The following is a 115,343-nucleotide window of genomic DNA, read 5'->3' on the forward strand; positions in this document are numbered from 1 at the left end:
TGCGCGGATTACATCAAGGCCCTACAATGAGCTAGAAGTGAATACATTGTGACTCGAGGCCGAATATACGAACGCAACTTCGCTTACGACCGGTTTTAACTTGCAAAGTTGGAGGAGACCATATACGCAGTTCTACTGCGGGGAATAGCTGAATTGAATCACTACCTTTGATGTGGGAGATTTGGCCCGTAGTAGAACTACGGGCTACCCAGATATGGCTAAATTTTTCATTGCTGATGACCATCCATTGTTTCGCGAGGCGCTGCAAGGCGCGCTCGCGAATCATTATGCTGATCTCGAACTCAGAGAAGCAGGTGATCTTGATGCAACCTTAGCTGCCCTCAACGATGACGATGATGTTGACTTGCTACTGCTCGATTTGCATATGCCGGGCAGTGGCGATCTTTATGGCCTGATCCGTATTCGTGAAGATTTTCCGTTGTTACCCGTGGCGGTAATCTCCGGTTCTGAAGAAGCCAGCGTAGTAGCCAAATGTATTGGTTTTGGCGCGCTTGGTTTTATTCCTAAGTCATTGTCTTCGGCAAAAATCGCCGAAGCCATCGATGCCATCATGCAAGGCGATACCTGGGTGCCGGAAGAGGTGCGTGGGCGCTTGGACCGAGTCAGTGATGAAGACCAAGAGCTTGCCCGCAAAGTGGCCGACCTTACCCCGCAGCAGTATCGCGTTCTCTACCTATTGCACGAAGGTTTGTTGAATAAACAAATTGCCTACCAACTGAATATAACCGAAGCCACCGTGAAAGCTCATATCACGGCAATTTTCCGCAAACTTGGTGTCTATAGTCGCACCCAAGCGGTGTTGCTGGCGGAACGTCTCCAACTCGAAGCGCCCGTAAGTTAAGCCGGCGTTAGTATTTGTAAATTTCTGTAACATTCTTTACACAAATATCGTGTCTGTACCTATTATTTCGTGGTAAGTTAGTCGAATAATAATGACGAGAAATACGTAGGAAGGATGATCATGAGTAATAAACCCAAAGCAGTGCGTCCTGCAGCGCTTGCGGTTGCAGTGATGGCCTCGTTGAGTGCCACGGTGGCAATTGCGCAGCAGTTGCAAACTCAGCCGGAACGAACGCTGACCCCCGTTCAAGATTATCAAGCCAAAGTAGCGAAAGGCGATGCCCAGCGCGTCGTACGCAGCAATGCGGTAACGCGCTTTATTGTTGAATTGAAAGATCCAGCTGTCGCCACCTATAAAGGCGGTATCGCTGGTTTTGAACCGACTTCTCCAGTGGTGACTAAGGTTGGCAAACTGCAACTTGGCAGTCAGCCGGTCGAAAACTACCAAGTACACTTGTTGCAAAAGCAAAATGAAGTGTTTGCGGCGTTAAAAGCCAAGCTGCCAGAGTTGAAAGTTCGTAAGCACATGAGCTTAGTCTTCAATGGCATGGTGGTTGAGGTCGCAGGTCCTGTAGCCGATCAAGATGCGTTGCTGAAGCGTCTAAATCAAACGCCAGGTGTGAAGCGGGTTTATGCTGATGAAAAGTTTTACGCCAGTATGCCAACCACGGTCGACTTGGTTAACGCACCGGCGGTGTGGAATGAGCTAGGTGCGCGGGCCGACGCCGGTCGTGATATTCGGGTGGCGATTATCGACAGTGGTATCGACTCTGATCATCCGATGTTCGCAGATAATGGTCATCCGGCAGTCGCACGACCCACCAACCCTGACTATTGTTCTAGTGTTCCGACGTTTTGTAACGACAAGTTGATCGTCGCGCGTTGGTATCAGCCGACCGGTGAGATCAGCCCTGACGAAGTGTTAACCCCAGAAGATGTTGATGGACATGGCACACACGTTGCGGGTACTGCGGTAGGTAACCCAGTGACGGCAACGATTAACGGTATCGCTTATGATATGAGTGGTATTGCGCCAGGCGCACACTTGATGGTGTACAAAGCACTCTTTAATGACGCCGAAGGCAACGGCACAGGTAGCAGCTCGAACTTGATTCAAGCACTTGAAGACGCGGTTGCCGATGGTGCGGATGTGATCAACAACTCTTGGGGTAGCAGCCCTGGCGGTGATCCGGCCAACAGCCCTTACCGTTCGGCCTTTGCCGCAGCCAAGAACGCTGGTGTACTGACCGTCACTGCAGCAGGTAACGATGGCCCCGGCGATCGCACGGTTGGCTGCCCAGGCTGTATTGAAGACGGCTTAACTATCGCCAGTAGCCAACATGGCCGCGTGGTTTCAAGCAGTGTCGTGGTAGGCGGGCAGAGTTATACATCGACGCCAGGTAATGGTGACTTTGCAATTACCGCAGACATCAATGCTTCGCTCGATTTAGCTATCAACCACGCAGCGAATGCTGAGGCGTGTTCGGCGTTCCCAGCAGGCACCTTTAGTAACGAAATTGTGCTCGTAGCACGTGGCAACTGTACCTTTGTTGAAAAAGCACAGAACGTGCAAGCCGCTGGTGCGGTTGGCATGATCGTTTATAACAACGAGAATTCGACGATTGTTATGGCGATGGAAGGTGCAACCTTACCGTCCGTGATGATTTCACAGTCAGCGGGACAAACCATTGCGAGCAATTGGAACAGCAGCTCTAGCGCATCGATTCGGGAGCCGGTCAAGTCAGTGAATACGGCGCTGCAAGACGTGATGTCGAACTTTAGCTCACGCGGCCCGAACGGCGACTCGAGCTTCTTAAAGCCTGACTTAACTGCACCAGGTTCAAATATCTTATCTGCAGTGCCAGGTGGTTACGGTTCGCTTTCGGGAACGTCAATGGCGTCACCGCATGTGGCGGGCGCAGCAGCGTTGTTATTAGATAAGAGCGACGGTGCTTGGTCTGCGGAAGACTTGAAGTCGTTATTAATGACTTCTGCCAACGATCAGCTACGCGGCGACAACCAAGTTTCTGCCGCAACGCCATTTGAGGGCGGTGCAGGACGCCTTGATGTGGAGGCCGCAGCAGATAGCTTTGTGGTAGTGGACCAGCCGTCACTTGCCAACAACAGCTGTGCGGTGGGTTGTACATTTACCCGCACGCTAACCAATAAAGGTTCAAGCAGCGTAAGTTTCACCACGGACTTGACCTTTAATGATCCTGCTGTGTCAGCGAGCATCGACGATGCAGCGTTTACTCTGGCCCCAGGTGCATCAAAAACCGTCAGCATTGAAATTGATACGCGTTACGGTGTGTCGGGTTGGCAGTTTGGTGAGTTGATGTTTGTTAGCTCCGGTTCTCATCCAATCATGCGCCTACCGATTGCGGTGTTAGCGGAAACGTCGGACAACGCACAAATCGTCAGTGTCGGCGAAACCACAGCTTCACCTAAAGCAGGTGAGCCGTTTGGTCTTGAAGTGTTAGGCGCTTTAGGCGATACCGGTCAAGCAGTGACCTTACAAATTGACGTTCCAGCGCAAGTGACGCTCGACCGCGATAGCGTTGTTTTCAACAAGACGCTGTCTCAGGCGACGCAAGAAACTGTGAGCGCTGATGGCCGCACGATTGTTTGGCAAGGTACGCAAACCGATGCGGCAAACACCACGCAAATGAACTCGGCAAATAGCATGTTCTTTGCGGGGCTACCGCTCGCCGATATCGTTGAAAGCTTCAACAGTATCTGTAATGTCGACGACTGTGACGATGATATTTTCACGGTTCCGATCGGTGACGACGGCGGTATTTTCCTCGACGGCGTGCGTTACGACAACCTCGTCGCGACCACTAACGGGATTATTGGTGCGGGCACAAATACCGGCGACTATGCTGGTGTTGCGTTGAACCAAGCGATTCCAAGTGATGCGCCACCGAATGCTTTTTGGGCACCGTACTGGACCGATCTTGAAGTCGGCCCGAATGTTGGCGGTGGTCAGCTCAACTATGTTTGGGTAGATGACGGCAGCAATAATTGGTTCGTACTGGAATACGAAAACGCCCGTGAGTGGGATGATGAGACCAGTGGTCGCACCTATACCTTCTCGATTTGGTTCAAACTGGGCACCGATGAGGTGTATTACAACTACATCGACATCCCAACTACTGCGCCAGACCGTCTGACGGTAGGTGCTGAATCTGGTGTGGGAGCGCAGGGTGTGATTGGTATTCAGCGTTACTACGATGGCTTTGGTACGCACCCATCAAGCGATTCCGTACTTACCCCGGTTATCGAAACCGGCGAAAGTGCCAACGTGAAGGTGAACTTTGACGCTTCGGTAAGTCTCAAGGATGTACCAGCGTTGAGCGCTGAAGCAACCTCGGGTGAAGCCGTGACTATTTCGACCGACGGCGCTTACGACGGCGCTGGCAGTGCGTGGATCACTTACGCACAAGTAAGCTCAGGCACCGAGAGCTATGATGCCTTCTTAGCGCAGAAAGTAGACGTGGTGGGCAGTATCGCTACGCAAATCGTCAGCAATCCGAGTAATGGTACGGCGACGGTACTCGCCAACGGCGACCTTGAATATACCTCGAACACCAACTTTACAGGTACAGATAGCTTTACCTATCAAGGTGTTGATGCTGATGGCCAAACCACATCAGTGGGTACGGTGACGGTAACTGTCGTTGCCGGCGCTGGAAACACCGCACCAACGGTCACTGCAAGCGCATCGGTTGCGCAGGTAGAAGAAGGTGGCACGGTTACGCTCTCAGCTGCAGCGAGTGACGCCGACGGTGATAGCCTCACTTACAGCTGGACGCAAGCGCCGAGCGCAGTGGTGACACTGACCAATGCGAATAGCTCACAAGCTTCGTTTGTTGCGCCAGAAGTGAGCACTGACACCACGGTGACGTTCACTGTGACCGTCGACGATGGCACAGCACAAGCGTCTGACGAAGTGACGGTGACCATTTTGGCGCCAGATCCGGTCGATACCAATACGCCGCCAGAGGCCTCGGTCGCTGATGTGACGGGTGCACAGGCCGCAGGCACGACGGTAACTTTGGATGCGAGCTCAAGCTCGGATGCCGACGGTGATACCCTGGCCTTTACTTGGACACAAACAGGCGGAACTTCAGTGAGTATCGCGAGTGCGAATACTGCGACTGCAAGCTTTGTGGTGCCGGAAGTAAGCGCGGACGAAACGCTAACATTTGAGGTCAGTGTTTCGGATGGCGAAGCTTCAGATACAGCGACGCTGCAGGTCGACATTTTGGCAACCGAGCCAGAAAACCAAGCGCCTGAAGCGGTGGTAGAGCCAGTGACAGGTCAGCAGCCGGTCGATACTACGGTTTACCTCGACGCACGTGAAAGTAGCGACCCTGACGGTGACACCTTGACCTTTAGTTGGACCAAGGTTTCTGGACCAACGTTAACCATTAATGATGCCGATCAAGCACGCGCTAACTTTGTTGTACCTGAACTTGAAGTGTCGCAAACCGCGGTCTTCCAAGTCACGGTTTCTGATGGCGAATTGACTTCGACGGCGCAGGTTGAGGTGCAGCTGCAAGGCGCGAACACAGCACCAAATGCAAGTGCTAACAGTGCATTACGCCGCGTGCCAAGTGGTCAAGCGGTGACGTTGAGCGCTTCAAGCAGCGGTGACCCGGATGGCGATACCTTGTCATACCTGTGGGAGCAGACAGCAGGTCCAACCGTTGAACTGTCGAGCCCAGAAGGTGAACAAACCAGCTTTAACGCACCTACAGTGAGCACTGACACTGACTTAACGTTCAAGCTAACCGTCAGCGATGGCTCGTTGGAAGACACCGATGAAATTACCATTAGTGTTTATCCACGTGAAACCGATGGCGGTAGCGACGAAGATGAGTCGTCAGGTAGCTTTGGTGTTTGGCTTGGCTTGCTTGCCTTACCATTGATTTGGCTGCGTCGTAAGGCGCAGCGTTAAGCGAAAAGGAACACGCTATGAAAACATCGTATTTGTCGCTTACGGCACTTGTATTTTTCTCGCTGGCCGCCTGTAGTGGGCCAGCAAATGAGGAGGTATCAGCGGAGCCTAAGGCTGAGCTTGAGCCGGTGGCTCAGGCACCCGGCAAAGTGACGGATACACGGGCCAAGATTGCTGAGCTTGATCAGCAAATTCGCTCGTTAGTAGGCATGGCGTATGCCGACACTGTGAAGCAATGCCGCTTGGCAGAAGTCGGTCATCGACCTTGCGGTGGGCCAGAGTATTACCTTGCGTATTCAATTACCACGGTCGACGAAAACGTGCTGCAAGAGCTCATCCGTGAGCATCGTGATTTGCAGATGAGCTATCAACGTGAGCACGATGTCGTGGGTACCTGTGAGGTGTTGCCGCGACCACAATTGAGCTTGTATGAAGGTCGTTGCGTCGCTCAACAAAGCGCCCTAGACCGCTAGTTTTTGTAAGTGCCGCAGTAGGGCTTTGAGCTGCGCCGGTTTGACCGGTTTAGCAATAAACAACAACTGCTGTTGGCGCGCCTGCTGGCGCACTTGATCATCGCGCATCGCGGTGACCAGTGCGCCTTTTAATTGCTCGCCCCAAAGTTCTCGCAATGCTGTTACCAGTGTAAGCCCGTCGTGTTCGTCATCACCTAATTGATAATCTAACAAAACACCATGTGGTGCTTGGTGGGTGCTTGCGTATTGCAGTGCCGTGGCGCTGCTGGTGAAGGTTTCGACGGTACAGCCCCACTTTTCCAATAATGCACGTAGCGCACTCAGGTTTTCTGGGTCATCGTCAACGCACACCAAAGTTAACTGCTCGCTAGGGGTTCCCTCTTCTTGCGCTGCTTGGCGTTGCGATACTTGTGCTGCGGCGCCCATGGGGACGGTTACCATGAAGCAACTACCACGCCCTTCGATACTATTGAGTTTGAGTTCGCAGTGCAGTTGCTCGCTCATACGCTTGGCAACACTCAAGCCCAAGCCGACCCCTTCGACGCGTGTATTTTGCCCACGGTAGAAAGCATCAAAGATACGGTGCCGTTGTTGACTCGTAATACCAGGGCCGGTGTCCCATACCGCGATTTGCAGGTGTTCGCCGCGTTGGCGCACGCTTAGCAAGACTTTGCCGTTATCACGATTGTATTTCACCGCATTGGAGAGAAAGTTTTGAATGATGCGACGTAGGTAGGTCGGGTCGGTATAAATAACGGCGTCGCGCCAATGGGTACGCAACTCGATACCGCGCTGTTGCGCTAAGACCGAGTATTCGTGGATCAGCGGTTGCAGCAGCGAACTCAATTGCACATGGCGGAAAGTGGGTTGTAACGCACCTTGGTCCATTTTAGCAATCTGCAATAAGGTGCTCAGCAGGTGTTCGGTGGACGCTAAAGCGGTATCAAGCTTGCTGCTTAATTGCTGATTATGTGCGGTCAAGGTCGTTTCGTCCATGGCCGAAAGGTATAAGCGCGCGGCATTCAGCGGTTGCAGAATGTCGTGGCTGGCAAGCGCTAAAAAGCGGGTTTTCGAAGCGTTAGCTTCTTCGGCCTCTTGCTTGGCTTGCTTAAGTTCAACTTCGACTTTACGACGACGTTCGATCTCCTCGGTCAGCTCGTTATTTATCTCACGAATTTTGCGTTGCCGCGTGTTCATGCGCTGCTCAAGATCAATATTGGCTTCTTCGAGCGCTTGCGCGGTTTCGACGTGTTCGGTGATGTCGGTAAAGCTGGTAACAAAGCCGCCATTCGGCAGTGGGTTACCGACCATTTCAATCACACGGCCATCGCCACGGCGACGGATGAAGCGGTGCGGCGAACCGATTTGCATATAGTGCAAACGTTTACTCACCAGTTCATCAATTTCACCGGGGCCGCATTCGCCGCGCTCAGCGTTGTAGCGAATTAGCGTGGCAATCGGCTGCCCTGGCTTGACCATGCCTTCGGGGTAGTCGAACAGATCTAAGTAGCGCTTGTTCCACGCAACCAAACGTAATTCGGCGTCAATGACGCTGATCCCCTGCGCGAGGTTTTCCAGCGAGCTAAACAGAATTGATTGCTGAGTTTGCAGTGCTTGGGTGGTGTCGTCAAAAAAGTGCACCACTTCTTCGAGGTGCAGACGGCGGTCACGCAAGGCTGCTTCGATCAAGGAACGTGAGGTGGCGGCACCTAATACACCCGTAAGTGCGCGTTCGACATAGTCGATAAATTCTCGGCTGGCGACGTCCTCTTTCTTGCTTTCGTTAATGAACGCTTGCTGCGCATCATTATAGTAGGCCAATAATTGCCGAGTGCGTTCTTCGCCAACAAAGGTTTTAAGCAATAACATCATATCGCCATTGGTGGCTTGATGATGGCGGCCGATGGTATGTTCTTGCACGACATTGCGCGGCAACACGAACGCTGTCGCTTGGATGCGGTCGACCAACCTTGGTTGGGCAACAAATGAGAAGATGACGTACGCCGCAGTATTGAGCAAAAGGCTAATGACCGTGCCTTGGGTGATAATGCTGGTGTCGTTAATGTCGTGGGGTAGGTACATCGGCAGGGCAACGCTAAAGAGCCAGGCCATCAAGCCGACGCCTAAGCCAATATACACGCCACGGGCGTGCCCGCGACGCCAATAGAGTCCGCCGAGAATCGCGGGAAGCAGTTGCAACACCACAGAGAAGGCAAGTAAGCCGATACTCACGAGCCCAGTATTTGCTGCCCAGAGGTAATAGCAGAGGTACGAGAACAACAAGATAAAGCCGATGGCGATGCGCCGTATGAGCAGGAGTTGTCCTTGGAACGAGCGTATTTCGGTGCTTTGTTTACTCGCTGGGCTGGCGAATGGGAAGCGTTGCTGACGTTGCAAAATAAGCGGCATGATCACATCGTTGGTGACCATGGTACTCAGGGTCACTGAGGCGATAATGACCATGGCGGTAGCTGCCGAAAAGCCACCAATGAAAATGACGATAGCGAGCCACGTTTGGTCTTGCATCAATGGCAGCTGCAGGGCGTAGGTGGAGCCATCAACGCCGGTGCCTAAGAACAGATCTCCGCTCAACGCAATAGGCACGATTGCTGCGGCAATCAACGCGAGGTAAAGCGGGAAGCCCCAGCGTGCTGTTTTGAGATGTCGGACGTTGACGTTATCGACAACAGTCACATGAAATTGCCGTGGCAAACACAGAATAACCCCAGCAGCCATCAGGGTCTGCACGATAAAGTCGAACTCACTGAAGGCCTGCCATGACCATTCGACGCTGGTGGGGCGACTAATTTGTTGCCACATGCTGACCGGAGAGACGTCGCTAAATAGTGACCAAGCGAACCATGCCGCAGCAAGCAACGCGACTAACTTGACGGCGGACTCAAAGGCAATCGCCAGTATCATGCCGTTACGATACTCGGTGACTTCAATGTGGCGGGTCCCGAATAGCATGGCGAACACCGCCATGATAGCGGCTGCCGCCAGTTCATTGATGGAAAACTCGGTCAGAGCAGTGGTGTTCTCGGTGAGCACCATAAAGGTCATGCCAACAGCTTTGAGTTGCAGCGCGATATAAGGAATCGTTGCGAGGGCGGCGATTAAGGTGACAAATAGCGCCAGACGCTGGCGCTTGCCATAACGACTCGCAATGAAATCAGCAATCGAGGTGATGTTCTGCTGTTTGCTGACACTGACGAGCTTTTCTAAGAGCGGTAGGCCGATAATAAATAAAAGAAAGGGGCCGAGCAGAATGGGCAAGTAGGCCCAGCCGAAACTCGCGGCATTGCCGACGGCGCCGTAATACGTCCAAGAGGTACAGTAAATGGCCAATGACATGCTGTAGACCGAAGGCCGATAGCTTAAACGGTTGGCCCAAGTGCCGGGTTTATCGCCGTAATGGGCAACGCCAAACAAGATAGCAATGTAGGCAAGCGCGGCGAAAATAAGCAGCAATGTCATGACGGATTCCTAAAGCATGTGATCAGTGCTGACAGTAGCTTGCAGGCTATAGTTGGGTCAAGCGCGACCTTGGTCGCAAGAGTTGTTCGACCAATGTCGTATTTGTGTTTGCGCAGGAGCCGACTAGATTGCTAAGTGCACATAGCAACAATAAAAAATAACAGAACAACTCGGAGGGCGTTATGGCTTTCAAAAGCGAAGAACTCGCAAAAGCCTACTGGCGCGAGAATATTGGACTGGTACTCAAGCTACTAGCAGTCTGGTTTCTGGTGTCGTATGGGTTTGGCATTATCTTGGTGGACTGGCTCAATCAGTTTACCTTTTTCGGCTTTAAGTTGGGCTTTTGGTTTGCCCAGCAAGGCTCCATTATCACGTTCGTCATTCTGATCTTCATTTATGTGAAGCGCATGGCGGCACTTGATAATAAATACGAAGTTCACGAAGACTAAGGGGCCGCAGCATGGATATTCAAACTCTCACGTTTATCATTGTTGGCCTCACTTTCGCCCTCTACATTGCTATCGCAATCTGGTCACGGGCGGGTTCAACCAATGACTTCTATGTCGCCAGTGGCGGCGTGCACCCTGTTATGAATGGTATGGCGACGGCCGCTGACTGGATGTCTGCTGCATCGTTTATCTCAATGGCGGGGATTATCTCGTTTGCCGGCTACGACGGTAGTGTTTACTTGATGGGCTGGACCGGTGGTTATGTATTGCTGGCGCTCTGTTTGGCTCCTTATTTACGTAAGTTCGGTAAGTTTACCGTGCCAGACTTTATCGGTGACCGTTACTACTCACAAACCGCGCGTACCATTGCGGTGATTTGTGCCATCTTGATCTCGTTTACCTACATTGCCGGCCAAATGCGCGGTGTGGGCGTGGTATTCTCGCGCTTCTTAGAAGTCGAAATTGCCACCGGCGTATTCATTGGTGCTGTTATCGTGTTCTTCTACACCGTATTAGGTGGTATGAAGGGGATTACTTACACCCAGGTGGCGCAGTACTGTGTGTTGGCGTTTGCCTACTTGGTACCGGCAATCTTCATTTCGATTTACATGACCGGCCACATTCTGCCGCAAACTGGCTTTGGTGCGACCATTGCTGAAGGCGTTGCGGGCGAGGGTAACTACTTACTTGCACGACTTGATGGCTTGTCTGCCGAACTTGGTTTAGCGGCCTATACCGAAGGCGTGCGCAATAAGATTGACGTGTTTGCGATTACCTGTGCCTTGATGGTGGGTACCGCAGGTCTGCCGCACGTTATTGTTCGCTTCTTCACCGTACCTAAAGTACGTGATGCGCGTCGTTCAGCGGGTTGGGCGTTGGTGTTCATCTCAGTGGTTTACTTAACCGCACCGTCAATTGCCGCGTTCGCTAAAGTGAACCTGATCAATACTGTGAATGGTCCTGATTTGACCGGTGTTGAGTATTCAGAAGCTCCTGACTGGATCAAGAACTGGGAAAAAACCGGGCTGATCTCGTGGGAAGATGAAAATGGCGACGGCAAAATGTTCTACTCGGGTGACGAGCGCAACGAAATGACCGTAGACCGCGACATCATGGTACTTGCCAACCCAGAAATTGCTGACCTGCCAGCTTGGGTGGTGGCCTTGGTTGCTGCTGGTGGTGTTGCCGCAGCGTTGTCGACCTCGGCAGGCTTGCTCTTAGTTATCTCGACCTCGGTATCGCATGACTTGTTGAAGCGAACCTTGGCACCGAACATCACCGACCGCCAAGAGCTCATGTGGGCGCGCGTCGCGGCTGCAGTTGCTATCGCACTGTCAACTTGGTTCGGTATTAATCCGCCCGGCTTCGTGGCGCAGGTGGTGGCCTTTGCCTTCGGCTTAGCCGCAGCAAGCTTCTTCCCTGCGATCATTTTGGGCATTTTCTACAAACGTATGAACAGCACAGGCGCAATCGCTGGTATGGTTGTTGGTATTGTTTTCACCTTGTCGTACATTATTTACTTCAAGTTTGTGAATCCAGCAGCGAACGTCGAGGCGAACTGGTTGTTCGGTATTTCACCAGAGGGTATTGGTACCTTGGGTATGTTGATTAACTTCATCGTGTCTTATGTGGTCCATAAACTCACCGGTGATGCACCGCAAGATACGCAAGATTTGGTGGAGTCGATTCGTTATCCGAAAGGAGCGGGCGGCGCGTCAAGTCATTAATTGCACAGCCCGGCCTCGCGCCGGGCTTTTTCGTTAAAGCGTTGTTCGCTATTCGCTGTTCGCACGCTCACTGCGTTCGCTTTTTGTTTAGACAAACAACAAACAGCGAATAGCAAACAACGCTCTTAAGGGGTTTAACCATGCAGCCGGATTTTGCGGAATTGAATCGCTTTTTACTTGATTGTCCGCCCTTTGACCAACTCAGTTCTGAACAACGGCAATGGGCCGCTGGACAAATCAAAGCCGCTTACCTAAACGAACACAATGTTGATGAGCTATTTTCGGCGCACAGTCCAGCTCTCTATATTGTGCGTTCAGGCGGTTTTGATTTGCTCGCTCCCGATGGCACGCTGATTGAGCGCTTGGAGTCGCACGACTTGTTCGGCTTTCCCTCGCTACTGACCGGTCGCGACGTGGTGAACAAGCTCAAGGTAATTGAAGACGGTATCGTCTACATTTTGAGTGCTGCGACCTTTGACCAGTTACGTCAACACTCCCGTGCTTTTGAGCATTACTTCATCCGCGCGCACGAACAACGCCTGCTCTCACAACAGGGGCAGAGGTCAGCCCCTTTTTCGCCCCAAAACGCCCCCTCATCACCCGCCACCCCAGATTTTTCGCGGGCAGAAGGGAGGGCTGCCCTCTCTAATGCAAGTGGGGATTCGTTGCAGTGTTTGGTGGGGGAGGTAGTGACGCGGGCGCCGGTGGGGTTGCCGAGTACGGCGACGATTCAGGAGGCGGCGCAGCGGATGCGCGACGAGAAAATCTCGTCGGTGCTGGTGGTCGATGAGGGCAAGTTGGTTGGGATTTTGACCGATCGTGATTTGCGGAATCGGGTGGTGGCGCAGGGATTGGACTACAACATTCATGTGAATGCGGTGATGACGCAAGCGCCGGCAACGGTGCGCGGGGGGCAGACGTTACTCGATGCGCTGACGTTGATGACGCAAGAGAATATTCACCATATTCCGGTGCTAGATGATAACGAGCAGCCGCTGGGAATGTTGACGAATACCGATTTGATGCGGCAGCAGAAGAGCGAGCCGGTGATGCTGATTAGTGCTTTGAACAAAGCGCCAACGCGTGCAGCATTGGTGCAGGAAGCGCAGCACATTCCAGAATATATGCATCGTTTTGGTTTGCGCTTGAACGATGCTGCGGCAGTAGGGCGGCTTCTGGCTAGCTTAACGGATACGATGACACGCAAGCTTATCGATTTCTATGAACGCGAACATGGTGTGGCACCAGCAGCGTATGTCTGGCTAGCCTTTGGTTCGCAGGGCCGCGAAGACCAGACCTTGAGCTCCGATCAAGACAACGGTCTGCTGTTAGCGAACGAGCTTAACGAGCAGCAGTTGGCATGGTTTGCGGGGCTTGGTGACTATGTTTGTGAGGGGCTGGCGGAGTGTGGTGTGCCGAAATGTCCAGGCAATATCATGGCGTCAAATCCGGACTGTCGGCGCACTAAAGCGGGCTGGCTGGAACGCTTTACTTCTTGGACCGAATCGCCGACCCCGAAAGCCCTCATGTACTGCCAGATTTTTTTCGACAGTCGCAATGTGCGTGGTAGCAAGCGTCTTTATCAAGCCTATCGCGAGGATGTTGCAAAGCTCGGTAAGTCGGAATTCTTTCTGGGTAATTTGGCGCGCTTGCAAGCAAACGTGCAGGTTCCTCTGGGACTATTTAATCGTTTTCGTGGCACGGAATCAGGCAAAGACAGTGACCTGATTGATATCAAGCGGCATGGGCTGGCGCTGATTAACGATATTGTGCGGCTCTACAGTTTGCATGCGGGTCTGACTGAGCCGCGCACGCTCACTCGCTTGCAACTGCTGCAAGACAGTAAGTTACTGAACCGCAAAGACAATCAGGCGCTGGCGGAAGCGTGGCAATTTCTCACGCAATTACGCTTGCAGCATCAATTAGCCGTTTGGGGCACGGCGAAACCAAAGAATGCGCTCGATCCCGATGAGTTGAGCACGTTAACGCGGCGCCAGTTGAAGTCAGCCTTTCGTATTTTGAAAGACTGCCAGCAAGGGGTGAGTCTGAAGTTCGGGCGTTCCGGCTAATGGCGTTCTGGCAACGTTTGCAGACCTATTGGCGACGCCGACAACAGCTGCGGAAGAGTTGGCGCGCACAGCGTTATATTGCGCTCGACTTGGAAACCAGCGGGCTTGATCCGAAAAGCGACCAAGTGTTGGCCATCGGCTGGGTGACGATCCGTCCGCCTGTGCTTGATTACGCCAGTGGTCAGTATTTTGTCACGCAGGCACAGCCGGAACTGAAACAGTCGCCGGTGGTGCATGGCTTGGTGCAAAAAGACTTTGCCGCTGCAGAGGCCCCTGAAGAGGCGCTTAAGCAACTTGCGCATGAACTCGAGGGGGCGGTGCTGGTCTGCCATCACGTGCAATTTGATTGGCAGTTTTTGCAACGCTTTGCGAAAGCGCATGGGGTGCGACTGCAACCCTTAGCAAAGTATGACACCTTGACCTTTGAGGCGCATCGACTCAAGCAGCAACAGCACCATATTGCTCGCGGGTCATTAACTCTCAAAGCTTGCCGTGAACGTTTCCGTTTGCCTGAATACACCGCGCATCATGCGTTTTCGGATGCACTTGCCTGCGGTGAATTATTTTTGGCGCAAGCCTATCAATATGCTGGCAACGCCGATGCGCCGCTAAAAGAGCTGTTGAAATAAAAAACCGCTCCCCGAAATCGGAGAGCGGCCAAAACGGAAGGATGGTTTATGCAACAGTTATCGTGATCCAGGGAGAGTGGATAACTGCACTAACCGCCTTCAAGGTTACTTCGTCGTGCGCTGTGTAAAACGAATTTGTTACGAACGGAGCAGTGGTTTGTATAAATGCCGCACTTAGCTGGCTGCATCTAACCCTAAGCTCTGAAAAAAGTCGCGACGGTAAGCATTACCAATGCGAATCTCTTGTCCGTTCTTCAATTCGACAAGTGAGTAGCGTCCAAGTTCACTGGTGATTTCGTGTAAGTGCTCGATATTTACAATCGCCGAGCGGTGTACGCGAACGAACTGCTCAGGGTCAAGCCGTTCTTCTAAAGATGAAAGTGTTTCGCGATGCAAAACCATGCCATCAGGTAAATGAATCTCAACGTAGTTGGCGGCGCCTTTGATCCAAACAATATCTTCGACGGCGATAAAACGAATGCGGCCAATAGACTTCACAGGGATGTAATTTATTGGAGTTGTCATAGCTTACCTCGTGCCTCGCAATGTTGTTCGTGTTGCTTTTTGTGTTCGGTGAGAAAACTATGGCAATACCCGGGACGAATTCCCAATTAAGCCTTCTTAAAGCTTCTTAAATTACCTTAAACATATGTTTTTAAAGTATTTTGAAGTGCTTTATAAAATCAAAAATTTCCTTTTTAAGCTTTTAGGTCTAAGGTTTATTCTTTAACGAACATCGAACATCGAACATCGAACATCGAACATCGAACATCGAACATCGAACATCGAACATCGAACATCGAACATCGAACATCGAACATCGAACATCGAACATCGAACATCGAACATCGAACATCAAACAACGAGGAACTCACCATGCTTAACCACCGAACCTGTGGCGCGTTGCTTTTCAGCTTAACTAGTTTATTGCTCATCGCACCAAGCCATGGACTACAAGCAAATGACACCGAAAGCACTCGAACACTCAATAACGGCAACCTCGTACTGCAGGACATTCCGGAAATTCCCGCACGTATCGGCGAGCAACTGAATCGTTTCCAGAACGTGCGCTCGGCAGCATTTCGAAACTTTACCAGTGACGGCGATGCTATTTATATCAGTACTAGGTTTGGTGATGTTGCACAAATCCATAAAGTGAGCGAAGCAGGTGGTTATCGGCAGCAACTTACGTTTTTCGAAGAACCGGTGGGTGGCATTAGCCGACAGCCGAACAGCAACACCATGATTTTTGGTATGGATGCCGGCGGTAACGAGTTTACCCAGCTATTCCTTTTAGACCCTGACAGCGGTGACTATCATATGATCAGTGATGGTGAATCGCGCAATGGGGCGGTGGTTTGGAATCAGCAAGGCGACAAGATTGCCTATCAAAGCACCCGGCGCGATGGTCGCTCGAACGATATTTGGGTGATGAACCCAACAACACCTGAGCAGGCGGAATTAGCGCTGGCGGCACCCGACGGCAGTTGGTGGGGCCCGGTGGATTGGCATCCGAATGGTGAGAAGTTACTGGTGGTGCAATACCGCAGCATTACCGATGTCAAAATTCACGAACTCGATCTCAACGAAGGTGAACTCAAGCTGCTTGAAGGTAGCGATATTGGCAGTAATGCAAACTTCCCACTGGCGTATCGCAAAGATGGTGCGGGTTATTTCTTTACCACCGACCAGTTTTCTGATTTCACCCAATTGGCGTACCGCAATACCAGTACCAACGAAGTACGGGTGGTCACGAAAGACATTAATTGGAATGTCGACAACTTTGCCATGAGTGATGACGGCACGAAAGCCGCATTTACCATCAATGAAGAAGGCATGAGTCAGCTGTATCGTTTCGATCCAATGACATTTGCCTTTGCGCGGGTGGAAGACATGCCGATTGGCGTGGTAGGCGGTTTGACCTTTAGCCCTAATGGCGAGCAGTTGGCGCTAAGCATCAATACGCCAAAGTCGCCGACCGATGTGTATTTGCTTGATACAAAAGACAAGTTGACTCGCTGGACCTTTAGCGAGGTAGGTGGCCTTAATACTGAAAATTTCGTAGAGCCAGAATTAGTAAGATTCGAGAGCTTTGATGGTTTGAACGTGCCTGCTTTCGTTTACAAACCCAACAAAGAAGGTCCGCACCCAGTCATCATTTCAATTCACGGCGGGCCTGAGTCGCAATACCGTCCGTATTTTAGTAGCACGGTGCAACTGTGGTTGCAGGAGCTCGGTGCCGCGGTGATTGCGCCGAACGTTCGCGGCTCTGCGGGTTACGGTAAAGACTACGTGAGCATGGATAATGGCTTCAAACGCGAAGATTCAGTTAAAGATATCGGCGCATTATTGGACTGGATTGCCACGCAACCTGATCTCGACCCAGACCGTGTCGCGGTGATAGGCGGCAGCTACGGTGGCTACATGGTACTGGCCAGTTCGGTGCATTTCAGTGACCGCCTCAAGGCTGCCGTGGACATTGTTGGCATCTCTAACTTTGTCACCTTCTTAACCAACACCGAAAGCTATCGACGTGATTTGCGTCGCGCCGAGTACGGTGATGAGCGCGACCCAGACATGCGCAAACATTTAGAGGCGATTAGCCCGAACAACCATGTGGACAAAATTAATGTGCCGATGTTTGTGGTACAGGGTGAGAACGATCCGCGTGTGCCGGTGACTGAAGCTGAGCAGATTGTTGCAGCTTTAAAAGACGCAGGTAAGACAGTTTGGTATATGAATGCACTTAATGAGGGCCATGGCTACAGCAAGAAAGAGAACCGCGATGTTTATGAACAGGCGACGGTGCTGTTCTTTGAACAGCACTTGTTACCTAAAGGTTAACTAGCGCTGTAACTAAAAAGCCCCGCAAAATGTGCGGTGCTTTGATTGAGTGATAAATCGTACAGTTGGTGGGAAAAGCGCTCCACCCTTACGGATGGAGCATGCTGCTTGGTGTATTAGTTGCCTGCATCCGCAGGAGTCGCCGCATCACCGGCAGCTGTTCCGGTTAGAATGCCCGGCGAGCTGGTTCGGCAAGGTGGATTACTCCATTTGGTGCAGGCACGCCCAGGGAGGCGCGAGACGGTAGAGTTGCCATCATAAATACCTAAGGCATCGATGGAGTCGATGGCAACGTCGAGTAAAAAATCGAGACTTATTTTTTGTCCGGTAACGGAAATACGCTCAACATTTTGCGTATCGGCGGGCGACGGACGACGGGTCGTTTGGTTACTCGCCAGCTGACCATCTTCTTGTTGTGATTGCTGTAGTTGGGCGAGGTACTCGCCGGCATCACGGTAGTCACGTCGTGCTAAAAAGTCGAGCTGTTCGATGACTTCATCCGCCGGTAGGGCATGTGGAAATGCCTTATTCAGCGATAGCAAGCTGGCCAAATAGCGCGCCTCGTAATTATTCCGTTCGGCGGCTTCAGTGAGCAATTCCCAAATGACGTCCGCTTTTGCCTCTGGAGCATCCACCAACATTTGTTTGGCCAAATCTACCATAGCGATAGGGAGTCCGTGATCGGCTGAACGTTCAAGTAATTCTTGGGCCTCTTGCAGATCTTGTTCGCCGTAGCGACCGTCGTACAAAATGGCCGACATTTGATACATCGCTTTGGCGTTTCGGTTTTTTATCGCCATCTGGTAATAGCGCAGAGCGATGTCGGTATCCACTTCAACGCCTTCACCAAACTCGTACATTGTGCCCAGAATAAACTGCGCTTGTGGACTACCGTTCAGCGCGAGCTTTTTCAGCTTGGCTATCTTGGCTTGGCATTCTTCGCCTGCGCAGATATCACTCGAGGCTTGTGCGTGAGTAGTTGGCACGGCACTCAAGAGGAGTCCCGTGGCAAGCACGAGACTACTGCATAACTGCACAGCGCTTTTTACAGCAACGTAAGACACTACTTTTCTCCGATATTTTCGTCGAGGAAGGCAATCATCTCACGCATTAAGTCCAGACGGTTTTCTGGCGCTGCGAAGCCGTGGCCTTCAGTGTTTTTCCACATCCACTTAAGTGGTTTGTTGTGGCGTTCAAATTCTTTGCGAATATTCAGCGCATTGTCGTAATGTGCTTGCTCGTCGCGTCCACCATGTACGATGAAAACCGACGCTTTGATCTTATCGACATGATAATGCGGCGAGATTTCTTTGAGCTTGGCAGGGTCATCACCTAAAGCTTCGTCAAGGTAATCAAGGCCCCAGTCAAGGCGTTCAGCGACGTTACCAGTGTCCTTCATGAGCAACAGATCGTAGACACCGACATAGCCAATAGCGCATTTATAGAGGTCAGGCTCTTTCACTACGCCCATAAGTGAAGCGTAACCACCGTAACTACCGCCGAAAATGCATAGACGATCTGGGTCGGCGATGCCTTCTTCTACCGCCCATAAGGTACCGTCGGTTAAGTCATCTTGCATTTCTTGGCCCCATTTACCGAAGCCCATCTGCTCGAATTCTTTCCCATAACCACCCGAACCGCGATAGTTGATTTGTAACAAAGCATATCCACGGCTGGCAATGGCTTGTGCGTAAGGGTCGTAGCCCCACCAGTCGCGCGGGCCGTGAGGACCACCATGAACGTAAACTACCAGTGGTAAATCTTTGGCTTCTTTACCATTCGGGACCGTCAAATAGCCATGTATTTTCAGGCCGTCGCGGGCGGTAAACGAAATCGGCTCAACCGATGCCATGCGCTCGGGATCAAGGTTCTCATATTGTTTGGTAAGGTACTTCACTTCGAAGTTATCGCGATTAAAAGCGAAGAACATGCCGGGATTGCGATCGGAGCGCACTTCTAAGATGACTTTGTTGGCGTCCTCGGTCTGGTTGACCGTCGCCACATAACTACCGGGAAACGCACCACTGAGCGCTGCATACTCTTGCGCTGCGGCAGAATCAGGTTCAAGGTAGACCCGTTGGCGTACGCCGTCGTCAAACGTAACTGCCACTAGACGTGCTTCTTCCCAGTTTGGTAGTTTTTCAAAAACGGGTGAGACATCAACGGTTTCGTTCTCGTAGACCAAGGTTTTTTCTTTCGTAGCCATGTTGTATAGCCACAGCGAGCGCGTTGCGGTTTCTTGGTCAGAAAGCAAGTACACCTTGTCACCGTCAGGGTGCATCGAGATAGGCACCATGCTGCCGGCATAATTCTTTCCTTTGAAGGGCGGGAAGCGGTCGAAGATGGCCCAGTCTTTGCCTTCCTCACGACGCCAAACGCGCGTTTCGCCAGTATCTTCATCACTTTCGAGAGCGAAAACGGGCTCGTTTTCGGTGTTATACAACATACGGGCATACTTGAATGGGTTGTCGGCAATTTTTAACATTTTGCCCGTGTAAACATTCAGCTTGTATAAATTTGTAAATTGGCGCTTCTCGTGGTTCGAATTGATAAGAATATGTTGCTCGTCTTCAGGCAACATGTCGTGAATTGAGACATTGGCATATTCATTGAAAACAACCTTAACCTTTCCACCAATGTCTGCTGCCCAAATGCGAGGGTCGATGAAACGTTGTGCGTACTGGCCGGTTTTAATGGCAGTGCGCATTAAAATCCTGTCATTGTTCGCCCACCAATACTGCGCCACCTGATCTTTGTCGCCAAAGTAATACTGATAGACCGGCTCAAAGGTATCGGCTTTAAGAATGGCGAGCCGAACTTGGTCCTCAATAGGGTAGGTAGCAGCAATATGTTTGCCGTCAGGTGAAATTTTCATGGAGCTGAAGCTAGGATTCTGTGCGAACACTTCTAGCGGCACATTTTCCTGCGCGTTGGCAACCAGCGACGCGGCGGCTAGCAGCAGCGAAGCGAGGTAGATTTTCATTTTCGACATGAGGCTCTTCCGTTCTGATAAAACTTTACAAAGCTGTAAATTTTATTGTTGTTGTAATGTTGGGACGAATTTATCAGAAATGTAGGTGAAATACGAAATTTTAGTGTTGTATAAGTTTTTCAAAATATGTAACGTTGACAGAACGTAAGTAATTTTTGCGTAACTATAATAATAAATTCTGAGGACATCCCCATGAAGAAAAACAAACTCGCGAATGCGGTTCTGTTTGCTCTTATGTCTTCGAGCTTAACGTTGAGCGCATCTGCAGTAGCGCAACAACAGCAAGACGAAGACGAGCAAGAAGAGCAAGAAGAAGAGCAGGTCGAGCGCCTGAAAGTTACCGGTTCACGCCTGAGCCAAACCGATATGGAGAACGCATCTCCAGTCGTTATTATCAGCGATGAAGACATCAAAAACCGTGGTTTCACTACTGCCTTTGATGCACTGAAAAACCTCGCGCAAAACACCGGTCAAATCCAAGGTGATGAATTTGGTTCGCAGGGTGGCTTCACCCCGAACGCGCAAACCATCAGCTTACGTGGTTTAGCACCAGGTCAAGCACTGATCCTATTAAATGGACGTCGTTTGGCTGAAAACCCAACGCCTTACAACGGACAAAGTAACTTTGTCAGCTTGTCATCTATCCCAACTGCAGCGATCGAGCGTATCGAGGTACTGACCAACGGTGCTTCTGCAATCTACGGTTCTGACGCAGTTGCCGGTGTAGTGAACATCATCCTTAAAGACGATGTTGATAGCACAACTGTGTCGGTCATGGGCGGTACGACCAAAGATGGCGGCGGCGACGAAGTGCGTTTGCAAGTTGCTTCGGGTATCACCACCAGCGACATGTCATGGACTTATGGTCTTGAATACCACGACATTGACCCGATTTTCGCAAGCGACCGTGATTGGTTAGATTCAAACTTTGACTCGCCAACAGGTGGTTCTTACAGCTACGGTATCGTCGTACAAGACGCTTACTCAGGCTTAAATGTTGACCCAGGTGATGGCTGTGAGCGTTCAGGCTCAGGTTACGAGCGCCGGATGCGCACCAGCACCGCGAGCGGCCGTGAACTTGGTTATTATTGTGCGACAGATACGGCGGGGGACTACTCGATCCAAAACGGACGTGAGAAACTTTCTGGTTTCGTATCTGGCTCAATGGATATCTCAAACAATACCGAGTTCTTCCTTGATGCATTGGTTACTACTCAAGAAGCTCAAAACCGTGGCTTCCGCCACTTTATTTTCGAGCCAGTAATCGAGCCAACGCCTGATGGTTCAGGTAACTTGGGCTGGGGTAATTACCTGCTCAAACAACGGATGTTCTCGTTTGAGGAGTTGGGTCCTAAATCAAGCTCTTTTGATGAAAAGAACATCAACGTAACTGCCGGTATGCGCGGCATGTTGTCAAACTTCTACGAGTGGGAAGTTTCTTACAGCCACAGCGTTGCTGATTTCGAAAGTCGTCGCGCATGGTTAAAGAATGAAGTCGTAATGGACTACTTCTTCGGTAGTGATGAAGCGTTTTACCCTGGTTTCCTAGATGGCAACGGTCAATATGACTTCTACGCGCCGATCACGGACGAAATGCGTAACGAATTGTTGGGTGAACAGGTCATCAATGGTGATTCTTATTCGCGCACCTTATTCGGAAGCATCTCTGGTGATTTATTCGAAATGCCGGCAGGCATGGCACAGTTCGCTGCTGTCGTCGAATACAATAAGCAAGGCTACGATCTCATGCAGGACGAGCGTACGCTGAGTGATACCGAAGTCAGCTGGTGGGGCCTCACCGGTACAGAAGGTGGTGGTGATCGTGACCGTTGGGCGCTCGGTATGGAATTTGGTATTCCATTGCTTGAAACCTTAGATCTGTCACTGGCGGCGCGCTACGATAAATATGATGATGACACTACTGATGTGGGTGGTCGTTTATCACCGATGGTCGGTTTGGAGTATCGTCCAATTGACTCGTTGCTGCTTCGTGCGACCTACGGTAAGAGTTTCCGTGCACCAGATATGCACTACGTATTTGCTGGCGATAGCGGATTCTACACTACCGTGTATGACTGGACAGCTTGTCGTGAAGGCTTCGTAGCTGATGGCGGCAACCCTGACGACTTCATCCCGAGTGGTGCGAACTGTCAACAGTATACGGCTAATATTGAAGGTACGCGTGCAGGTTCGACGACTCTTGAAGAAGAGAAAGGCACCAACATCGGTGTCGGTATCGTCTATGACCTTACTGACAACCTCAGCTTCACTTTGGATTGGTACGAAATTGAACTCGAAGATATCGTAACAGACGAGAGTGTGTCAGGTCTGATTGGTGACGAGTACGATTGTAACTATGGCCTTGATGGTCGTGACCCAGATAGCGCATTCTGCCAGAACGTCTACAGCAAAATCGAACGTGCTGGTGGCGATGATGTCAACGCGGGTGACTTAACGGGTGTGAACGTTTCGCCAACGAACGCGTCGCGTCAGTTGATCTCGGGTTATGACGCAACTGTACGTTACAATTACCCAACTGAGTTTGGTGATTTCACGTTCCGTGCTGAATACACCAACACGCAAAGCTACAAGTATCAGGCGACTCCAGAAGACGAGTACACTGATTACCGTAACCTAGCGTCATTCTATGACCCGCGTACCAGCTTAACGGGTGTGGTTGGTTATCAGTACCAAGACTTCGCGGTTTATCTGACCGGTCGTCGCGTCGGTAGTACACCTTGGGATACTCAGCCAGCTGAGCACTCAAATCCAGACAGCGACCAGTTTGGTGATGTATCGCGTACCTCTCCGTACGTCTACTTCAACCTTACTGCTCAGTATCGGTTGACTGACAACTCGTCAATTACCTTCACAGGTAACAACATTACTGATCGTCGCCCACCAGAAGATGATACGTGGACTAGCTGGCCGTACTACAACATCTTCGCCTACGGCGGTGCGTCACGTGGAGCGAGCTACTACCTTGAGTATGTTCATCGCTTCTAAGTTGTTGATGTAAAGAGGTTTATGCAAATCGCATAAAATCCAAAAGCCGACTCGTAAAGGGTCGGCTTTTTTGGTTGGTTGGGTCGGAAAGGCAGCTTGGGATGGGACGAAGGACAAAGATTTAACTGTTATTGATGAAAAAATCGCTATGAACGCTCATTTTTTGGCTGATTCTGTGTTGCCGAATCAGTTTTTTTTGATTAGTATCGGGCAAGGACAAGTCAGAAAGCGTAAAGTTCACCACGATTTTTGGCGTGTTCACAACTTGCATTTAGTCAAACTAATTGCCTGTTCAAACTAGTTATCACTATTAAAAGTGATCCAGGGAGAAGATATGTATACTAATAACAAATTAGCTAAGTCGATCCGCTTAGCTCTTATGTTTGGTGGTGCCTCACTTGCGATGTCAGGTGCAGCAATGGCACAAGACCAAAACCAAGATCAAGAGCAAGCTGAAGAAGAAGCGCAAGAGCGCATTCAAGTAACAGGTTCACGTATCAAGCGTACCGACATGGAAGGTGCTGTTCCTGTAACAGTAATCGACCGTGAAGCGATTGACCTATCTGGTGATATGTCAGTTTCTGACCTTATCCGTAACACAACTTTCAACTCTGCTGGTTCGTTCCGTCCGCAGTCTGGTAGTTCAGCTCAGGGTATCGCAACCGTAGGTATGCGTGGTCTTGGCGCATCACGTACCTTGGTACTTGTCGATGGCCGTCGTTTGACCATGTCACCTTCAACTGGTTCAAGCCAGGATTTGAACGCCATTCCAATCGGTGCTGTAGAGCGTATCGAAGTATTGTCTGATGGTGCATCAGCAATCTACGGTTCTGACGCAATCGGTGGTGTAATCAACGTTATCACTCGTAAAGACTACAACGGTGCACAAATCACTTTGGGCGCTGGTGAAGTTAGCGTACCTAGCGAAGGCGGTGACCGCGAGCAAGGTAGCGTATTGTTTGGTTCTTCTGATGCAAACACTTCAGTATTGGGTGGTGTTTCTTGGAACACGCGTGAAATCGTATATGCACGTGCGTACCCTTGGACAGATCCAGGTTCATCAGTTTATGGTAACAACTTCCAATCATGGGCTACTGGCGTAATCCAGCAAATCCCAGGTGGTTGTTCTGAGCCAAACTTCTTTAACCTTGAAGTGAACGGTGCAACTCGCTGTCAGTTTGACTTTACCTCTACTAACGCGAACGAAGCATCTTCTGCTAACGAATCGTTGTTCGTAAAAGTACAGCATCAAATCAACGCTGACTGGACTTTCTTCAGTAATGCTAGCATCGCTGAAACTGAGTCATTCGGTCGTTACGCTCCAGCCCCTGATTCAAACGGCTTCTACGGCGGTTTGTTACAGAATGCTGACAGCTACAACAACCCAACGAACCCAGATGCGTGGATCTACGATCCAAACAACCCTAACGCAGTAGCGTATGACCCAGCCCTCGTTGGTCCTCAGTCAAACGTATACTTCTATCACCGTTTCGCAGCAATGGGTAACCGTGATACTACTGTAACTAACCGTAACAAAGACTTCTTAGTCGGTTTCACTGGTATGGTTGCAGATCAAGAAGTTGAATTCGGTTATCGTCGTGTTCGTAACAACAGTGCTGAAATCGGCGACGGTTACTTGGCAGCAAACACTGCTTGGACCTTCGTAAACGAGTTCAACCCAGGCTACTGTTCAGACGGTTCTTTCGACCCATCTGCATGTTACTACGGTTATGACTTGCAATTCCCAAGCCAAAACCCTGCTGACGTATTGGCTGGTGGTGTTGTAACAACTTCACGTATCTCTGACTTCGACATCGACGAGTACTTCGCAAACACTGCGTTTGACGTGATGGAAACTGAAGCTGGTTTCATCCAAGCATTCGTTGGTTTCGAGCACCGTAAAGAGCGTTATCAAGATAAATACGATTCACAATCAGAAGCTGGCCTAGTCGGTGGTTCTGCAGGTAACTCTGCAGGTGGTGGTCGTACTGTAAACGCTGCGTTCTTCGAGTTGTTGGTTCCAGTAACTTATGACTTCGAATTGAACTTCGCAGGTCGTTATGACCGTTACTCTGACTTCGGTAGCAACTTCTCTCCGAAAGCAAGCTTCCGTTGGAACGTAACTGAAGACATCGTATGGCGTGCATCATGGGGCCAAGGTTTCCGTGCTCCTAGCTTGGACATCTTGACTCAAGCAACCTCGTTCTCTGCTGACTCAGTTATCGACCCAGATACTTGTGAAATCTTGACTGGTGATCCAGAAGAATCATGTCAGATCAACGCGTACTATCGTGCTAACCCAGACCTAGGTGCTGAGGAATCAACTCAGTTCACTACTGGTATCGCGATGAACGTAACTGAAGGTCTGAGCTTCACTTTGGACTACTATGATATCGAGATTGAGAACCTGATCACTCAGTTCACTTCTCAAAGTATCCTTAACCTGATCGACTCTGGTGAAACATTGCCGCCGGGTATCGAAGTAATTCGTGACCCTAACACCAATGCAATCACTCGTATTAACGCAGGTTACGGTAACCGTGGTATCATCCAGACTCAAGGTTTGGACTTGAACGCACGTATGAACTGGGACTTCGGTTCTGCTGGTGCATTGACCAACCAGTTGTACATCAGCCACTTGCTGAACTACGAGTCTGATTCAGGCCGTAACCAAGTACGTGACTACGGTTTGCCACGTCACCGTGCAAACTTCAACAACACGTATAACTTGGAAGACTGGACCTTTGCATACAACTTGAACTTCATCGGTTCACAGTACTTTGATTTCGATGAAGACATGAACCGCATCGGTCACATCGGTTCTTACACCACTCACGACGTACAAGTATCTTACGATACTCCGTGGGACAACAAGTTCACGTTCGGTGTACAAAACGTATTCGAGAAGCTGCCTAGCTTGCAGTCTCAAGATACTCGTGAGTACAACTACAACTTGTATGATGGTTGGGGCCGCGTCTACTACGTACGTTTCCAACAAAACTTCTAATCTAGAAGTTACTATAAAAAACGGGACCTTCGGGTCCCGTTTTTTGTTGCTCGCTATTCGCTGTTTGTTGTTTGTTTAAACAAAAAGCGAACGCAGTGAGCGTGCAAACAGCGAACATCAAACATCGCTTTCAGATATAAAAAAAGGCCGCGATATGCGACCTTTATAATGAATCCTATAACAGCAGCTTACTTGGTGAGCTTTAGGGTCCAGCCGAAAGGGGAGCCGTCGATTTCGAGGATGTCCAGCTCGGCGCTTGCACCTTGCTTTTCTGCTGCTTTCACTAGCGCTGTCGCTTGCTTCTTGTTGAGCGCAGCTTCGAGCTGGTCTTGCAGGCGTAAGCGGTGATCATTAAGCACATGGTATTCATACGCCAGCTGACGTTTGCAGTCATCAAGGTTTTTAGCGTTCATCACCTCAAAGATACGAGCAATACGGCGAACCACGTCGTTGACGTAATTCAGCTCTTGTGGCTTCGAGAACTTCTCTTGTAGAGCTTTCATCATCCATTGAATGCTGCGGGTCAGCACTTGATTGTGCGGATAGTTGGCCCAGCCGTCAGCGCCAATTTGTGGAATCGCCTGACTGGCGAGGTCTAATAGCATGTCGCTTTGTTGGAAAAGCGGCGTGTTCTCAAGGATCTCAGTGAGTACGGTCACGCCAACTTTAGAGTCCTTAACTAACGCACTATCCGTATGGTGCATCACAGCAACAAATTTACCTTGTGGTTTAAGTTGCTTGATGACAGCTTCTAATGCTTGTTTTTGTGGGGCATATTCAAAGGCGAACTGGGCAATCATGACGTCGATAGCGTCGGCGTCAAATGGCATTTTTTCAATCGGTGTTTCGCTGTGAAACTCGATTTTCTTGAGTTTTCGCGCAATTGCCGGAGATTTCTCAAACTGTTCAACAGGATTGATCTTTGCGGCATCGATGCCGTGCACAGCAAACTCTTTCTGATTGGTAATGCCAAAGTTCTGCGCTAATAGTGCGAGAGCCCCGTTACCAGTACCTAAGTCAATAACGGTTGCGCCGCGCGGCACATCCTTTAATTGTTGTTCCCAGAACTTTTGTAAATCACCGGTGTAGCCACTGTTAGCGTCACCCTCAGCAAAACTATTGAGCACCCCTGAGGTATGCCAATATTTTGACCAATGTTCCATGTTTACTCCTCTGTGTCGTAACGACAATCTCATGGCGTCCCCGGCAGGAGTCGAACCTGCGACCTGCCCCTTAGGAGGGGGCTGCTCTATCCAGCTGAGCTACGGGGACCAGTTGAATTCGCTAGGCGCTGAAAATTACTCAGCGCCAATGTGTTTATCAAAAAACGCTTCTAGGCTTTCATATAACTCAAACCGGTTTTCTTCAATTTGATAGCCGTGGCCTTCGGCTTTGAGCATGGATTGGTAGGGAATTCCTTCCTTCTCCAGCGCTTCGGTCAGCGCTTCGTACTGCTCCATAGGCACACGCACGTCTTCAGTACCATGCACAATGTAAAGTGGTACTTTAATCTTATCAACATTGTGAGCAGGAGAATTTGCTTTCAAGACCTCCTCATCGGTGCCAAGCACATGGTCTAAGTATCGACGTCCACTTTCGCGCTTCGGAATATCCCCCCAGCGCTTCATGACAGGCAGACTATAAACCCCCACATATCCCACAGAGCACTGATAGAGATCCGGTTCACGAATAACGCCCATCAACGAAGCGTAGCCGCCATAGCTACCTCCGTAGATACAGATACGGTCTTCTGCAGCATAACCTTCCTCAATCGCCCACAAAGTGGCGTCGGTGACGTCATCCTGCATTTCGCGGCCCCATTTGCCGTAACCCGCTTCCAAGAAGTCATCACCGTAGCCACCAGAGCCGCGGAAGTTAATTTGTAACACCGCATAACCGCGATTGGCGAAGAACTGGTTTTCCGGTACAAAGCCCCAAGTATCCCGTGGACCGTGCGGGCCCCCATGGACATTGACGATGGTAGGCAGTGCACCATGTTTATTCTGGGTGTATCCGTTCGGTAGGGTGAGGTAACCTTGGAGTTCGAGACCATCACGCGCCGTAACTGTAATTGGCTGCACTGTTGCCATATCACTTGCGGCAATCGTTGGGTAGGGTGAGGCAATAAATTTAGCCTCTAGTGTTTCCAAATCGAACAGGTAATATTGGCCCGGATTAACGTCAGATGTGACCTGAACCACCGCTAATTTGCCGTCAGCAGTGGTGCTGGTGATTTCAACTTGCTCTCCACCAAATGCATCGGTAAGCGCTTGCACTATCTCAACGTCCGAGCCATCGGTCAGATAGTGACGTTCGATTTTGCCTGGCATTGACTCTACAGCAATTGGGTTACCGTCAGAGCCAAAAATCACTCCAGAAAGATCGGCTATCTCGTTATTGTAGAGCTGTTTAAACTCTTCCGTGGCGGTATCAAACTGGTATAGCGCGCGTGTTTTGGTGTCAAAGTCAGCGGTTACATAAGCATAGCGATTGTCTTTCGAAAAGCCGCTAAAGCCCAATGAGCCGCCTTCGTCAAATGCATCAATATGGAATTTTTTCCACTCATCGGACTCATGCGGTTTGTAATTGAGGTAAAAGGTGCCTTTGCCAAACTCGTCGTCGCTGGTTTCTTCATAGCTAAAACTCGCGCGGAGTTCACCGCTGTTGTCCGCAAGTAACTGGCCCGGTTTATCGGGTTGATCGTCATGATAGTAAGTGCGGCCATCGTCAACATTCAATTTATGAGCGAACATGCCGCGCTCACCGCCGTAAAGCTTACCAATCAAAATATGCTCTTTATCATTTGGTAAGGAACTCAGCATTGTCCAGCCTGACTGTCCCCAACGAATGAGCTCGCGACGATTTGAACCATCGGCATTGGCTGCATATAGGCTTGGTGGTGAGCCGCGATCATCGAGGTAACCGACGAACTTACGTCCAGTGAAGATGATGCGCTCATCATTCACCCAACGAATATTAGAAAAACGTTGGTACTCTCCAAACGAGAACTTACTCGCGAGCTTTTGTTCTTCACGATCAAAAATGAATATCGCGTCATTGATACCTTCGGTCGACTTAATTGCAAAATACTTGCCCGTTGGTGAAATGATCACGCCGTTATAGACCGGGTGGGTAAAGAAGTCCTGCACAGAGTACTGTTTGACTTCTGGTAGCTGCTCAGCATGTGCTTGTGGCACGGCGATAAAAGAACTAGCGCTTAGCGCGAGCCCTAAAGAAAGGATGAAATGACGCAAAATAAACTCCCATTGACATGCAGCGGCGTCCAAGCCTACTGCATACTTCCGTTGCTTTAACTTTATTATCGTTTTTATAACAACCTTCAGTTTGCCAGAAAGCGCCGCCAAGGCCAATGCTCTCAGGGATAAAAAGCAGACATAAAAAAACCGGCCAAAAGGCCGGTTTTCTCAGAAAGCTAAGAAGCTTATAGCGCGTTGATTTTCGCGCTTAGGCGGCTCTTATGACGAGCTGCTTTGTTTTTACCGATAAGACCTTTAGTTGCGTAACGGTCAAGAATCGGTTGAAGGCCAGTAAATGCCTGCTGAGCAGCCGCTTTGTCGCCTGCATCGATAGCAGCAATTACTTTCTTCAATTGGGTACGCATCATTGAGCGACGGCTCGCGTTGTGGCGACGGTTCTTTTCCGCCTGTACCGCACGCTTTTTCGCAGACTTAATATTAGCCAAGGTGAACTCCTAAAATTCGTTAACTATGTGCATTGGTTTTATAGGGCGGGGAATATGCCTGTTTTCGAGGCCAAAGTCAAGAGCGTTGTTTGCTATTTGCTGTTCGTTGTTTGATAAAAGAGGTTATGCTGTTGTTTGCAAGGAGGCAACTATGTACAAGAATTTAAAAGTTTATCAAAGCGCTATGGATTTGTGTGTGGTAATTTATGAACTCACACGAAAACTGCCGTACGAAGAGCGATACGGGCTGGTTTCGCAGATGCGTCGCTGCGCAGTCTCAGTTCCCAGCAATATAGCTGAAGGTGCTGGGCGCCGCTCATTTCGGGAACAAGTTAGATTTTATTATATCGCTCGAGGTTCTCTGGCTGAGTTAGAAACACAGCTCGAATTATGTTTTCGGCTCGGATATATTTGTGAGCAATCGATGATTAACACGAAGCAGACCTACCAATTACTCAATGGACTGATTCGAAGCACTAACCGACGAACAACGAACAGCGAATAGCAAACAACGAAGTTGAGGCTCTCTTGTCTAAATCTCTTATGAAATCTGGGATTATTGTCAGCGCGATGACGCTGATTTCGCGTGTGCTTGGTCTGGTGCGCGACGTTGTGATCGCGAATTTAATGGGTGCGGGGGCAGCCGCTGACGTTTTCTTCTTTGCCAATAAAATTCCAAATTTTTTGCGCCGATTGTTTGCTGAAGGTGCGTTCGCACAGGCGTTTGTGCCCGTTTTGACAGAGTACCGGCAGGGTAAGGAGCTCGATGCGCAGCGGCTGTTGATTGCGCGGGTGTCGGGTACCTTAGGTACACTGGTTACTATTGTGACGTTGGTGGGTGTGATTGCGTCGCCGATTGTCGCAGCGTTGTTTGGTATGGGCTGGTTTGTGGATTGGTATACCGATGGGCCGCAAGGGCATAAGTTTGTGCTCGCGTCTGATTTGCTGCGCATTACCTTTCCTTATTTATGGTTTATTACTTTTACGGCGCTTGCTGGGGCGGTGCTGAATACGCTTGGTAAGTTTGCGGTGGCGGCGTTCACGCCAGTCTTTCTGAACATTGCGATTATTGTGGCGGCGCTGTGGTTGGGGCCGCAGCTTGAGCAACCTGAATATGCCTTGGCATGGGGTGTGTTTTTTGGTGGGTTGGTGCAGTTTTTGTTCCAGATCCCGTTTATGAAGCGCGCTGGTTTATTAGTTCGCCCACAGTGGGGCTGGAGTGACCCTGGTGTCACCAAGATTCGAAAGTTAATGATTCCGGCGTTGTTTGGGGTGTCGGTGAGTCAAATCAATCTGCTTCTTGATACCTTTATTGCTTCGTTCTTGATGAGTGGTTCGATTAGTTGGTTGTACTATTCGGATCGGTTGTTGGAGTTTCCATTAGGCTTATTTGGGATTGCGATTGCGACGGTTATTTTGCCAGCGTTGTCTTCGCGTCATGTAGATAAATCAGCCGATGAGTTTAGCCGAACGTTAGATTGGGGCATTCGCAAGGTTGTCTTACTCGGTTTGCCCGCTATGGCGGGTCTGATTGTGCTGGCAGAGCCGATGTTGATGGTGCTGTTTATGCGCGGTGAGTTTACGCCTGAAGATGCGCGCTTTGCTTCCTACAGTCTGTTCGCCTACGGCTCTGGTTTGTTGAGTTTCATGTTAGTCAAAGTGCTTGCGACTGGCTTCTACTCGCGCCAAGACACCAAGCGTCCAGTGAAGTATGGCATCATTGCTATGGTCTCGAACATGGTGTTTAACGTCATTTTTGCGATTCCGTTTGGTTATGTGGGACTTGCCATCGCTACCTCTCTGTCGGCGGCAGTGAATGCAGGCTTGCTCGGCTACAATTTATGGCGTGATGGCGTGTTAAAACGTTATCCAGGCACGCTGACTTATTTGACCAAAGTCACGTTAGCCGTTGTCGCAATGATTGCCTTGCTGCTTTATCTAGGACCGAACCGCGAGTGGTGGCTTGCCGCCGCGTTCATGGAGCGCGTCTGGCAGTTGGCCATGTTGGTTGGCGCCGGCGCCGGTGTTTTCTTGGTAACGCTGCTCCTGCTCCGCGTCAAAATTCGTTAATCGTTATTCGTGATTCGTCCGCTTTGCTGTTCGTCCGCTACGCTGTTCGAAAGTGCCCCCCGAACAGTGCAGAGCACGGACGAACAGTGAACGCAGTGAACGTACGAATAACGAACAACGCTTTTGATGGGACTGAATTTGGTCCAAATTTAGACCTTTCGCTGAATTAGGGCTATACTCCTAGTTCTTCAAACAGCCATGGAGCTTTGCCATGTATACCGTTAAACGCCCCCGTGTGACCACCGTTTCTGGGTTTAAGAAAGAAATTGCAACGATGGATGTGAACGAACCTGTTTTGGTAACACAAAACGGGGAGCCGCTGTATGTGGTGCAAGATCCTACCCAATATGAAGCCATGCAAGAACAAATGGCGATGCTGAAAATGATTGCCCTAGCTGAAAAGGATGTTCGCGCGGGTCGTGTGGTGAGCCGTGAAGATCTGTTCAAAGGATTGGCAGAGGAGCTCGGGGAAGATGACGATCGCGATTGATTATACCAGCCGATTTAAATTACAAACGCGAGATTGGGTAAAATACCTTTCCCGAGATATTGGATACAGAGCCGCGCAACGCTATGTGGACGACATCCTCGACCGTTTTGAGCTGCGGGTAAGCACATTTCCAAAGGGGTGCAGCCAATGCGCCGAAAGCGAAGTTGTAGGCTTTGGGCACTATTACGAGTTCATCGATACCAAAGCGCAGGTTCGGATTATCTATCGACTCGTTGAGGGACCTGATTTCCATATATCGGCATTATTGTTTCTTCGCACACGACAGAATTTGCGTGATCAGCTATTCAAACTAGTACTAATGACACCCTAGTGTCTGGTGAGCGTTTAGCGAGCCTGTTATAATCGCCGCTTTGTTAAACGATTCGCGCAAAGGACCCACAAGGCCCACATGCAATTCATCCGTGGAATTCACAATATTCGTGCGCAGCACCGTGGCTGTGTGCTCACTATCGGTAACTTTGATGGTGTCCATTTGGGCCATCAAGCCGTGCTTGCACAGGTGAAGTCGCAAGCGTTGGCACGTGGAGTCCCGGCAACAGTGATGACCTTTGAGCCGCAACCGCAAGAGCTGTTTCAACCTGAACGAGCGCCGGCACGTTTAACCAATTTTCGTGAGAAACATTTGGCCCTGCGCGCGCAAGGTATTGATCGCCACATCGTGATTGAATTTAATCGGAAGTTCGCAAATTTACCGGCGCGTACCTTTATTGATGAAGTGCTGGTGAAGCAGCTTGGCGTGCAGTTTTTGGTAGTGGGCGACGACTTTCGCTTTGGCCATGGGCGCGAGGGTGACTTCGCGATGCTGCAACGGGCCGGCGCCGAACTCGGCTTTGAGGTGGTGGACACGCATAGTTACCGGCAGCAACAACAGCGCGTTAGTAGCACGGCGATTCGTGAAGCATTGAAGCAAGGCGACTTTGACCAAGCCGCAGCAATGCTCGGTCGGCCTTATGCGTTTGCGGGGCGTGTGGTGCATGGCGAGAAAAAAGGCCGCACCATTGGCTTTCCCACCGCAAATATTCAGTTAAAACGGCTGCATTCGCCATTGCAGGGCGTATTTGCGGTGCAGGTGCAAAGCAATGATGGCAAAATGCATGCAGGAGTTGCTAATATTGGCCGCAGACCAACGTTAAATGGCGAGCAAGTGCAGCTTGAAGTGCATTTGTTTGACTACGAAGGTGACTTGTACGGACAACAGCTGAAAGTGATACCGACGCACTTTATTCGCGCCGAGAAAAAGTTCGCCGACTTCGCCGAGCTAAAGCAGCAAATTAGTGCCGACGCTGAAGAAGCGAAAAGGTTACTCGTAGCCCGCAGTTCTACTGCGGGGGATGCCGAATTGAATAGACATCGCTGAAACGTAAAGCTTTACCCGTGGTAGAACCACGGGCTACTGCGCTTTTTGTTTAAACAAACAGCAAACAGCAAATAGCAAACAACGCTTTTAGATCTTAAATATTGAGCTAGACAACGGGGCTAATAAGGGCCTCGAAAAAGGAACCCAAACAATGACCGACTATAAACACACGCTGAATTTACCGGAAACCGAGTTTCCGATGCGTGGCAACTTGGCTCAACGCGAGCCGCAAATGTTGCAGCAGTGGTATGCCGATGACGTGTACGGCAAGGTGCGCGTTGCGAAAGCGGGTAAGCCAGTGTTTATTTTGCACGACGGACCTCCGTATGCAAACGGTCAGATTCATATTGGGCACGCCGTTAATAAGATTTTGAAAGACGTGATCGTAAAAGCGAAAACGCTAAGCGATTTCGATGCGCCTTATGTGCCGGGTTGGGACTGCCACGGCTTGCCGATTGAGCTGCAAGTTGAAAAGAAACATGGCAAGCCTGGCAAGAAATTGTCAGTCGCTGAATTTCGTGTGAAATGCCGCGAGTATGCGATGGGGCAGGTCGAGCAACAACGCGAAGACTTCAAACGCTTAGGCGTGTTTGGCGATTGGGATAATCCTTATCTGACCATGAATCCAAAGCAAGAGGCGGACAGCATCCGTGCGCTAGGTAAAATCATTGCCAATGGTCATCTGCAGCAAGGCTTTAAGCCGGTGCATTGGTGTACGGACTGCGGTTCGGCGCTTGCTGAAGCGGAAGTTGAATATCAAGACAAGCGCTCGCCAGCGATCGACGTTGATTTTGTTGCGGTTGATGAAGCGCAGTTAGTAGCGGCCTTTAATCATCCGCAAGGCCATGCCGGTGAAGGTGAAGTGAGCGTGGTGATTTGGACAACCACACCTTGGACCATTCCGGCAAACCGCGCAATTTCGTTGCATCCTTCATTGGAATACACCTTGGTGCAGGTTGAAGCGACCGACGAGCGTCCGGCACAACGGTTTGTGTTGGCGGACGAGTTAGTTGAGTCAGCGATGGCGCGTTGGAACATCGATGACTATCACAAGTTAGGTTTTGCCAAGGGTGCCGATCTGGAAAACATGAAAGTGCAGCATCCTTTGTTTGCCGACGTGCAAGTGCCGTTGATTCTTGGCGAGCACGTTACGACTGAATCAGGTACGGGCTGCGTTCACACCGCGCCTGGCCACGGTGTTGATGACTTCTTGGTTGGTCAGCGCTACGGCATTGAGGTTTATAACCCGGTAGGCGACAACGGTGTTTACAAAGAAGACACGCCGATGTTCGCTGGCCAGCACGTAATGAAGGCTAATGACAACATTGTTGAAGCGTTAAAAGACGCTGGGCGCCTAGTTCACCACGAGGCCTACAATCACTCGTACCCGCATTGCTGGCGCCATAAAACACCGATTATTTTCCGTGCGACGCCACAGTGGTTTATCAGCATGGACAAGCAAGGTCTCCGCGCCAAGGCATTAGAGCAAATTAAGCAAGTGCGTTGGGTTCCAGAGTGGGGCCAAAGCCGCATCGAGAGCATGGTTGAAGGACGCCCTGATTGGTGTATCTCGCGTCAACGTACTTGGGGGAACCCAATTGCGGTGTTTGTGCGTCGTGACAATGACGAATTGCACCCGCGCACCCTTGAGTTGATGGAAGAAGTCGCCAAACGTGTCGAAAAAGATGGCATCCAAGCGTGGTTCGATCTGGACGCAAAAGAGTTGCTTGGTGATGAAGCTGACGACTATCGCAAAGTCACTGATACCTTGGATGTTTGGTTTGACTCGGGCGTGACCCATGAAGCGGTGTTGAACAAGACGCCTGGTTTGCAGTGGCCTGCCGATCTTTACCTCGAGGGCTCCGACCAGCACCGTGGCTGGTTCCAGTCGTCGTTGTTGACGGGCGTAGCGATGTATCAAGAAGCGCCTTATCACCAAGTGCTGACCCATGGTTTCACCGTTGATGGCCAGGGTCGTAAGATGTCCAAGTCGATTGGTAACGTGGTTGCGCCACAAGAAGTCATGAACAAGCTGGGTGGCGATATCTTACGTTTGTGGGTGGCAGCAACGGACTACTCAGGCGAGATGACGGTTTCTGACGAAATCTTAAAGCGCTCGGCCGATAGCTACCGTCGTATTCGCAATACCGCGCGTTTCTTATTAGCAAATATCAATGCTTTCGATCCGGCGAAGCATGCAGTTGCTGCCGATGAGATGGTGGCGATGGACCGTTGGATCGTTGCACGAGCTGTGGCGCTGCAAGAGGAACTCTTGGAAGCTTACGATAACTACCAGTTCCATGTGGTAGTGCAAAAACTCATGCACTTCTGCTCGATTGAACTGGGTAGTTTCTATCTTGACGTGATTAAAGACCGTCAGTACACCGCTAAGCGTGACAGTGTCGCACAGCGCTCATGTCAGACTGCGTTGTACCACATTGCAGAGCTGTTGGTGCGTTGGTTGGCACCGATTTGTAGCTTTACCGCACAAGAGATCTGGACCGCGTTGCCGCAGCATGATGCGAAAGGCCAGGCGCGCAGTGAGTATGTATTCACTGAAGCGTGGTACCGTGATGCAGCGCACATTGCGGTGAGCGATGCTGATAACGCCTTCTGGCAGCAACTGTTAGAAGTGCGCGATGCCGTTAACCGAGCTCTTGAACAAGCGCGCCGCGATGACGTGATTGGTGGTTCGTTGCAGGCCGAGTTGAACTTGTATGCAAATACTGACCTCGCTGCGCAACTTGAACGGTTAGGTGATGAATTACGCTTTGTATTACTTACCTCAGCGACGCAAGTGCAAGCAGTTGAAACAGCCCCAGAGGGCGCTGTTGCAACAGATGTGAAAGGCTTGTGGGTCAAAGTAAGTAAGTCAGCCAACGAAAAATGTGAACGCTGTTGGCATCACCGCCCTGAAGTGGGCAGCATTGCTGAGCATCCAACCTTGTGTCAGCGCTGTGTGACAAATGTCGATGGTGAAGGTGAGGAGCGCCGTTTTGCCTAAACAACCCAAACCTGATTTCAACAAGCGTACCAGCGGGCTGCAGTTTCTGTGGCTCTCGCTGCTGCTCATTATTATTGACCAAGCAACCAAGCAATGGGTGCTCAGTGCGTTCGATCTCTACGAAAGTATTGAGATCATGCCGTACTTGAACTTTACCTATGTGCAAAATTTCGGTGCTGCGTTTAGTTTTCTAAGCGATCAGAGCGGCTGGCAACGTTGGCTATTTACTGGCTTAGCGATTGCCGTGAGTGTTATTTTGCTGGTGTGGTTGCGACGTAATCCAGTCGGCATGTGGCGGCAAAACCTCGCGTTTTCACTGATCCTTGCCGGTGCTGTGGGCAACGTCATTGACCGCTTGGTTTACGGTTATGTCATCGACTTCATCGATGTCTACGTAAATAACTGGCATTGGCCGGCATTCAACGTCGCCGATATGGCCATCACCTGTGGCGCCGTTTTAATGTTACTCGAAGCTTTCTTTGAACAACGTCAGGAGCAACGCGCATGATCAGCCGTCTACCGATCGAACATGGTCGGGAAGTGATTCTGCATTTCACCATCAAATTGACCGATGACTCAGTCGCCGACAGCACCAAAATGTCAGGCAAACCGGCGAAGTTTCGCATGGGCGATGGCTCATTGACGGAGAACTTTGAAAGTTGCTTAGTTGGCCTCAAGGCCGGTGACGAACGTGAGTTTGAACTCGCACCTGAAGACGCTTTTGGCGAACCGAACAAAGACAACTATTATCAAGTGGAAACGCAAAAGTTTGCCGAATTACCAGAAGTTGGCCAAATCTTTACCTTCCCACAACCGGATGGTACGGAACTTCCTGGTATAGTGCGGTCAATAAACGAACAGTTTGTGACGATTGATTTTAATCATCCGTTAGCGGGCCAACGGGTCCGCTTCGCAGTCGAAATTATTGAGGTAAATCCCTAAAAACAGTTGTTTGCTATTCGCTGTTTGTTGTTTGTTTAAACAAAAAGCGAACGCAGTGAGCGAGCGAACAGCAAATAGCGAACATCGCTTTTAGGGTTGGAGATTTTATGGATATTGTGTTGGCGAATCCGCGGGGTTTTTGTGCCGGTGTTGACCGTGCAATTACCATCGTTGAGCGCGCGCTAGAAATTTTTGAACCGCCCATTTATGTGCGTCATGAAGTGGTCCACAACAAATATGTGGTGGATTCATTGCGCCAGGCTGGCGCGGTATTCGTTGATGAGCTTGAGGAAGTGCCTGACGATAGCATCGTGATTTTTTCAGCACATGGGGTATCTCAAGCAGTGCGGCAAGAAGCCAAAGACCGTGGCCTGAAAGTCTTTGATGCGACCTGTCCACTTGTAACGAAAGTGCACATGGAAGTAACGCGGGCGAGTCGCAAAGGGCACGAATGTGTGTTGATTGGTCACCAGGGGCACCCAGAGGTCGAGGGCACCATGGGGCAATACTCGAATGCGCAGGGTGGTATTTATCTGGTGGAGTCGGTCGCTGATGTGGCTAAGCTTGAGGTGAAGAACCCGCAACAACTTCATTATATGAGCCAAACCACGTTGTCGGTAGATGATACGGCCGATGTGATTGATGCGTTGCGCGCGAAGTTTCCCAAGGTGCAAGGGCCACGCAAAGACGATATTTGTTATGCCACGCAAAACCGACAGGATGCAGTGCGTGACTTAGCTGCGGAAGTTGATTTGTTATTAGTCGTCGGCGCCCGTAATAGTTCTAACTCGAATCGACTGCGAGAGCTTGCCGAAAAAATGGGAACGCCGGCCTATTTGATTGATGACGCGACCTGTATTGACCGTGCCTGGCTCGACAATGTGGAGCGTGTGGGGGTTACGGCTGGCGCTTCAGCGCCTGAGATTTTGGTCAAAAATGTGATCAAGCAGCTGCAAGATTGGGGTGGGGCGACTGTGAACGAGCGCAGCGGTCGTGAAGAGAATATTACGTTCTCGATTCCACCAGAGCTGCGCGTTGTCGAACTTTAACTCGAGATTTTACTTTTAACGTTCCCAGCACTCCGCTGGGGACTTCTGGTCATTCTGATTAAGCGTAATAGTCGTGCAGCCGGTGTCGTTGGTTTGGCCTCCGGTGGCGGTTGCGGTCAAAGTATAGGTTTCAGCGCCAACATTACTGACCGAAAACGTATAATAATCACTGCTCAAAGTAATACCTAAGGTTGCGATATCTGCGTAGCTGGTATTCTTCAACCGATACTCTTCTTGTGCCATCTGCAAGGTTAACAGTTGTCCCATGGCATCGGCGCGCCGTGCTTCGCGCACATAGTCAACGAAGTTCGGGTAGGCAATGCCCGCAATGATGCCGATGATGACCACGACAATCATGAGCTCGATGAGCGTCATCCCCGCCTGCTTTAATTTTACTTGCATTTGTTTGCCTTGTCGTAAAAGATGAATTTTTGCACTACACTGTAGTGAATAAACTATAACTAAATAGATACGCTATTTTTGGCAATTTCGCAATGCGCAGAACATTTATAAAACCTTGGGCGGCGGTTAAACGCGGCTTCACACTTCTCGAGTTACTAGTCACGCTGGTTATCCTTTCTATTATTATCGGGGCTGGCGTGCCGATGATGCTCGGTATGGCGGAATCAATGCGCTTGCAAGGTGCTGCGCAAGATACCTATGCCTTGCTGCAGTATGCGCGGTCAGACGCTTTGCGTACCACCGAAGAGCGCTTTGTAGTGTGGGACACCGATGGCGGCGCTTGGTGTGCTGCGGTAGCGGCTGCTAACGATTGCGACTGCCTTACCGAAGATTGCAGTATTAACGGCGTATTGCGGCAAGTGAATGGTACTGAATACACTGGCGTGAGCGTTAACGCAAACTTCTCTGCGGGCGACTATACTCGTTTTGATGGTCTGCGTGGTCTTGCTGAAGGAAATGCGGGACATGTGGCTTATCGTTTGACAGACGATGGCGGCGCGGTTGAAGCTGAAGTCCGCGTAGTGGTGAGTTTGCTTGGCCGTGTGCGGTATTGTAAGCAGAGCGGACAAATTGGAGATTACCCAGCATGTTAGTGGTACGGCAAAAAGGCCTTTCGATTGTCGAGCTCATGATTACGATTACGCTGGGCTTATTGCTCATGGCGGCACTGACGGCGGTGTTCTCGAACACTATAGGTGTCAACTCGCGGAGCCTCAAATTAAGTCAGATGCATGAAGAGGCCACGGCAATAATGGATCTGATGGTCGGAGAATTGCGCCGCACTGGGTATCGCGGTGATGCCGCCGAGCTCGTTTATGATCCAGCCAACGCAAGTACGGATTTCAACAATACAATTGCTGTGAGCCAGTACACTGGCGAAGAGGCGAATAGTTGTATTACCTTTAGTTACGATGAAGATGCCGATGGTGTGCATGATGGTGCAGCGGAGAATTACGGCTTTCGTGTACGTGACAATAAAATCCAACGTCGGCAAGCCTCTTCCGGTTGCGATAGCGGTGGCTGGCAAGACGTGACGAGCACCGCGATGTTAGTGGTAAATGATTTAGAGTTCACATTAACTGAGCAAATGATCGAGTTAGTGAATGAGCAACGTGTCACGATAGTGATGGAGGTGGCAATGCCATCGGACACCGAAATCACGCGTACAATGACGAGTGAAGTGGTAATACGCAATGCATTTTAATCATACGTCGAAACAGCAAGTTGGCTTTGCGACAGTCACCCTAACGGTGCTGTTACTGGCGATTATTATTCTTGTGACTTTATACACTGCAAAGTTTAAAGCGCAGGAACAGCGTATTATGCGTAACCACATGGCGTTGCAAGAGGCGCGCATTGTGGCCGATGCTGCACTTGAGCAAACCATTCAAGAGATCGATGCGGATCGCGACAACCTCGACCGAACGATTACCGGAACAATCGCTGGCGCGAACTACACTGCCACTATTACCAATGTGAACTACCCTAATACGCCGCGCGGCAACGTGGACGTGGTTGAGGTCGATATCGTTGCAAATTCAGCGGATGGCTCGGCAACGCAAAGGGCGCATCAAGAGCTTATCGTCATGTCGTTAGTGCGTGGTGGTCCAAATGTACCTTTGGCAATTAAAGGCGGGGTGAATGTGTCGGGTAGCTTCCAAGTGGTCGCAAACCCTAATGGTGGTGGTGATGGTGTGCCATTATCGATTTGGACCCGCGATGACGTAGACGTGAACGGTGCAGGCACCACTTGCGGCCAATGGGAATTTGATAATGGTGTTTGTGACTCGCAAACACTGAGTGAGCGTGGCGATCACGGCGTTGATATTCTGGATAGCGATCCGAATTTCCCAGACGACCTGCTCGATTATTTGTTTGGCGTACCCGAGGATAATTGGCAAGATTTGCGAGATATGGCGAATCAAATACTCCCGAATTGTTCATCGCTAGGGCCGAATACAACAGGCTTGATCTGGATTGAGGGCGACTGTGACATGCCGAGTAATGACGTTGGTACTCGCGCAGCACCGGCACTCATTGTCATTCAAGATGGCGACTTTAAAATGAACGGGAGTGTGATTCTTTATGGGATGGCATTCCAGTTCACTACGCCAGGAAATACCGATCAATATGAAATTACCCTAAATGGTAATGCATTTGTTGAGGGTTCAATCATGGCGAGTCAAAACCCGAAACTATCGAACGGTAACTTAACTGTTCGCTATAGTTTAGATGTATTGCGTAACGTGGTGGTTAATGATGAGTTTCGTCGACTCTACCGCGTAGGAGGAAGTTGGCATGATTTCTAAGAAGCAAAACCAGCGTGGCTTCACTTTTGTTGAGGTGTTAGTTGCGTTAGTGATCATCGCCGTTGGTGTCGCCGGCCTCGTGAGCTTGCAACGGATGTTTATTCAGTCATCGACGCGAGCCGCTGAGCGCACCGCTGCAATGGAACTGGCACAAGAAAAGCTCGAAGAGTTGCGCTTTGTTGAATATGCTGATTTGGCAGCAGGATCGGATACGGCAACCCGCGAGGGGAAAAGTTTTAGTATGGACTGGACCATCGCCGACCGCTATTGGAGTGCGGGTGGTTGGGTTCCAAGTAGTGATCCTGCGGCACCCGATCCGTTACCGCCAGAGCCAGATATTAAGTCGGTGACTGTCTCAGTAGCATGGACCGAGCGCGCTGGTGAGGCTGAGTCACTCGATATGCAAGCCTGGTTTAGCAAGATCGAATCGCGCGATGGCGGACTGGTGGTCACGCAACCGAATCCACGCCAACAACCAAGTGTGACCTATAACCCCGGTGCAGCACCGGAAGTTATTGCAGTGCGTCTCACTGAGGATGCTTCGGCAGCGGCCTATCAGGTTAAAGAAACAACCAAGCCGACGCCTGAAGTCATGCGAAGAGGCAATAAGCTGCAGGTTAACTTTAACACTGTGACTTATGACCAAGCGACGCAAACGCAGCGTATCGAAGATTTCGTCACGGTCAATTGTTCCTGCCAGTTTGTCGGGGTGGGGTCGACCGGTAAAACGCCCGCACGCTTAATTTTAGAAGGTGACTATTTAGTATTGGATCCGAACGGCTCGCAGACCACGGAAAAAATGGTGGGGATGCCAGCGGACACCAATCAACCGGAGCTCTGTGACCTGTGTTGTCGAGACCATCATGACAGCCAAGAAATGGTACAAAGCGGCAATGTTTATCGACAGGAAGGCGCTTTCGCTCGTCTGCCGAGCGGCGACCATCGTCACTTTACTAACGTGAACGGCTATTTGGTGCAGGCAGGACTCGACGATGTCTACGAAGAGTCCTGTCGGATGCGTCGTGTGGATGGTTATTACGTCACCTATCCGGATTGGAATATTGAAGCATTAACGGTCATGAGTTCGGATTACCTAGTAAACTCAGCGACCAGTAGTGCGTATGTCGATTACATTCGAAGCGTGGTCAAGGCTTTAATGTTAAATCAAACACTGCCGAGCCCACCGAGCGATCGTGATGTCGAAGTGATTCCTGGGGCTTACCAGATGATAGCGCGGGCGATTTATCTAGATCCGATGACTAGTGCGCACCGCAATAGCATCATTGCCGCCATTGAGGCAGGAGAGTCCGACTGGATTGCAAAAGTACCGTTTTACGAGGTTAACTTAACCTTGTTGGGTGACTGGACCTCGTCGAATCCAACGGTTGCAACTGTCGATAACGAAGAAATTCAAACCATTGTTGATCCGGAAAACAACTATTACGGGGCCTATAGCCGCGGGCTGGTGATCACTGAAAACGGCGGGACCACAACGGTCAACGTTTCTGCCGGAACGGGTAACTCGAGCATACTCGACAGTGACCCGATCCATCCATTTGAAGAGAATCGCCGCTTAGAGAGTGAACTCGATGTCACTGTCGTCGCCGAGGATTCCGATAATGTCGAGCTCTACGCAATAACCGGTACGATAAACTGTACCGCCTACTCGAAGAACAAAGGCTGGCAAGACTGTAAGAACCCAGACATTAACGGGATTTCGATCACGACTTCGAACAACAACGTAAGCTGCGAAATCAATAAGCTCGGTAATAACGCGACTTATTCATGTCCTGGTATTCGTGCCGGCACAAGCTTGTCGGTTACCTTCTTGCATAGCAGTGGTAATGCTGTCTACACACCTACCAGCTTTAGTGTTTCGTCAATCAGTGAAGACGTGCGCCAGGACACGGTTCTCGAGATTAACTGATTCGATTTCGTTTCATTTGTGATACTATCGAGGCAATTTTTAACGATTGCCTCGGTAGTTGAACGCCTATCATCATGTCGACACTGTTAGATGTTAAACAGCTCGCCTCGCAGCGTGCGGGTCGCACGCTTTTTGCCGATCTTAGCTTCAGCCTGCAAGCGGGGGCCGTGCTGCATATCGAAGGTGAGAACGGTGCGGGCAAATCGACATTGTTGCGTTCGCTTGTCGGCCTGGTTGAACTGCAAGCTGGAACCATTCAATTCTTCCCTTCTGAACACGGGCTGGCGCAAGAGTGGCGGCAACATACGCTGTTTATGGGACATAAGTCAGCAGTCAAAGCTGAGCTTACGGCGCTGGAAAACGTTGCGCTGCAAGCGCAGCTGTCAGGACTGACGCAAGTTGATGCCTGGCAGTTGCTGGAAACGGTAGGGCTGCTCGGACTGGAAGATTTGCCGGCTGGGCAATTATCCGCGGGACAGCAACGCCGAATCGCGTTGACACGTTTGTGGTATAGCCAAGCACCGCTGTGGATTCTGGATGAGCCTTTTACGGCACTGGATACGCGAGGTATCGACCTGTTGCAGCAGCGCTTTGCGCAACATATCGAGGCGGGCGGGGCGATTATTCTTACTTCGCACCAAGCATTGACCTGGCAGCCTGAGCAATTGCAGCGCCTGCGCATTCAAGGCGGTGAGTTATGAGTCGCGCCTCAAGTTGGACTGCATTAACGGCGATAATGAAGCGTGACCTCATGGTGGTGATGCGCCGCCGCAGCGATATTTTAAACCCGCTGTTGTTCATTTTGGTCGTGGTCAGCCTGTTCCCTCTGGCCGTCGGGCCGGGTCCAGATATCCTCGGTCGTATCGCTGCGGGAGTGATTTGGGTTGCCGCATTGCTTTCGGCCTTGCTCGGCTCAGAACGCTTATTCCGCGAAGACTATCTCGATGGAACGCTCGAGCAGCTTACCCTACAACCCCAAGCATTACCGCTGTTGTCATTCGGGAAGATCGCCGTGCATTGGTTATTAAGTGGTCTGCCCTTGGTGATCCTTGCGCCGCTGTGTGCGTTATTATTGAAACTACCACTCGCTGGCTGGGGTACGTTGATGGCAACGTTGCTGGTGGGAACGCCAATACTCAGTGCGATTACCGCAATTGGCGCAGCATTGACAGTTAGTTTAGGCCGTGGTGGCGCGTTGCTGAGTTTATTGCTTTTGCCACTTTTTATTCCCCTACTTATTTTTGCCAGTGGCGCTGTTGAGGCGGCGTTAGTGGGTACAGCTGCGTGGCCACAAGTGTTACTATTGGCGGGCTTAAGTTTATTAACTTTGCTGTTGGCGCCGTTTGCGGTAGCAGCCTCGATACGAGTGAGTGTGAATTAACATGTGGCGTTGGTTACATCCTTACGCAAAACCTGAGACGGTCTACCATTTACTGGGGCGTTGGCTGCCGTGGGCAACCGCTGGTGCGGTATTAATATTAGGTATTGGTTTGGTGTGGGGACTGTTGTTCGCACCTGCGGATTACCAGCAAGGCGATAGCTACCGCATTATCTTCATTCATGTGCCGTCGGCTATGTTTTCGATGAGTATCTATGTCAGCTTGGCGATTGCCGCTTTCATTGGTCGGGTCTGGCAGCTCAAAATGGCCGACTGGGCGTTGGCAGCGATAGCTCCGGTAGGCGCGGTCTTCACCTTTATTGCGCTGTTCACCGGCGCAGTTTGGGGCAAGCCGATGTGGGGCACGTGGTGGGAGTGGGATGCACGCCTCACGTCACAACTCATTTTACTGTTCTTGTATATCGGCGTGTTAGCGCTTTATTACGCCTTCAGCGATAACCGCACTGGCGCGAAAGCTGCGGGCATCCTCGCGATGGTCGGCGTGATCAATATTCCGATTATCCGTTACTCAGTCGAGTGGTGGAACACTCTCCACCAGGGCGCTACGCTAACGGTTTTTGAACGGCCACCGATGGCGAATAGCATGTTGTTCCCGCTGTTAACTTGTATTCTTGGCTTCGCCTTTTTAGCGGCCGCGCTCATCATGCAACGTATGCGCACTGAAATATTACGACAAGAACTGCGCCGGCCGTGGGTCAAGCAGGTCTTCGGTCGCCCGGCAGCAACAGGGGAGCGCAGCTAATGCAGTTTGACAGTTGGCAAGCCTTTATTGAAATGGGCGGTTATGGTTTTTATGTTTGGCTAGCGTTTGGCGTTAGCTTTTTGGCAATGGGTGTGTTGGTGGTGCAAGGATTGCGCGCGCGCAGTAGGCTGCAACGTGAGTTCACGCAGGAGCAACAGCGGCAACAACGACTGGCGCGACGGAAGCAAGAGGTATCCTGATGGCAATGAATCCCCGACGAAAAAAGCGTTTAACTTGGACCTTAGGTCTGATTGCCGGTGTGGCGGTAGCATTCAGCGTTATTTTGTATGCTTTGTCGCAAAACATCGATTTATTCTATACACCGAGCGAAGTGATTGAAGGTAAGGGCAAAGATGCCGTCAAACCTGAAGTCGGTCAGCGCTTGCGTATCGGTGGGATGGTGGTCGAGGACTCCGTTCGCCGTAATCCGGAAACCCTAGAGGTTGAGTTCCGTGTAACGGATATTGGCCCAGAAGTGAAAATTCTTTACACCGGCATACTGCCGGACTTGTTCCGCGAAGGGCAAGGTATCGTGGCGCAAGGTGTCATGATTGAACCGACGGTAATGCAAGCAACGGAAGTGTTGGCGAAGCATGATGAAGAATACATGCCGCCGGAACTTGCTGAGCAAATGAAAGGTATCAAGCACGTCAATCCGAATACCTCAGGTGCTTATGACGAGCAGGGTGGTGACCAATGATTGCCGAAATAGGTCAATTTGCGCTGGCGTTAGCGCTGGCATTTTCGGTTCTGCTTGCGATCTACCCGTTGTGGGGCGCATACAAGGGACATAGTGGTGCCATGTTGTTGGCGCGTCCGCTGGCGTATGGACAGTTTCTGTTCACTGCGATTGCCTACGCGGCTCTGACATGGGGCTTTGTGGTCAATGATTTTAGTATCGCCTACGTTGCCGCAAACTCGAATACACAACTGCCGCTGGCCTACCGTATCACTGCGGTTTGGGGAGCGCACGAAGGTTCATTCTTGTTGTGGATGTTGATGCAGGCGGGCTGGATTGCGGCGGTAGCGATGTTCTCGCGGCGCATGCCCGTGACCATGATGGCCCGTGTGTTGGCTATCCTTGGTTTGATCAGTATCGGCTTTTATCTGTTTATGCTCTCGGTCTCGAATCCGTTCGACCGTGCGTTACCGTGGATCCCCGTCGATGGACAGGACTTGAATCCACTGTTGCAAGACCCTGGCATGATTATTCACCCACCGTTACTTTACATGGGCTATGTCGGCTTTTCGGTTGCTTTCGCTTTCGCTATCGCTGCGCTGATGGCGGGCAAGTTGGATGCAGCTTGGGCCCGTTGGTCGCGCCCTTGGGCGACCACTGCTTGGTCGTTTTTAACGCTCGGCATTGCCATTGGCAGTTGGTGGGCATATTACGAGCTCGGCTGGGGCGGCTGGTGGTTCTGGGACCCTGTTGAGAACGCGAGTTTTATGCCGTGGTTGGTGGGGACCGCATTGATTCATAGCTTGGCGGTAACCGAAAAGCGCGGGGCGTTTAAGTCTTGGACCGTATTGTTGGCCATTTCGGCTTTCAGTTTAAGCTTATTGGGAACGTTTTTAGTACGCTCTGGCGTGATTGTTTCGGTCCACGCTTTTGCCACTGACCCGGCGCGTGGCTTGTTTATTCTGGGCTTGTTGGCTGTGGTGATTGGTGGTTCGCTGGTGCTGTTTGCCTTGCGTGCCGGTGCAGTACAAAGCCATACCAAATATGAAGCTGTTTCCCGAGAAGTGATGCTGTTGGGCAATAACATTTTGCTCATTGCTGCTACGTTGGTTGTGCTGCTGGGCACGTTGTTGCCATTGGTGCACAAAGAACTCGGTATGGGCTCGATTTCAATCGGCGTACCGTTCTTCAACCAAATGTTCACCTGGCTGATTGTGCCGTTCGTACTGTTGATGGGCCTCGGCCCGTTGTTCCGTTGGCGACGGCAAGAACTGCAGCCATTGCGTAACAGTTTGGCGTTGGCACTGATATTAGCCTTGGGGCTAGGCTATGCCTTACCTGCTATCCTTGCGGAGCAAGTGAAAGCGATGGCGGTGCTGGGGCTGGTGATGAGTTTGTGGATCACTATGACCTTGATCACCGAGTTGCGTCTGCGCGTGCAACAACGCAAACAAGGGCTTGCCGGCCTTACAAAACTCGGGCGCAGTCACTGGGGCATGGTCTTGGGTCACCTCGGTTTTGCGATTAGCTTGATTGGTATTGCGGCGGTGAGTCAGTACGAGCTCGAGCGTGACGTACGCTTAGCACCAGGCGACAGTGTTGAGGTGCAAGGCTACCGCTTCCAGTTTGATGTATTGAGCCAGCAGCAGGGCCCGAATTATATTACCGATCATGCTGAGTTCTCCGTCTATTCCGGTAACCGAAAAATTACCGATCTGGTAACAGAGAAGCGCTTCTATACTGTGCAGCGCATGAGCATGACGGAAGTCGGTTTAGATGCCGGATTCACTCGTGACTTGTATGTGGCGCTAGGCGAGCCGCTCGAAAATAGCGATGCATGGGCCGTTCGTATCTACATCAAGCCGTTTATCCGGTGGATTTGGGGTGGTGCGATTCTAATGGCTCTTGGCGGTGCCTTGGCTATTAGCGATAAGCGCTACCGCGCACTGAAGAAAGCCGGAGGTGCAGCATGAGTAAGGGATGGCGTTGGGCCGTTTTATTGCTGCCGCTGCTAGCCTTCATCGTGTTGGTGGGCTTCTTGTTACGAGGCTTGTTTTCCGACCCTACCGAGCTAAGTTCAGCCTTGGTCGGTAAACCGGTGCCACAGTTTAGTGTGCCCGATCTTTATCAACCGGAGCAGCAGCATACGCAGGCGATTTTACAAGGCCAGCCCATGCTACTTAACGTGTGGGCAACTTGGTGTCCGACCTGTCGCGCAGAGCACGCGTATCTCAATAAGCTCGCGGCTGAAGGTGTCGCCATTGTCGGGCTCAACTATAAAGACGACTCCCGCGACAAAGCCGTCAACTGGCTGAATACTTTGGGTGACCCTTACACCGTTAACTTGTTCGACGCCAACGGCAGTGTGGCGCTCGAGTTTGGTGTCTATGGTGCGCCGGAAACCTTTTTGATAGATGCCCAAGGGCAGATCCGTTATCGCCACGTGGGTGATGTAAATGAGCGGGTTTGGCGTGGTGAACTTGGCGAGCGTTATCGCTCGTTAATGCAGGAGTTTAATGCTACTGCTGAGGGGACTGATTCATGATGGGATTATTTCGCGCACTGTTAAGTTTTGCGCTGGTCCTTACAGCACTCGTTCTGGTGGCGCCGAGTCATGGTCAGAATCTCGAGGCTTATCAGTTTGATGAGCCAGCGCAGGAAGCGTTATTTAAAGAGCTGATTGACGAGTTACGTTGTCCGAAATGTCAAAACCAGAGTATTGCCGACTCCAATGCCGAGCTGGCCCGTGATTTACGCGATCGCACCTACTTTATGGTGAAAGAAGGCGCAACCAAGCAGGAAGTTATTGATTTTATGGTCGCGCGTTATGGTGACTTTGTGCACTACCAACCACCTTTAACCTTTGTCACCAGTATTCTGTGGTGGGGACCGATTGCTGTGCTGGCGATTGGTGGCTTAGTTATTTTATTCCGCGTGCGTCAACAACGCAGCACGGAAGTAGAACTCAGTGACGACGAGCGAGTGCAGCTTGCCACGTTGCGCAGCGAAGCGACCGCTCGCGACGAAGAAAAAGAGGGTAAAGAATCATGAACCTGATGTTGATTCTAAGCATGGCAGCACTGGCGCTACTTGCCCTCGCGCTGATTCTCTTTTTTGGCGTGCGGCAAAAAGCCCAACGCCGCACACGCCTCGATGTGAACCGGGAGCTCTATGAGCAGCGCAAACAGGAGTTAGCGCAAGAACACGCTGATGGCTTGTTGACGGATAAAGCGCTGCAGGCCGCTGAGCGTGAACTCGATAAGCGTTTTGTTAGTGAAAATGCCGAGCTCGAGCAGCTCGAAGAGCATGCGATTGGCCGCGGTATTGCCTTACCTGCTGTCATTATCGTCGTCCTCGCGGTGGTGGGTTATGTATTGTTTGGCAGTTGGCAGCAGCAACAGCACGCTGATGAGGCGCGCCGGGCCCTACCAGAATTAGCTCAGCAGGTGTTAAACAACCAACAAAGTGCACCAACATCGGAAGAGTTAGAGCTTTTTGCGTTAGGTTTACGTCAACGCTTACAACAAGACGGCGGTGATGGTTTAACATGGATGCTTTACGCACGCGCAGCAACGGCGTTACAGCGCTATGAACAAGCACTCGAAGCCTATGCTCATGCTTATAAATTGGAACCTACACGCCCCGGGATTTTATTGGGCTATGCGCAACTGCTAATTAATATCGGTGACGAAGCGCAGCTGCAAACCGCCGCACGCTTGTTGTCAGAGCTGCTGCAAGTTGAGCCGCAGAACATCGATGGACTCTCGCTAACGGGTGCGGTTGCGTATCAGCGCGGCGACTACCCGCAAGCAGTGCAAGCGTGGCAACTGTTACTGCAGCTCATGCCCGAGGATGATGCGCGGCGAAGTGCCGTACAAGAGGCCTTAAGCGACGCTCAACAACAGCTGACGGCGAGCGCACAACAGTTACGTGTAACGGTCGAAATAAGCGATGCATTACGTGCGCAAGTGCCGGCAGACGCAACGTTATTTGTCTTCGTTAAAGCCGTTGACGGCGCACCGATGCCGGCAGCAGTGGTGCGGCAAGCGGTTACTGAGTTCCCGGTAGAAGTGGTGTTGTCAGATGCGCAGGCGATGTTACCTGATTACAAGATGAGCCAATTGAACCAATGGTTGGTTGAGGCGCGTATCTCTACCGATGACCGTATTGAAATCGCCAGTGGTGACTTGGGTGCCGAAGCGCAAATTGTTGATGCGGCAACTGACGCCGAAGTGACATTGGTTATCGCTGAGAAGCTGACGAACGAATAAGCAAGGAGATTCGCTTGAAACATTATTTACTTGCCGGGATGATTGCTGTGTTGGGTTTGAGTGGCTGCGCGACAGCGCCGGATGACCCTTATGCTGATCCCCGCGACCCTTTCGAAGAAGTCAATCGTGATGTTTGGGACTTCAACGAAGCGCTTGACGAGAATGTACTTTGGCCGGTAGCGCGTACCTACGGCAAGATTCCGCAACCGGTGCGCACTGGCTTGTTGAATGCCGCCGAAAACTTGGGTGAACCTTCGTATTTGGTTAACAATACTCTGCAAGGTAAATTTAAAGATGCAGGGATATCGTTTTGGCGATTCCTCATCAATAGTACCGTCGGTGTTGTAGGTATTTTTGATGTTGCTGGCGAGATGGGCCTTACCCGTCGTGAAGAGGGCTTCGGTGAAACTCTGGCAAGCTGGGGCGTCGGCGATGGACCCTACCTCATGCTGCCAGCGATGGGACCCACGGTACCGGTTGATCGCGGCGGTGATGTAGTTGACGGCATGTACTTTCCCATCGACGACCTCAACACGCCTGTGAGTGTCGCGCGGCTGTTCATTAAAGCGCTTGAATTGCGTTTGCGCCTGCAGGAGCAACAGGCATTGATGGAAAACTCCCTTGACCCCTACAGTTTCGTGCGTGAGGCCTACTATCAGAGTTGGCGCAACAAGGTGTATGATGGCAATCCTCCAGCCGAAGAAACGGACCCAAGTGAGCCTGAAGATTTAGGCGATGATTTTTACGATCAGTTTGATTAACGATTAAACCAAGAAAGACGTTTTGCAAAACAAGGACCCGATGACATGGTAAAGAAAGTCGTCATTCCCGTTGCCGGACTCGGTACACGGATGTTACCCGCTACCAAAGCCATTCCAAAAGAAATGCTGCCACTGGTAGATCGCCCGCTCATCCAATTTATTGTTGAAGAGTGTGCCGCGGCAGGCTTGACTGACATCATTCTGGTGACGCATTCGAGTAAGAACTCGATTGAAAACCATTTTGACACGAGTTTTGAGCTCGAAACGACCTTAGAAACGCGTGTTAAGCGTCAGTTGTTGGCCGAAGTGCAGGCGATTACACCACCGGGTGTCACCATCATGCATGTGCGCCAAGGTGTCGCCAAAGGTCTTGGTCATGCCGTCTTGTGCGCACGCCCGCTCATTGATGATCAGCCTTTTGCCGTGGTGTTACCTGACGTACTGGTCGACGAATCGACCTGCGATATGAAGCGTGACAACTTGGCTGAGATGGTGCGTAATTTCAACGCAACCGGTGCTGCACAGGTCATGGTTGAGAAAGTTCCCGAAGACAAAGTCGATCAATACGGTATTGCCGACATTGACGGCAGCGATTTAGCGCCAGGTGAACAAGCGCCAATTAAACAATTGGTGGAGAAGCCTCCGGTGGGGCAGGCGCCTTCAGACCTTGCGGTAGTGGGTCGTTATGTTTTCCCAGCGGACTTATGGGCACTGCTTGAGCGCACCCCCGTGGGCGCAGGTAATGAAATTCAATTGACTGACGCGATGGCGATGTTGCTCGAGCGCCAAACGGTCAACGCCTATTACATGAAAGGTCGCAGCAACGACTGTGGCAATAAGCTAGGGTACGCCCAAGCCTTTGTGGAACATGCACTGCGCCATCCTGACCTTGGGCCGGCGATGAAAGAGTGGCTTGCTTCAATCAAATAAAGCGTCTGCTTAAACATTCATCAAGGAGGGTTCATCCCTCCTTTTCTTTTTGCGATTGGTCGCTTTCTATTTCCTTTTTCGCCCGAAATAGGTAGGGTATTACGGTTTTACACCACTATAACGATAAACTAGTGAAGGCGAATAGGTATGGAACCTAAGAATAACTTACAACAGGACAACGGATTTTTCGGTCAACCGGCCGGTCTGCAAACCTTGTTCTTTACTGAAATGTGGGAGCGCATGAGTTACTACGGTATGCGCGCGCTACTCGTTTTATTTATGACTGCCGCGTTACAAGATGGTGGTTTGGCCATGAACGTTGCAACAGCAACGGCTATCTACGGCCTCTACACCGGTGCGGTTTACTTCATGGGCTTGCCAGGTGGTTGGATTGCTGACCGTCTGATTGGTGGCCAACGTGCGACCTGGTACGGCGGTATTGTGATCATGTGTGGTCACATTGTTCTCGCCATCCCATCAGAATCCTCTTTCTTCCTTGGTTTGATTCTTGTGGTACTCGGTACCGGTATGTTGAAGCCAAACATCAGCGCCTTGGTTGGTCAGCTGTATGATGATGGCGATGACCGTCGTGATGCGGGCTACACCTTGTACTACATGGGTATCAACATTGGTTCATTGATCGGTTACCTCGTAACGGGTTACTTGATGGAAAATGTTGGTTGGCACTGGGCATTCGGTGCTGCAGCAGTAGGTATGTTCTTTGGTCTTGTGCAATATCGGATGACGTTGCCAAAACTGGGTTCAGTCGGCCAAGAAGCGCCTAAGCCACTTTCAGACAATGGTCGTCGCTTAAGCTGGATGGTCATCATTGCTTTCTTGGTAGGTCTTGGTGTCGTTTTTGTTGCGACTTCAACGGGTGCAATGACCATTGACCCAGTCGCGATTGCACAATACGTTGCTGCGGCTGCAACCATTGTATTCTTTGTTTATTACCTGAGCATTTTCTTGTTCGGTAAGTTAACCAAGAACGAAGCCAAGCGTCTCGGTGCGCTGTTTTTAGTGTGTATCGCTTCTATCTGTTTCTGGGCTGGTTTTGAGCAAGCAGGCTCGTCATTGAACTTGTTTGCCCGCGACCTGACGGACCGCATGGTGGGAAGCTTTGAAATTCCGACCACATGGTTCCAGATGCTCAACTCTGGTTTCTTGATTGCCTTATCGCCGTTCTTTGCAGCGCTTTGGGTGAACTTGACCAAGCGTATGATCAACCCATCGTACGGTTTCAAGAGTGCGTTAGGCCTCATCATTATGGCGAGTGGCTTCATCTTGATGTTCTTTGCTTCACAAGCAGCGGCATCAGGTATGAAAGTATCGCCAAACTGGTTGGTAGCGGTGTACTTCTTGCACACGGTGGGTGAGCTGTGCTTAAGCCCAGTTGCTTTGAGTGCGGTAAGTAAACTAGCGCCGAAGCGTATGGCCGGTCAGATGATGGGTATCTTCGTATTGACCTATTCAATCGGTAGCCTCTTGGCAGGACTGATTGCCGGTAACCTCGACCCAGAAAACACTTCAACCATGCCTGACATGTACATGCAGATCACCTTGTTCGGTGTCGGGGTGGGTGTCGTCGTGTTCTTGTTGGCGTTGAAAACGCGTAAATGGGAAGCGCTTGCCGGTCAACCAGATCCTGAGCATGTAGCGATTAACGCTAACGAGCCAGTCAAGCAAGATAAAGCTTAAGGCTTATGTGTTGGTGAGTTCGCTCACCAACATATCGTACAACAACCGGGCGCAAGGCCCGGTTTTGTCGTTTTTGGGCAGGACTAAATAGGTCGATCCAGTACGATGGGAGCCGCCTGCCAACTTTAGCTCTACGAGCTGCTCGGACTGTGCGGTAATAAACGGCGGTAACCAGCAAAAGCCGATTCCTGCTTCGACCAATTGCAGCGCTTCATTGAAATTATTTACTGTCCAGCGTTGTTCTGCTTTCAGCCAACCTTGTTGCTCTAGCGGCTTTTGTGCAGTGTCTCGAATCACAATTTGCAGATACTGACTGAGTTGATCTGGGTTCAACGGTGCAGGCATGGTGGCAAGCGGATGGTCTTTGTTGACGACAAGGTGCAGGTGAAACGGCGCCAAGGGTTCACCCACAAAGCCTTTCGGCACTTGATGCGTGATGACCAAGTCAGCGCGCTGTTCGGTAATCGCCTCGACTGAGCCAGTAAGCACGGTATCTTCAATAACCAGACGACTGCCGCGACTGTGTAACTGAAATTCACGCAACACGGGCAGCAACTGGTTACGGTCAAATACCATTTCGACCGCAAGCTTTATTTCCGGCTCCCAGCCTTGTTTCAAGTTTAGCGCTAATTGCTCAAGTTCGGTAACGAGCACCGTCAACTGCCGTGAGCGGCGCAGCATCACCGCACCAATCTCGGTTAGCTCAGCTTTGCGTCCGATAACTTGCAGCAGCTTAACGCCCAAGGTGTCCTGTAGCTTTGCGACGGCATGGTTCATCGAGCTTTGACTCTTATTCAGCGCCTGTGCTGCTTGCGCGTAGCCACCATAGTCAACCACCGCCTGCAGAATGCGCCATTGCTCGATGGTAGTTTTTGGGCGGTAGTTATTAGCCATGGTAAGTCTCTTAGTTATTGGCGATGATCACGGCGCGTCGTGGCGCAGGGTAACCTTCGATGCTTTTGCTGTGATCATTTGGGTCAAGAAAGTCGACCAGCGACTGCCCCGTCATCCATTCGGTTGCGCGCTGTTCGCTAAGTTCGGTGACATTTTCGTCGACCACGCGAGCATTCTTGAAGCCGCAACGCTCAAGCCAATGCAGCAGTGCCGCAGTACTTGGAATAAACCAGACGTTGCGCATCTTGGCGTAGGTTTGCCCTGGTACCAGTACAGTATTGACATCGCCCTCGACCACCAGCGTTTCGAGAACCAGCTGACCGCCTTGCCGCAACTGTGCTTTTAGCTGCGTTAAAAAGTCGATAGGCGAGCGACGGTGGTACAGCACGCCCATGCTGAATACGGTGTCGAATGCTTTCAGTTCGGGCAGGTCCTCAACGCCGAGGGGAAACCAATGTGCTCGTTGTTGCAGGGCTTTGGGCATAAACTGCCGTACCGCCATAAATTGCGCCATAAACAGCTGTCCTGGGTCGACGCCCCAAGCCTGTTCCGCACCGCTTTCGAGCATGCGCCAGAGGTGGTAACCACTGCCACAGCCGACATCTAAGACTTGCTGGCCGGTTAAATCGCCAATGTGCGGCGCCACGCGCTGCCATTTGAAGTCCGAGCGCCACTCGGTATCGATGTCGACGCCATGCAAATGAAACGGTCCTTTGCGCCAAGGGGTAAGCTGTTGCAGTAGCCCGCGAATACGGTTCTGCTCACCTTCGCTCACGCCTTGGTTGGTGACGGTCACGGTGTCACTCAGTTCGACATGTTCGGGCTCAAGTTTCGGCAACTGCGCAACGCAGCGTAGCCATTTATGCAGTTCGCCGTGTTGTTGTTGCTGTTCCCAATGCGCAAGTTGTTGCGGCAGGTGGGTGAGCCAATGGCTAAGCGGCGATTGCGCCACAGCTATGAGATCGTTTTTGAACATAAAATCCTTAAGAGCCGTTATTCGTTGTTCGTTGTTCGTTGTTCGTTGTTCGTTATTCGTAGCCCGTGGTTCTACCACGGGGCAGGCCTGACGTTTTGACCATGTTCGTTGAATTCGAGATACCCCGTAGTAAAACTACGGGCTACCACTTCACTGCGATTAAGGCGGCGAAGTTGTAGCACTGAAACCATACTTGTACCGCGCTAAAACCCACTTCACGTAAGCGCTTTTCATGCGTCTCTAAACTATCGATACGCATGACGTTTTCGATGGCAGCACGTTTTTGGCTTATTTCTAATTCACTGTAGCCGTTGGCGCGTTTGAATTCATGGTGTAAATCTACCAACACGTCGTCCATTGCGGCATTTTCGCTTTTAAATTTTTCGGAGAGCAGCAGGACGCCCCCTGGCTTGAGGCCGTCATAGATGGTCTGTAAGACGCCTTGGCGCTGTTCCGGTGGTACAAACTGTAAGGTGAAGTTCATGGTCACCACAGATGCGTCAGTGATCTGTGTGTCGCGAATGTCTTCACACTTTACTTCGGCCGGAATCTCGCTGCGGTAGCCTTCGAGGTGTAGGCGGCAGCGTTCGACCATGGCCTCAGAGTTATCGACTGCGACCATGTTGATGCCGCTAGCCCCTTGCGCGCCTTGGCGCATGGCGAGAGTGGCAGCACCAAGTGAGCAGCCTAGATCATACAATCTGCTGTCGGGCTGAGCGAAGCGCCGCGTTAACTGATGAATGCCTTGTAAGATGCTTTGGTAGCCGGGCACGGAGCGATTAATCATGTCAGGAAAAACCTCAACCACGCGTTGGTCAAAGGCAAAGTCGCTGACTTGCGTGAGTGGCTCGGCAAAAATAGCATCAGGTTTGCTGTCAAATTGGCTCATATTTCAACACTATGAATTAAATCGAATGGTCATAGTTTAACGCACTGTGAGAGAAAACTTGATGATTTTCGCAAATCGAGCCTCACCAATCAAAAGAAGTGATACTTTTGGCGGCTAAATGGGCAAGTAAGTATGAAAGTAGAGCTGGTGACCCAATTAAAAAGGCAGGCGACGGCGATTATTGCCGAATTACAGCGTTCGAAAGAGCCAGTATTGATTACCGAACACGGTAAGCCTGCAGCTTATCTTGTCGATGTGGAAGAATATCAAGCGATACAGCGTCGACTCGATTTGTTAGATGCGTTGGCACAAGGAGAGCGTGCCATTGCTGACGATCGGGTGGTGAATCAAGAAAAAGCCAAGGAGCGGCTGCAAAGATGGTTGAAATAATTTGGACCGCGCCGGCACTGGATGAGCTCGATGCGATTGCGGCTTATGTTGCTATGGATAATCCAGTCGCCGCTCAGATACCCGTGGAAAAGGTGTTTAACGCAACCGAGGGGCTCAGTCGTTATCCAGATTCGGGGCGCAGACCACCAGAGCTCCCGCAAGGTCGCTACCGAGAAATTGTTGCCCCGCCTTGTCGTATTTTCTATCGCATCGAAAATGACAAGCTTTATCTTGTTCACGTACAACGCGATGCCCAGCAGCTCCGTGAAATCCGCTACTGACAATTGCTGTCAGTCCGTTATAATGTGGCGCTTTGTAAATTCTAACTTGTGGTAGGGAAGCTCCCATGCGTAGCCATTATTGCGGACAGCTCGAAAAGAGTCTTGTTGATCAACAGGTAACCCTGTGTGGATGGGTTAATAAACGTCGTGACCTCGGTGGTCTGATTTTCATCGATATGCGTGACCGTACCGGTTTGGTGCAGGTGGTATTCGATCCGGATCAAGCGGCGCTGTTTGAAACCGCGAATAAGTTACGCCAAGAGTTCTGTGTACGCCTGAAAGGCACAGTACGTGCGCGCCCAGAGAGCCAAGTGAATGCCAATATGGCGACCGGTGCAGTTGAAGTCATGGCCGACGAGCTTGAGATTTTGAGCCGTTCAGAGCCATTGCCAATCGACTTTAACCAGCACGTGAGCGAAGAAGCGCGTCTGCGTTTCCGCTATCTCGACTTGCGTCGTCCGAATATGAACCACAATTTGCAGTTCCGTGCGCGGGTTACCAGTGCGGTTCGCCGTTTTATGGATGATGCTGGCTTTTTAGATATCGAAACGCCAATGTTGACCCGTGCAACGCCAGAAGGCGCACGTGACTATTTGGTCCCAAGCCGCACGCACAAAGGCAAGTTCTTTGCCTTGCCACAGTCACCGCAGCTGTTTAAGCAGTTGTTGATGATGTCGGGCTTCGATCGCTACTACCAAATTGTTAAGTGCTTCCGTGACGAAGACTTGCGCGCTGACCGTCAGCCAGAATTTACCCAAATCGATATTGAAACCTCGTTCATGACTGCCGACCAAGTGATGGCGGTGACCGAGCAGATGGTTCGCAAGCTGTTCAATGAGCTGCTTGAAGTTGACCTTGGCGACTTCCCGCAAATGAGCTGGCATGAAGCCATGCGTCGCTTCGGTAGTGACAAGCCAGATCTGCGTAACCCGCTCGAGCTAGTTGATGTCGCTGACTTACTCAAAGATGTTGAGTTTAAGGTCTTTGCTGGCCCAGCAAACGATCCGAAAGGCCGTGTTGCCGCGCTAAAAGTGCCAGGCAAAGCGGGCGATATTTCGCGTAAGAATATTGACGAATACACTAACTTCGTTGGTATCTACGGTGCCAAAGGTCTGGCATGGTTGAAAGTGAATGACCTTGCTGCTGGTCGCGACGGGATTCAGTCTCCAGTATTGAAATTTATTCCAGATGACGCGCTACAAGGGATTCTTGAGCGTACTGAAGCCGCTGACGGCGATATTATTTTCTTCGGCGCTGACAATGCGACTGTCGTGGCAGAAGCCATGGGCGCATTACGTTTGAAAGTGGGCGAAGAGCACGGCTTTGTGAGTGATGAGTGGCGTCCGCTTTGGGTCGTTGACTTCCCAATGTTTGAAGAGCATGACGGTGAGCTTCACGCAATCCATCACCCATTCACCGCGCCGGTGGGGGTCACGCCAGAGGAGCTGAAAGCTAACCCGGCGGAGACCTTATCGAATGCTTACGACATGGTTTTGAATGGTGTTGAAGTCGGCGGCGGTTCGGTCCGTATCCACGACAATGCCATGCAGCAAGCTGTATTTGAAATTTTGGGTATCGAAAAAGAAGAAGCGCAAGAGAAATTTGGCTTCTTGCTTGAGGCTCTGAAGTACGGTACGCCACCGCACGCAGGCTTAGCATTTGGTTTGGATCGTTTGGTGATGTTGATGGTGGGCGCAAGCTCGATTCGTGAAGTGATTGCCTTCCCGAAAACGACCACTGCCGCATGTGTGTTAACCGATGCGCCAGGCCTCGCCAACCCAGATGCATTGCAGGAGTTGGGCGTAGCCGTTAAGGTAGCTGAGGAAGCTAACGACAACGACTAACGAGGAGCGACACAATGGCAGGTCATTCGAAATGGGCCAACATTAAACATCGCAAAGCCGCGCAAGATGCGAAGCGCGGCAAAATCTTTACTCGTCTTATCCGGGAAATTGTGGTCGCTGCCCGCCAAGGTGGCGGCGACCCAGAGACCAACCCACGCTTACGCGCTGCCATCGACAAAGCGCTGTCGAACAACATGAAAAAAGACACCATTGATACCGCGGTCAAGCGCGGTAGTGGTGATCTTGAAGGCGACAACGTTGAAGAATTGAGTTATGAGGGCTATGGCCCAGGCGGCGTTGCCATCTTTGTCGAAACTATGACCGACAATCGTAACCGTACGGTATCTGAAGTGCGTTATGCGTTTAGTAAGTTCAACGGTAATCTCGGCACCGATGGCTCGGTCGCGTACTTGTTTAACAAGCGCGGCGTGCTAAGTTTTACCGCCGAAACCGACGAAGACGGCCTGATGGAAGCCGCTTTAGAAGCGGGTGCCGAAGACGTTGTAACCAACGAAGATGGTAGCTTCGATGTGTTCACCACGCCTGAAACTTTTGGCCAGGTAAAAGATGGCCTCGTGCAAGCAGGCTATGAACCTGAGCATGCTGAAGTGAGCTTTATTCCAGATACCCGCTCTCAGCTCGATGAAGGCGACGCCGAAACATTCTTAAAGCTGATTGATGCGCTCGAAGAGCTCGACGATGTACAAGAGGTCTATCACAACGCCGATATTGCTGATGATGTCTTGGAGCGCATTGGCTAATGGCCATTATTCTGGGCATTGACCCAGGCTCGCGGATGACCGGGTATGGCGTCATTCGGCAACAAGGTAATCAGCTAACCTATGTCGCTAGCGGTTGTATTAATGCCGCTGGCACCCCGCGCAAACCATTGTCACTTGCCGAAAAGCTGAAGGTCATTCATGATGGCGTAAGCGAACTGATTGCGCAGTTTCAACCTGATGAGTTTGCGATTGAGCAGGTGTTTATGGCACGCAACCCCGACTCGGCGTTGAAACTTGGGCAGGCGCGCGGGGCGGCCATTGTCGCAGCGGCTTGCGCTGGGCTTCCGGTCGCTGAGTACGCTGCGCGCTTAGTGAAGCAAGCGGTGGTGGGGACGGGTGCGGCTGACAAAGCGCAAGTGCAGCATATGGTCATGGCGATGCTCAAATTGGGCCACCGCCCGCAAGCCGATGCTGCGGATGCCCTTGCCGTGGCGATGTGCCATGCGCACAATCGAAATCAAGCCATTCTGATGGCAACCAATAAAACTACAAGGAGAGCTCGGTGATTGGCCGCTTGACCGGAACCTTAATTAGTAAACAACCACCGGAAATCATGATTGATGTGCACGGTGTTGGTTACGAAGTGCAAATGCCGATGACGTGCTTGTTTGAGTTGCCTGACATCGGTGAACCCGTAACAGTCATCACGCACTTTGTGGTACGTGAAGATGCGCAGTTGCTCTACGGCTTTAATACCTTTGCCGAGCGCTCGCTGTTCCGCCAACTAATTAAAGCGCAAGGGGTAGGGCCGAAGTTGGCACTTACCATTATGTCAGGTATGACCGCCCATCAGTTCGTGCAGGCCGTGACGCATGACGATGTTTCGAGCCTGATTAAGTTGCCGGGCGTCGGCCGTAAAACAGCAGAGCGCCTTGTCGTTGAAATGCGAGACCGTTTGCAGCAGTGGAGTAGCTCAACGCCAGCTACCGACGCCGCTCCGGTTGATTTCGGTGATGGCCAAACAACATTGGTCGCAAGCTCGCCACGCGATGACGCTGTCGGCGCGCTATTGGCGCTTGGCTATAAGCCGGCGCAAGCAGAAAAAGCTGTTGCGCAAGCATTGAAGGCAAATGAAGGTGCGTCAAGCGAAGAGCTCATCCGCACCGCGTTGAAAAACATGTAAGAAAAACCGTTATTCGTTATTCGTACGCTACGCTGTTCGTCCGTGCTTCGCACTGTTCGTAGAACATCGAACAGCGAACGCAGTGAGTGGACGAACAGTGAGGCGAAGCCGAACGCACGAATAACGAATAACGTCTTTTGGGGTTTTTGATGATTGAACCGGACCGAATAAATCAGCCGCAGACACAGGGCGATGACGAACTCATCGACCGTGCGATTCGGCCGAAAAAACTTGCCGACTATACCGGGCAAGAGCATGTGGTTGAGCAAATGGAAATCTTTATCCAGGCGGCTCGCCAGCGCGAAGAAGCGCTGGATCATTTGCTTATTTTTGGTCCGCCAGGACTTGGTAAAACCACGTTGGCGAATATTGTTGCCAATGAATTGAACGTGAATATCCGTCAGACTTCGGGACCGGTACTAGAAAAAGCCGGTGACTTGGCTGCGTTGTTGACCAATCTTGAAGAGCACGACGTGTTGTTCATCGACGAAATTCATCGCTTGAGTCCGGTGGTGGAAGAGATTTTGTACCCAGCGATGGAAGACTATCAACTGGATATCATGATCGGCGAAGGCCCTGCGGCGCGCTCAATAAAATTAGATCTGCCGCCTTTCACGCTGATTGGTGCGACGACGCGGGCGGGGGCGTTAACTTCACCGTTGCGTGATCGTTTTGGTATTGTGCAACGTCTTGAGTTTTACAACGTCACTGAATTGACGACCATTATTCAGCGCTCAGCAAACTATTTGAACCTCGACCTAAATGACGATGGCGCTCGCGAAATTGCACGCCGTTCGCGCGGCACACCGCGTATTGCGAATCGCCTGTTGCGCCGCGTGCGCGATTTCGCTGAGGTTCGGAACAACGGTAAAATCGACTTACCAATTGCCTCTGCGGCATTAAAAATGGTGGACGTCGACGAAGCAGGTTTCGACTATATGGACCGTAAGTTGTTATTGGCCATTATAGAAAAATTTATGGGTGGTCCGGTGGGACTGGATAATATTGCCGCGGCCATTGGTGAAGAGAAAGACACGATTGAAGATGTGTTGGAGCCGTATTTGATTCAGCAGGGATTTTTGCAGCGTACGCCGCGGGGCAGAATTGCGACGCCGCACGCCTACGCGCATTTCGGTTTGGATAGAAAAGACTAAAAGGGTTGTTTGCTATTCGCTGTTCGCACGCTCACTGCGTTCGCTTTTTGTTTAAGGCTTTCAACAAACATCGAACAGCAAACAGCGAACATCGCTCTTAAATTTGAGGCAAAAAAAAGCCCGCGGGGAAGCGGGCTAAAAACTACAGAACAACAAGGAAGTTAAATCCAGGGAACAATAACAGGGAAGAAGTGACAACCGGTCTCTTCGTAACTGATATGCTGCGCATTATACGGAGGTCGGACATCTGTTCAAACGAGAAAAATTGCGCTTCGGATTAGTAAAAGTAATAGCAAGATGTAACACCTGAATAAATAATGAGCTGGCAAAAATTGGTAAGACCAAAAATAGTATTTTAGAACAGCAGCTTAGTGTTTTGTGGTCAATTTATTTAAATAAATAAATGTCTGGCTACTTTTTAATCATGCAAAAAATTTACATAAACTTTGAGTAGGGCTTGCTTGAAGATTCGTTAAATTAAAGGAAAGCTTGCAAGTATGGCGGAAGCAAATGCATTTTCATGGCCGATTCGGGTCTACTATGAAGACACGGATGCTGGCGGTATCGTATATTATGCCAACTATCTCAAATTCCTTGAGCGGGCGCGGACCGAGTGGTTACGCTCGCTAGGAATAGAGCAAGATACATGGCTTGCGCATCGGCTTGGTTTTGTCGTGCGGCAGGTAACGATGGATTTAATACGACCGGCGCGATTTAATGATGAACTGCGCGTGACGGTTGTGGTCGAACGGTTAAAGCGCGCATCAGTCGTGTTTACACAACAAGTGCTGGATCAAAACGGCACGGTTTTATGTCAGGCACAGGTCAAAGCGGCCTGTGTTAATTTAGGGGAAGCTGGTGACGCCGTTCGGGCGGTGCCAATGCCAACGGAAATAATAGAGGTACTTAAGCGTGCAAGCTGAAATGTCGATCACTGCGTTGATTCTTGAAGCAAGTTTTGTAGTTCAGCTGGTGATGCTGATGTTACTTGCGTTTTCGGTGTTCGGTTGGATGATGATTTTCCAACGCAAGAAAATCATTCAGACGGCAAGTCAGCAGGCAACGGCTTTTGAAGACCGCTTTTGGTCGGGCGTCGACTTAGCGCGCTTGTATCAAGAAATTGGCGCACGAGCGCAGAATGCCAACGGCATGGAAAAGCTGTTTTATGCGGGTTTCAAAGAGTTCGCTCGGTTGCGCAGCAACGCCGCTCTTAGTCAGCAGCAAGTTTTAGAAGCCTCTTATCGTGCGATGCGCGTGGTACATTCGCGTGAAGTCGATCGTCTTGAGCACAATCTAAGTTTACTAGCCACGATTGGTTCGATTAGCCCGTATGTGGGTCTTTTCGGTACCGTTTGGGGCATCATGAACGCATTTATCGGTTTGGGCGCGGTCCAGCAGGCGACGCTTGCAATGGTCGCACCTGGTATTGCTGAGGCTTTGATTGCGACGGCGATGGGTCTATTTGCGGCGATTCCAGCGGTTATTGCTTACAACCGCTTTGCCAATCGCGTGGAAAAAGTGGACAACCAATATCTGAACTTTATGGATGAGCTATTGGCGATTTTGCAGCGTCAAAGCGCTCAGCCAAAAGCCGCAGCGAGTAATGCCTCATGATGATGACGACGAATCGCAAACGGCGTAAGCCAGTTTCCGAGATCAACGTCGTACCTTATATCGACGTCATGCTGGTGCTGCTGATTATCTTTATGGTGACGGCGCCGTTGATTACGCAGGGTGTACAGGTTGACTTGCCTAATGCCAATGCGCAGCCACTCGACAAGGAAAGTAAGCCACCTGTGATTGTTTCAGTCAATCGTGATGGTGAGTACTTTATCAACTCGATTAATAATGTTGGCGATCCGAATGAACCGCTACCGTTAGAAACGCTGGCAGCACGTGTACAGGCACAGTTAATTAATGATCCAGAGACGCGTTTCATGGTCAATGGCGATGGGGCGGTATCGTATAATCAAGTCATTCAATTAATGGCATTATTACAACAGTTAGGTATTGAGTCAGTGGGCTTGATGACCGAAGACACGAGTAGTTAAGTGAGGCGCATGTGAAAATTGGTAAGTATACATGGCCCCAAGAAATGACAGTGCCACTGTTGTTATCGGTGGTACTACATTTAGGCATAGTGGTGATTTTATTTGCTGGCTTTAAGTTTTCGCCGAGTACGCCTGAAGCAATGGAAGTCACCTTAGATGCACCGCTGTCTGATCAAGTGTTACCTGAAGAAGATATCGTTAAAGCAGCAACTGTCGACAAGGCACAGGTGGAGCAGCAGCTAGAAGCGATTCGCCAAGCCGAGCAGCAGCGCAAGGATGAGATTGCCGAGCTCGAGCGTCGCGCCGAGCAGGCGAAGAAGCAACGCGAGCAGGAGCAGCAACGCCAGCGTGAGCTTGAAGCACAACAACGTGCAGAGCGTGAACGCTTAGCTAAAGAAAAAGAGGCCGCACTGAAGCAGCAGAAAGAAGCTGAACGTCGAGCGGCTGAAGCTGAGAAGCGACGTAAAGCGGAAGAAGAAGCGGCACGTAAAGCAGAAGAGGAACGTAAGCGTCGCGAAGAAGAGGCACGCCGCCTTGAAGAAGAGCGAAAACGCAAAGAGGCGGAAGAGCGTGCAAGAGCGGAACGCGAACGTCTAATGCAAGAAGAGCTTGAGCGCGAGCGACAAGCGCGCGCTGCGGCGCGGAGCCGTCAAGTTCAGAGTGAGCTTGGCAAATATACGAATTTGATTAAAGCGACGATCCAGCGCAACCTAATATCGGATCCTTCGATGCAGGGTAAGCAATGTGTGGTCAATATTCGCCTTGCATCGAGTGGCTTTGTTATCTCGGTCAATCGCGTCAGCGGTGACCCTGGAGTGTGTAAAGCAACCGAGAATGCCGTGTTAAAAGCAGGTACACTGCCGGTATCCGAAGACCCTGAAGTATTTGCGAAAATGAAAGATATCAATCTTACCTTCGCACCCGAATTCAATTAACAAATGAAGTAGCAACGCCCATGAGTATGATGAAGAAGCTAGCTTTTGTTTTAATCGCCGCAATGGTGGCGACGTTACTGTATCGCCCTGCGCAGGCGTCACTCGAAATCGTTATTACTGACGGTATCGATAGTGCCCGCCCGATTGCTGTGGTGCCATTCCGCTGGTTAGGTGACGGCCCTGCGCCAGAAGGTTTGACGCAAGTTATTGCGGCAGATTTGATGCGTAGCGGTAAATTCAATCCGATTCCGACCAATGCGATGCCGCAAATGCCAAGTTCAGAGCAAGAAATTGACTACCCGAGTTGGGCTAGTCTGGGCGTTGAGGCTGTTCTGGTAGGAACTATTGAGCCTTATGCAGTGGATCGCTATACCGTGGCATTCCAAATTGTTGACGTGTTGCGTGGACAGATCACCAGTGGTTCACGCGTATTGCGCGGCGGCGAGTTAGTTAGCTCGAACGACCACATTTTAGATGCGCGTCGCAGTGTGATTAATGGCGACCAGTTCCGTCAGTATGCGCACCGTATTTCTGATGTGTTTTACGAGACCATGACCGGCGAACCGGGCGCATTTATGACTCGCATCGCTTATGTAACCGTGAATCACAACAACGATAAGCCGTATGAGCTTGTGGTTGCTGACTACGATGGCTACGACGAAAAGGTTTTGTTGCGCAGCCCTGAGCCGCTGATGTCACCTTCTTGGTCGCCGGACGGTAATAAGCTGGCGTACGTTAGCTTTGAGAACAAGCGCCCCGAAATTTTCATTCAGGATATCTACACGACGCGTCGTGAAAAAATGACCTCGTTTTCGGGCATCAACAGCAGCCCTGTATGGTCACCAGATGGCCGTACGCTTGCTATGGTCTTATCGAAAGACGGTAATCCTGAGCTCTACACAATGGACATTGCCAGTAAGCAATTTACCCGCGTAACGCGTCATCATGCGATTGATACTGAGCCAAGCTGGTCACCTGACGGAAAATCGCTGGTATTCACCTCAGAAAGGGGTGGCAGACCGCAATTATATAGCGTAAATTTAGATTCAGGTCAGGTACGTCGGTTAACCTTCGAAGGGGAACAAAACCTTGGGGGCACCTATACGCCTGATGGCCGACAAGTGGTCATGGTAAATCGTACGCAAGGCAACTATCATATTGCTAAGCAAGATTATCCGAGTGGCAACATGCAGATTCTAACGCAGACGTCGTTAGATGAGTCACCAAGCTTAGCCCCTAATGGCAGCATGGTGATTTACAGTACCACTCATAATAACCAACAAGTGTTGGCATTGGTTTCGGTAGATGGGCGCTTTAAGGCTCGTTTGCCAGCGCGTGAAGGTGAGGTAAAGTCACCTTCATGGTCGCCGTTTTTGAGATAAAATGTAGCGCGTGCTACGCGTAGTAAAGACAACCCTAAAATTAATTAAACTAAGAACTAAGGATCGCGGACATGAACGCAAACCAGTTATTAAAGAGCCTGCTTATCGCCGTACCTATGTTGACTTTGGCTGCCTGTAGTTCAAGCCAAGGCGCCGACGATGCAGCGAGCCAGCAGACAAACCAACAACAACAGCAAGGTCAGCAAGGCTCTGGTGTTGAATTAGACGCTGCTGAGCGCACTAAAACACCTGAAGAAATTCGTGCAGAGCAGATGGAAACATTGCGCCAAGAAAACATCGTTTACTTTGCCTTTGATGATTCGCGTGTTAGTTCAGAATACGCACAAATGCTTTCTGAGCACGCTGAGTTCTTGGTACAAAACCCGAATGTGACGGTAACTATCGAAGGTCACGCAGATGAGCGTGGTACGCCAGAGTACAACATCGCGCTTGGCGAGCGTCGTGCAAAAGCGGTTGCTCAGTACCTACAGAACTTAGGTGTAAGCTCTAGCCAGATGGAAACTGTGTCATACGGTGAAGAGAAGCCACTGGTAAATGCTTCTACTCAGTCAGCGTATGCGAAAAACCGTCGTGGCGTGCTGGTTTACTAAGTAACCTTTATTAAATGAAGCAACATACGGTTAAGCCAATGCAAAAACTATGTCTCGTGCTAGCCTTTGTTATTCCCGGTGTCGTGTTCGCACAGGCACCGGTGTCGAAGCTAGGTAGCGGCAGTGTTGAGGAACGTTTAGAGCAGCTCGAGCGGGTTATGGATGCCCGTAACGCTGCGCAAATGGCGCTGCTCGATCAAATGGCGAGTTTACAGGACGAAGTCGCTGACTTACGTGGTAAAACGGAAGAACATGCCTATCAACTCGAACAAATTTTGCAACGGCAACGCGAAATTTATCAGGAAATCGATCGTCGGCTCGCTGCGACGCCTGTGAATGCCGAGCCATCGGTAAGCACAAGCCAGCCTGAAGCAGCGACAGGCGGGGTCGAGTACTCGAGTAACCTTGGTGAAAACGATGCCTATGACAAAGCGATTCGCTTGGTCATGGAAGATCGCCGCTACGATGCTGCCATTCCGGAGTTTCGTGCGTTCATTCAGCAGTTTCCGAACTCAACCTACGTACCTAACGCACATTATTGGTTAGGTCAGCTGTTGTATGCTGAGGGGCAGTTTGATGAAGCGAAGCAGGAGTTCACTGCAGTTGTTGAGCGCTTCCCCGATAGCAACAAGCGCGGTGATAGCATCTTAAAGCTAGGGATTGTCGCGCAACAGCAAGGCGAAAATCAGCTCGCGCGTAGCTACTTCGAGAAGGTTATCAGCGAGTACCCGAATAGCACTCCGGCTGGATTAGCGGAAAAACGTTTAGCAAACTTGTAAAAAGACTGTAGTTTTTTACGCGAAGTGTTCGCTAATTGAGCAAACGCACCGTATATCTGCAATTTGCAGTTGCAACGCGCGGCATTTTAAGTAAACTATGCCGCCGTTGCCGCTGATAAGCAGCAACCGATGAGATTGGGTCGTTAGCTCAGTTGGTAGAGCAGTTGACTTTTAATCAATTGGTCGCAGGTTCGAATCCTGCACGACCCACCAATCTTCTCATCATCCCCTTCTTTTGTCGTGGGTCGTTAGCTCAGTTGGTAGAGCAGTTGACTTTTAATCAATTGGTCGCAGGTTCGAATCCTGCACGACCCACCACGATTTTTTACCCAAGCCTTATTTTGCAGTATACTACGCAAACCTTTTTTGCATGTGGTGAAGTAGCAGCATGAGTATTACGCAAGAGATCCAAGCCCGCGTTATCGATCAACTTGATTATGCGTTTCCGGCTAAACCCAAACCTTTGAACGACACTGAGAAAGCGGCCTATATCGCCCGCATCAAGCAGTTGTTGAAAGAGAAAAATGCGGTCTTAGTCGCGCACTATTACACGGATCCTGAAATTCAGGCATTAGCTGAAGAAACTGGCGGCTGTGTTGCCGACTCTCTCGAGATGGCGCGCTTTGGTGCCAACCATGAAGCCGATACATTAATTGTAGCCGGCGTTAAGTTTATGGGTGAAACCGCAAAGATCCTCACGCCTAACAAGACGGTCCTGATGCCGACTCTAGAAGCGACTTGCTCGCTTGATATTGGCTGTCCTATTGAAGAGTTCTCAGCGTTCTGTGACGCGCACCCTGAGCGTACGGTAGTGGTCTACGCCAATACCTCTGCTGCGGTTAAGGCTCGCGCTGACTGGGTGGTCACGTCAAGCATCGCCTTGGATATCGTAGATCACCTCGATGCCGAAGGCGAGACCATCCTATGGGGTCCTGATAAGCACTTAGGTAACTATATTCGGAAGCAAACCGGTGCCGACATGATCATGTGGCAGGGTGCTTGTGTGGTGCACGATGAATTCAAAACCAAAGCCTTAGAGGACTTGAAAAAGGTCTATCCTGAGGCCGCTATCTTGGTGCATCCTGAATCACCTTCTCAAGTGGTCGAAATGGCCGATGCGGTGGGTTCAACCTCACAATTGATCAAAGCCAGCCAAGAGTTGCCGAATGAAACGTTCATCGTGGCTACGGACCGCGGCATTTTCTACAAAATGCAGCAACTGTCGCCGCACAAGCACTTCATCGAAGCGCCAACAGCGGGGAGCGGGGCAACCTGTCGCAGTTGCGCACATTGTCCGTGGATGGCCATGAATGGTTTGGTAGCGATTGCTGAGGCACTGGAGCATGGTGGGGAGAGCCACGAGATTCACGTGGACCCAGAACTTGCGAAAAAAGCGCTGCGCCCACTCGAGCGCATGCTCAACTTCAAGAAGCAGGCGTAAGCCTTAACGCGGCGTATACGTCGGATGTTGCAGTTGATAGCCGCTTGCACGCAGCAGGCGGTTGCTAATTCTTTTGCTACCCCTTCTACCAATTTCATCACTACGTGGATAGGTCGCTAAGTCGACTCCCAACCGTTCAGCTAAACGGCCATAAGCGTCTTCTTGGCGCAAGGGTTCGTCATCAGAAACCAAGAACAGGGGTTTTTGTTGTTCCGGGTGTTGAATTAAATAACTGATAAAGCCTGCCACGTCGTCCGCGTGAATACGATTGGTCCAAGCGGGAGTGATGGTGGCTTCGCCGGAAATCAACATCTCTGCGAGCCGTGTCCGATTCGGGCCATAAATACCAGAGCAGCGCAGTACGCTGACACGGTCAGCTGCGCTGGTAATCACTTGTTCCGCTTGCAGCAGCATCTTGCCGTAGTGGTCACTTGGCTCAGCAGGTGAAGTTTCATCGACCCATTCGCCTTCGCGTTGGTCATAAACGCCAGTGCTGGAAACGTAGATGATACGCGGATTGAGCCCTTGGCTTTGTAACTGATGTTGCAGCAGCCTACAAGGGAGTACATAGCCGCTAAAGTAAGAATCTTCTTTGCTACGATTCGGCGTTAAAGTGATGACCACCACATCCACATCAGCGTCGATTAAACGCTCAAGATCAGGTGCATTGCCAGCATCCCCTGCAATCAGCTCAATATGGGCGGGATTGCTTTTATTTTCAGGGGTTCTGCACATACCACGCATTTGCGTGACGCCAGCAAACTGTAAAAGCACACTGGTACGCTCGGCGATATCGCCGTAGCCGAGAAAAGCGACTGTTGTCATGCTGCTAACCACACGTCAAGGAATAACATTACCACTAAGCCAACCATCAAACCCGCTGTTGCACGTTGATGGTGACCGCGTCGATGCGTCTCAGGAATAATTTCGTGACTGATCACAAATAGCATAGCACCTGCAGCGAAAACTAGCCCCCACGGCAATAGTACTTGCGATAGATTTACAAAAATACCGCCCACCAGACCACCTAGCGGCTCGATAAGCCCGGTTAATGTTGCCACGACAAAACTCTTCAGGTGACTGTAGCCGACTGCAACCAAGCCGACGGCAACGGCGAGACCTTCAGGTAAGTTTTGCAGGCCAATACCAAGCGCAAGTGAAAATGCCGCATCGGTTTCGCCGCTACCGTACGCGACGCCCACAGCGAGGCCCTCGGGAAAGTTATGAATGGCGATTGCGAAGACGAACAGCCAGACCCCGGCAATTTTCTCTGAAGAGCGTCCTTCTGGCCCTGAAATAAAGTGCTCATGGGGTAGCAGACGGTCCATCACTGCGATTGCAACGGCTCCCAACAGAATACCAAATACGGCAATGAGTGCAGGTGCTGGGCCATCACCATAAAGTTCTTTTGAAATTTCGATTGAGGGCACAATCAAAGAGAAAAAAGAGGCGGCCAACATGACACCTGCGGCGAAGCCTAGCAGTGTGTCATTAAATGATGCAGAGGGTTTACGGCCAAAGATTACCGGTAACGCACCTAATGCGGTAAGGCTACCGGTAATGGTACTTGCGATTAAAGCCGTTAAAACTAACTCCATATCCGCCCCTTTTCGTCATTCAGGAATATTTCAAGCATACCCTAGCTACGTTGAAAAAGGCACTCAAGTTTAGCGATCATCCTCATCGAAAAACATTTCTTCGATAGGTAAGTTAAACAGCCGTGCAAATTTGAACGCCAGTGGCAAACTTGGATCGAATTTATCTTTCTCAATCGCGTTGATGGTCTGTCGTGAGACATCCACCGCCTCAGCAAGGTCTGCTTGCGTCCAATCGCGTTCGGCGCGCAGTACTTTTAGCCGATTTTTCATTGGTATCTCCGGTTCGCAATGATTAACGACAGCAAGTAGGTCAAACTCATAAGAATGAGTAAGTGCGAAAACTCTGCATCGGTGGCAATGAGATTACCTATATCGGCAATGCTATAAGCAAGCCCCGCTATCACGGTGACGCCGAGTGTGATGCCCATCGCTTGTAAGTGAATTTTACGTTGTAGCTCGTCGAGGGCAAGAATGTAGCGTCGGTTGGCTTCGATCATGAGGCCACCGAAGATCAAGTTTACCAGGACAAGACTGATCTTCAGCACGCTATTGTCGTCTTGATATGCGCTTGCAGTGAAGGTTGCTGCGGCTGTCGATAACAGCCAAAGAGCGGTAAAAATTGCCAAGCGAAAGGTCATTTTTTTAGTGTTTTGATAGCTCATATTAACTCCTATAAGTAAAGTAAGCTTTACCTATAGTCGTTCTCAAATAATAATAAGTCAAGTATTATTTACTTTTAGTCAATTAAAGGTGTCTACCCTCTCGGTTTTACCAATCGCCAGGAGCTTCAATACATGGTCGGCGGGGACTTTCGCCTTTTGCTTCGCAGCAGCCAAGTCTTGGCGCGTCTGTTCGATACTTTCGGCGGCAAGTTGATAGGTGCCCCAATGCATCGCATAAGAGCGGGATGCACCGAGGTCATTATGAATTTGCAAAGCTTCGGCGGGGTCGACGTGTTGTGGTTGCATAAACCAGCGTGGCAGGTAAGCGCCGACCGGTATTAGTGCGTCATCGATGTCGGGAAAACGTTGGCCAATCTCCTTAAATTGGTAGGGGTTGTAGCCAGTATCGCCGCCGAACCAGACTTGCCAGTCGCCAATTTGTAGGTGCCAGCTCGCCCACAAGGTCTCGTTTTTGTCCCAGAGGCTGCGTGCCGACCAATGTTGGCTTGGCGTCGCAGTGACCGCCAGCGGACCAAAGTTGGCTTGCTGCCACCAGTCGAATTCGTGCACGCGTTCGCTGCCAATACCTTGTTCACTAAACCACTCGGAGAGGCCCAAGGGAACCATGTAATTAACCGCTGGGCCGAGGCCGGCAATGGTTTCTTCGTCAAGGTGATCATAATGATTATGGCTAATCACCACGACGTCAATCGGTGGCAATTCACTAACGGTTAGCGGTGCTGGGGTTAGGCGCTCTGGTCCCGTAAAGCTTAACGGCGAGGCACGTTCGCTCAAAATTGGGTCGGTCAGAATGGTTAAGCCGCGATATTGCAGCAAAAACGTTGCGTGTCCGAGCCATGTTATTTGGGGGGCGGCTGCGGGCGTTTGAATTGCGCTGAGATCAATCGGCACTTGCGGTACCAAGTTAGGATTGTTCTTCACCTCAGCCAGTTGATCGGCCCATGGGTCATCACCAAACCAGCGCATCATGAAAAAATCAATGGCATTGGTATCTTTCGGTGTGACATGAGGGTTACGATCGGCAAAGCGGCCGGGCGAGCTACATGAGCTCACTCCGACCACAATGATTAAAATAGTTATGAATAAGATCAGCCAGCGCACAAACACCTCCTTTGTGATAACTACGTGGCTGGTCCTCCAATTGGATTAGAAACCTGCTGCGTGACCGTCTTTACGACTTTCAGAAGCGCCATAATAGACATTTTCTTCATGGTTTTTCCAGATCGCTTGGTAGCCGCCGTAAGGGCCGACGGCTTCTTGCAGCGTATGTCCCATTTTAATGAGCTCACGGCGGGTATTCGCAGAAAAACCATTTTCTAAACTCACCACGCCGCCGTCGGTCATCTGTTCACCGGTCGGCTGACTGGAGCCAGAATGAAGGATCCGCGGTGCATCGCCGGCTTCTTGCAAGTTCATACCGAAATCAATCATGTTAATGAGGATTTGCGCGTGCATTTGTGGCTGTGTGGCGCCACCCATTACGCCGTAACTCATCACCGGCTTACCGTCTTTGGTGACAAACGCTGGGATAATGGTGTGGAACGGGCGCTTGCCTGGTTCGAAAACGTTGGCATGGCCTTCTTCAAGGGCGAATAGCTCGCCACGATTCTGCAGGACAAAGCCAAGACCGGTAGGTGTCACACCAGAGCCCATACCACGATAATTACTTTGAATCAGTGAGACCATATTACCAGCTTGGTCGGCGGTGGTCAGATAGATTGTATCGCCTTCTGTTGGCGGGTTGCCGGGTTCTACCGCATTAGCTGCGCGGTTTGGATTGATAAGTTGCGCGCGTTCTTTCGCGTAACCTTTATCGATTAATCCTTCTACCGGAGCTTCGCTAAAGGCAGGGTCGGCATAATATTTAGCGCGATCTTCAAAGGCGAGCTTCTTGGCTTCGACAAAATGGTGGATATACTCAGCGCTATCAAAGCCCATACTGGCTAGATCAAAGTTCTCCAAAATATTCAGGATCTGTTGCGCGGCAATGCCTTGCGTGTTGGGTGGCAACTCCCACAAGTCATAACCACGATAGTTAGTCGAAACTGGCTCGACCCAAGTTGAGGTATGTTCGGCTAAATCATCATAAGATAAAAAGCCACCGTGCTCTGCAACGAAGTCGCCAATGGTCTTCGCAATGTCACCTTTGTAGAAAACATCGCGACCTTCTGTAGCAATTTTCTCGAGCGTGTTGGCGAGGTCTGGGTTGGTAAAGCGTTCGCCTTTTTGTGGTGGTTGGCCATCTTTCATGAACACGTCAGCAAAGCCAGGTTGGTCTTTCAGTACTTCGGCATTGCGCTCAAAGTAGTAGGCAATTACTTCGGTTACCGGAAAGCCTTGGCGAGCATATTCAATAGCTGGAGCTAGCACCTGCGCCATTGGCAACTGGCCAAACTTGTCGTGTAGCTCAAACCAGCCGTCGACCGTGCCGGGCACCGACAATGGCAGCACACCACGCGGTGGAATTGAGCTAAAACCGTTTTGTTTGAAATACTCGAGGGTTAAGCTCTGCGGCGAACGACCTGAAGCATTCAGACCATAAAGCTGTTCAGTTTCGGCGTCCCAGACAATCGCAAACAAATCACCGCCGATACCATTCCCTGTAGGCTCAACCAGCCCAAGCACGGCATTCGCCGCAATCGCTGCATCGATGGCGTTACCGCCTTTTTGCATAATATCCAGCGCAACCTGCGTCGCTAACGGTTGACTGGTCGCTGCCATCGCATTCGGCGCCATAGCCTCTGAGCGAGTGGCAAAATGATGACCGGTAATGCGATCGGCTGCGGCACTGAGGCTACTTGCCAGCGCGAGACTGGTCGCAAGCGTAAAGGAAAGAAGTTTGTTTTGCATGATTGCCTCCTCATGAATGATGTCATTCACTATAACGGGGCAAACAGGGAAATGGAGCAGGACACGACCAATGTCGTCTCCCACTCGATAGTTAGCGTGTCAGGTTATTCTAGGCCAAGAATCCACTCGGCAAGCAGGGTCACTTGCTCATCGCTTAACTGTGACTGCGCCGGCATTGGGATTTGGCCCCATTTGCCTACGCCGCCATTTTTGATGCTGTTTTTCACCTTTGCTAATGCGTCAGCGTCATCAGCATACTTCGCCGCCACGTCTTTATAAGCCGGGCCAACAATCTTGTTATCAACACCATGGCACGCTGTACAAGCGTTTTGCTGCGCTAATTTCTCCGCTTCTTCGTTTGCTTGCACGTTACCGGCAACCAACAAAGCCGCAAGAACTAAAGAACCACCTATTACTTTCTGTAACATACTACGACTCCTTGATGAAAAAACCGTCAGCTTCATGATAACCGAACATAAAATTACTACAACTAATTACGGAGAAAAGGGGAGATTGGATTCACTCGGCCCATCCCCGGGCCTCGCCCTTCGGGCCGCACTGGGGTGCGGTGCAAAACGGCTATCCTGCCGTTTTGTCACTCGGCCCATCCATGGCCTTCACCCTTCGGGCCGCACTGGCGTGCGTTGCAAAACAAAAAAACCGCCACGAGGGCGGTTTTTTAGTATTTGGCGGAGAGAGAGGGATTCGAACCCTCGATACGGGGTTACCGTATACACACTTTCCAGGCGTGCTCCTTCAGCCACTCGGACACCTCTCCAAAAGCGGCGGCAATGATAGGCCATCAAAGGCCCAAAAACAAGAGCGTTGTTCGCGATTCGCTGTTCGCACGCTCACTGCGTGAGCTCTTCGTTTACCGCGTTCTATGTTTATGCTTTTTGTTTCAACGAACAGCAAACAGCGAACAACAAACAACGCTTTTCACTCTTACGACTCAAGTCGAATAGTCAGAATCCTACATTACGCTAAAGTAATTACAACGCAGTAGTGCCAAGGACAAGCCAAATGAACAATTACCCACATGAATACGAGTCTTCGTTACAACAGCCGCAGCGCTTCTGGCTGCAGCAAGCGCGGCGCTTGCATTGGTTTAACGAGCCGAGCGAAATCTTAAGCCAGCGCGACGATGGCACCGCCGATTGGTTTGTCGATGGCGAATTAAATATGGCGTTCTGTGCGCTGGATTATCATGTGGATAATGGTCGCGGTGAGCAGACGGCGCTGATTTATGATTCGCCAGTGACGCAAACAAAGGAGCGTTACAGCTACCGCGAATTGCGTGATCAGGTCGCGCAGTTTGCTGGGTTGTTGAAGAAATATCATGTGAAGAAGGGCGACCGGGTAGTTATTTACATGCCAATGATCCCGCAAGCGGCGATTGCGATGTTGGCTTGTGCGCGCTTAGGCGCGGTGCACTCAGTGGTCTTTGGTGGCTTCGCGCCACATGAGTTGGCGGTGCGTATTGAGGACGCTGAACCGAAGTTAGTGATCACTGCGTCGTGCGGCGTTGAGGTGAATAAGGTTTTGCCTTACAAACCGTTTGTCGATAAGGCGATCGAACTGGCGGAAGTGAAGCCACGCCATGTGGTGGTCTGGCAGCGTGAGATGTGTGAAGCCGAGCTTCAAGCGCCACGGGATGTCGATTGGCAGCAGGCGCTAGCCGAGGTGACGCCGGCCGAGTGCGCGACGATGAAAAGCACGGATCCGCTCTATATCCTCTACACCTCAGGCACCACGGGCAAGCCGAAAGGCGTGGTGCGTGACACCGGTGGTTATGCCACCGCTTTGCGCTATTCGATGAATGTCGTTTATGGCATACAACCTGGCCAAGTGATGTTTACTGCATCCGATGTGGGCTGGGTCGTAGGTCACTCGTATATTGTTTACGGACCTTTATTGGCCGGTGCGACAACGGTGCTGTACGAAGGTAAGCCGGTGCGTACGCCGGATGCTGGCGCGTTTTGGCGGGTCTGTGCAGAGTACGGAGTGAATGTGCTGTTCTCGGCACCGACGGCGTTTCGCGCCATCAAAAAGGAAGATCCTGAGGCGCGGGAGCTAAAACATTTTGATTTGAGCAAACTCGAGCGTATTTACATGGCGGGCGAACGACTTGACCCGCCCACGCTTGAATGGACCCAAGAAGTCACTGGCAAACCCGTCTACGACCACTGGTGGCAAACAGAGTCGGGCTGGCCGATTTGTGCGAACCCGGTCGGTATTGCCGAGTATCCGATTAAACCTGGTTCTTCGACGCTACCGGTACCCGGCTATGATATTCGTATCCTGGCACCGGATAGCAGTGAATTAGATGCCAATGAGCAAGGGGCCGTGGCGATTAAGCTGCCCTTGCCGCCGGGGTGTTTGACCACCATTTGGCGTAATCCTGAACGTTTTGCAGCGGGCTATCTGCGCGAGTTCAAGGGCTATTACAGCAGTGGCGATGGTGGCTACAAAGATGACGATGGCTATGTGTTCATTATGGGACGCACCGACGACGTCATTAACGTCGCAGGGCACCGTTTGTCGACCGGCGAGATGGAAGAGATTTTAGCGATGGACTCTGCGGTCGCTGAGTGCGCTGTCATTGGTGTAAGTGACGACTTAAAAGGGCAGGTCCCTGTCGGTTTGGTGATTGTCAAAGATGGCGTCACTGTTGATGCGCAAGAGCTCAGTGCGCGCTTGGTGCAGCGGGTGCGGGATGAGATTGGAGCGGTGGCTTGTTTACGCCAAATCCATGTCGTGCCGCGTTTACCGAAGACACGTTCAGGTAAGATCCTGCGCCGTTTGTTAAGGCAGTTGGCCGATGGTGATACCCAAGTGAGTATTCCATCGACCATCGATGATCCAAGTTGCGTGGACGAGCTTAAAGAGCAACTGCAGCGTTAGATTTCGTCGGCCGCATCGTTGTGTGACGGCCGCTCTTTTTGTTTTGGCTTGTCCTTTGAAGACTTCGCCGAGACCTTGCCTTGTGCCACGTGTACGGCGTCGTCTGCGTGCCAACTCTTGATGTGCAGATCGCGCTGTGGGAATGGGATCTCGATATTGTTTTCGACCAATGCGGTATGAATTTCCCAGATAAAGGCCGCATTCACAGCTCCGGGGCGATTTACCGCTTCTGGTTTCAGCCAGACCACCAGCTCAAAATTGAGGCTGCTTTCGCCGAATTCCACCAGCCACACCTGCGGCGGTCGGTGAGATTCGTCATTGAGGGTGTGCGGGACACGATCGGCCGCCTCAAGCACGGCTTTTTTGACCAATTCTTTATCCGTACCATAGGCGACCCCGAAAGGGACTTTTATGCGACGGTAGGTGTCGCGCATCGTCCAGTTGGTGACGCGTCCAGCGACGAATTCCGAATTTGGCACAACGATGTCGATATTATCGTTCGTTGTAATGATGGTACTGCGGATATTTATTTCTTTCACTTCGCCCGTGACACCGGACTCGAGTTCAACAAAGTCACCGACTTTGAGGGTTTTGTCGAACAGTAAGATAATACCCGCGCTGAAGTTACTGATAAGCGTTTGTAGGCCGAAACCGACGCCGATACCTAAGGCACTGGCGAAGATCGCAAACTTGGTCAAGTCGATACCTATGGAGGCAACGGCGACCAAAAAGCCCACCAGCAATATGATGTAGTGGGTGATGCGTTTCAGTGCATACAACGACGACCGCGAGAAGCTGCTGCGCATATCACCGTAGCGCTGCAAGGCTTTCTGCACAACCAGTGAAACAATATAGGTTGCGACCAGGATCGCCAGAAAGCGAAACACGGAGCCATAGGTAATGGCGGTTTCGCCTACGCTAAAAAGTTCGTTTTCGAGCCAGTGGAAAGCTTCGGAAATTGCCGACACCACCGTATCGATGGTGCCTTTTGCTTGTTCGGTTGCGGGACTGCTCACATTTGTGCCTGCAGATAAAGCTCCAATCCTAAGCGGTCAATCAATTCAAGTTGCTGCCGCAGCCAATAGGCGTGATCTTCTTCGGTATCGCGAAGGATACCTACGAGCATGTCGCGCGTCACGAAGTCGCCTGCTTGTTCACAAAAATCGATAACTTCGCGTAACGTCTTGGCGTTATTTCGCTCTAGCTCGAGGTCATTCGCCAACATGGTCGGCACGTCGTCAGCGATGGTGTGCTTTTCGCGTCCATCCATATCGGGTCGGCCGCCGAGAAAAAGCATGCGACGGATCAGTAAATCCGCGTGACCGCGTTCATCATCGATTTCGTGGTTGATACGCTCATACAGCTTATCGAGACCCATGTCTTCGTAGCGACGCGAGTGCGCGGTGTATTGATCGATAGAGGTTAATTCAAACGCCAACAAACGGTTGAGCTGCTTCACCACAGCTGCGCTATCTAAGGTCATATTAGGACTCCTTGTGCAGTTTGGTTTGCAGGTAGGTATTCGCACCAAGGTGCGTGATCAGATCAAGCTGAGTTTCTAGCCAATCTAAATGCTCTTCTTGCTGCTCAAGAATTTCTGCCAGCATGTCGCGGCTGACATAATCCTGCTGCTTTTCGCATTGGGCGATGGCATCGCGAATCGCTTCAACGTCGGCCAGTTGAATTTTATGGTCGAGTTGCAACATTTCACGCGGATCTTCGCCGATGTAGAGCTTACTCAGATCTTGTAAGTTGGGAATGCCACCTAAAAACAATAGCCGCTCGATGATGTCATCGGCGTGCTTCATTTCTTCGATAGACGCTTTGTAAATCGTGTGGTTAAGCGCCTCGAAACCCCAGTTTTTGTACATGCGTGCATGCAAAAAATACTGGTTAATGGCGGTCAATTTTCGGGTAAGAATTCGATTAAGTTCTTGAAGAACTTTGGGTTCGCCTCGCATGAACTACTCCTAACCTAGGTAATTTTAAAACCTAGCTTAAGTGTAGCACACGTCCGTTGGCAACAAGGTTTCGTCCAAAAAGCGCTTATTTCTTTCTTTCACGGCGTCGGTAAGCACCTCTTTTGCGCAGCTTTTACAGCAGCCGCACTGCGATGCAACACCATATTGCTGGCGGAGTTCACGCATCGTGCTGACACCTTCATCGTGCACTGCACGCTGAATGGTTTTGTCAGTGACACCTTTACAAAGACAAACGTACATAGAGACCTCGTTTAGAACTTGGCCTAAATATTAATACAAATACGAATGATTCGCAACAGTGTTGTTTGTTTTGTCGCCAGCTTTACAATGAAATAATGATCAAGATCACGTGGAGGGCAACCACGGTAAAAGTGAGTCGATTGCGCAACTCTAGGTACCAAAGCTGCTCCGCCAAGTGGCGCTTTTCAAAGTTAAGCCAGAATAAGTGGGTGAGCGCGAGAACAGTCAGCATGGTTAGTGGTGAGACCCAGACACCGGCGAAAAAAAGCAGGATACCGATAATGCTCGGTACCATGCTCCACTTCAGGGCACGGGAGGGACTGCCTTCACTTTGCATGGCAACGCCCCAATGTACGCCGCCCAAAAAGCTCAATATCAAGGCACTATAAATAACGAAAAGGCGTATCGCATGGTCGCCATAGACATCTAACAGCCCACCCAAGGTGAAGGCGAGAAAGGGTAAGAGTCCTGCGTAACCCAGCCGTTGTGCGGTTGAAATAGCCTTTTCGTCAATCATTTAAAATCCCGTTTTCAGTAGGTAAAGCGTATAGGCAGTATAACAAAGCAATAGTACGATACCGTGGATTCGGTTCAATCGTGTAGGACGATTGATACGGAAGCTGAATATCGCAAGTAGGAGCGTCAGTACCGTCATCGCTAACCAATCACGACTGAGCACTAACGGCTCAAGGCTGATTGGTTGAATCGCACCGGCAATACCTACCACGGCGAGAATATTAAACATATTTGAGCCGATAACATTACCGAAGGCCAAGTCATGCTCGTTTTTACGCACCGCCGCGATAGCCGAGGCGAGTTCCGGTAATGAGGTGCCAATCGCAACGACGGTAAGACCAATAACGAGATCACTAACGCCGAGCGCAACGGCGATATCAACGGCGCCCCAAACGAGTAAGCGAGAGCTAAGCACCAGTAGCACCAGCCCGATCACCAACCAGATAATGGCTTTACCCAGTGGCATTTGATTTTCTTTCAGCTCTTGGTCGTATTCGCCGGCGAGCACATCGTCTTTGCCTTTCATTCCCTGATAGATACTCCAGCCCATGTAGGCTGCGAAGATGGCTAAAATCATCCAGGCTTCGGCCGAAGTAATCGTGAGGTCATACAAAGGAATCGCCATGAGTAACGTGATAGCAATCAAGATAGGCATCTCACGTTTCAGAACTTGGCTACTTACGGCGATAGGCGCAAGCACTGCGGTGATACCCAGCACTAAGGCAATGTTGGTAATACTCGAGCCGAAGGCGTTACCCAACGCGAGGCCCGGATTTCCTTGCAACGAGGCCAAGGCAGAAACCACCATCTCTGGCGCTGAAGTTCCAAAGCCGATAATCACCATTCCGATCAGCAAGGGCGGCATCCCGAGGTGGGTGGCCGTTGCGGCGGCGCCGTCAACGAAACGGTCAGCACTCCAAACCAGCAGGGCAAGACCCAAAACTACAGCGACAACAGCAAGTAACATTACAGATCCTTTTTGATGAGGTTCACTTAATTGCCTGCTATTGTAACCCTAAAGCAAAAATTATTGCAGTGAGCGCAAGGGAGGAATTTATATGGCCGATGAAAAACGAGCTCAACGTCCAGACTTTATGATTGATAGTTGGGATTTCTCTAGCCATCCGGCACAACCCATTACGCACGACCTACAGGGCGCGCCTCAACGTTGGTTTCATATTCAACGTGATTTGCCGGGTATTGAGGCGTGGTTGTCGGCTTCAGGGATCCCTGCGCCGCTTATTGATGCGGTGTTAGAAGAGGATACTCGGCCTCGATTTGAGCGTAACGACGATGGCTTCTTGCTAATTTTACGCGGGGTCAATTTAGCCGAAGGTGAACGGCCTGAAGACATGCTCAGTTTGCGCATCTTGTATTACAAGGGTGCTATTTACAGCTTTCGGAAACGGGCTATTCGCTCGGTTGGAGTGATTCGAGAACGCCTCCAGCGGCAGGAGGGGCCTGAGTCGCTGAATGACTTTCTCGTCACGCTTATCGAGGAGATGAACAATCGTCTCGAAGAGCTGCTTGATGTCATCGAGGATGAGATGGAGTTGCTGGAGGACGATGATCGTGGCACGACCGCGGAGCGACAACGGCAGCTTACAGCATTACACCGTCGCATGTTGCGACTGGTTCGCTTCGTACGGCCGCAGTTGACGGCACTCGAACGCCTGGGTGTTGATGCGCCGAAGTGGCTGGAGCCCGACAATGTGCAGTGGTTAATCAACGAACGCGATGCGATTCAGCGCGAGCTTGAGTCGCTGGAGATGTTATTGGAGCAAGTCTGGATGCTGCGCGAGCACTTGCAGCAAGAAGTCGCGGAAAAGATGAATCGCAATACTTATTGGTTATCCATGGTCGCTGGGGTGTTCCTACCCATCAGCTTTTTGACTGGGGTTTTCGGCATCAATATTGGTGGCATGCCGGGCGTTGAGCATGCCAATGCGTTTTGGATTTTTTGTGGCGCCTTGGGTGTGATCGCTGTGGTCGAGTTTTTGCTACTACGCCGTTTGCGCTTTTGGTAACACCGGGCGAAACGCTGGCGCTTGACTGTGAAAACCGGGTAGTTCGCAGTGATCTGCTGCGAACACCACGAGGTGGTCAAAGTCGGGGCGCAAGCCGATTTCGGTGCCGACTTCGAGTTGTTCATGGGAGGCACTTAAGGTCAGCACTTCGACACCACTGACCAGCTCAACACTGTAGAGATTATGGGCGCCGCGAAAACCGCGAGCTTTGATAGTGCCGCGCAGACGTGACTCAGGGTCGGGCACCAGATCATCTGGGCGCACCAAGAAACTCACCGGCGTACCGCCCTCGACGTTGGCCAAGCTGGGATGCTCCAGCATCCCTAGTGGCGATGCCATACTGCCAGCGGAATTAACGGTGCCTTGCAGTAACACGCCGTGCCCAATAAAGTCCGCGACCATCTGATGACGCGGCTGATGGTACAGTTGATAAGGCGTGTCCCATTGCAATAACTCACCTTGGTACATCACTCCAGCTTTGTCCGCCATAGCAAAGGCTTCTTGCTGATCATGTGTGACGAGCAGGGCGGTAATTTGCTCTTTTTTCAAGAGTTCGCGCACTTCCACCGCTAAGCGTTCACGTAATTCCGCATCGAGGCTAGAAAAGGGCTCGTCAAGCAACAGCAGGCGTGGGCGTGGCGCAAGTGCGCGCGCAAGGGCGATGCGTTGTTGTTGACCCCCCGAGAGTTCGTGGGGATAACGCTTCTGATAGCCCGGCAAGCCAATACGGTCGAGTAACTCATCGACGCGTTGAATTTTTTCTTTGCTACTTGCGTCGCGCATGCCGAAGCTAATGTTATCGGCGACATTGAGGTGCGGAAACAAGGCAAAGTCTTGGAACACCATACCGATGCCGCGCTGTTCAGGCGCTTGCGTGAAAGCAGGTGCTGAAACCGTTTTCTCGGCCAGACTAATGCTACCGGCCGCAACCTGTTGAAAACCAGCTATCGCGCGCAACAAAGTGGTTTTTCCGCAGCCACTTGGGCCGAGTAAACAACCAATTTCGCCTGCTGCGAGCTGCACCGATACGCCGCGTACAATCGCATTCTGACCAAGATGTACATGTAGATGATCAAGCTGTAACAGGGACAAAGTCTTGCTCCTTCAGGGCATTCTGTTGCGATTTTAGCATAGCCCGAGACAGTAAAATAACCGGGATCAAACCAACTAAGACCATCATGAGTGCAGGTGGTCCGGCATCTGCAAGGCGTTCATCGCCGGCCATTTCATAGGCGCGCACGGCCAGCGTATTAAAGTCGAATGGGCGTAACACTAGGGTCGCAGGTAGTTCTTTTAAAACATCGACACCGACGAGAATAATCGCTGTGAGCACGCTTGGGCGCAATAGCGGTAGGTGGATTAAACGCAATACCTGCATTGGTCTATAGCCATGAATTCTAGCTGCTTCATCCATACTCGGACGAATTTCTGCTAAACCTGCTTGAACGGTTTGCAAAGCGACACTGAGAAAGCGCACCGCGTAGGCGAACAGCAACGCAAAGAGCGTGCCAGACAACAAGAGGCCGGGATTATAATCGAACCAGCGTTTGCTCAGGTCAATGATAACGCCATCGACTGAAGTGAGCAGGACGAGAAGGCCGACGGCGATGACAAGCCCGGGAATGGCATACCCTAAACCGGCGAAAGCGACACTACTGCGCACCGCACGGGTAGGGACTTGCCGGCGGCCATAGGCGAGCCATAAGGCCAGCATCACTACCAGCAAGGCGGCAACAAAGGCGAGGGCGAAACTATTCCAAGTTAACTGCCAAAAGTCACCGGTGGTCCACACTTCCCACCGCTCAATTGACCAAGCTGCGAGTTGCAACGCTGGTAAGAGGAAACCAAAGATGAGCGGCAGCCAGCAAGCGATACTGGCGAGCCAGGCTTTACCACCGCGTAATTCAAAAGGTGTCGCCGGACGTGGATTACGTTGGTCGTAACGCGCCTTTTTACGCGACCAACGTTCAAGCAAAATAAGACTAATCACAGCTGCCAACAGCAGGCCGGCAAGTTGCAGCGCCCCCGTTAAGTCACCGAGCCCATACCAAGTGCGAAAAATACCCGTGGTAAACGTCGTGACGCCAAAATATTGCACCGTTCCGTAATCCGCCAGCGTTTCCATGAGGGCCAGGGTGGTACCGGTAACAATGGCCGGTCGCGCGAGTGGCAAGGCGATCCGTACAAAACACTGCCATGGGGTTAAACCAAGACTGCGGCCGGCTTCGAGGGTGGTTGCCGACTGCTGTAAAAAAGTAGCGCGGGTGATCAGGTAGACATACGGGAAAAGGACCAAACTCAGGACGACAATAGCGCCGCCAAGACTACGAATTTGTGGGAACCAATAGTCGCCATAGCTCCAGCCAAAGACTGAGCGCAGCGTGTCTTGCACAGGGCCACTGTAATCAAGCATTCCCGTATAGGTGTATGCCGTAATATAGGCGGGCATGGCCAACGGCAGAAGCAGTGCCCAACTCAGTATTTTTTGGCCTGGGAAACGACAACTTGTGGTTAACCAAGCGGTACTTACACCTAGGGTGATCACCCCGACCGCGACGCCTAACATGAGCCAAAGGGAATGGCTGACATACTCTGGGATGACGGTGCGCCAAAGGTGGCCGATGGTAGTGTAGTCGCCACCAACGAGCAGTTCGATTAAGGCGAAGACAACAACAAAAAGTGGAAGCCCCAGCACTAATGCTGAGGCTACCAATGAGAGTTGTCGACCGCGTGCTTGCATTAACGCCAGCCAGCGCGGTTCATTAATTTAACGGCAGCGGCGTTGTTTTCACCGAGATAGCGCATATCGATTGTATCCATTTTAAACTCGCCCCAATTTTGTAGGCGTTCACTCCATTCGACGCCGGTCACTGCAGGGTACTCATTGTTGGTTGCAGCGTACCATTTTTGCGCTTCTTCAGATAGCAAGAAATCGATTAACTGTTGTGCTTCGTCGGTGTTTTTCGCGTATTTGGTTAAGCCAATACCTGACACGTTGACGTGCGTACCAAAACCATCTTGGTTGGGCCAAAAAATCGCAACTTTGCTCGCTGCTTCACGTTCGTCTGCGTCGCTCGAGGCTTCCATTAAGCCGAGGTAATAGGTGTTGGCGACAGCGATATCACAGACACCAGCGGCCACAGCTTTGATTTGGTCACGGTCACCGCCAACGGGTGGTTTCGCTAGATTACTGACCAGACCTTCCGCCCAAGCTTCGGTTTTCTCGGTACCCCAATGCTCCAATAACGCTGCTGTGAGCGACTGATTGTAGATGTTGTCTGAGGAACGAATACAGAGATTGTTGTCCCAACGTGCTGCGGCAAGATCTTCGTAACCATTCAATTCGCTTGGGTCGACACGGTCTTTCGCATAAAAAATAGGGCGGGCGCGGAGGCTTAAGCCAATCCATAGGTTGTCACTTCCGTGCAAGTGGCTTGGTACCTTTGCTAGCACGTCATTATCAGTGATAGGTTGGAAAATACCGGCTGTGGCCGCACGATGAAGATTACCAGCGTCGACGGTTAGAAATAAGTCGGCTGGGCTGTTTTCACCCTCATTTTGCAGGCGCGCAAGTAAAGCGTCGCCACCACCGGTTAAAAGACGAACTTCAATACCGGTTTTCGCCGTGAATTGCTCTAAAACTGGTTTTATAAGTGCTTCTTTTCGCGCAGAATACACGTTAACCGTTGCCGCATGGGCAATGCTGGCGGTTAATGCTAAAGTGATAGCACTGAATGAAACAAGTTTTTTCATGTTTGCTAATCTCATAATGTGAGAACCTCGTAGTAAGTCAGACCCTAACGGGCGAGCATTTGACTGTCGATGTCGTTATTGTACGCAAATGCGAATGATTATCAACAATAAGAGAAGCGATCTTTTCTGAGCTAGATCAGTTTTTTCCTGGTTCGCCGTAAATAGCTTTGTACAGGGAGTAACACTTTATATGTCAAACATGTCAGCGCTCGCACTTATCGGCGTCCTATCAATTCTCTGTCAGTGGTCGGCTTGGCGCCTCAAGATTCCCGCAATTTTGCCGTTATTGATTGTCGGCATGGTCGTCGGCCCAGGTCTGGGCTGGCTGCAACCTGACGCGGTCTTCGGCGATATTTTATTCCCCCTAGTGTCCTTGTCTGTTGCCATTATTCTTTTTGAAGGCAGCTTGACCCTGAAAATGGAAGAAATCCGTGGCCACGGTCGAATGGTGACCAACTTGGTCAGTATCGGGGTGTTGGTGACCTGGGTCAGTATTTCGATTGTCACCTATCTACTCATGGATTTTGGCTGGGAGCTCTCGGCACTGCTGGGTGCGCTGGTGGTGGTTACTGGACCTACAGTGATTATGCCGATGCTGCGGTCGGTGCGGCCGAAGTCTAATATTGCCAACATTTTGCGCTGGGAAGGGATCATCATCGACCCCGTTGGGGCGTTGCTGGCAGTCCTCGTTTATGAATTTATCATCGCCAGCCAAGGTGCTGGTTTGCTTCATGCATTCCAAGCTTTCGGTATTACGATTGGTATTGGTTTTGCGCTTGGTTATGCAGCCGGCAAGTTGCTCGGTATTGCATTGTACAAGGGCTGGTTCCCACACTATCTTAAAAACGTTGCGACCTTGGCTGCAGTGCTTGGTGTCTTTGCCTTATCCAATGCGCTACAATACGAGTCGGGGCTGCTGACCGTCACCGTGATGGGGATGGTGATGGCGAATATGCGGAATTTGAACTTGGACGATATTCTCGAGTTCAAAGAAACCCTCAGCGTGTTATTGATCTCAGGCCTGTTTATCATTCTTGCTGCGCGTCTAAACACTGATGCCTTCAGTCAACTCGGCATGCCTGCGGTGGTGCTGTTAGCGGTCATCATTTTTGCCGTGCGCCCATTGAGTGTCTGGATCTCAGCGATTGGTACGCAGCTCAATTTCAAAGAAAAGATATTGCTGTCTTGGATTGCCCCTCGGGGTATCGTAGCGGCAGCTGTTTCTGCGCTATTTGCCTTAAAGCTACAACAAGCTGGTTGGAGTGATGCCGAGCTACTAGTACCGTTGGTGTTCTTAGTTATTCTCAGCACTGTGGTATTGCAAAGCTTGACCGCAAAGCCGCTGGCGCATGCACTGAAGCTGCGCGAACCGCCAGCGCATGGCTTTCTTATCTTTGGTGCCAATGCGACCGCGCGGGCGATTGCAAAAGCCTTACGTGATCATGAGCTACCGGTGTTACTCGCTGACACTAACTGGGAAAATATCAAAACCGCGCGGATGGAAAATCTACCCGTTTATTTTGGGAACCCGACGTCTGAGCATGCCGAAAACAATATGGACATGACAGGTATCGGCAAAGTGTTGATTCTTTCACCCTACAAGCAGCTTAATCCGGTGGTTGCGTTGCATTATATGGATTGGTTCGCCTCGGAAAAAATCTATGGTCTACCGAGTACCGAACACGACGCGCCGGCACGTAACCAGTTGTCGGAGAGCTATCGTGAACGCTTAAAGCTATTTGGCAAAGGTGTCACGTTCTCGAAGTTAGCGAGTTTGACGTTCCAAGGCGCACAAATGAAGACCACTGCGATTACCGAGAACTTTAGTTTCACCGACTACCAAGAGCGTTACGGTAACCGTGCGATCCCGATGTTTGCGATTGACGAACGTAAGGTTTTTCATGTTTTCACTACCGACCATACTTTTGAGCCGAAGCCGGGATGGCAGATTGTTGCGCTAATTACAGCCGATGAGATCTCGGAACAAAAAGCTGTGAAGCAGAGCCGTGAAAAAGAAGAAAAGCTCGAAAAAGCTCAGAAAGAACAACAAGTAAAAGATGAAAATCCGAAAGAAGATGGTAAGTAAAGTGTAAAAACTGTTACGCAAAGGTTGATTTTTTCGCGGTTGGCGGGTAGGGTTGAGCGCAGGACTCAGAAATGGAGTTATGGAACAACACCATTTCGTAGGAACAAGGACGTTCATCTGATCTGTCTCAGTTTATCCCCTCTCTTTTCTTAGGTATGATGCGCTTACGCTTGTTCTGTCGTAAGGGTACACTTGTGAATTCAACTGCATTGCGAAGTTATGCTCCACTCACACTTATTGCACTCAGTTGCATGTTGAGTGCCTGTTCGCCGCCGCCCGTCGTAGAGGGAGCGGCTGCTTTTGATGTGGTTGCAGAAGTGAACCTGCAAAATCTTCCGTCCCGCGATTGGCAATTGAGCGCTGGTACCTTGCAGCTCAGTTTTTGTCGCAACAAAATCAACGATGCACTGCTAGCGGAAGCGGAAGATTTGAATCGCTGGCGCTTAGTACAAGAAGCCTCGGCGTTACCAGAGCGACGCACCCTCGGGTTGCAGCAGCTTGCAGCTATTTACCAAGAGCACAATGTCTTGTTGTGGCAAGAGTGGGGGACGGTGAGCTCACAGTCGTATCGCATCGCCGCTCCTGCTGATGCACCTGAACCATCGCTGATTGACGCCCTTGCCCGATTGGGGCGCGATGATGCCATTTGCTATAGTGCTATTGATAGTTCGCAGGAGGATTAAGCTGATGTCGCAAACTACAACTCAACATCCAACCGCGACAGCGATTATTGCCGCGCTGGGCGAGGCGTTGCCATTGCAACATCTGGAGGTCATTAATGAGAGTGACCGCCATGGCACACCGACCGATGACTCGCATTTTAAGTTGATTGTCGTGAGTGAAGCATTCACTGGCAAACGTTTATTGCAACGTCATCGCCTGGTCAACAAGGCTTTAGCAGAATTGCTGGCGGGCCCAATTCATGCGCTCGCGCTTCATACCTACAGTCCTGACGAGTGGCAACAGCTGAGCGATGTGCCAGCATCGCCGGCATGTCGCGGCGGCAGTAACTAATCAGATGTGTTTTCCGACGCGGGTCGGTTACACTGCGGCACACGTAAAATAGAACAGGATAGAACTATGGTTATTAAGCCGAAAATTCGTGGTTTCATTTGTACGAACGCTCACCCAGTGGGCTGTGCTGCGCACGTGCGTGAGCAAATCGACTACATTCAACAGCAGCCGAAGATCGACGCTGCGCCGAAACGCGTTTTGGTAATTGGTTGTTCAACTGGCTATGGTTTAGCGTCACGGATCACCGCAGCATTCGGTGCGGGTGCGAAAACCTTAGGCGTCTGCTTCGAAAAAGAACCTACCGAAAAGAAAACGGCTACGGCAGGTTGGTATAATACTGCAGCCTTTCATGATGAAGCGGCGAAAGCTGGTTTGTACGCACATACTATCAATGGCGATGCGTTTTCTGACGAGATCAAAGAAGAAACCATAGCGCGTATCAAAGCTGACTTAGGTCAGGTTGATTTAGTGGTTTACAGCTTGGCATCGCCGAAACGCAAAGATCCTGAAAGTGGTGAATTGTATAGCTCGACGTTAAAACCTGTCGGCAAAGCTTACACCACAAAAACCTATGACACCGATAAAGACTTGGTCAAAGAGATCACGCTTGAGCCGGCTAATGACGAAGAGATTTACAACACCGTAAAAGTCATGGGTGGTGAAGATTGGGAGCGTTGGTTGAATGCTTTAGATGCAGCAGGCGTGCTTGCTGAAAATGCGAAAACAACAGCCTACACCTACATTGGTAAAGAACTGACGTGGCCCATCTATGGACACGCAACCATTGGTAAAGCGAAAGAAGATTTGGATCGCGCCGCAACAGCGATTCGAGGCGACCATAAAGACCTTAACGTAGAAGCTTATGTGTCGTCGTTGAAGGCCTTGGTCACCCAAGCCAGCTCAGCGATTCCAGTGATGCCACTCTACATTTCGCTAATCTACGGCGTGATGAAAGAAGAGGGCACTCATGAAGGGTGTATCGAGCAGATTTATCGCTTATTTACCGAAGGTTTGTACACCGATGATCCTAAGTGGGACGCTGCCGGTCGTTTACGTATGGACGGTAAAGAAACCAATCCAGAAACCCAGGCCAAGGTGAAAGAACTTTGGGACCAAGTCACCCAAGAAAACTTTCATGAGTTGGCTGACTATGAGGGCTACCATGCTGACTTTTTGAAGCTGTTTGGCTTTGGGATGGAAGGCGTTGATTATGACGCCGATGTGGATCCTGTCGTAAGCTGGTCGTAAGCCGACACAAATCAAAGAAATCACCACAAAAATTGTGCGGTGTAAGGTGGTAACCCACCGCACAAAAGTGCTAAAATGCCCGCCCTAGATGACTATGTACAAAATTCGGTCAGCGCAGTGAATGCTCGGCTCGTTGAGATTTAGTGCGCTAACTATTTGATTTATCAGGTTTCAGAGGCTGCTAGTCAGCATTGCTGAAGAAAGATTCATCTTCCCTAACGAGTAGTGCAAACGCGTATGATTACGATCAAGAAAGGGCTGGATATCCCAATTAAGGGTGCTCCCCAGCAATCTATTGAAGATGGTCAAGCCATCACCACCGTTGCCGTTCTGGGTGAAGAGTATGTGGGTATGCGCCCAACCATGCATGTCAAGGTTGAGGACCGCGTTAAAAAAGGCCAGGTACTTTTCGAAGACAAGAAAAACCCAGGGGTTAAATTCACCGCTCCAGCTGCTGGCGTCGTTAAAGACGTACTGCGTGGTGCTAAGCGGGTGTTGCAAGCCGTAGTTATCGAAATCGATGGCGACGAGCAAGAAACATTTGCGAAGTACGATAGCAAAGAGCTGACCAACTTGGATCGCGAAAAAGTCGTCGAACAATTGAATGATTCAGGTCAGTGGGTTGCGTTACGTACACGCCCATTTAGCCGTTCGCCGAAGCTCGACGCTGAACCTGCAGCTATCTTTGTTAACTGCATGGACAGCAACCCGCTCGCAGCAGACCCGACAGTCATCATTAGTGAACAGCAAGAAGCTTTCGTTGATGGTTTGAAAGTTTTAGGTAACTTGACCAAGGGTAAAGTGTTCGTCACTAAAGCTGCGGATGCCAAAGTAGAAACCGGTGATGCACAAGTGCAAGTTGAGAGCTTTAAAGGGCCTCACCCAGCTGGCTTGGTCGGTACGCATATTCACTTCTTGTCGCCTGTAAGCATGAAGAAGCAGGTTTGGCATATCAATTACCAAGACGTGATTGCCTACGGTAAATTGTTCACTACGGGTGAAATCTTTACCCCGCGTACAGTCGCCTTAGGTGGCCCTGGTGTAAGCAAACCTCGCTTATTACGCACCCAGATGGGAGCCAACCTAACCGAGTTGACCAAAGGTGAACTTGCTGAAGGTAAACAACGTATTGTTTCTGGGTCTATCTTAAATGGCCATAAAGTGGATGACGCACACCAGTGGTTGGGTCGTTTCCACATGCAAGTAAGCGTTCTACCTGAAGGTGACTTCAAAGAATTCTTGGGCTGGATCAAGCCAGGTGTTGACCAACACTCTGTGACCCGAGCTTTCGCTGGTCACCTTCTGCCGAAAAAATTGTTCGCCATGACGACATCTACCAACGGTTCAGACCGTGCCATGGTGCCAATCGGCAACTATGAGCGCATCATGCCATTGGATATTCTGCCAACTATTTTGTTACGTGACCTGCTTTCTGGTGACACCGATGAAGCTCAACAGCTGGGCTGCTTGGAGTTAGATGAGGAAGATTTGGCGCTTTGTACTTATGTTTGCCCAGGTAAATACGAGTACGGTCCGGTGTTACGTAATGCGTTGACCACGATCGAGAAAGAGGGCTAATCATGGGCTTAAAAAATTATCTTGAGCGGATTGAGCCAGATTTTGAAAAAGGCGGCAAGTATGAAAAGTGGTATGCCCTCTATGAAGCGGTGGCAACCATTCTTTATACCCCTGGCAAAGTCACGAAAAAGACAACTCACGTAAAAGACAACGTGGATCTGAAACGCATCATGATTTTGGTGTGGATGATGACCTTCCCAGCAATGTTCTGGGGCATGTACAACGTGGGTAACCAAGCTTTCTTGGCGCTTGGTAACGGCTACGAGCTTGCAGACGTATGGCAAGTTGGCTTATTCCAAATGCTTGGCGGCGACATGGCCAATGCAGGTTGGGGTACCAAAATGTGGTACGGCGCCTGTTTCTTCCTGCCTGTTTATGCCACCACGTTTATCGTAGGCGGCTTCTGGGAAGTCTTATTCGCAACCATCCGTAAGCACGAAGTCAACGAAGGCTTCTTTGTTACCTCAGTGCTGTTTGCCTTGACCCTACCGGCGACGATTCCATTGTGGCAAGTTGCCCTAGGTATCACCTTCGGTGTGGTGATTGGTAAAGAAATCTTCGGTGGTACGGGTCGTAACTTCTTGAACCCAGCACTGACCGGTCGTGCTTTCTTATACTTTGCCTTCCCAGCGCAAATCTCGGGCGACAAAGTATGGACTGCCGTTGATGGTTTCTCTGGTGCTACCTTGCTAGGTCAAGCTGCTATCGGTGAGAACTACTTTGCAGACATGGACATGTGGTGGAATGCCTTCTTGGGCAACATCCAAGGGTCGATGGGTGAAGTGTCAACGCTGATGATCTTGATTGGTGGTTTAGCCCTGATTTACTTCCGTATCGCTTCATGGCGCATTGTTTCAGGTGTGTTTGTGGGTATGGTTGCACTATCGTTGCTGTTCAACACCATCGGTAGCGAAACGAACAACATGTTCCTAATGCCTTGGTACTGGCACCTTGTCGTGGGTGGTTTTGCCTTCGGTATGATGTTCATGGCCACTGACCCAGTGTCCGCCTCGTTCACCAACAAAGCTAAGTTTGCTTACGGCTTCTTGATCGGTGCCATGACGGTATTGATTCGCGTGGTGAACCCTGCGTACCCAGAAGGCATTATGTTGGCGATTCTTTTCGCGAACGTCTTTGCACCATTGTTTGACCACTTTGTAGTGCAAGCGAACATTAAACGGAGGCTCGCACGTGGCTAAGAAGAACGAATCTTTAGGCAAAACCCTATTTGTCGTGATCGCGCTCTGTTTAGTGTGTGCGATCATCGTATCGGGTTCAGCAGTAGGCTTGAAACCGATTCAACAGAAAAACGCCGCGCTCGACATGCAGCGCAACGTGCTTGATGCAGCTGGCTTATTAGAGCCTAGCACTGACGTTGTTGCGGTCTTTAACGAGCGTGTTAATACCAAACTTATCAACCTCAATACTCTGGAAGTCGTTGAGCAAGCGAACAATCAAGACGCAACAGCGTATGATCCAATCGCTGCAGCCAACAAACCAGAGTGGAGCACCAAGCTCGAGAAAAGCAACGACGTTGCCGGTATCGGTACGCGTGAAGACGTGACCAAGGTTTACTTCATCAACAATGAGCAGGGAGAGCTAGAGACCTTAGTTCTTTACATCCGTGGTTATGGTTTGTGGGGCACCATGTACGGCTTGATTTCACTTCAACCGGACTTGAATACCGTGCGCAGCGTTAACTTCTATGAGCACAGTGAAACGCCAGGACTAGGCGGTGAAATCCAAAATCCTAAATGGGTAGCGCAATGGTCGGGTAAAGAAATCTACGGCGAAAACAACGAACAAGTTGAATTCGACGTAATGAAGAGCCCAACGCAAGAAAACCACGATGTCGATGCCTTGTCAGGTGCAACATTGACCAGTAATGGTGTTGATAACCTGATGGCGTACTGGTTTAGCGATAAGGCCTATGGCCCATTATTAGAAAAAATTCGCAAGGGGGAGCTGAGCAATGGCTAGTAGTGCAAAAGAAATGAAAGAAGTCCTCTTTGGACCGATTTTTGCCAACAACCCAATTGCCCTGCAAATCCTAGGTATTTGTTCGGCGTTGGCAGTGACCTCGAAAATGGAAAACACCGTGGTAATGTGTATCGCATTAACCTTGGTAACAGCCTTTTCGAACCTGTTTATTTCCTTGATTCGAAATCACATTCCTTCGAGTGTTCGAATCATCGTGCAAATGACCATTATTGCCAGTTTGGTAATCGTTGTTGACCAAGTGCTGCGCGCTTATGCCTATAGCATCGCGAAAGAACTCTCGGTCTTCGTTGGTTTGATTATTACCAACTGTATCGTTATGGGTCGCGCCGAAGCATTTGCCATGAAGAGCACCCCAGGCCTATCGTTCCTTGATGGTATCGGTAACGGTCTAGGTTACTCAGTGGTATTGCTGTTTGTCGGCTTTATCCGTGAGCTCTTTGGTTCAGGCAGCTTGTTTGGCTACCAAATTCTATCGTTGGCCTCTGAAGGCGGTTGGTATCAACCGATTGGCTTGCTTATCTTGCCACCGAGTGCCTTCTTTATCATTGGTGGTTTCATCTGGATTCTGCGTACTTTCCGTCCAGAACAAGTAGAGCCGAAGGAATAAGGAGCCGATCATGGAAGCTTATATTAGTTTATTTATTAAATCGGTCTTCGTTGAGAACTTGGCACTGTCGTTCTTCTTGGGCATGTGTACCTTCTTGGCCGTATCGAAAAAAGTTAGTACTGCTTTTGGTCTAGGTGTTGCGGTTATCGTTGTGCTAGGTATTTCAGTACCAGTGAACAACCTGGTTTACCACAACATTTTGGCGCCAGGTGCGTTGAGCTGGGCTGGCTTTCCAGACGCAGACTTAAGTTTCTTGCGTTTCTTGACCTTTATCGGCGTTATCGCTGCATTGGTTCAAATTTTGGAAATGGCGCTCGATAAGTACGTTCCGGCTCTGTATAACGCACTAGGTATCTTCTTACCGTTGATTACTGTGAACTGTGCGATTTTCGGTGGTGTTTCGTTCATGGTTGAGCGTGACTACAACTTCACTGAAAGTATTGTTTACGGTATTGGTGGCGGTGTTGGCTGGGCACTTGCAATTGTTGCTCTAGCTGCGGTGCGCGAGAAGCTGAAATATGCTGATGTGCCAGATGGCCTGCGTGGTCTTGGTATCACCTTTATTTCAGTCGGTCTCATTGGTTTGGGCTTTATGTCATTCTCTGGCGTATCCCTGTAAGCACCGGTAACGAAAGCAACGGATAATTAAGAGGTAAAAGTCGATGCAAGGGCAAGATTTAACACTTATAGCGCTCGGCGTAGGCATGTTTACCGTGATCGTACTGATTTTGGTTGCGGTGATTATGTTCGCCAAATCAAAATTGGTACCTCAGGGTGATGTCGAGATTTTGATTAACGACGACGAAGACAAGAAGATCACGACCCAACCGGGTGGTAAGTTGCTAGGTGCGCTAGCGAACGCAGGTATCTTTGTCTCGTCAGCGTGTGGTGGCGGTGGCTCATGTGGCCAGTGTACCGTGAAAGTACTCGAGGGTGGCGGTGACATTCTGCCAACCGAGAAAGACCACATTAACAAGAAAGAAGCACGTGAAGGCGTTCGTCTGTCTTGTCAGGTCAATGTAAAACAAAACATGAAAATCGAGCTACCTGAAGAGGTGTTCGGTATTCGTAAGTGGGATTGTACAGTGAAGTCGAACGATAACGTTGCGACCTTCATCAAGGAATTCGTTGTACAGTTGCCAGAAGGTGAAGAAGTACCGTTCCGCGCAGGTGGTTACATTCAGATTGAAGCTCCACCGCATCACGTGCGTTACAAAGACTTTGACATCGAAGAGAAATTCCGTGGTGACTGGGAGCGCTTTGGCTTCCTCGACATCGAGTCAAAAGTTGATGAAGAAGTGGTACGTGCTTACTCAATGGCGAACTACCCAGATGAGAAAGGCATTATCATGTTGAACGTGCGTTGTGCAACGCCGCCGCCAAACAACTTGAGCTTGCCAGCAGGTAAAATGTCATCGTACATTTTCAGCTTGAAGCCAGGTGATAAAGTAACGATTTCTGGTCCATTTGGTGAGTTCTTTGCCAAAGAAACAGACGCAGAAATGGTCTTCATCGGTGGTGGTGCTGGTATGGCGCCAATGCGTTCGCACATCTTCGATCAGCTGCGTCGCTTGAACACTGACCGTAAGATCAGCTTCTGGTACGGTGCACGCTCGAAGAAAGAAATGTTCTATGTTGAAGATTTCGACATGTTGCAACGCGAAAATGACAACTTTGAGTGGCATGTGGCGCTTTCTGATCCGCAGCCTGAAGATGATTGGGATGGCGACACTGGCTTCATCCACAACGTTCTTTATGAGCGTTACTTGAAAGACCACGAGGCACCAGAAGATTGTGAGTTCTACATGTGTGGTCCGCCGGTGATGAATGCCGCGGTCATTAACATGCTCAAAGATTTGGGTGTGGAAGATGAAAACATCATGCTGGATGACTTTGGTGGTTAATTAAGTGATGACTTCCTCATTACGTCTGTTCTGGCTAGCCCTTATCGGGCTAGCCTTTTTCGTTTCATGCTCACATGCGCCGCAACAAATCGCGGTGTCAGGTGAAACCATGGGAACGACCTATCATATCCGCTACGTATCAGCCAATCCTCGCCATGAAGCAGAGAAGGTGAAAGAGCGTGTGGATGCGGTGTTGGCGCAAATCAATAGCCAAATGTCGACCTACGACCCAAATTCGGAACTGTCGCGCTTCAACCAACGGCAGACGACTGAACCGGTTGTTGTGTCTCGGGCTCTTGAAACTGTTGTTCGCCGAGCGTTGGAAATTGCCGAAGAAACAGATGGTCTGCTGGATGTGACCGTGGGGCCCTTGGTGAACCTCTGGAGTTTTGGTCCGCAGCAGCGTCCGGAAGTCACACCGACCGCGGCAGAACTCGAAGCGGCGCAAGCCATCACCGGTTATCAGCACCTGACCGTCGAAAACCATCAGTTACAGAAGCATATTCCTGAGCTTTATGTTGACCTTTCGACCATCGCCAAAGGCTATGGTGTCGACCGTGTGGCGCGATTGCTTGAGCAAATGGAGATTCAAAATTACTTGGTCGAAATCGGTGGCGAGATGCGCATGAAGGGCGTAAAGCCAGGCAATCAACCGTGGCGCATCGCCATTGAAAAGCCTGATAACACCATGCGCGCGACACAACGAATTATCGAACCGGGCACGAATGCGATCGCTACCTCAGGTGACTATCGCAATTATTTTGAGCAAGACGGTGTGCGCTATTCCCATATTATCGACCCGCGCACCGGGAAACCTATCCAGCACAATCTTGTCTCAGTAACAGTATTGGCAGACACATGTATGGACGCTGATGCGTATGCAACGGCACTCACCGTTATGGGACCGGAACAGGCCTTAGCGTTTGCGGAAGCCAAAGGTCTCCCAGTGTTATTAGTGGCACGTGAAAACGGTGAGTTTAAAGAGTATACTAGTACCGCGTTCAAACCTTATTTGCAGTAACCTAGGAGGTCCGCATGGGTTTATTTTTACTTGTTTTCGCCATCTTCTTGGTGGTGGTTTTAGCCATGTCGGTTGGGTTTATTGTACAAAAGAAATCCATCTCGGGTAGCTGTGGTGGTATTTCAGCGCTTGGTATGGACAAAGCGTGTGATTGCGATGAACCGTGTGATGATAAAAAAGCGCGCATGGCGAAAGAAGAAGAGTGGCAGAAAAATCGTATTCACTGATAACTTCGACTCCTCTCATCGCGAAACAAATTCCTTTCTAAACTAATAATAATAACTGGGGTTGTGGTAGTTGCCATGGTTACGCCTGTACAAATACGTCCGAAAGCCGATGAAATATACTTAGACTGCAATGCCACGACACCCGTGTTGCCGCAAATTGCGCAGGCGGTGTCGCACACCATGGAGCAGGTGTTTGGTAACCCCAGCAGTAGCCATATCACCGGTTTGCAGGCGCGCTATATCCTCGACAATGCCCGCCGCTTAGGGCGTGAGGTGATCGGTGCACCGCGTGGGCACTTAGTGTTTACCAGCGGCGCCACCGAGGGCATTCAAACAGCCGTCGTTTCGGCTCTGAGCTATGCCAAACAACAGGGCGCAACTAAGGGCAAATGGCTGCTATACGGCGCCACTGAGCACAAAGCGGTACCGCAGGCCTTGGCCCATTGGAACACCTTATTGGGCATTGAGGCGGAGCTCAAAGCCATCCCTGTTGATAAAAATGGTTTACTCGATCTCGACTTTATCGAGTCACATGTGGCTGATGCTTTGATGATCTGCACCATGGCCGTTAACAACGAAACCGGGGTGCGCCAAGATCTGCCGAAGCTTGAGCAAGTGATTCGAGGCCAAGCACCACAAGTGTCGTGGATGGTTGATTGCGTGCAAATGCTTGGCAAAGGCGACCTGCAGTTAGCGCAAACAACGATTGATTATGCTCCTTTCAGTGGGCATAAGCTCTACGGGCCTAAAGGTATTGGCTTCCTGTATGTGCGGGAGCTGCGGCCGTTCACACCATTGATTATTGGTGGTGGGCAAGAACAAGGCCTGCGCTCAGGTACTGAAAACCTGCCGGGTATTGCGGCTTTGCATACGTTGTTTGAGCTGTTACTCGACCGCGAACAACAGGTATTTAAGCCGGTTAGTACTCTACAAAGCTATCGCGAACAATTGCTTGCGGCGCTGCGCGAGGCGTTTCCATCGCTCGAACTGAACCACGCGCTTGAGTACTCGGTCCCGACCACTCTCAATTTTTCAGTGCGTGGTGTGCCGTCACGCGACATCATGGATGTTTTTGACGCCGCTAATATTCGCGTGAGTTCAGGTTCTGCCTGTAGCTCCAAAGTCACCCGCAGCTTTGTTTTAGATGCCATGGGCTTAGCAGATTGGCGCTCGCAGTCCGCAGTCCGTTTATCCTTTGGTCCGGCGACGGAACAAGCAGTTATTGATGCCGCCTGCAAACGTATTAAAGAGGCAGCCTTAGCGTTACGTCAGTCGTGCTTATTGGTAAGCGATACCAACGAAGACTTCGATAGCGAACTCGATGGTGTCGTGCAACTGCGTTTTGATGCGCAGTGCTGCTACCTGATTATTGATCGACAAGCGCGCGAACTAGCGGTCATTGATCCGATCCCGCAGCTTGCGGAGCGTATCGAAAAACTGGTTGAATGTCAGCATTACCGCGTCAAAGCGGTGGTGACGACGGAGCAACAGACGAAACAAAGCCCAGCCGCGATGTTGGCACAAATTATCTGTGCCAGCGGTTGTGATGCCGAGCGTGACAATGTTGGTTGGCCTTTGCATGCCCAAGCAGATTGCCAAGCGCCCTATGGCTGTGAAGTTCCGACCACAGGATGTTTATTGGTCGGGAATCGACGTTTGTATCGAGTTGGCAGTCGGCAACCGATCTATTTGTTAAGTTCGCCGATTGCACCTGAGCAACAAGCGCACGTTGATTTTGCTTTTATTGGCGAACAAGCAGCCCCAGAGTTACTCGCTCAAGCAGTAAGTGAGCAGACGTTATTATGCGGTAAGTGGGATGAGAACTTTGCCATTGCGGAACAACTCGCCGAGCTAAACAATGAGTCTTGTGGTTGCGAGCTGGTCGATATTGCCCCTGAAGAGCAGCAGTCGTGGCTGAGCCGACCCGAAACCTTGGTTGTTGATGTGCGGGAGCAGCAGGAACATCAAGTGACACCGCTTGAACTTCCTGCGCAAGTAATAAGTGTACCACTTACGCGGCTCATTCAGTTCATCTATGACCATCGTGAGGATTATGCCCAGCGCCCTATCGTTTGTCTCTGTCGTTCGGGCCACCGCAGTGCGGTAGCGGCAAAAGTCTTGAGCCGCTTTGGCTTTTGTAATGTCAGCCACCTTAGCGGCGGCCTGACTCTGTTGAGTTAACGCGTCGGTTATTCTTGTGGCACGTCTCGTGGGATAACGAAACGTGCCGCATAACCGTCTTTGCCAATCAAAAAGCACGCTTGCGAGTTACAGGTGCTGTTCCAAATATTCTTCTCACTGATTAGTTGCCAAGCATCGCTTTCATGCGTGGGTAGGTAAGCCGCACCGTCGGGGTTACTGACGATGAGCCCTCCGGACGACGTCACTGTTAAGCTATATAACGCCCCTTCCAGTGGCGGTTCTGCGAGTGGTGTGAAGTCATCATTACGATACTCGAGGATGCGCGGGCGTCGCTCTGGGTGATTAAGATCGCCGCCAACCATCAGCACATGCTTTTCAGAGAAGGGCCAGACGCTCGCGATGCCGGCGCTTGGGCCCGCCACCATGGGCGTATCGATGGCTTTAAAACGGATGCCAAAGCTGCGTTTGATCAGCAGCCGCGCAGTGGTGGCATTGGCTGTGCCCATGGCCCAGATGGCGTTGTTGAAACGAACGCAACCGCCACTCGCAGCTAAGCCGCCTTCGCCACCTTGCGGCGGACTACCGATCGCATTGCGAGAGGGTAACCAATTACGGCCATCAGGGCTACGGACGAGGTCCCATTGTCCATCAATGCTGTCGCCATAGACCCAAATTTCGTTTGAGGAAGGCGATACGTCCAGACAGTTCAGGAACTGATTACCACCTGCACGGAAACTGAGTTGCCAGTCACGTCCGCCATTACTGGTGTAGTAGATACGGGAATCACCGTTATTGCCGATGCTGAGCGCATAGGCATGGCGGTCATCAAGTGCTTCGATATCACGAAACTGCAGATCATTAGACGTCGGCTGGCTGTATTGCCATGTTGTGCCGCCATCGGTACTGCGCGCAATGGTCGCTTTACTGCCACTCAGCCAGACCACATCTGGGCTGGGACTGCTCACCCCTACCCAGTTCACATCAGGACGCGTGGCTAATACCTGAACATCAATCGCTATCGCGAATAAAGCACTACTGACGAGCATAGGTTTCCCATTTTATTGAAGTCTTATTGCTACGATAAACTAACCTATCGCCGACCACAACGCTTATCGGTCGCTGAGTTTTACCCGCTGTAAGCGTAACGCATTCAGCACCACCGATACTGAACTCAGCGCCATTGCGCCGCCAGCCAGCCATGGAGCAAGTAGCCCCGAGGCGGCAATAGGAATCCCTACGACGTTATACGCAAAAGCCCAAAATAAGTTCTGTCGGATATTTCGCACCGTCAGGCGGCTCATTTCGAGTGCTTGGGCGATACCGTTTAAATCGGCGCGCATCAGGGCAATATCGGCGGCTTCAATCGCAACATCAGTCCCAGTCCCCATGGCTATCCCAATATCGGCGACCGCGAGGGCAGGGGCATCGTTAATACCATCGCCCACCATGGCAACAGTCGTGCCTTTTGCTTGAAGTTGCTTTACATGATCAGCCTTGTCTTCTGGGAGCACTTCGGCTATCACATCGTCGAGACCAAGCTCCTTGGCAATCGCCGCTGCTGTTTTGTTGTTATCGCCGGTTAACATAAGCAGGCGCAAGCCTCGCGTTCGAAGCGTTTTTAGGGCGTGCTTACTGGTATCGCGGACTGTATCGGCAACCGCAACATAAGCGACTAACTCGTTAGCAATGGCAATTGCCATTGCTGTTTTTCCTTGCTCTTGTAACTCACTGAGCTTTTGTTCTGCGTTTTCGTTGACAACGACCTCATGCTCGCGCAATAAGCGGAGGCTTCCCACCATCACTTTGAAACTTTCGTTGTGGTAGCTTAACGATGCACTCACGCCTTTGCCTTTGTGTGCCTGAAATTGGCGTACTTCTGGTCGCTCGTCAGGGCTATCGTCAGCGTTAAGGTGAGCATCGAGTCCTTTCACAATGGCTTGGGCCAGTGGGTGTTCCGATTGCTTTTCGAGTGCTTGCACAAGGCTTGCCACGGTCGCTTGTGATAGCGCCTGACTTAATAACGAGAAATTTGTTAGTTTTGGCTTCCCTTCGGTCAAGGTCCCAGTTTTATCAAAGACAATAGTATCAATGGCTTGGGTGCGTTCGAGGATCTCACTTCGTTTGAACAAAATGCCTGCTTGTGCTGCGCGGCCCGAGCCCGCCATGATTGAGGTTGGCGTGGCAAGACCTAGCGCACATGGACAGGCGATAACGAGGACGGCTACCGTAGCTTCAAAGGCTGCACGCCAGTCGCCAGGAGCGAGAAACACGATCCATATGAGCATGGTAAGCGCGGCAATGACTAGTACGGCGGGTACGAAGATGCTCGCCACGCGGTCGGCCAAACGCTGAATTGGCGCTTTCGAGTTTTGCGCTTGTTCGACGACGCGGATGATTTTCGCCAACGCGGTTTGCGCACCGACTTGTTGTACTTCGACACGAACAAAACCGGTGGTGTTGAAGGTGCCGCCCATAACGTTATCACCTTGGTGTTTAGCCACGGGCATACTTTCGCCGGTCAACATCGACTCGTCGATGGCGGATTCGCCACTCAGAACTTTACCGTCCGTTGGCACTGCTTGCCCAGGGCGCACCTGTATGATGTCACCGACCTTTAGCTCGCTGACTGCAACTTCCTCAGTATCACCGTTTTCAAGTTCGCGCAGGGCTTTTTCGGGCTGAAGTTGCAAGAGCTTTTGGATGGCACTCGAGGAACGTCCTTTCGCCCGTGCCTCAAACCATTTGCCCAATAGAATCAGCGTAATGAGTACCGCACTGGTTTCGAAGTATAAACCTTCGTGAGGGTGATAATCCGGTGCGAACCACGCTAAGTAGATGCTGTAGAAGTAGGCTGCAGAGGTGCCTAAGGCAACCAGCACGTCCATATTGGCCGCGCCATTGCGCAGTGCATGGTAGCTGCCACGATAGAACTGCCAGCCCATAATAAATTGCACCGGCGTCGCTAAAAGCAGTTGTAACCAAGGATTCATGAGTAGGTCCGGCACTGGAATGCCTGAGGTCCAGCTAAAGTGACCGAACATGGTGTAGAGCAGGGGCAGTGACAAAATAGCAGCGGCGATAAACTTAACCAGCTGCTTTTGCTGCGCAGCGTCACGCGGATCGCTCTGGTCACTCTCATGATCAAGAAGTTCAGCATGGTAGCCGGCATCTTTTACTGCGGCTAGCAACTGCGCTGTTTTTAAATTATTCCCTTCGACCGCGGCGACCTCAGAGGCAAAGTTAACGTTGACGCTTTGCACACCGTCACAGCTTTGCAGCGCGCGTTCGATGCTTTTCGCACAGCCAGCGCAGCTCATACCCGAGAGTTGTAATTGAATGACGTCGTTTGCCATGTTGCCTCCGTTCTCGTGCTTAGCGTTTTAACAAGCGTTCGATGGTGGTATCAAGTTCAGCTAACACACTGTCATCGCCACTACGTAAACGGGCCTTGACGCAGCTGTGCATGTGTTGGCTGAGGAGTTTTTTCGCAACTCCGTTGAGAGCAGCCTGTACCGAGGCCACCTGCATTAAGACGTCGTCACAATAGACATCTTCTTCGACCATACGCTGCAGTCCGCGCACCTGTCCTTCGATGCGACTGAGACGCTGGCTAAGGTTTTTCTTTAATGCGTCGGGATGGGGGGTAACTGTGGTTTTCATGGTTGGCGTTCCCAAATTAACGATGGCTTACCTGTTTTAAGGTATACCCCCGTACCCTATGTGTCAAGTTAAAAAAGCCGACCACAAGGGCCGGCTGAATCGAATCATTACTGGGCGTCGAGCGACTGTCCGTTAACGTCGAGACTTTCGTCACTCATTAGATAAAGGTACGTCGGCATGATTTCTGCGGGAGTCTTTAGCTTACTGCGATCTTCTGCTGGATACGCGCGCGCCCGCATCGAAGTGCGTGTGGCACCCGGATTGATCACATTGATGCGCACGTTGCTGCCTTCGTATTCGTCGGCCATGACCTGCGCCAGACCTTCGGTGGCGAATTTACTCACGGAGTAGGGGCCCCAGAATGCGCGACCTTTACGCCCGACGCCGGATGAGGTGAAAACAATACTCGCATGTTCAGCCTTCTTAAGCGCTGGCATGAGAGCCTGGGTCATTAAGAATTGTGCCGTAACGTTGACTTGCATGAGGTCATGCCAATTGCCGTGGTCAATGTGCTCAAACGGCGATAGTACACCGAGCAAGCTGGCATTGTGCAACAAGCCGTCAAGGTGACCAAATTGCTCAAGAATGGTTGCACAGAGCCCTTGGTAGTGCGTAAAGGTTGCTCCCTTTAGGTCCAATGGCACGATGGCGGGCTCGGCACCGCCGGCAGCGAGGATCGCGTCGTAGACGCTTTCTAGTTTGCTCACCGTGCGGCCCAGCAAGATAACGGTTGCGCCTGCTTTAGCAAAGCTAAGCGCGGCCTCTTTACCAATGCCATCACCAGCACCTGTAACTAAGATCACTTTCCCTTTAAGGCTGTAGTCTGCTACGTTGTCGTTATGCAAATTGCTCATTTTCGGCTTACACTACTCGTTAAATGAATGGTTAGCCTAAGTTTACTGGTTTTTGTCTAGATTCTCAGCTCTTGCCAAGAAAATCTCGAAAAATACTTTCAACTTGGGCCGCAGCGGTGTATAAAATTTTGTTAAGTGTGTCTCTTGTCCTACCAGTTATAAAAAGCGATGATAGGCAAGATAAACAAAAGCATCCGAAGGTGCTCAAAACATAACAACACGAACAAGGATTGGGGAAGCCTCATGAAAAAACTCTTGCTTGCAACGGCGATTACCAGCGCCTTTACCCTAGCCGGTTGTGGCGGTGGAGACGAAGCGCCACAAAGCGAAACAGTCGATTACCAAATCAATGCGACGCGCGTTGTATTTGATCCAAGCAACGGCGAAGTGCCGGTGCCATCGAACATCCTCCTTAGTGGTAGTGCCGATGGTACGCTGAATATTCCAGTTGCTGACCCAACCGATAATGCGGATCCGCAGGTTGCTTTGAACGGTCTTGATGGCTGGGGAACACATTCAACCTTAACTTTCAGCTTCTCATTGCCTGAAGACGAAAACGGCAACAAGATTGCCGTTGATGCAGCATCCCTTGAAGCTGCTGGCAGCGTACGCGTATTTGAAACCATCATGGGCGGTTCAGCAGTAAGCCCTGATTGTGCCGCAGCAAGCCCAGCGGCAACCTGTGCCGTTGCGGGCGAACTGACCCACGGCGTTGACTTTATTGTCCGTGCTACCGGCCCTGACGGTGTCGCCGTGATTCCGTTAAAGCCGTTAAAAGCGAAGACCGGTTATGCTGCAGTGCTTACCAGCAATATCCAAGATGAGTTGGGTCGCGACGTTCGCCCTTCACAGACGTATGGTTTGATGAAGCGTAACGCTGATACTGATCCAGTTTCAGGTGATGCGTCAGCACTAGGTCTGCAGCGTTTAATCAACAGTCACGAAGCTGCGCTTGACGCCTTCGGCGTAGACAAAGAAAGCATTCTTTACGTCTCAAGCTTCACCACTCAGTCAATTAATGACGTGTTCGGTGCAATCAAAGGCCTGATGACGCAGCAGTTTAGCGCTGGCCAAGGTCCTGCATTAATGTCACAACCTACCGGTATGACCGTAGGTGACGCGTTAGTTGCAGCGGGTCGCTTGCAAGCAAACCCACAAGACCCAGCGTACTTAGCAGCTTCTTCAGCGGTACTGTATCAAGGTCAGGTAACCCTGCCTTATTTCTTGCCAGTACCTACTGCAGAGAACCAGCAGGCACCGTTAAACGGCCGTTGGCAGGCAATGTGTGACAGCCCAGCTTCGATTTTAGGCGCTGTTGGTGCTGGTGCATTGCCAGCAGAAGCGATTGATCCGATGGCATTTGAAGATCCTTCACGCTTGCTACCGCCTTACAACTGTTATGATTTCCCTGGTATTGATAACGAACGTCACCTGACCAAGTACAACCCAGTACCGGCGGTAACGACCAACGCGAACATTCCTGCCATCGTTACAGTTCCTGATGTGAACATGGCGAACATGGTTCGTGCAGCACAAGGTCTTGACCCACTTAGTGAACCTGCAAACGGTTGGCCAGTGGTGATCTTCCAGCACGGCATTACCGGTGAAAAGACGAATGCCTTTGGTATCGCGGGTACCTTAGCAGTGATGGGTTTCGCAACGGTCGCGATTGACCATCCATTGCATGGCGACCGTGGTTTCGGTCCGATTAATGCGACCACAGGAAGCCCTACGGCGTACATGAACTTGGCGAGCTTATTGACCGCGCGTGATAACTTGCGTCAGTCAATTTCTGACTTACTTGGTCTGCGTCTGAGCCTGAACGCTGCGCAAGGTGCGCCGCTGAACGGTCAGAATGTATTCTTTGTCGGTCACTCGTTAGGTGCGATCGCAGGTACTGGTTTCACTGCGATGGCGAACGAACCGATGAGTGGTCAGTTAGCACCTGCTTCTGCGTTGTTTAATGTGAAAGCGAGTTCATTGATGGCGCCAGGCGCAAGTGTTGCAAACTTCTTGTTGGCCTCGAACGCCTTCGGCCCAGTCATCAAAGGTCAGTTGCTGTACGCTGCGAACGCAGACTTTGCTGCAGCAGTTAATGCAGCTGCGCAACAAGCAGGTATTGCACCGACTTCACCGCAATTCCAAGGCTTATTGGTGCAGGTTTACACGCAATTCTGGGCTGGCTTGAGCGCGGCTGAACAAGCGCAAATCAATGGTGTGTTCGAACAGTTTGCCTTTGCCGCACAGTCGGTCATCGACTCAGCTGACCCGATTAACTATGCAGCGCAAGCGGTAGGTAATGACAGTCCTATTCACTTAATCGAAGTGATTGGTAACGGTGCCGAGTTCTTGCCTGACCAAGTGATTCCAAATGCAGTCGCTGGTAAACCATTGGCCGGTACTGAGCCTCTCATTACGGCGCTTGAATTACCAACCGTCACGCAGACAGTTGCCAGCACTGACGGCACGCCAGTGTCAGGTGCGGTGCGCTTCATCGAAGGTAGTCACGGCTCCATCGTTGATCCGAGCGCTTCGGCTGCGGCAACTATGGAAATGCAACTGCAAGCTGCGGGCTGGTTCAGCACCAACGCAACAGCGATTCCAGTAACCAACACTGCAGTGATTCAGCAATAAGCTGTATACTCACTACAGATGAGTTTAAAAGGGCCGCTCGTCGGCCCTTTTTTATTGCGTTCTTTAGCTAAGTGTGAGCTAAGAGCGGATTAAGAATACGACATGGGGAAACTATGGAATTTTTGCTAGAGATTGCCGACTTTGTTATCAAAGCTGCGATTGTCATTTTGGCCTTTGGCTTGATGGTAGGAATCATCGCCAATACGGCACAGAGGCAACGTAAGCAGCAAGGTGAGCTACAGGTCCGAAACCTATCGCAGCAGTTGCGAAAAATGGCGCAAGCGGTCGAGCACGAATTGTTGTCGAAGAAACAGCGTAAGCAAGCGCAAAAACAAGACAAGAAGCAAGAAAAAGCCCAAGAGAAAGCCGCTAACAACACATCTGCACGGGTATTTGTGATTGATTTCAAAGGTAGCATGGATGCCCACGAAGTGGATAACTTGCGCCGTGAAGTGACAGCCATTATTGGCGCCGCAACAGCCGGTGATACGGTCTTCGTTCGTTTAGAAAGCCCAGGTGGCGTTGTTCATGGCTATGGTTTGGCGGCAGCACAGCTGCAACGCTTGCGCGCTGCTGAACTTAAGCTGGTGGTAAGTGTCGATAAAGTTGCAGCGAGTGGTGGCTATATGATGGCGGCAGTGGCTGATGAAATCGTTGCTGCACCTTTCGCAATCATTGGTTCTATTGGCGTGGTAGCGCAGTTGCCAAATTTTCATCGTTGGCTGAAAAAGCACGATGTCGATTTTGAGCAAGTGACCGCAGGTGATTACAAACGCACTCTAACCATGTTTGGCGAAAATACTGATGCGGGTCGCCGAAAATTTAAGGAAGACTTAGAAAACATTCATGCCCAGTTTAAGCAGCATATAGGTCAGTTTCGTCCGCAAGTAGACCTTGAGAAAGTCGCAACAGGCGAATACTGGACTGCTCAGCAGGCACAAGAGTTTGCGCTGGTGGATGCTATCATTACCAGTGACAGTTGGTTACTTGAGCGAGCCAGTGAGCAAACCATACTGCAGGTCAGCTACCAAGAGAAACGCCCCATTGGTGAAAGGATCGGAAAGAATGTAACCGCCGTATTGACGAGTATTCGGGAGTTTTTAGGTAAATCGTAAACGGGAGTTGTGATGCGTGACGATTTTTCAGACGATTTTGCTGAGTTCCGTCAGCAAATGGCAGACGTTAAGCCAATCGATAATGATGATGTAATACCGGTTCAGAAGGCGAAACCTACTGCTGCGCAAGAAGCGAGACGTCAGGCCGCCGAGCGCCAGTTAGAAGACGATATCAATTATTTATCGATGGAGTTTGTCGACTTAGTTGAGCCGGAAGAGTTGGTAGAGTACCGTCGTGATGGCGTGCAGCATGGTGTTTTTAAGCGCCTAAAACGTGGTGATTATGGTATCGAGGCAAGTTTGGACCTGCACCACCATAGTTTACGGCAGGCCCGCGAGGCGCTCTTTGATTTTATTCAATTGTGCCATCGGCGGGGCGTGCGTTCGGCGATTGTCGTGCATGGCATGGGAAGGCACTCGAAGCCGCATCCCGCACTATTAAAGAGCTATGTGGTCAAATGGTTGAAGCAACTTGAGCCGGTAATGGCGTTCAATAGCGCTCAGCGTCAGCATGGCGGTGCGGGCTCGGTCTACGTGATGTTGCGTAAAAATGCTGAGCAAAAACATGAAAATCGTGAGCGCCATCAAAAGCGCTAACAGTTGAAGGTTAAAATGCGATGAAACTCTTTAAGTTAACAGCGTTAGCGCTGCTTTTAAGCTTGTCTGCGTGCGCAGAAGCGGTGCCTGAGCAGACGTTGTCAGAACGCGTTGCTGAGCAGCTAACCGAAAAGGCCGACCAGCGTTATGACGCAACTTTTAGCTATGACGCCTTCGAGTTAAATACACTTACTGCTGAATTAGTGGCTACCGAAGTCGGCGTGGCGACCCGTGTGCCTGAGCTTGATGCGGGTTTGAATCAGCTGTTATGGGCAGAACAGGTGCGCTTGATGGGCGACTGGTTAACCCAACAGCAAGATCAGCTGCGCTTTGATAGCGCAAGCATCCGCAATGCACAATTGACCATTGCCTACTTCGCCGAAGGGCAGTCCAATCTGCATACCTTGGTGGACAAGGTGAAGAGCCAGTTACCGGTGCAACGGGCAAGTGAACAGGTCCTATGGCAGGTAGACCGGGTTGAGCTTGAGGACGTAGTGGTGAATTTGTTCGACCGCGGTCGCCCCTTGGTCAGTGTCAAGCTGCAGCGACTCGAATTACCGCCGTTGCATAGCGCACAAACTACTCAGGAGTGGGTTAATGCGGTATTGGGACCATTACTGGAACAACTTATACAGCAAGCGCTGCGTGGTGATACAGATACTATGACAATCGACATGCAGGGGCTGACACGCTTTTTCTGGCGAGAGTTGGGCGCCGGTATCGGTTAAACGCGCTTTTCAATCAACGAGCATTAAAAAAAGGCGCTCGCAAGCGCCTTTTTATTTATCAGTATTCGACTGAGTCGGGAGAGCTTATAATTGTTCGCTGACATCCCGCTCTTTCAGGTCGGCTTGTTCGTCATTGAAGACCGCCTGATCCAGCTCACCTTCGCTCTTCGCAACGATTAAGCTGACCATGGCATCACCGGTTACATTAACGGCGGTACGGGTCATATCGAGTAAGCGGTCGACACCGATGATGAGGCCAATGCCTTCAACCGGGAGACCCACTTGGCCCAGCACCATCGCCAACATGATCAAGCCCACACCTGGCACACCCGCGGTACCGATACTCGCTAGGGTGGCGGTAAGCACGACCATTGCATAATCAGCAATGGTTAAATCGACCAGATAGACCTGTGCGATGAAGACTGTTGCGACGCCCTGCATAATCGCGGTGCCGTCCATATTGATGGTCGCACCGAGGGGCACGGTAAATGAGCCCACTTTATTACTCACACCAAGACGTTTAGTGACGGTTTCTAATGTGACAGGGATAGTCGCGTTACTGCTCGAGATAGTGAAACCAAAAATTTGCACTTCGCGCATTTTCTTCAAGAACATCCAAGGACTCAAGCCCGTCATGCCTTTCAGAATGATGGAGTAGGTGACCAAACCATGCAAAATTAAGACGAAGAAGACCAGCAGGAAGTACTTACCTAAGTTGATAATGGTATCAAACTGCGTCTCGCTAAAGAGCTTCGCCATTAACGCAAATACGCCGTAAGGAGCCAGGTTCATCAAGATCACAACAAGCTTCATGATGACTTCGTTGAAGTCTTCAAAAACGCCTTTCATGCGCTCGCCCGACTTACCGATAAGTGCCATTGAGATACCAAACAGCAAGGCAAACACGATGATTTGCAACATGTTACCATCGGCCATCGCCGAGAATGGGTTTTTCGGGAAGAGGTCAATAATAACCTGGGCTAAAGAGGGAGCTTGGGTTGGCTCGAAAGTGGCGTCTGTTTGCATTTCGACGCCGGCACCTGGCTGAATCACCACGGCGGCAAAGATAGCGAAGCTAATGGCAACCGCAGTCGTTACCATGTAGAGGCTAACCGCTTTACCACCGAGTCGCCCGAGCGTGCTAGGGTCGCTAATCGAACAGGTACCGAGCACCAAAGAGACGAATACCAGTGGTACCACTAGCATTTGCAAGGAGCTAATAAAGATTTGGCCCACCACGTGGAACAAGCCTTTGGTTAGATAGCCTTCGACTAAAACACTTTCCGGGAACAGTAGTTTAAGTAGAAAGCCAACCAAGATGCCCGCAAACATACCGATAACGATACGCGTTGTTAAGCTAAGCTTTTTCTTATTATCACGCATACATTTTCCTGAGAATTAAAAATAAGACTGGCAAAGCCTACCAGAAAACGGCTGCCGATTTTAGTAGTCTACGCATTCCTGCGACAAAACCATAAAAAAAGCCGACCAAGGAATGCCCTAGGTCGGCTTTCAAGTGATACTAGCAGGTTACATGTACTGTGGACCAAAGCCATTGGTCCATACGATAGCTGAACCTACCATGAGGATGACCATCAGGATGAGCCCTGCGGTTACCACTGAACTGGCGTAGATGAAGCCCCGCTCTTCTGGGATATGCATCAAAATCGGTACGCCTGAGTACAGTAGATACACCGAGTAAGCAATACCAGCCAAGAACGCCATGGTCACGAACCACAGCTCTGGGTACAGTGCTGCCACACCCGACATGATGACAGGGGTGGCAGTATAAGCCGCAAGCTCAACAGACTGCGTAAATGTCGGCGCTGCTCCGAAGGTTTTTGCCATCCAATGGATAAGATAAGCCAGCGCAAAAGTTGCCGCGAGCATGCCCACGTACATTGCGACAGCCAAGGTGATGGCACTCGATTGGGTTAGAAAGGTTGCTTCTCGCGCTCCGATACTCCAGCCAATGTGCGCTGAGGCGTAGTAGGCCGCCGCACATGGAATAAGAGCGATTAAAAGAATGTGACTCAGCGCGTAAGTTAAGCTTTCGTGCCGCTCATCAATACTTTTCCACTCTTCGCGAGGGTGTGCGTACAGTCCCCAAATGTGATTCAAAATCATGGTGAACCTCTACTTCTCGTTGTTGTATAGACTATTATTATTGTTTTAACTTCGTTTTTTCTATTTGGATCACGTACTTCTTTGGCACGCATAACGTCGATTTTTTCTCCGACTTACCTTCTATATTGGTCGGATTTTCAACAGTGTCAAGGCTTTTTCAGTGACAGCGGCGCAACTTTCTTAGTACACTATGAGCCGTTACTTTTATGCACGTTATTGCTGCTATTCGACTATTAATCCGCGGTTTTCCTAATGAATGAAGCTCAAATCAAACCTTTACTGGAACCCATTCTTAGCTTTTTAAAATGCGAGACGCCTGATGAATGGCTGGCTGAGGCGCAGAAAGCTGAGCATTTACCGGTTTTGTTACGCGATCATATGGTTTGCGAGCTAAAAGCCGCACAAAGTGCAATGTTATTAATTCGCCGTTATGCCGTGGACCAAACAAGCGGCGATGCCTTGTTACAGTGGCTCGAGCCCTACGAAGCCTACACCTACCGCTTACAAGGCGATTGGCGCGACTTAGCCCAGCATAACCGTTTGCAGAAAGCGATGGTGCCACGCTCAGGTAAGCCGTACAGCGCAGAGCTAATTGATAAGATGGTATTGTTAATTAAAGAAGAGCTGCATCATTTCTATCAAGTACTCGAAGTGGCAGAAGCGCAGGGTATAGCTTATGACAAGGTCACCTCGAGTCGTTACGCGAAAGAATTACTTCGCCACGTGCGCACCCATGAGCCAGAGACGCTGATTGATAAACTGATCTGTGGTGCCTACATCGAGGCGCGTTCGTGCGAGCGCTTTGCTAAGCTAGCGCCATTATTAGCGCCTGAGATAGGTGAGTTTTATGTTTCTCTATTACGCTCAGAGGCGCGCCACTACCAAGATTATCTCACTTTGGCTGGGCAAATTGCTGGTGTGGACATTCGTGAGCGCATTGAGTTCTTTGGTGAGCGCGAAGCCGAGCTGATTTTATCCGCCGATGACGACTTTAAGTTTCACAGTGGCCGGCCGCAGGTAAAGCCTGCTGCCTGAGGTCTTGTTCGGCGTGAGTGACTTTCAACATACTGCCTTGCGTGTACCAATCGCCTAAGACAATGCGGGTCGCCGAGACTCCGTCAATATCATGCTGATGCACAGCCGGGCGATGGGTATGGCCATGAATCATTTGTTTGACCTGGTAGCGTTTGAAGTAACGCAATACGGTCTCCTGATTGGCATCCATGATGGCCAGTTCAGCCTCACTCAAAGGCTGTTGGGTTTTACTTCCGGCGCGTAACTTATTGGCTATGCGCATGCGCACCCGCAGCGGCAGCGCTAATAACAGTTTGGTTAGCCATGGCTTACGGATCCAGCGACGGAAACGTTGGTAGCTAACGTCATCGGTGCAGAGCAGGTCGCCATGCAGGATGAGAGTAGGGGTATCGTATAGATTAATCACGTAAGGGTCGGTGAGTAGCTTTACCCCAGTACGTGCGGCGAAGCGGCGGCCAATCAGAAAGTCGCGATTCCCAGCAACGAAATAGGTCGGTATACCGTGGTCGGTATAGCGGCGCAGTTCATCCTGCACTTGCGCCGCAAAGGCACTGGTATCATCATCGCCGATCCAAGCATCAAATAAATCGCCCAAGATATAAAGGGCATCGGCACTGCGGGCCTCATCGCGCAAAAAATCAAAGAACAAATGAGCGATGTCTGGCCGCGCAGGGCTTAAATGCAGATCAGAGACAAACCAGGTTGCCATCCAAAGCCAACCTTACGCTTTTTCGACTTCGGCGCGTTCGATGATGACATCATCTTTCGGAACGTCTTGGTGGAAGCCCGCTTGCGTGGTGTAAACCTGAGCAATTTCGTCGACCACGTCCATACCTTCAACAACCTTACCGAACACGCAGTAGCCCCAACCACCGACGCTTTCATTTTTGAAATTCAAAAAGTCGTTATCAGCAACGTTAATGAAGAACTGGCTGGTCGCTGAATGAGGGTCTTGGGTACGCGCCATCGCAATCGTACCTTTGGTGTTCTTTAAACCGTTATCGGCTTCGTTTTCAATGGCATCGTGGGTGTTCTTTTGCACCATCTCTAGATTGAAACCACCCCCTTGAATCATGAAGCCTTTGATGACGCGGTGAAACAAGGTTTCAGCATAAAAGCCTTCTTCCACATAGCGGACAAAGTTTTCAACAGTTTTAGGTGCTTGCTCAGGATACAGCTCAAGTTTGATAGCACCATGATTGGTATGCAAAGTTACATGCATGGGACGAACTCCATTGATGTTTTAGCGAAAAATTTGCGACAGTTTAGCACTGTTTGTGAGAAGGCTACAGCATGCGGTATCATAAACAGTTCATGAAGCTAATTAGTTGGAGTCGTAAATCGCATGTTGACCATTTTTGATACCCTGCGCCGCAGTAAGGAAGTCTTTCAGCCCATCACCCCAGGTGAGGTGAAGCTGTATGTATGTGGGGTCACGATTTACGATTACTGTCACATTGGTCATGCGCGCACTTATGTTGCCTTTGATGTCGTGGTGCGTTACTTGCGCTCCAAAGGCTACAAAGTGACCTACGTGCGCAATATTACTGATGTTGATGACAAGATTATCAATCGCGCCAATGAGAACAATGAGTCGATTGACGCTGTGACGGCGCGCTTTACCAAAGCGATGCATGATGACTTTGATGCGCTGAACCTAGTGCGCCCAGATATTGAACCCACCGTAACCGGGCACATGGGCGATATCATTACCATGATCGAAACCCTCATCGCGCGAGGCCACGCGTACGTTGCTGACGATGGCGATGTGCTGTTCGATGTCAGTACTTTTGAAAACTACGGCAAGCTCAGCCGACAAAACCTCGAACAGTTGCAGTCCGGCGCGCGGGTTGATGTCGCCCAAAACAAAACCGACCCGCTTGATTTTGTTTTGTGGAAGCGTGCCAAGCCAGGTGAACCAAGCTGGTCATCGCCATGGGGCGAAGGACGTCCAGGTTGGCACATTGAGTGTTCAGCGATGAACAAACGTCACTTAGGTGAAAACTTTGATATTCATGGTGGGGGTTCCGATTTGATTTTCCCGCACCATGAGAATGAGGTGGCGCAAAGCTGCTGCGCAAATGACCATGACTATGTGAATTACTGGATGCATAGTGGCATGGTGCAGGTGGACGCAGTGAAAATGTCTAAGTCGTTAGGCAACTTTTTTACTATTCGCGACGTTCTGGCTGAATATGATGCTGAAACGGTGCGTTTCTTTTTGCTATCGAGCCATTATCGTTCACAGTTAAATTATTCAACGGATAATTTAGATCAAGCGCGAGCTGGTCTCGAGCGTCTCTACACGGCGTTACGTGATGTTCCAGAAGTTGCCTTAGATGAAGCGCTTGCCGCACCTTATAAAGAGC

The 115,343-nt window shown here is 50.7% G+C and carries 106 protein-coding genes, 4 tRNA genes and 1 pseudogene (1 of these 111 running past the window's edge); 74 read left to right on the forward strand and 37 right to left on the reverse strand.

Annotated elements, in window-relative coordinates; all coding sequences use genetic code 11:
• The first annotated feature begins 214 nt into the window (after positions 1–214).
• The 4 genes and pseudogenes from CWE21_RS07030 to CWE21_RS07040 all read left to right on the forward strand — a co-directional run bounded on the left by CWE21_RS07030 (position 215) and on the right by CWE21_RS07040 (position 6,297).
• Entirely contained in the window at positions 215–862 is a 648-nt protein-coding gene (locus CWE21_RS07030) for a response regulator transcription factor (protein ID WP_126833753.1), read from the forward strand.
• Between the two features lie 657 nt (positions 863–1,519).
• Positions 1,520–2,872 (forward strand): annotated as a pseudogene (locus tag CWE21_RS13585) (S8 family serine peptidase); the annotation flags it as partial.
• 672 nt (positions 2,873–3,544) lie between these two features.
• Complete coding sequence (locus tag CWE21_RS13590; protein ID WP_241970253.1) at positions 3,545–5,824, forward strand: PKD domain-containing protein; 2,280 nt, start codon at positions 3,545–3,547, stop codon at positions 5,822–5,824.
• A gap of 17 nt (positions 5,825–5,841) precedes the next feature.
• Positions 5,842–6,297 (forward strand): hypothetical protein, encoded by a 456-nt coding sequence (locus CWE21_RS07040; protein ID WP_126833755.1) that lies wholly within the window; start codon positions 5,842–5,844, stop codon positions 6,295–6,297.
• Here the strand turns inward: CWE21_RS07040 and CWE21_RS07045 are convergent.
• On the reverse strand, positions 6,286–9,774 hold the full coding sequence (locus CWE21_RS07045) for a hybrid sensor histidine kinase/response regulator (protein WP_126833756.1): 3,489 nt from the start codon (positions 9,772–9,774) through the stop codon (positions 6,286–6,288). The genes CWE21_RS07040 and CWE21_RS07045 overlap by 12 nt on opposite strands.
• Positions 9,775–9,956: 182 nt before the next feature.
• Between CWE21_RS07045 and CWE21_RS07050 the strand changes: the two genes are divergently transcribed.
• The 4 genes from CWE21_RS07050 (at position 9,957) to CWE21_RS07065 (ending at position 14,648) form a co-directional block, all read left to right on the forward strand.
• A complete protein-coding gene (locus CWE21_RS07050; RefSeq protein WP_126833757.1) occupies positions 9,957–10,223 on the forward strand; it encodes a DUF4212 domain-containing protein in 267 nt (88 codons plus the stop codon).
• A gap of 11 nt (positions 10,224–10,234) precedes the next feature.
• Entirely contained in the window at positions 10,235–11,950 is a 1,716-nt protein-coding gene (locus CWE21_RS07055) for a sodium:solute symporter family protein (RefSeq protein ID WP_126833758.1), read from the forward strand.
• 140 nt (positions 11,951–12,090) lie between these two features.
• Complete coding sequence (locus tag CWE21_RS07060) at positions 12,091–14,019, forward strand: DUF294 nucleotidyltransferase-like domain-containing protein (RefSeq protein WP_126833759.1); 1,929 nt, start codon at positions 12,091–12,093, stop codon at positions 14,017–14,019.
• Positions 14,019–14,648: a 3'-5' exonuclease gene (locus CWE21_RS07065; protein ID WP_126833760.1), complete on the forward strand. Its 630-nt coding sequence runs from the start codon at positions 14,019–14,021 to the stop codon at positions 14,646–14,648. Before CWE21_RS07060 ends, CWE21_RS07065 begins: the two co-directional genes overlap by 1 nt.
• A 174-nt stretch (positions 14,649–14,822) precedes the next feature.
• Here the strand turns inward: CWE21_RS07065 and CWE21_RS07070 are convergent, their stop codons facing one another.
• Positions 14,823–15,173 (reverse strand): LytR/AlgR family response regulator transcription factor, encoded by a 351-nt coding sequence (locus CWE21_RS07070; RefSeq protein WP_126833761.1) that lies wholly within the window; start codon positions 15,171–15,173, stop codon positions 14,823–14,825.
• Positions 15,174–15,524: 351 nt separating this feature from the next.
• Here CWE21_RS07070 and CWE21_RS07075 point away from each other — a divergent pair, with 351 nt between their 5' ends.
• Positions 15,525–17,492: a S9 family peptidase gene (locus CWE21_RS07075; RefSeq protein WP_126833762.1), complete on the forward strand. Its 1,968-nt coding sequence runs from the start codon at positions 15,525–15,527 to the stop codon at positions 17,490–17,492.
• A 116-nt stretch (positions 17,493–17,608) separates the two neighbouring features.
• Here CWE21_RS07075 and CWE21_RS07080 read toward each other — a convergent pair whose 3' ends face one another.
• Together CWE21_RS07080 and CWE21_RS07085 are read right to left on the reverse strand one after the other, a co-directional pair.
• The gene (locus CWE21_RS07080) at positions 17,609–18,556 is read right to left on the reverse strand and encodes an SEL1-like repeat protein (RefSeq protein WP_126833763.1); all 948 of its coding nucleotides are present in this window, start codon (positions 18,554–18,556) and stop codon (positions 17,609–17,611) included.
• Complete coding sequence (locus CWE21_RS07085; RefSeq protein ID WP_126833764.1) at positions 18,556–20,484, reverse strand: alpha/beta hydrolase family protein; 1,929 nt, start codon at positions 20,482–20,484, stop codon at positions 18,556–18,558. The genes CWE21_RS07080 and CWE21_RS07085 overlap by 1 nt, the downstream gene beginning before the upstream one ends.
• Positions 20,485–20,676: 192 nt before the next feature.
• Between CWE21_RS07085 and CWE21_RS07095 the strand changes: the two genes are divergently transcribed.
• Entirely contained in the window at positions 20,677–23,490 is a 2,814-nt protein-coding gene (locus CWE21_RS07095) for a TonB-dependent receptor plug domain-containing protein (RefSeq protein WP_157982740.1), read from the forward strand.
• Between the two features lie 334 nt (positions 23,491–23,824).
• On the forward strand, positions 23,825–26,497 hold the full coding sequence (locus tag CWE21_RS07100; protein ID WP_126833767.1) for a TonB-dependent receptor plug domain-containing protein: 2,673 nt from the start codon (positions 23,825–23,827) through the stop codon (positions 26,495–26,497).
• A 188-nt stretch (positions 26,498–26,685) separates the two neighbouring features.
• Here CWE21_RS07100 and CWE21_RS07105 read toward each other — a convergent pair whose 3' ends face one another.
• From CWE21_RS07105 to rpsT, 4 genes are all read right to left on the reverse strand, one after another.
• A complete protein-coding gene (locus CWE21_RS07105; protein ID WP_157982741.1) occupies positions 26,686–27,660 on the reverse strand; it encodes a class I SAM-dependent methyltransferase in 975 nt (324 codons plus the stop codon).
• A gap of 32 nt (positions 27,661–27,692) precedes the next feature.
• Positions 27,693–27,769: transfer RNA gene (locus tag CWE21_RS07110), tRNA-Arg, on the reverse strand.
• A gap of 26 nt (positions 27,770–27,795) precedes the next feature.
• Positions 27,796–29,751, reverse strand: coding sequence for an alpha/beta hydrolase family protein (locus tag CWE21_RS07115; protein ID WP_126833769.1), 1,956 nt, complete (start codon positions 29,749–29,751; stop codon positions 27,796–27,798).
• A 188-nt stretch (positions 29,752–29,939) separates the two neighbouring features.
• Positions 29,940–30,200 carry a 30S ribosomal protein S20 gene (gene rpsT, locus CWE21_RS07120; RefSeq protein WP_126833770.1) on the reverse strand — a complete coding sequence of 87 codons (261 nt, stop codon included), beginning with the start codon at positions 30,198–30,200 and terminating at the stop codon, positions 29,940–29,942.
• A gap of 151 nt (positions 30,201–30,351) precedes the next feature.
• On the opposite strand from rpsT, the gene CWE21_RS13595 reads away from it, so the two are divergent.
• From CWE21_RS13595 to ispH, 9 genes are all read left to right on the forward strand, one after another.
• The gene (locus CWE21_RS13595; RefSeq protein ID WP_126833771.1) at positions 30,352–30,705 is read left to right on the forward strand and encodes a four helix bundle protein; all 354 of its coding nucleotides are present in this window, start codon (positions 30,352–30,354) and stop codon (positions 30,703–30,705) included.
• A gap of 23 nt (positions 30,706–30,728) precedes the next feature.
• Positions 30,729–32,270 carry a murein biosynthesis integral membrane protein MurJ gene (murJ, locus tag CWE21_RS07130; RefSeq protein WP_126833772.1) on the forward strand — a complete coding sequence of 514 codons (1,542 nt, stop codon included), beginning with the start codon at positions 30,729–30,731 and terminating at the stop codon, positions 32,268–32,270.
• A gap of 211 nt (positions 32,271–32,481) precedes the next feature.
• Positions 32,482–32,760 (forward strand): type II toxin-antitoxin system prevent-host-death family antitoxin, encoded by a 279-nt coding sequence (locus CWE21_RS07135; protein WP_126833773.1) that lies wholly within the window; start codon positions 32,482–32,484, stop codon positions 32,758–32,760.
• The gene (locus CWE21_RS07140) at positions 32,744–33,091 is read left to right on the forward strand and encodes a hypothetical protein (RefSeq protein WP_126833774.1); all 348 of its coding nucleotides are present in this window, start codon (positions 32,744–32,746) and stop codon (positions 33,089–33,091) included. The genes CWE21_RS07135 and CWE21_RS07140 overlap by 17 nt, the downstream gene beginning before the upstream one ends.
• A gap of 78 nt (positions 33,092–33,169) precedes the next feature.
• The gene (ribF, locus tag CWE21_RS07145) at positions 33,170–34,138 is read left to right on the forward strand and encodes a bifunctional riboflavin kinase/FAD synthetase (RefSeq protein WP_126833775.1); all 969 of its coding nucleotides are present in this window, start codon (positions 33,170–33,172) and stop codon (positions 34,136–34,138) included.
• A 151-nt stretch (positions 34,139–34,289) separates the two neighbouring features.
• On the forward strand, positions 34,290–37,142 hold the full coding sequence (gene ileS / locus CWE21_RS07150) for an isoleucine--tRNA ligase (protein ID WP_126833776.1): 2,853 nt from the start codon (positions 34,290–34,292) through the stop codon (positions 37,140–37,142).
• The gene (gene lspA, locus CWE21_RS07155; protein WP_241970242.1) at positions 37,135–37,650 is read left to right on the forward strand and encodes a signal peptidase II; all 516 of its coding nucleotides are present in this window, start codon (positions 37,135–37,137) and stop codon (positions 37,648–37,650) included. The genes ileS and lspA overlap by 8 nt, the downstream gene beginning before the upstream one ends.
• The gene (gene fkpB / locus CWE21_RS07160; protein WP_126771228.1) at positions 37,647–38,084 is read left to right on the forward strand and encodes an FKBP-type peptidyl-prolyl cis-trans isomerase; all 438 of its coding nucleotides are present in this window, start codon (positions 37,647–37,649) and stop codon (positions 38,082–38,084) included. The genes lspA and fkpB overlap by 4 nt, the downstream gene beginning before the upstream one ends.
• Positions 38,085–38,191: 107 nt before the next feature.
• Positions 38,192–39,133 carry a 4-hydroxy-3-methylbut-2-enyl diphosphate reductase gene (ispH, locus tag CWE21_RS07165; protein ID WP_126833777.1) on the forward strand — a complete coding sequence of 314 codons (942 nt, stop codon included), beginning with the start codon at positions 38,192–38,194 and terminating at the stop codon, positions 39,131–39,133.
• Positions 39,134–39,148: 15 nt separating this feature from the next.
• Here the strand turns inward: ispH and CWE21_RS07170 are convergent, their stop codons facing one another.
• Positions 39,149–39,535 (reverse strand): type IV pilin protein, encoded by a 387-nt coding sequence (locus CWE21_RS07170; RefSeq protein ID WP_126833778.1) that lies wholly within the window; start codon positions 39,533–39,535, stop codon positions 39,149–39,151.
• A gap of 92 nt (positions 39,536–39,627) precedes the next feature.
• Here CWE21_RS07170 and CWE21_RS07175 point away from each other — a divergent pair, with 92 nt between their 5' ends.
• The 16 genes from CWE21_RS07175 (at position 39,628) to CWE21_RS07250 (ending at position 54,311) form a co-directional block, all read left to right on the forward strand.
• Positions 39,628–40,188, forward strand: a complete 561-nt coding sequence (locus CWE21_RS07175; RefSeq protein ID WP_126833958.1) for a GspH/FimT family pseudopilin — start codon at positions 39,628–39,630, stop codon at positions 40,186–40,188.
• Entirely contained in the window at positions 40,182–40,799 is a 618-nt protein-coding gene (locus tag CWE21_RS07180; protein WP_126833779.1) for a PilW family protein, read from the forward strand. The genes CWE21_RS07175 and CWE21_RS07180 overlap by 7 nt, the downstream gene beginning before the upstream one ends.
• Positions 40,789–41,904 carry a pilus assembly PilX N-terminal domain-containing protein gene (locus CWE21_RS07185; RefSeq protein WP_126833780.1) on the forward strand — a complete coding sequence of 372 codons (1,116 nt, stop codon included), beginning with the start codon at positions 40,789–40,791 and terminating at the stop codon, positions 41,902–41,904. Before CWE21_RS07180 ends, CWE21_RS07185 begins: the two co-directional genes overlap by 11 nt.
• A complete protein-coding gene (locus CWE21_RS07190) occupies positions 41,894–43,831 on the forward strand; it encodes a type IV pilus modification PilV family protein (RefSeq protein ID WP_126833781.1) in 1,938 nt (645 codons plus the stop codon). Before CWE21_RS07185 ends, CWE21_RS07190 begins: the two co-directional genes overlap by 11 nt.
• Positions 43,832–43,905: 74 nt before the next feature.
• Positions 43,906–44,532, forward strand: coding sequence for a cytochrome c biogenesis heme-transporting ATPase CcmA (gene ccmA, locus CWE21_RS07195; RefSeq protein ID WP_126833782.1), 627 nt, complete (start codon positions 43,906–43,908; stop codon positions 44,530–44,532).
• On the forward strand, positions 44,529–45,212 hold the full coding sequence (gene ccmB, locus CWE21_RS07200; protein WP_126833783.1) for a heme exporter protein CcmB: 684 nt from the start codon (positions 44,529–44,531) through the stop codon (positions 45,210–45,212). The genes ccmA and ccmB overlap by 4 nt, the downstream gene beginning before the upstream one ends.
• Position 45,213: 1 nt before the next feature.
• Positions 45,214–45,972, forward strand: a complete 759-nt coding sequence (locus CWE21_RS07205) for a heme ABC transporter permease (RefSeq protein WP_126833784.1) — start codon at positions 45,214–45,216, stop codon at positions 45,970–45,972.
• Entirely contained in the window at positions 45,972–46,172 is a 201-nt protein-coding gene (gene ccmD / locus CWE21_RS07210) for a heme exporter protein CcmD (protein WP_126833785.1), read from the forward strand. The genes CWE21_RS07205 and ccmD overlap by 1 nt, the downstream gene beginning before the upstream one ends.
• Before the next feature lie 5 nt (positions 46,173–46,177).
• The gene (gene ccmE, locus CWE21_RS07215; RefSeq protein WP_126833959.1) at positions 46,178–46,672 is read left to right on the forward strand and encodes a cytochrome c maturation protein CcmE; all 495 of its coding nucleotides are present in this window, start codon (positions 46,178–46,180) and stop codon (positions 46,670–46,672) included.
• Positions 46,669–48,624, forward strand: a complete 1,956-nt coding sequence (locus CWE21_RS07220; RefSeq protein ID WP_126833786.1) for a heme lyase CcmF/NrfE family subunit — start codon at positions 46,669–46,671, stop codon at positions 48,622–48,624. Before ccmE ends, CWE21_RS07220 begins: the two co-directional genes overlap by 4 nt.
• A complete protein-coding gene (locus CWE21_RS07225) occupies positions 48,621–49,196 on the forward strand; it encodes a DsbE family thiol:disulfide interchange protein (RefSeq protein WP_126833787.1) in 576 nt (191 codons plus the stop codon). Before CWE21_RS07220 ends, CWE21_RS07225 begins: the two co-directional genes overlap by 4 nt.
• A complete protein-coding gene (locus CWE21_RS07230) occupies positions 49,193–49,702 on the forward strand; it encodes a cytochrome c-type biogenesis protein (protein ID WP_241970243.1) in 510 nt (169 codons plus the stop codon). The genes CWE21_RS07225 and CWE21_RS07230 overlap by 4 nt, the downstream gene beginning before the upstream one ends.
• A complete protein-coding gene (ccmI, locus tag CWE21_RS07235) occupies positions 49,699–50,922 on the forward strand; it encodes a c-type cytochrome biogenesis protein CcmI (protein WP_126833788.1) in 1,224 nt (407 codons plus the stop codon). The genes CWE21_RS07230 and ccmI overlap by 4 nt, the downstream gene beginning before the upstream one ends.
• A 14-nt stretch (positions 50,923–50,936) precedes the next feature.
• A complete protein-coding gene (locus CWE21_RS07240) occupies positions 50,937–51,683 on the forward strand; it encodes an MlaA family lipoprotein (RefSeq protein ID WP_241970244.1) in 747 nt (248 codons plus the stop codon).
• Between the two features lie 45 nt (positions 51,684–51,728).
• On the forward strand, positions 51,729–52,613 hold the full coding sequence (gene galU, locus CWE21_RS07245; RefSeq protein WP_126833789.1) for a UTP--glucose-1-phosphate uridylyltransferase GalU: 885 nt from the start codon (positions 51,729–51,731) through the stop codon (positions 52,611–52,613).
• Between the two features lie 147 nt (positions 52,614–52,760).
• Entirely contained in the window at positions 52,761–54,311 is a 1,551-nt protein-coding gene (locus CWE21_RS07250; protein WP_126833790.1) for a peptide MFS transporter, read from the forward strand.
• 3 nt (positions 54,312–54,314) lie between these two features.
• On the opposite strand, the gene CWE21_RS07255 is transcribed toward CWE21_RS07250, so the two are convergent.
• From CWE21_RS07255 to cmoA, 3 genes are all read right to left on the reverse strand, one after another.
• Positions 54,315–55,205, reverse strand: coding sequence for a LysR family transcriptional regulator (locus CWE21_RS07255; protein ID WP_126833791.1), 891 nt, complete (start codon positions 55,203–55,205; stop codon positions 54,315–54,317).
• Positions 55,206–55,215: 10 nt separating this feature from the next.
• Positions 55,216–56,181, reverse strand: a complete 966-nt coding sequence (gene cmoB, locus CWE21_RS07260; RefSeq protein WP_126833792.1) for a tRNA 5-methoxyuridine(34)/uridine 5-oxyacetic acid(34) synthase CmoB — start codon at positions 56,179–56,181, stop codon at positions 55,216–55,218.
• Positions 56,182–56,323: 142 nt separating this feature from the next.
• On the reverse strand, positions 56,324–57,070 hold the full coding sequence (gene cmoA, locus CWE21_RS07265) for a carboxy-S-adenosyl-L-methionine synthase CmoA (RefSeq protein ID WP_126833793.1): 747 nt from the start codon (positions 57,068–57,070) through the stop codon (positions 56,324–56,326).
• A 132-nt stretch (positions 57,071–57,202) separates the two neighbouring features.
• On the opposite strand from cmoA, the gene CWE21_RS07270 reads away from it, so the two are divergent.
• From CWE21_RS07270 to nadA, 17 genes are all read left to right on the forward strand, one after another.
• Positions 57,203–57,460, forward strand: a complete 258-nt coding sequence (locus tag CWE21_RS07270; protein WP_126833794.1) for a type II toxin-antitoxin system Phd/YefM family antitoxin — start codon at positions 57,203–57,205, stop codon at positions 57,458–57,460.
• Positions 57,448–57,741 (forward strand): type II toxin-antitoxin system RelE/ParE family toxin, encoded by a 294-nt coding sequence (locus CWE21_RS07275; RefSeq protein ID WP_126833795.1) that lies wholly within the window; start codon positions 57,448–57,450, stop codon positions 57,739–57,741. The genes CWE21_RS07270 and CWE21_RS07275 overlap by 13 nt, the downstream gene beginning before the upstream one ends.
• A 65-nt stretch (positions 57,742–57,806) precedes the next feature.
• The gene (gene aspS / locus CWE21_RS07280; protein WP_126833796.1) at positions 57,807–59,585 is read left to right on the forward strand and encodes an aspartate--tRNA ligase; all 1,779 of its coding nucleotides are present in this window, start codon (positions 57,807–57,809) and stop codon (positions 59,583–59,585) included.
• Positions 59,586–59,599: 14 nt separating this feature from the next.
• A complete protein-coding gene (locus CWE21_RS07285; protein WP_126833797.1) occupies positions 59,600–60,346 on the forward strand; it encodes a YebC/PmpR family DNA-binding transcriptional regulator in 747 nt (248 codons plus the stop codon).
• Positions 60,346–60,873: a crossover junction endodeoxyribonuclease RuvC gene (gene ruvC, locus CWE21_RS07290; protein ID WP_126833798.1), complete on the forward strand. Its 528-nt coding sequence runs from the start codon at positions 60,346–60,348 to the stop codon at positions 60,871–60,873. Before CWE21_RS07285 ends, ruvC begins: the two co-directional genes overlap by 1 nt.
• A complete protein-coding gene (gene ruvA, locus CWE21_RS07295; protein ID WP_126833799.1) occupies positions 60,870–61,490 on the forward strand; it encodes a Holliday junction branch migration protein RuvA in 621 nt (206 codons plus the stop codon). The genes ruvC and ruvA overlap by 4 nt, the downstream gene beginning before the upstream one ends.
• Positions 61,491–61,639: 149 nt before the next feature.
• Positions 61,640–62,644, forward strand: coding sequence for a Holliday junction branch migration DNA helicase RuvB (gene ruvB, locus CWE21_RS07300; protein ID WP_126833800.1), 1,005 nt, complete (start codon positions 61,640–61,642; stop codon positions 62,642–62,644).
• A 497-nt stretch (positions 62,645–63,141) separates the two neighbouring features.
• Entirely contained in the window at positions 63,142–63,567 is a 426-nt protein-coding gene (gene ybgC / locus CWE21_RS07305; protein WP_126833801.1) for a tol-pal system-associated acyl-CoA thioesterase, read from the forward strand.
• Positions 63,557–64,258 carry a protein TolQ gene (gene tolQ / locus CWE21_RS07310; protein ID WP_126771180.1) on the forward strand — a complete coding sequence of 234 codons (702 nt, stop codon included), beginning with the start codon at positions 63,557–63,559 and terminating at the stop codon, positions 64,256–64,258. Before ybgC ends, tolQ begins: the two co-directional genes overlap by 11 nt.
• On the forward strand, positions 64,258–64,695 hold the full coding sequence (gene tolR, locus CWE21_RS07315) for a protein TolR (protein WP_126833962.1): 438 nt from the start codon (positions 64,258–64,260) through the stop codon (positions 64,693–64,695). Before tolQ ends, tolR begins: the two co-directional genes overlap by 1 nt.
• Before the next feature lie 11 nt (positions 64,696–64,706).
• Positions 64,707–65,630 carry a cell envelope integrity protein TolA gene (tolA, locus tag CWE21_RS07320; protein WP_241970245.1) on the forward strand — a complete coding sequence of 308 codons (924 nt, stop codon included), beginning with the start codon at positions 64,707–64,709 and terminating at the stop codon, positions 65,628–65,630.
• Between the two features lie 29 nt (positions 65,631–65,659).
• Positions 65,660–67,012, forward strand: a complete 1,353-nt coding sequence (tolB, locus tag CWE21_RS07325; RefSeq protein ID WP_198675088.1) for a Tol-Pal system beta propeller repeat protein TolB — start codon at positions 65,660–65,662, stop codon at positions 67,010–67,012.
• Positions 67,013–67,083: 71 nt separating this feature from the next.
• Complete coding sequence (gene pal, locus CWE21_RS07330; RefSeq protein WP_126833802.1) at positions 67,084–67,623, forward strand: peptidoglycan-associated lipoprotein Pal; 540 nt, start codon at positions 67,084–67,086, stop codon at positions 67,621–67,623.
• A 38-nt stretch (positions 67,624–67,661) separates the two neighbouring features.
• A complete protein-coding gene (ybgF, locus tag CWE21_RS07335) occupies positions 67,662–68,402 on the forward strand; it encodes a tol-pal system protein YbgF (RefSeq protein WP_126833803.1) in 741 nt (246 codons plus the stop codon).
• A 137-nt stretch (positions 68,403–68,539) separates the two neighbouring features.
• Positions 68,540–68,615 (forward strand) — tRNA-Lys (locus tag CWE21_RS07340).
• A gap of 29 nt (positions 68,616–68,644) precedes the next feature.
• A tRNA-Lys gene (locus CWE21_RS07345) sits at positions 68,645–68,720 on the forward strand.
• Positions 68,721–68,790: 70 nt separating this feature from the next.
• Positions 68,791–69,843 (forward strand): quinolinate synthase NadA, encoded by a 1,053-nt coding sequence (gene nadA / locus CWE21_RS07350; protein WP_126833804.1) that lies wholly within the window; start codon positions 68,791–68,793, stop codon positions 69,841–69,843.
• 3 nt (positions 69,844–69,846) lie between these two features.
• Here nadA and CWE21_RS07355 read toward each other — a convergent pair whose 3' ends face one another.
• The 8 genes from CWE21_RS07355 to CWE21_RS07390 all read right to left on the reverse strand — a co-directional run bounded on the left by CWE21_RS07355 (position 69,847) and on the right by CWE21_RS07390 (position 75,752).
• Positions 69,847–70,668: an NAD(P)H-binding protein gene (locus tag CWE21_RS07355; protein WP_126833805.1), complete on the reverse strand. Its 822-nt coding sequence runs from the start codon at positions 70,666–70,668 to the stop codon at positions 69,847–69,849.
• The gene (locus CWE21_RS07360) at positions 70,665–71,441 is read right to left on the reverse strand and encodes a ZIP family metal transporter (protein WP_126833806.1); all 777 of its coding nucleotides are present in this window, start codon (positions 71,439–71,441) and stop codon (positions 70,665–70,667) included. Before CWE21_RS07360 ends, CWE21_RS07355 begins: the two co-directional genes overlap by 4 nt.
• Before the next feature lie 69 nt (positions 71,442–71,510).
• The gene (locus tag CWE21_RS07365) at positions 71,511–71,711 is read right to left on the reverse strand and encodes a helix-turn-helix transcriptional regulator (protein WP_126833807.1); all 201 of its coding nucleotides are present in this window, start codon (positions 71,709–71,711) and stop codon (positions 71,511–71,513) included.
• The gene (locus CWE21_RS07370; protein WP_126833808.1) at positions 71,708–72,103 is read right to left on the reverse strand and encodes a hypothetical protein; all 396 of its coding nucleotides are present in this window, start codon (positions 72,101–72,103) and stop codon (positions 71,708–71,710) included. The genes CWE21_RS07365 and CWE21_RS07370 overlap by 4 nt, the downstream gene beginning before the upstream one ends.
• Before the next feature lie 78 nt (positions 72,104–72,181).
• On the reverse strand, positions 72,182–73,225 hold the full coding sequence (locus CWE21_RS07375; RefSeq protein WP_126833809.1) for an MBL fold metallo-hydrolase: 1,044 nt from the start codon (positions 73,223–73,225) through the stop codon (positions 72,182–72,184).
• Between the two features lie 45 nt (positions 73,226–73,270).
• The gene (gene ggt, locus CWE21_RS07380) at positions 73,271–74,974 is read right to left on the reverse strand and encodes a gamma-glutamyltransferase (protein ID WP_126833810.1); all 1,704 of its coding nucleotides are present in this window, start codon (positions 74,972–74,974) and stop codon (positions 73,271–73,273) included.
• A 104-nt stretch (positions 74,975–75,078) separates the two neighbouring features.
• Complete coding sequence (locus tag CWE21_RS07385) at positions 75,079–75,402, reverse strand: c-type cytochrome (RefSeq protein ID WP_126833811.1); 324 nt, start codon at positions 75,400–75,402, stop codon at positions 75,079–75,081.
• A 259-nt stretch (positions 75,403–75,661) separates the two neighbouring features.
• Positions 75,662–75,752, reverse strand: a tRNA-Ser gene (locus CWE21_RS07390).
• Between the two features lie 245 nt (positions 75,753–75,997).
• On the opposite strand from CWE21_RS07390, the gene CWE21_RS07395 reads away from it, so the two are divergent.
• Positions 75,998–77,878 carry an acetate--CoA ligase gene (locus CWE21_RS07395; RefSeq protein WP_126833812.1) on the forward strand — a complete coding sequence of 627 codons (1,881 nt, stop codon included), beginning with the start codon at positions 75,998–76,000 and terminating at the stop codon, positions 77,876–77,878.
• Here CWE21_RS07395 and CWE21_RS07400 read toward each other — a convergent pair.
• The 6 genes from CWE21_RS07400 to CWE21_RS07425 all read right to left on the reverse strand — a co-directional run bounded on the left by CWE21_RS07400 (position 77,875) and on the right by CWE21_RS07425 (position 81,583).
• On the reverse strand, positions 77,875–78,894 hold the full coding sequence (locus CWE21_RS07400) for a mechanosensitive ion channel family protein (protein ID WP_241970246.1): 1,020 nt from the start codon (positions 78,892–78,894) through the stop codon (positions 77,875–77,877). The genes CWE21_RS07395 and CWE21_RS07400 overlap by 4 nt on opposite strands.
• Positions 78,891–79,361: a bacterioferritin gene (gene bfr / locus CWE21_RS07405; protein ID WP_126833813.1), complete on the reverse strand. Its 471-nt coding sequence runs from the start codon at positions 79,359–79,361 to the stop codon at positions 78,891–78,893. The genes CWE21_RS07400 and bfr (CWE21_RS07405) overlap by 4 nt, the downstream gene beginning before the upstream one ends.
• Position 79,362: 1 nt before the next feature.
• Positions 79,363–79,839, reverse strand: a complete 477-nt coding sequence (bfr, locus tag CWE21_RS07410) for a bacterioferritin (protein ID WP_126833814.1) — start codon at positions 79,837–79,839, stop codon at positions 79,363–79,365.
• Between the two features lie 36 nt (positions 79,840–79,875).
• Positions 79,876–80,100: a bacterioferritin-associated ferredoxin gene (locus CWE21_RS07415; RefSeq protein ID WP_126833815.1), complete on the reverse strand. Its 225-nt coding sequence runs from the start codon at positions 80,098–80,100 to the stop codon at positions 79,876–79,878.
• Between the two features lie 82 nt (positions 80,101–80,182).
• Complete coding sequence (locus CWE21_RS07420) at positions 80,183–80,617, reverse strand: DUF3429 domain-containing protein (protein WP_126833816.1); 435 nt, start codon at positions 80,615–80,617, stop codon at positions 80,183–80,185.
• A complete protein-coding gene (locus CWE21_RS07425; RefSeq protein ID WP_126833817.1) occupies positions 80,618–81,583 on the reverse strand; it encodes a calcium/sodium antiporter in 966 nt (321 codons plus the stop codon). It abuts the gene before it with no gap.
• Between the two features lie 91 nt (positions 81,584–81,674).
• Here CWE21_RS07425 and CWE21_RS07430 point away from each other — a divergent pair, with 91 nt between their 5' ends.
• Entirely contained in the window at positions 81,675–82,643 is a 969-nt protein-coding gene (locus tag CWE21_RS07430) for a CorA family divalent cation transporter (protein ID WP_126833818.1), read from the forward strand.
• On the opposite strand, the gene CWE21_RS07435 is transcribed toward CWE21_RS07430, so the two are convergent.
• Genes CWE21_RS07435 through CWE21_RS07445 form a run of 3 tightly spaced genes read right to left on the reverse strand, consistent with a single transcriptional unit; the run spans position 82,620 to position 86,396 of the window.
• Positions 82,620–83,729, reverse strand: a complete 1,110-nt coding sequence (locus tag CWE21_RS07435) for an ABC transporter ATP-binding protein (protein ID WP_126833966.1) — start codon at positions 83,727–83,729, stop codon at positions 82,620–82,622. The genes CWE21_RS07430 and CWE21_RS07435 overlap by 24 nt on opposite strands.
• Positions 83,716–85,383 (reverse strand): ABC transporter permease, encoded by a 1,668-nt coding sequence (locus CWE21_RS07440; protein WP_126833819.1) that lies wholly within the window; start codon positions 85,381–85,383, stop codon positions 83,716–83,718. Before CWE21_RS07440 ends, CWE21_RS07435 begins: the two co-directional genes overlap by 14 nt.
• Positions 85,383–86,396: a Fe(3+) ABC transporter substrate-binding protein gene (locus tag CWE21_RS07445; RefSeq protein WP_126833820.1), complete on the reverse strand. Its 1,014-nt coding sequence runs from the start codon at positions 86,394–86,396 to the stop codon at positions 85,383–85,385. The genes CWE21_RS07440 and CWE21_RS07445 overlap by 1 nt, the downstream gene beginning before the upstream one ends.
• Before the next feature lie 190 nt (positions 86,397–86,586).
• Here CWE21_RS07445 and CWE21_RS07450 point away from each other — a divergent pair, with 190 nt between their 5' ends.
• From CWE21_RS07450 to CWE21_RS07510, 13 genes are all read left to right on the forward strand, one after another.
• Positions 86,587–88,482, forward strand: coding sequence for a cation:proton antiporter (locus CWE21_RS07450; protein ID WP_126833821.1), 1,896 nt, complete (start codon positions 86,587–86,589; stop codon positions 88,480–88,482).
• A 194-nt stretch (positions 88,483–88,676) separates the two neighbouring features.
• On the forward strand, positions 88,677–89,165 hold the full coding sequence (locus CWE21_RS07455) for a hypothetical protein (protein ID WP_126833822.1): 489 nt from the start codon (positions 88,677–88,679) through the stop codon (positions 89,163–89,165).
• Positions 89,166–89,169: 4 nt separating this feature from the next.
• Complete coding sequence (locus CWE21_RS07460) at positions 89,170–89,496, forward strand: BolA family protein (protein ID WP_126833823.1); 327 nt, start codon at positions 89,170–89,172, stop codon at positions 89,494–89,496.
• A 66-nt stretch (positions 89,497–89,562) separates the two neighbouring features.
• The gene (fabV, locus tag CWE21_RS07465; protein WP_126833824.1) at positions 89,563–90,744 is read left to right on the forward strand and encodes an enoyl-ACP reductase FabV; all 1,182 of its coding nucleotides are present in this window, start codon (positions 89,563–89,565) and stop codon (positions 90,742–90,744) included.
• 237 nt (positions 90,745–90,981) lie between these two features.
• Positions 90,982–92,322: a Na(+)-translocating NADH-quinone reductase subunit A gene (locus CWE21_RS07470; protein ID WP_126833825.1), complete on the forward strand. Its 1,341-nt coding sequence runs from the start codon at positions 90,982–90,984 to the stop codon at positions 92,320–92,322.
• 2 nt (positions 92,323–92,324) lie between these two features.
• The gene (locus CWE21_RS07475) at positions 92,325–93,521 is read left to right on the forward strand and encodes an NADH:ubiquinone reductase (Na(+)-transporting) subunit B (RefSeq protein WP_126833826.1); all 1,197 of its coding nucleotides are present in this window, start codon (positions 92,325–92,327) and stop codon (positions 93,519–93,521) included.
• A complete protein-coding gene (locus tag CWE21_RS07480; RefSeq protein ID WP_126833827.1) occupies positions 93,514–94,302 on the forward strand; it encodes a Na(+)-translocating NADH-quinone reductase subunit C in 789 nt (262 codons plus the stop codon). Before CWE21_RS07475 ends, CWE21_RS07480 begins: the two co-directional genes overlap by 8 nt.
• On the forward strand, positions 94,295–94,930 hold the full coding sequence (locus CWE21_RS07485; protein ID WP_126833828.1) for an NADH:ubiquinone reductase (Na(+)-transporting) subunit D: 636 nt from the start codon (positions 94,295–94,297) through the stop codon (positions 94,928–94,930). The genes CWE21_RS07480 and CWE21_RS07485 overlap by 8 nt, the downstream gene beginning before the upstream one ends.
• Positions 94,931–94,940: 10 nt before the next feature.
• A complete protein-coding gene (nqrE, locus tag CWE21_RS07490) occupies positions 94,941–95,549 on the forward strand; it encodes an NADH:ubiquinone reductase (Na(+)-transporting) subunit E (protein ID WP_126833829.1) in 609 nt (202 codons plus the stop codon).
• Positions 95,550–95,592: 43 nt separating this feature from the next.
• Positions 95,593–96,834: an NADH:ubiquinone reductase (Na(+)-transporting) subunit F gene (gene nqrF / locus CWE21_RS07495; protein WP_126833830.1), complete on the forward strand. Its 1,242-nt coding sequence runs from the start codon at positions 95,593–95,595 to the stop codon at positions 96,832–96,834.
• A 7-nt stretch (positions 96,835–96,841) separates the two neighbouring features.
• Positions 96,842–97,855, forward strand: coding sequence for an FAD:protein FMN transferase (locus CWE21_RS07500; RefSeq protein ID WP_157982745.1), 1,014 nt, complete (start codon positions 96,842–96,844; stop codon positions 97,853–97,855).
• Positions 97,856–97,869: 14 nt separating this feature from the next.
• Positions 97,870–98,082, forward strand: coding sequence for a (Na+)-NQR maturation NqrM (nqrM, locus tag CWE21_RS07505; protein WP_126771126.1), 213 nt, complete (start codon positions 97,870–97,872; stop codon positions 98,080–98,082).
• A gap of 75 nt (positions 98,083–98,157) precedes the next feature.
• On the forward strand, positions 98,158–100,263 hold the full coding sequence (locus CWE21_RS07510) for an aminotransferase class V-fold PLP-dependent enzyme (RefSeq protein ID WP_126833831.1): 2,106 nt from the start codon (positions 98,158–98,160) through the stop codon (positions 100,261–100,263).
• Positions 100,264–100,271: 8 nt separating this feature from the next.
• Here the strand turns inward: CWE21_RS07510 and CWE21_RS07515 are convergent, their stop codons facing one another.
• The 4 genes from CWE21_RS07515 to CWE21_RS07530 all read right to left on the reverse strand — a co-directional run bounded on the left by CWE21_RS07515 (position 100,272) and on the right by CWE21_RS07530 (position 104,738).
• Positions 100,272–101,270 (reverse strand): WD40/YVTN/BNR-like repeat-containing protein, encoded by a 999-nt coding sequence (locus CWE21_RS07515; RefSeq protein WP_126833832.1) that lies wholly within the window; start codon positions 101,268–101,270, stop codon positions 100,272–100,274.
• Positions 101,271–101,333: 63 nt separating this feature from the next.
• Positions 101,334–103,577, reverse strand: coding sequence for a heavy metal translocating P-type ATPase (locus CWE21_RS07520; protein ID WP_126833833.1), 2,244 nt, complete (start codon positions 103,575–103,577; stop codon positions 101,334–101,336).
• 19 nt (positions 103,578–103,596) lie between these two features.
• Positions 103,597–103,884, reverse strand: coding sequence for a metal-sensitive transcriptional regulator (locus CWE21_RS07525; protein ID WP_126833834.1), 288 nt, complete (start codon positions 103,882–103,884; stop codon positions 103,597–103,599).
• Between the two features lie 107 nt (positions 103,885–103,991).
• Positions 103,992–104,738, reverse strand: coding sequence for a YciK family oxidoreductase (locus CWE21_RS07530; protein WP_126833835.1), 747 nt, complete (start codon positions 104,736–104,738; stop codon positions 103,992–103,994).
• A 243-nt stretch (positions 104,739–104,981) separates the two neighbouring features.
• Here CWE21_RS07530 and CWE21_RS07535 point away from each other — a divergent pair, with 243 nt between their 5' ends.
• The 4 genes from CWE21_RS07535 (at position 104,982) to CWE21_RS07550 (ending at position 109,812) form a co-directional block, all read left to right on the forward strand.
• Positions 104,982–107,372, forward strand: a complete 2,391-nt coding sequence (locus CWE21_RS07535; protein WP_126833836.1) for a VolA/Pla-1 family phospholipase — start codon at positions 104,982–104,984, stop codon at positions 107,370–107,372.
• A gap of 113 nt (positions 107,373–107,485) precedes the next feature.
• Positions 107,486–108,487 (forward strand): protease SohB, encoded by a 1,002-nt coding sequence (sohB, locus tag CWE21_RS07540; protein WP_126833837.1) that lies wholly within the window; start codon positions 107,486–107,488, stop codon positions 108,485–108,487.
• A 12-nt stretch (positions 108,488–108,499) separates the two neighbouring features.
• The gene (gene smrA, locus CWE21_RS07545) at positions 108,500–109,084 is read left to right on the forward strand and encodes a DNA endonuclease SmrA (protein WP_126833838.1); all 585 of its coding nucleotides are present in this window, start codon (positions 108,500–108,502) and stop codon (positions 109,082–109,084) included.
• Positions 109,085–109,104: 20 nt separating this feature from the next.
• A complete protein-coding gene (locus tag CWE21_RS07550; RefSeq protein WP_126833839.1) occupies positions 109,105–109,812 on the forward strand; it encodes a hypothetical protein in 708 nt (235 codons plus the stop codon).
• Between the two features lie 84 nt (positions 109,813–109,896).
• On the opposite strand, the gene CWE21_RS07555 is transcribed toward CWE21_RS07550, so the two are convergent.
• Together CWE21_RS07555 and CWE21_RS07560 are read right to left on the reverse strand one after the other, a co-directional pair.
• Entirely contained in the window at positions 109,897–111,195 is a 1,299-nt protein-coding gene (locus CWE21_RS07555) for a dicarboxylate/amino acid:cation symporter (protein WP_126833840.1), read from the reverse strand.
• Positions 111,196–111,342: 147 nt separating this feature from the next.
• Positions 111,343–111,939, reverse strand: coding sequence for a Yip1 family protein (locus tag CWE21_RS07560; protein WP_126833841.1), 597 nt, complete (start codon positions 111,937–111,939; stop codon positions 111,343–111,345).
• Positions 111,940–112,191: 252 nt separating this feature from the next.
• On the opposite strand from CWE21_RS07560, the gene miaE reads away from it, so the two are divergent.
• Positions 112,192–112,974 (forward strand): tRNA isopentenyl-2-thiomethyl-A-37 hydroxylase MiaE, encoded by a 783-nt coding sequence (gene miaE / locus CWE21_RS07565; protein ID WP_126833842.1) that lies wholly within the window; start codon positions 112,192–112,194, stop codon positions 112,972–112,974.
• On the opposite strand, the gene lpxH is transcribed toward miaE, so the two are convergent.
• The gene (gene lpxH / locus CWE21_RS07570; RefSeq protein ID WP_126833843.1) at positions 112,931–113,683 is read right to left on the reverse strand and encodes a UDP-2,3-diacylglucosamine diphosphatase; all 753 of its coding nucleotides are present in this window, start codon (positions 113,681–113,683) and stop codon (positions 112,931–112,933) included. The genes miaE and lpxH overlap by 44 nt on opposite strands.
• Before the next feature lie 12 nt (positions 113,684–113,695).
• Positions 113,696–114,196 (reverse strand): peptidylprolyl isomerase, encoded by a 501-nt coding sequence (locus tag CWE21_RS07575; RefSeq protein ID WP_126833844.1) that lies wholly within the window; start codon positions 114,194–114,196, stop codon positions 113,696–113,698.
• A 123-nt stretch (positions 114,197–114,319) separates the two neighbouring features.
• Between CWE21_RS07575 and cysS the strand changes: the two genes are divergently transcribed.
• Positions 114,320–115,343, forward strand: the 5' portion of a protein-coding gene (cysS, locus tag CWE21_RS07580) for a cysteine--tRNA ligase (RefSeq protein WP_126833845.1). It continues 356 nt past the right edge of the window; 1,024 of the gene's 1,380 nt are visible here — the first part of the coding sequence; the start codon lies at positions 114,320–114,322; its stop codon lies beyond the right edge, outside the window.

The sequence above is a fragment of the Pseudidiomarina aquimaris genome, from assembly GCF_003987395.1.
Taxonomy (GTDB): domain Bacteria; phylum Pseudomonadota; class Gammaproteobacteria; order Enterobacterales; family Alteromonadaceae; genus Pseudidiomarina; species Pseudidiomarina aquimaris.

Bases quoted from the DNA above. Each gene is read 5' to 3' on its own strand.
- CWE21_RS07175 (WP_126833958.1), top strand. From the start codon at position 39,628: ATGCGCAGAACATTTATAAAACCTTGGGCGGCGGTTAAACGCGGCTTC.
- CWE21_RS07285 (WP_126833797.1), top strand. From the start codon at position 59,600: ATGGCAGGTCATTCGAAATGGGCCAACATTAAACATCGCAAAGCCGCG.
- CWE21_RS07095 (WP_157982740.1), top strand. From the start codon at position 20,677: ATGAAGAAAAACAAACTCGCGAATGCGGTTCTGTTTGCTCTTATGTCT.
- CWE21_RS07470 (WP_126833825.1), top strand. From the start codon at position 90,982: ATGATTACGATCAAGAAAGGGCTGGATATCCCAATTAAGGGTGCTCCC.
- CWE21_RS07140 (WP_126833774.1), top strand. From the start codon at position 32,744: ATGACGATCGCGATTGATTATACCAGCCGATTTAAATTACAAACGCGA.
- nadA (WP_126833804.1), top strand. From the start codon at position 68,791: ATGAGTATTACGCAAGAGATCCAAGCCCGCGTTATCGATCAACTTGAT.
- CWE21_RS07450 (WP_126833821.1), top strand. From the start codon at position 86,587: ATGTCAAACATGTCAGCGCTCGCACTTATCGGCGTCCTATCAATTCTC.
- bfr (WP_126833813.1), bottom strand. From the start codon at position 79,361: ATGACCTTAGATAGCGCAGCTGTGGTGAAGCAGCTCAACCGTTTGTTG.
- CWE21_RS07055 (WP_126833758.1), top strand. From the start codon at position 10,235: ATGGATATTCAAACTCTCACGTTTATCATTGTTGGCCTCACTTTCGCC.
- CWE21_RS07085 (WP_126833764.1), bottom strand. From the start codon at position 20,484: ATGTCGAAAATGAAAATCTACCTCGCTTCGCTGCTGCTAGCCGCCGCG.
- CWE21_RS07170 (WP_126833778.1), bottom strand. From the start codon at position 39,535: ATGCAAGTAAAATTAAAGCAGGCGGGGATGACGCTCATCGAGCTCATG.
- CWE21_RS07225 (WP_126833787.1), top strand. From the start codon at position 48,621: ATGAGTAAGGGATGGCGTTGGGCCGTTTTATTGCTGCCGCTGCTAGCC.
- CWE21_RS07250 (WP_126833790.1), top strand. From the start codon at position 52,761: ATGGAACCTAAGAATAACTTACAACAGGACAACGGATTTTTCGGTCAA.
- CWE21_RS07180 (WP_126833779.1), top strand. From the start codon at position 40,182: ATGTTAGTGGTACGGCAAAAAGGCCTTTCGATTGTCGAGCTCATGATT.
- fkpB (WP_126771228.1), top strand. From the start codon at position 37,647: ATGATCAGCCGTCTACCGATCGAACATGGTCGGGAAGTGATTCTGCAT.
- smrA (WP_126833838.1), top strand. From the start codon at position 108,500: ATGCGTGACGATTTTTCAGACGATTTTGCTGAGTTCCGTCAGCAAATG.
- ccmI (WP_126833788.1), top strand. From the start codon at position 49,699: ATGAACCTGATGTTGATTCTAAGCATGGCAGCACTGGCGCTACTTGCC.
- CWE21_RS07440 (WP_126833819.1), bottom strand. From the start codon at position 85,383: ATGCAAGCACGCGGTCGACAACTCTCATTGGTAGCCTCAGCATTAGTG.
- CWE21_RS07575 (WP_126833844.1), bottom strand. From the start codon at position 114,196: ATGCATGTAACTTTGCATACCAATCATGGTGCTATCAAACTTGAGCTG.
- CWE21_RS07105 (WP_157982741.1), bottom strand. From the start codon at position 27,660: ATGGAACATTGGTCAAAATATTGGCATACCTCAGGGGTGCTCAATAGT.
- CWE21_RS07530 (WP_126833835.1), bottom strand. From the start codon at position 104,738: ATGAGCAATTTGCATAACGACAACGTAGCAGACTACAGCCTTAAAGGG.
- CWE21_RS13595 (WP_126833771.1), top strand. From the start codon at position 30,352: ATGTACAAGAATTTAAAAGTTTATCAAAGCGCTATGGATTTGTGTGTG.
- CWE21_RS07430 (WP_126833818.1), top strand. From the start codon at position 81,675: ATGGCCGATGAAAAACGAGCTCAACGTCCAGACTTTATGATTGATAGT.
- CWE21_RS07520 (WP_126833833.1), bottom strand. From the start codon at position 103,577: ATGGCAAACGACGTCATTCAATTACAACTCTCGGGTATGAGCTGCGCT.
- CWE21_RS07355 (WP_126833805.1), bottom strand. From the start codon at position 70,668: ATGACAACAGTCGCTTTTCTCGGCTACGGCGATATCGCCGAGCGTACC.
- ruvC (WP_126833798.1), top strand. From the start codon at position 60,346: ATGGCCATTATTCTGGGCATTGACCCAGGCTCGCGGATGACCGGGTAT.
- galU (WP_126833789.1), top strand. From the start codon at position 51,729: ATGGTAAAGAAAGTCGTCATTCCCGTTGCCGGACTCGGTACACGGATG.
- CWE21_RS07385 (WP_126833811.1), bottom strand. From the start codon at position 75,402: ATGTTACAGAAAGTAATAGGTGGTTCTTTAGTTCTTGCGGCTTTGTTG.
- CWE21_RS07550 (WP_126833839.1), top strand. From the start codon at position 109,105: ATGAAACTCTTTAAGTTAACAGCGTTAGCGCTGCTTTTAAGCTTGTCT.
- nqrE (WP_126833829.1), top strand. From the start codon at position 94,941: ATGGAAGCTTATATTAGTTTATTTATTAAATCGGTCTTCGTTGAGAAC.
- miaE (WP_126833842.1), top strand. From the start codon at position 112,192: ATGAATGAAGCTCAAATCAAACCTTTACTGGAACCCATTCTTAGCTTT.
- CWE21_RS07190 (WP_126833781.1), top strand. From the start codon at position 41,894: ATGATTTCTAAGAAGCAAAACCAGCGTGGCTTCACTTTTGTTGAGGTG.
- tolR (WP_126833962.1), top strand. From the start codon at position 64,258: ATGATGACGACGAATCGCAAACGGCGTAAGCCAGTTTCCGAGATCAAC.
- ribF (WP_126833775.1), top strand. From the start codon at position 33,170: ATGCAATTCATCCGTGGAATTCACAATATTCGTGCGCAGCACCGTGGC.
- ccmE (WP_126833959.1), top strand. From the start codon at position 46,178: ATGAATCCCCGACGAAAAAAGCGTTTAACTTGGACCTTAGGTCTGATT.
- sohB (WP_126833837.1), top strand. From the start codon at position 107,486: ATGGAATTTTTGCTAGAGATTGCCGACTTTGTTATCAAAGCTGCGATT.
- CWE21_RS07275 (WP_126833795.1), top strand. From the start codon at position 57,448: ATGGTTGAAATAATTTGGACCGCGCCGGCACTGGATGAGCTCGATGCG.
- ccmD (WP_126833785.1), top strand. From the start codon at position 45,972: ATGCAGTTTGACAGTTGGCAAGCCTTTATTGAAATGGGCGGTTATGGT.
- CWE21_RS07500 (WP_157982745.1), top strand. From the start codon at position 96,842: ATGACTTCCTCATTACGTCTGTTCTGGCTAGCCCTTATCGGGCTAGCC.
- cmoB (WP_126833792.1), bottom strand. From the start codon at position 56,181: ATGTTCAAAAACGATCTCATAGCTGTGGCGCAATCGCCGCTTAGCCAT.
- CWE21_RS07475 (WP_126833826.1), top strand. From the start codon at position 92,325: ATGGGCTTAAAAAATTATCTTGAGCGGATTGAGCCAGATTTTGAAAAA.
- CWE21_RS07515 (WP_126833832.1), bottom strand. From the start codon at position 101,270: ATGCTCGTCAGTAGTGCTTTATTCGCGATAGCGATTGATGTTCAGGTA.
- fabV (WP_126833824.1), top strand. From the start codon at position 89,563: ATGGTTATTAAGCCGAAAATTCGTGGTTTCATTTGTACGAACGCTCAC.
- ruvB (WP_126833800.1), top strand. From the start codon at position 61,640: ATGATTGAACCGGACCGAATAAATCAGCCGCAGACACAGGGCGATGAC.
- CWE21_RS07360 (WP_126833806.1), bottom strand. From the start codon at position 71,441: ATGGAGTTAGTTTTAACGGCTTTAATCGCAAGTACCATTACCGGTAGC.
- nqrF (WP_126833830.1), top strand. From the start codon at position 95,593: ATGCAAGGGCAAGATTTAACACTTATAGCGCTCGGCGTAGGCATGTTT.
- CWE21_RS07230 (WP_241970243.1), top strand. From the start codon at position 49,193: ATGATGGGATTATTTCGCGCACTGTTAAGTTTTGCGCTGGTCCTTACA.
- ccmA (WP_126833782.1), top strand. From the start codon at position 43,906: ATGTCGACACTGTTAGATGTTAAACAGCTCGCCTCGCAGCGTGCGGGT.
- tolB (WP_198675088.1), top strand. From the start codon at position 65,660: ATGAAGAAGCTAGCTTTTGTTTTAATCGCCGCAATGGTGGCGACGTTA.
- CWE21_RS07060 (WP_126833759.1), top strand. From the start codon at position 12,091: ATGCAGCCGGATTTTGCGGAATTGAATCGCTTTTTACTTGATTGTCCG.
- CWE21_RS07030 (WP_126833753.1), top strand. From the start codon at position 215: ATGGCTAAATTTTTCATTGCTGATGACCATCCATTGTTTCGCGAGGCG.
- cmoA (WP_126833793.1), bottom strand. From the start codon at position 57,070: ATGAGCCAATTTGACAGCAAACCTGATGCTATTTTTGCCGAGCCACTC.
- ybgC (WP_126833801.1), top strand. From the start codon at position 63,142: ATGGCGGAAGCAAATGCATTTTCATGGCCGATTCGGGTCTACTATGAA.
- CWE21_RS07135 (WP_126833773.1), top strand. From the start codon at position 32,482: ATGTATACCGTTAAACGCCCCCGTGTGACCACCGTTTCTGGGTTTAAG.
- CWE21_RS07420 (WP_126833816.1), bottom strand. From the start codon at position 80,617: ATGATTGACGAAAAGGCTATTTCAACCGCACAACGGCTGGGTTACGCA.
- CWE21_RS07415 (WP_126833815.1), bottom strand. From the start codon at position 80,100: ATGTACGTTTGTCTTTGTAAAGGTGTCACTGACAAAACCATTCAGCGT.
- CWE21_RS07185 (WP_126833780.1), top strand. From the start codon at position 40,789: ATGCATTTTAATCATACGTCGAAACAGCAAGTTGGCTTTGCGACAGTC.
- CWE21_RS13590 (WP_241970253.1), top strand. From the start codon at position 3,545: ATGTTCTTTGCGGGGCTACCGCTCGCCGATATCGTTGAAAGCTTCAAC.
- ccmB (WP_126833783.1), top strand. From the start codon at position 44,529: ATGAGTCGCGCCTCAAGTTGGACTGCATTAACGGCGATAATGAAGCGT.
- CWE21_RS07535 (WP_126833836.1), top strand. From the start codon at position 104,982: ATGAAAAAACTCTTGCTTGCAACGGCGATTACCAGCGCCTTTACCCTA.
- CWE21_RS07555 (WP_126833840.1), bottom strand. From the start codon at position 111,195: ATGCGTGATAATAAGAAAAAGCTTAGCTTAACAACGCGTATCGTTATC.
- CWE21_RS07370 (WP_126833808.1), bottom strand. From the start codon at position 72,103: ATGAGCTATCAAAACACTAAAAAAATGACCTTTCGCTTGGCAATTTTT.
- CWE21_RS07255 (WP_126833791.1), bottom strand. From the start codon at position 55,205: ATGGCTAATAACTACCGCCCAAAAACTACCATCGAGCAATGGCGCATT.
- CWE21_RS07270 (WP_126833794.1), top strand. From the start codon at position 57,203: ATGAAAGTAGAGCTGGTGACCCAATTAAAAAGGCAGGCGACGGCGATT.
- ybgF (WP_126833803.1), top strand. From the start codon at position 67,662: ATGCAAAAACTATGTCTCGTGCTAGCCTTTGTTATTCCCGGTGTCGTG.
- aspS (WP_126833796.1), top strand. From the start codon at position 57,807: ATGCGTAGCCATTATTGCGGACAGCTCGAAAAGAGTCTTGTTGATCAA.
- CWE21_RS07040 (WP_126833755.1), top strand. From the start codon at position 5,842: ATGAAAACATCGTATTTGTCGCTTACGGCACTTGTATTTTTCTCGCTG.
- ileS (WP_126833776.1), top strand. From the start codon at position 34,290: ATGACCGACTATAAACACACGCTGAATTTACCGGAAACCGAGTTTCCG.
- lpxH (WP_126833843.1), bottom strand. From the start codon at position 113,683: ATGGCAACCTGGTTTGTCTCTGATCTGCATTTAAGCCCTGCGCGGCCA.
- CWE21_RS07445 (WP_126833820.1), bottom strand. From the start codon at position 86,396: ATGAAAAAACTTGTTTCATTCAGTGCTATCACTTTAGCATTAACCGCC.
- CWE21_RS07485 (WP_126833828.1), top strand. From the start codon at position 94,295: ATGGCTAGTAGTGCAAAAGAAATGAAAGAAGTCCTCTTTGGACCGATT.
- CWE21_RS07205 (WP_126833784.1), top strand. From the start codon at position 45,214: ATGTGGCGTTGGTTACATCCTTACGCAAAACCTGAGACGGTCTACCAT.
- CWE21_RS07460 (WP_126833823.1), top strand. From the start codon at position 89,170: ATGTCGCAAACTACAACTCAACATCCAACCGCGACAGCGATTATTGCC.
- CWE21_RS07560 (WP_126833841.1), bottom strand. From the start codon at position 111,939: ATGATTTTGAATCACATTTGGGGACTGTACGCACACCCTCGCGAAGAG.
- CWE21_RS07070 (WP_126833761.1), bottom strand. From the start codon at position 15,173: ATGACAACTCCAATAAATTACATCCCTGTGAAGTCTATTGGCCGCATT.
- CWE21_RS07510 (WP_126833831.1), top strand. From the start codon at position 98,158: ATGGTTACGCCTGTACAAATACGTCCGAAAGCCGATGAAATATACTTA.
- ispH (WP_126833777.1), top strand. From the start codon at position 38,192: ATGGATATTGTGTTGGCGAATCCGCGGGGTTTTTGTGCCGGTGTTGAC.
- CWE21_RS07425 (WP_126833817.1), bottom strand. From the start codon at position 81,583: ATGTTACTTGCTGTTGTCGCTGTAGTTTTGGGTCTTGCCCTGCTGGTT.
- CWE21_RS07365 (WP_126833807.1), bottom strand. From the start codon at position 71,711: ATGAAAAATCGGCTAAAAGTACTGCGCGCCGAACGCGATTGGACGCAA.
- nqrM (WP_126771126.1), top strand. From the start codon at position 97,870: ATGGGTTTATTTTTACTTGTTTTCGCCATCTTCTTGGTGGTGGTTTTA.
- CWE21_RS07525 (WP_126833834.1), bottom strand. From the start codon at position 103,884: ATGAAAACCACAGTTACCCCCCATCCCGACGCATTAAAGAAAAACCTT.
- CWE21_RS07100 (WP_126833767.1), top strand. From the start codon at position 23,825: ATGTATACTAATAACAAATTAGCTAAGTCGATCCGCTTAGCTCTTATG.
- CWE21_RS07065 (WP_126833760.1), top strand. From the start codon at position 14,019: ATGGCGTTCTGGCAACGTTTGCAGACCTATTGGCGACGCCGACAACAG.
- bfr (WP_126833814.1), bottom strand. From the start codon at position 79,839: ATGCGAGGCGAACCCAAAGTTCTTCAAGAACTTAATCGAATTCTTACC.
- CWE21_RS07075 (WP_126833762.1), top strand. From the start codon at position 15,525: ATGCTTAACCACCGAACCTGTGGCGCGTTGCTTTTCAGCTTAACTAGT.
- CWE21_RS07220 (WP_126833786.1), top strand. From the start codon at position 46,669: ATGATTGCCGAAATAGGTCAATTTGCGCTGGCGTTAGCGCTGGCATTT.
- pal (WP_126833802.1), top strand. From the start codon at position 67,084: ATGAACGCAAACCAGTTATTAAAGAGCCTGCTTATCGCCGTACCTATG.
- CWE21_RS07050 (WP_126833757.1), top strand. From the start codon at position 9,957: ATGGCTTTCAAAAGCGAAGAACTCGCAAAAGCCTACTGGCGCGAGAAT.
- ggt (WP_126833810.1), bottom strand. From the start codon at position 74,974: ATGCAAAACAAACTTCTTTCCTTTACGCTTGCGACCAGTCTCGCGCTG.
- CWE21_RS07045 (WP_126833756.1), bottom strand. From the start codon at position 9,774: ATGACATTGCTGCTTATTTTCGCCGCGCTTGCCTACATTGCTATCTTG.
- CWE21_RS07395 (WP_126833812.1), top strand. From the start codon at position 75,998: ATGAACAATTACCCACATGAATACGAGTCTTCGTTACAACAGCCGCAG.